This is a genomic window from Marinobacter caseinilyticus (assembly GCF_011074955.1).
Classification (GTDB): Bacteria; Pseudomonadota; Gammaproteobacteria; order Pseudomonadales; family Oleiphilaceae; genus Marinobacter; species Marinobacter caseinilyticus.
In genome coordinates this window covers 57,672-173,014 of record NZ_WUQJ01000037.1, presented here as the reverse complement: position 1 = coordinate 173,014, position 115,343 = coordinate 57,672, and the positions used below count along the sequence as shown (strand labels likewise).

Annotated in this window: 105 protein-coding genes and 1 tRNA gene (1 of these 106 only partly in view); 63 read left to right on the top strand and 43 right to left on the bottom strand. The window is 57.9% G+C overall.

The window, feature by feature from the left end:
• Window positions 1-340, bottom strand: partial view of a penicillin-binding protein 1B gene (gene mrcB, locus GRX64_RS19355; RefSeq protein WP_166269790.1) — the 5' end (the start) only. 1,988 nt of this gene lie to the left of the window's left edge; 340 of the gene's 2,328 nt are visible here — the first part of the coding sequence; it begins with the start codon at window positions 338-340; its stop codon lies beyond the left edge, outside the window.
• A 141-nt stretch (window positions 341-481) separates the two neighbouring features.
• On the opposite strand from mrcB, the gene GRX64_RS19350 reads away from it, so the two are divergent.
• The 3 genes from GRX64_RS19350 (at window position 482) to GRX64_RS19340 (ending at window position 2,847) form a co-directional block, all read left to right on the top strand.
• The gene (locus GRX64_RS19350; protein WP_166269788.1) at window positions 482-2,059 is read left to right on the top strand and encodes a bifunctional aminoglycoside phosphotransferase/ATP-binding protein; all 1,578 of its coding nucleotides are present in this window, start codon (window positions 482-484) and stop codon (window positions 2,057-2,059) included.
• A 75-nt stretch (window positions 2,060-2,134) separates the two neighbouring features.
• Window positions 2,135-2,485, top strand: a complete 351-nt coding sequence (locus GRX64_RS19345) for a pentapeptide repeat-containing protein (protein WP_166269786.1) — start codon at window positions 2,135-2,137, stop codon at window positions 2,483-2,485.
• The gene (locus GRX64_RS19340) at window positions 2,482-2,847 is read left to right on the top strand and encodes a Rieske (2Fe-2S) protein (protein WP_166269784.1); all 366 of its coding nucleotides are present in this window, start codon (window positions 2,482-2,484) and stop codon (window positions 2,845-2,847) included. Before GRX64_RS19345 ends, GRX64_RS19340 begins: the two co-directional genes overlap by 4 nt.
• Here the strand turns inward: GRX64_RS19340 and sfsA are convergent.
• On the bottom strand, window positions 2,834-3,559 hold the full coding sequence (sfsA, locus tag GRX64_RS19335) for a DNA/RNA nuclease SfsA (RefSeq protein ID WP_166269782.1): 726 nt from the start codon (window positions 3,557-3,559) through the stop codon (window positions 2,834-2,836). The two genes, GRX64_RS19340 and sfsA, sit on opposite strands and share 14 nt — an antisense overlap.
• Window positions 3,560-3,882: 323 nt before the next feature.
• Here sfsA and dksA point away from each other — a divergent pair, with 323 nt between their 5' ends.
• From dksA to pgi, 10 genes are all read left to right on the top strand, one after another.
• The gene (gene dksA, locus GRX64_RS19330; RefSeq protein ID WP_166269780.1) at window positions 3,883-4,323 is read left to right on the top strand and encodes an RNA polymerase-binding protein DksA; all 441 of its coding nucleotides are present in this window, start codon (window positions 3,883-3,885) and stop codon (window positions 4,321-4,323) included.
• A 61-nt stretch (window positions 4,324-4,384) separates the two neighbouring features.
• Entirely contained in the window at window positions 4,385-5,326 is a 942-nt protein-coding gene (gluQRS, locus tag GRX64_RS19325; RefSeq protein WP_166269778.1) for a tRNA glutamyl-Q(34) synthetase GluQRS, read from the top strand.
• A 36-nt stretch (window positions 5,327-5,362) separates the two neighbouring features.
• Complete coding sequence (locus GRX64_RS19320; protein WP_166269776.1) at window positions 5,363-5,539, top strand: hypothetical protein; 177 nt, start codon at window positions 5,363-5,365, stop codon at window positions 5,537-5,539.
• Window positions 5,529-8,477 (top strand): ATP-binding protein, encoded by a 2,949-nt coding sequence (locus tag GRX64_RS19315; RefSeq protein WP_166269774.1) that lies wholly within the window; start codon window positions 5,529-5,531, stop codon window positions 8,475-8,477. The genes GRX64_RS19320 and GRX64_RS19315 overlap by 11 nt, the downstream gene beginning before the upstream one ends.
• Before the next feature lie 16 nt (window positions 8,478-8,493).
• The gene (locus tag GRX64_RS19310) at window positions 8,494-9,894 is read left to right on the top strand and encodes a sigma-54-dependent transcriptional regulator (RefSeq protein WP_166269772.1); all 1,401 of its coding nucleotides are present in this window, start codon (window positions 8,494-8,496) and stop codon (window positions 9,892-9,894) included.
• A gap of 754 nt (window positions 9,895-10,648) precedes the next feature.
• The gene (gene pcnB, locus GRX64_RS19305; RefSeq protein ID WP_235937759.1) at window positions 10,649-11,968 is read left to right on the top strand and encodes a polynucleotide adenylyltransferase PcnB; all 1,320 of its coding nucleotides are present in this window, start codon (window positions 10,649-10,651) and stop codon (window positions 11,966-11,968) included.
• Window positions 11,969-11,971: 3 nt separating this feature from the next.
• Window positions 11,972-12,478, top strand: a complete 507-nt coding sequence (folK, locus tag GRX64_RS19300; RefSeq protein ID WP_166269768.1) for a 2-amino-4-hydroxy-6-hydroxymethyldihydropteridine diphosphokinase — start codon at window positions 11,972-11,974, stop codon at window positions 12,476-12,478.
• Window positions 12,479-12,594: 116 nt separating this feature from the next.
• On the top strand, window positions 12,595-13,389 hold the full coding sequence (gene panB / locus GRX64_RS19295; RefSeq protein ID WP_166269766.1) for a 3-methyl-2-oxobutanoate hydroxymethyltransferase: 795 nt from the start codon (window positions 12,595-12,597) through the stop codon (window positions 13,387-13,389).
• Entirely contained in the window at window positions 13,386-14,234 is an 849-nt protein-coding gene (panC, locus tag GRX64_RS19290) for a pantoate--beta-alanine ligase (RefSeq protein WP_166269764.1), read from the top strand. Before panB ends, panC begins: the two co-directional genes overlap by 4 nt.
• Before the next feature lie 45 nt (window positions 14,235-14,279).
• The gene (gene pgi / locus GRX64_RS19285; protein ID WP_166269762.1) at window positions 14,280-15,947 is read left to right on the top strand and encodes a glucose-6-phosphate isomerase; all 1,668 of its coding nucleotides are present in this window, start codon (window positions 14,280-14,282) and stop codon (window positions 15,945-15,947) included.
• A gap of 32 nt (window positions 15,948-15,979) precedes the next feature.
• On the opposite strand, the gene folK (GRX64_RS19280) is transcribed toward pgi, so the two are convergent.
• The gene (gene folK, locus GRX64_RS19280; RefSeq protein ID WP_235937758.1) at window positions 15,980-16,495 is read right to left on the bottom strand and encodes a 2-amino-4-hydroxy-6-hydroxymethyldihydropteridine diphosphokinase; all 516 of its coding nucleotides are present in this window, start codon (window positions 16,493-16,495) and stop codon (window positions 15,980-15,982) included.
• Between the two features lie 8 nt (window positions 16,496-16,503).
• A complete protein-coding gene (gene folB / locus GRX64_RS19275; RefSeq protein WP_166269758.1) occupies window positions 16,504-16,893 on the bottom strand; it encodes a dihydroneopterin aldolase in 390 nt (129 codons plus the stop codon).
• 126 nt (window positions 16,894-17,019) lie between these two features.
• On the opposite strand from folB, the gene plsY reads away from it, so the two are divergent.
• The gene (plsY, locus tag GRX64_RS19270) at window positions 17,020-17,601 is read left to right on the top strand and encodes a glycerol-3-phosphate 1-O-acyltransferase PlsY (RefSeq protein WP_166269756.1); all 582 of its coding nucleotides are present in this window, start codon (window positions 17,020-17,022) and stop codon (window positions 17,599-17,601) included.
• A gap of 42 nt (window positions 17,602-17,643) precedes the next feature.
• Here plsY and tsaD read toward each other — a convergent pair whose 3' ends face one another.
• Window positions 17,644-18,699 (bottom strand): tRNA (adenosine(37)-N6)-threonylcarbamoyltransferase complex transferase subunit TsaD, encoded by a 1,056-nt coding sequence (gene tsaD / locus GRX64_RS19265; RefSeq protein ID WP_166269754.1) that lies wholly within the window; start codon window positions 18,697-18,699, stop codon window positions 17,644-17,646.
• Between the two features lie 295 nt (window positions 18,700-18,994).
• On the opposite strand from tsaD, the gene rpsU reads away from it, so the two are divergent.
• The 6 genes from rpsU (at window position 18,995) to GRX64_RS19235 (ending at window position 26,677) form a co-directional block, all read left to right on the top strand.
• Window positions 18,995-19,210, top strand: coding sequence for a 30S ribosomal protein S21 (gene rpsU, locus GRX64_RS19260; RefSeq protein ID WP_007153483.1), 216 nt, complete (start codon window positions 18,995-18,997; stop codon window positions 19,208-19,210).
• Between the two features lie 169 nt (window positions 19,211-19,379).
• Window positions 19,380-21,125, top strand: a complete 1,746-nt coding sequence (gene dnaG / locus GRX64_RS19255) for a DNA primase (protein WP_166269752.1) — start codon at window positions 19,380-19,382, stop codon at window positions 21,123-21,125.
• Between the two features lie 175 nt (window positions 21,126-21,300).
• Window positions 21,301-23,145, top strand: coding sequence for an RNA polymerase sigma factor RpoD (gene rpoD, locus GRX64_RS19250; protein ID WP_166269751.1), 1,845 nt, complete (start codon window positions 21,301-21,303; stop codon window positions 23,143-23,145).
• 68 nt (window positions 23,146-23,213) lie between these two features.
• Window positions 23,214-23,290, top strand: a tRNA-Ile gene (locus GRX64_RS19245).
• 445 nt (window positions 23,291-23,735) lie between these two features.
• Entirely contained in the window at window positions 23,736-26,030 is a 2,295-nt protein-coding gene (locus GRX64_RS19240) for a molybdopterin-dependent oxidoreductase (RefSeq protein ID WP_166269749.1), read from the top strand.
• Between the two features lie 191 nt (window positions 26,031-26,221).
• Window positions 26,222-26,677: a DUF2489 domain-containing protein gene (locus GRX64_RS19235; RefSeq protein ID WP_166269747.1), complete on the top strand. Its 456-nt coding sequence runs from the start codon at window positions 26,222-26,224 to the stop codon at window positions 26,675-26,677.
• Between the two features lie 428 nt (window positions 26,678-27,105).
• On the opposite strand, the gene GRX64_RS19230 is transcribed toward GRX64_RS19235, so the two are convergent.
• From GRX64_RS19230 to GRX64_RS19220, 3 genes are all read right to left on the bottom strand, one after another.
• Window positions 27,106-28,470, bottom strand: coding sequence for an aminoacyl-tRNA deacylase and HDOD domain-containing protein (locus tag GRX64_RS19230; RefSeq protein WP_166269745.1), 1,365 nt, complete (start codon window positions 28,468-28,470; stop codon window positions 27,106-27,108).
• A 137-nt stretch (window positions 28,471-28,607) separates the two neighbouring features.
• Window positions 28,608-30,683 (bottom strand): ATP-dependent DNA helicase RecG, encoded by a 2,076-nt coding sequence (gene recG, locus GRX64_RS19225; RefSeq protein WP_166269743.1) that lies wholly within the window; start codon window positions 30,681-30,683, stop codon window positions 28,608-28,610.
• Window positions 30,684-30,690: 7 nt separating this feature from the next.
• The gene (locus GRX64_RS19220; RefSeq protein ID WP_166269741.1) at window positions 30,691-31,653 is read right to left on the bottom strand and encodes a hydrogen peroxide-inducible genes activator; all 963 of its coding nucleotides are present in this window, start codon (window positions 31,651-31,653) and stop codon (window positions 30,691-30,693) included.
• 58 nt (window positions 31,654-31,711) lie between these two features.
• Between GRX64_RS19220 and GRX64_RS19215 the strand changes: the two genes are divergently transcribed.
• Window positions 31,712-32,593, top strand: a complete 882-nt coding sequence (locus tag GRX64_RS19215; protein ID WP_166269739.1) for an NAD-dependent epimerase/dehydratase family protein — start codon at window positions 31,712-31,714, stop codon at window positions 32,591-32,593.
• Between the two features lie 91 nt (window positions 32,594-32,684).
• On the opposite strand, the gene GRX64_RS19210 is transcribed toward GRX64_RS19215, so the two are convergent.
• The 5 genes from GRX64_RS19210 to GRX64_RS19190 form a co-directional block, all read right to left on the bottom strand.
• Window positions 32,685-33,071: a RidA family protein gene (locus tag GRX64_RS19210; protein ID WP_166269737.1), complete on the bottom strand. Its 387-nt coding sequence runs from the start codon at window positions 33,069-33,071 to the stop codon at window positions 32,685-32,687.
• An 87-nt stretch (window positions 33,072-33,158) separates the two neighbouring features.
• On the bottom strand, window positions 33,159-35,309 hold the full coding sequence (locus tag GRX64_RS19205) for a RelA/SpoT family protein (RefSeq protein ID WP_166269735.1): 2,151 nt from the start codon (window positions 35,307-35,309) through the stop codon (window positions 33,159-33,161).
• A gap of 170 nt (window positions 35,310-35,479) precedes the next feature.
• On the bottom strand, window positions 35,480-35,692 hold the full coding sequence (rpoZ, locus tag GRX64_RS19200; RefSeq protein WP_166269733.1) for a DNA-directed RNA polymerase subunit omega: 213 nt from the start codon (window positions 35,690-35,692) through the stop codon (window positions 35,480-35,482).
• A 123-nt stretch (window positions 35,693-35,815) separates the two neighbouring features.
• A complete protein-coding gene (gene gmk, locus GRX64_RS19195; RefSeq protein ID WP_166269731.1) occupies window positions 35,816-36,448 on the bottom strand; it encodes a guanylate kinase in 633 nt (210 codons plus the stop codon).
• A gap of 34 nt (window positions 36,449-36,482) precedes the next feature.
• Window positions 36,483-37,349 carry a YicC/YloC family endoribonuclease gene (locus GRX64_RS19190; RefSeq protein ID WP_166269729.1) on the bottom strand — a complete coding sequence of 289 codons (867 nt, stop codon included), beginning with the start codon at window positions 37,347-37,349 and terminating at the stop codon, window positions 36,483-36,485.
• Between the two features lie 194 nt (window positions 37,350-37,543).
• Here GRX64_RS19190 and rph point away from each other — a divergent pair, with 194 nt between their 5' ends.
• The gene (gene rph / locus GRX64_RS19185; RefSeq protein ID WP_166269727.1) at window positions 37,544-38,263 is read left to right on the top strand and encodes a ribonuclease PH; all 720 of its coding nucleotides are present in this window, start codon (window positions 37,544-37,546) and stop codon (window positions 38,261-38,263) included.
• 96 nt (window positions 38,264-38,359) lie between these two features.
• Here the strand turns inward: rph and GRX64_RS19180 are convergent, their stop codons facing one another.
• A complete protein-coding gene (locus GRX64_RS19180) occupies window positions 38,360-39,166 on the bottom strand; it encodes an exodeoxyribonuclease III (RefSeq protein WP_166269725.1) in 807 nt (268 codons plus the stop codon).
• 82 nt (window positions 39,167-39,248) lie between these two features.
• On the opposite strand from GRX64_RS19180, the gene pyrE reads away from it, so the two are divergent.
• On the top strand, window positions 39,249-39,887 hold the full coding sequence (gene pyrE / locus GRX64_RS19175; RefSeq protein ID WP_166269723.1) for an orotate phosphoribosyltransferase: 639 nt from the start codon (window positions 39,249-39,251) through the stop codon (window positions 39,885-39,887).
• 103 nt (window positions 39,888-39,990) lie between these two features.
• Window positions 39,991-40,647, top strand: a complete 657-nt coding sequence (locus GRX64_RS19170) for a DUF4124 domain-containing protein (protein ID WP_166269722.1) — start codon at window positions 39,991-39,993, stop codon at window positions 40,645-40,647.
• Window positions 40,648-40,845: 198 nt separating this feature from the next.
• On the opposite strand, the gene GRX64_RS19165 is transcribed toward GRX64_RS19170, so the two are convergent.
• Both GRX64_RS19165 and GRX64_RS19160 read right to left on the bottom strand, forming a co-directional pair.
• Window positions 40,846-41,244, bottom strand: coding sequence for a hypothetical protein (locus GRX64_RS19165; protein ID WP_166269720.1), 399 nt, complete (start codon window positions 41,242-41,244; stop codon window positions 40,846-40,848).
• Window positions 41,245-41,947: 703 nt separating this feature from the next.
• Complete coding sequence (locus GRX64_RS19160) at window positions 41,948-42,283, bottom strand: DUF2782 domain-containing protein (RefSeq protein WP_427901679.1); 336 nt, start codon at window positions 42,281-42,283, stop codon at window positions 41,948-41,950.
• 77 nt (window positions 42,284-42,360) lie between these two features.
• Here GRX64_RS19160 and polA point away from each other — a divergent pair, with 77 nt between their 5' ends.
• Together polA and GRX64_RS19150 are read left to right on the top strand one after the other, a co-directional pair.
• Window positions 42,361-45,090, top strand: coding sequence for a DNA polymerase I (gene polA, locus GRX64_RS19155; RefSeq protein ID WP_166269716.1), 2,730 nt, complete (start codon window positions 42,361-42,363; stop codon window positions 45,088-45,090).
• Between the two features lie 292 nt (window positions 45,091-45,382).
• Complete coding sequence (locus GRX64_RS19150) at window positions 45,383-45,754, top strand: hypothetical protein (RefSeq protein WP_166269714.1); 372 nt, start codon at window positions 45,383-45,385, stop codon at window positions 45,752-45,754.
• Window positions 45,755-46,066: 312 nt separating this feature from the next.
• Here the strand turns inward: GRX64_RS19150 and GRX64_RS19145 are convergent, their stop codons facing one another.
• Together GRX64_RS19145 and GRX64_RS19140 are read right to left on the bottom strand one after the other, a co-directional pair.
• Window positions 46,067-47,188 (bottom strand): PilT/PilU family type 4a pilus ATPase, encoded by a 1,122-nt coding sequence (locus tag GRX64_RS19145; RefSeq protein ID WP_166269712.1) that lies wholly within the window; start codon window positions 47,186-47,188, stop codon window positions 46,067-46,069.
• A gap of 31 nt (window positions 47,189-47,219) precedes the next feature.
• On the bottom strand, window positions 47,220-48,254 hold the full coding sequence (locus GRX64_RS19140; RefSeq protein WP_166269710.1) for a type IV pilus twitching motility protein PilT: 1,035 nt from the start codon (window positions 48,252-48,254) through the stop codon (window positions 47,220-47,222).
• A gap of 208 nt (window positions 48,255-48,462) precedes the next feature.
• On the opposite strand from GRX64_RS19140, the gene GRX64_RS19135 reads away from it, so the two are divergent.
• The 10 genes from GRX64_RS19135 (at window position 48,463) to GRX64_RS19090 (ending at window position 57,604) form a co-directional block, all read left to right on the top strand.
• Window positions 48,463-49,167 carry a YggS family pyridoxal phosphate-dependent enzyme gene (locus GRX64_RS19135; protein WP_166269708.1) on the top strand — a complete coding sequence of 235 codons (705 nt, stop codon included), beginning with the start codon at window positions 48,463-48,465 and terminating at the stop codon, window positions 49,165-49,167.
• A 60-nt stretch (window positions 49,168-49,227) separates the two neighbouring features.
• The gene (gene proC, locus GRX64_RS19130) at window positions 49,228-50,067 is read left to right on the top strand and encodes a pyrroline-5-carboxylate reductase (protein WP_166269706.1); all 840 of its coding nucleotides are present in this window, start codon (window positions 49,228-49,230) and stop codon (window positions 50,065-50,067) included.
• Window positions 50,068-50,148: 81 nt separating this feature from the next.
• Entirely contained in the window at window positions 50,149-50,733 is a 585-nt protein-coding gene (locus GRX64_RS19125; protein WP_166269705.1) for a YggT family protein, read from the top strand.
• A gap of 219 nt (window positions 50,734-50,952) precedes the next feature.
• The gene (locus GRX64_RS19120; protein WP_166269703.1) at window positions 50,953-52,917 is read left to right on the top strand and encodes a dynamin family protein; all 1,965 of its coding nucleotides are present in this window, start codon (window positions 50,953-50,955) and stop codon (window positions 52,915-52,917) included.
• Window positions 52,918-53,106: 189 nt separating this feature from the next.
• Window positions 53,107-54,255: a homoserine O-succinyltransferase MetX gene (metX, locus tag GRX64_RS19115; protein WP_166269701.1), complete on the top strand. Its 1,149-nt coding sequence runs from the start codon at window positions 53,107-53,109 to the stop codon at window positions 54,253-54,255.
• A complete protein-coding gene (gene metW, locus GRX64_RS19110) occupies window positions 54,252-54,860 on the top strand; it encodes a methionine biosynthesis protein MetW (protein ID WP_166269699.1) in 609 nt (202 codons plus the stop codon). Before metX ends, metW begins: the two co-directional genes overlap by 4 nt.
• Window positions 54,857-55,309 (top strand): DUF4426 domain-containing protein, encoded by a 453-nt coding sequence (locus GRX64_RS19105; protein ID WP_166269697.1) that lies wholly within the window; start codon window positions 54,857-54,859, stop codon window positions 55,307-55,309. Before metW ends, GRX64_RS19105 begins: the two co-directional genes overlap by 4 nt.
• Before the next feature lie 2 nt (window positions 55,310-55,311).
• Window positions 55,312-55,926: an RdgB/HAM1 family non-canonical purine NTP pyrophosphatase gene (rdgB, locus tag GRX64_RS19100; protein WP_166269850.1), complete on the top strand. Its 615-nt coding sequence runs from the start codon at window positions 55,312-55,314 to the stop codon at window positions 55,924-55,926.
• A 2-nt stretch (window positions 55,927-55,928) separates the two neighbouring features.
• Window positions 55,929-57,077 (top strand): radical SAM family heme chaperone HemW, encoded by a 1,149-nt coding sequence (gene hemW / locus GRX64_RS19095; protein WP_166269848.1) that lies wholly within the window; start codon window positions 55,929-55,931, stop codon window positions 57,075-57,077.
• Entirely contained in the window at window positions 57,077-57,604 is a 528-nt protein-coding gene (locus GRX64_RS19090) for a hypothetical protein (RefSeq protein WP_166269695.1), read from the top strand. The genes hemW and GRX64_RS19090 overlap by 1 nt, the downstream gene beginning before the upstream one ends.
• A gap of 70 nt (window positions 57,605-57,674) precedes the next feature.
• Here GRX64_RS19090 and trmB read toward each other — a convergent pair whose 3' ends face one another.
• The 3 genes from trmB to GRX64_RS19075 form a co-directional block, all read right to left on the bottom strand.
• Window positions 57,675-58,400: a tRNA (guanosine(46)-N7)-methyltransferase TrmB gene (trmB, locus tag GRX64_RS19085; protein ID WP_166269693.1), complete on the bottom strand. Its 726-nt coding sequence runs from the start codon at window positions 58,398-58,400 to the stop codon at window positions 57,675-57,677.
• Between the two features lie 122 nt (window positions 58,401-58,522).
• Window positions 58,523-60,031: a YifB family Mg chelatase-like AAA ATPase gene (locus GRX64_RS19080; RefSeq protein WP_166269691.1), complete on the bottom strand. Its 1,509-nt coding sequence runs from the start codon at window positions 60,029-60,031 to the stop codon at window positions 58,523-58,525.
• A 98-nt stretch (window positions 60,032-60,129) separates the two neighbouring features.
• On the bottom strand, window positions 60,130-60,378 hold the full coding sequence (locus GRX64_RS19075) for an accessory factor UbiK family protein (protein ID WP_166269689.1): 249 nt from the start codon (window positions 60,376-60,378) through the stop codon (window positions 60,130-60,132).
• Between the two features lie 440 nt (window positions 60,379-60,818).
• Here GRX64_RS19075 and glnK point away from each other — a divergent pair, with 440 nt between their 5' ends.
• Together glnK and GRX64_RS19065 are read left to right on the top strand one after the other, a co-directional pair.
• Window positions 60,819-61,157 (top strand): P-II family nitrogen regulator, encoded by a 339-nt coding sequence (glnK, locus tag GRX64_RS19070; RefSeq protein WP_166269687.1) that lies wholly within the window; start codon window positions 60,819-60,821, stop codon window positions 61,155-61,157.
• A 75-nt stretch (window positions 61,158-61,232) separates the two neighbouring features.
• Window positions 61,233-62,501, top strand: a complete 1,269-nt coding sequence (locus GRX64_RS19065) for an ammonium transporter (RefSeq protein WP_166269685.1) — start codon at window positions 61,233-61,235, stop codon at window positions 62,499-62,501.
• Between the two features lie 58 nt (window positions 62,502-62,559).
• Here GRX64_RS19065 and GRX64_RS19060 read toward each other — a convergent pair whose 3' ends face one another.
• Window positions 62,560-62,745: a DUF6316 family protein gene (locus GRX64_RS19060; RefSeq protein WP_166269683.1), complete on the bottom strand. Its 186-nt coding sequence runs from the start codon at window positions 62,743-62,745 to the stop codon at window positions 62,560-62,562.
• Window positions 62,746-62,851: 106 nt separating this feature from the next.
• Window positions 62,852-63,712 carry a polyamine aminopropyltransferase gene (gene speE, locus GRX64_RS19055; protein ID WP_166269681.1) on the bottom strand — a complete coding sequence of 287 codons (861 nt, stop codon included), beginning with the start codon at window positions 63,710-63,712 and terminating at the stop codon, window positions 62,852-62,854.
• A gap of 216 nt (window positions 63,713-63,928) precedes the next feature.
• On the opposite strand from speE, the gene speA reads away from it, so the two are divergent.
• The 3 genes from speA to GRX64_RS19040 all read left to right on the top strand — a co-directional run bounded on the left by speA (window position 63,929) and on the right by GRX64_RS19040 (window position 67,302).
• Window positions 63,929-65,836 carry a biosynthetic arginine decarboxylase gene (gene speA, locus GRX64_RS19050; protein ID WP_166269679.1) on the top strand — a complete coding sequence of 636 codons (1,908 nt, stop codon included), beginning with the start codon at window positions 63,929-63,931 and terminating at the stop codon, window positions 65,834-65,836.
• 231 nt (window positions 65,837-66,067) lie between these two features.
• Window positions 66,068-66,667 (top strand): sigma-70 family RNA polymerase sigma factor, encoded by a 600-nt coding sequence (locus GRX64_RS19045; RefSeq protein ID WP_166269677.1) that lies wholly within the window; start codon window positions 66,068-66,070, stop codon window positions 66,665-66,667.
• Window positions 66,664-67,302: a ChrR family anti-sigma-E factor gene (locus tag GRX64_RS19040; protein ID WP_166269675.1), complete on the top strand. Its 639-nt coding sequence runs from the start codon at window positions 66,664-66,666 to the stop codon at window positions 67,300-67,302. Before GRX64_RS19045 ends, GRX64_RS19040 begins: the two co-directional genes overlap by 4 nt.
• A gap of 95 nt (window positions 67,303-67,397) precedes the next feature.
• On the opposite strand, the gene GRX64_RS19035 is transcribed toward GRX64_RS19040, so the two are convergent.
• The gene (locus GRX64_RS19035; protein ID WP_166269673.1) at window positions 67,398-68,132 is read right to left on the bottom strand and encodes an SDR family NAD(P)-dependent oxidoreductase; all 735 of its coding nucleotides are present in this window, start codon (window positions 68,130-68,132) and stop codon (window positions 67,398-67,400) included.
• Between the two features lie 219 nt (window positions 68,133-68,351).
• On the opposite strand from GRX64_RS19035, the gene GRX64_RS19030 reads away from it, so the two are divergent.
• From GRX64_RS19030 to GRX64_RS19020, 3 genes are all read left to right on the top strand, one after another.
• A complete protein-coding gene (locus GRX64_RS19030; protein WP_166269671.1) occupies window positions 68,352-70,127 on the top strand; it encodes an acyl-CoA dehydrogenase C-terminal domain-containing protein in 1,776 nt (591 codons plus the stop codon).
• 286 nt (window positions 70,128-70,413) lie between these two features.
• Window positions 70,414-71,223: a tRNA cyclic N6-threonylcarbamoyladenosine(37) synthase TcdA gene (tcdA, locus tag GRX64_RS19025; RefSeq protein ID WP_427901676.1), complete on the top strand. Its 810-nt coding sequence runs from the start codon at window positions 70,414-70,416 to the stop codon at window positions 71,221-71,223.
• A gap of 110 nt (window positions 71,224-71,333) precedes the next feature.
• Complete coding sequence (locus GRX64_RS19020) at window positions 71,334-73,187, top strand: cation:proton antiporter (RefSeq protein WP_166269669.1); 1,854 nt, start codon at window positions 71,334-71,336, stop codon at window positions 73,185-73,187.
• A 61-nt stretch (window positions 73,188-73,248) separates the two neighbouring features.
• Here the strand turns inward: GRX64_RS19020 and GRX64_RS19015 are convergent, their stop codons facing one another.
• From GRX64_RS19015 to GRX64_RS19005, 3 genes are all read right to left on the bottom strand, one after another.
• Window positions 73,249-74,205: an NADP-dependent oxidoreductase gene (locus GRX64_RS19015; RefSeq protein WP_166269844.1), complete on the bottom strand. Its 957-nt coding sequence runs from the start codon at window positions 74,203-74,205 to the stop codon at window positions 73,249-73,251.
• A 105-nt stretch (window positions 74,206-74,310) separates the two neighbouring features.
• Complete coding sequence (locus GRX64_RS19010) at window positions 74,311-74,784, bottom strand: acyl-CoA thioesterase (RefSeq protein ID WP_235937756.1); 474 nt, start codon at window positions 74,782-74,784, stop codon at window positions 74,311-74,313.
• Window positions 74,784-75,869, bottom strand: a complete 1,086-nt coding sequence (locus GRX64_RS19005) for an SMP-30/gluconolactonase/LRE family protein (RefSeq protein ID WP_166269667.1) — start codon at window positions 75,867-75,869, stop codon at window positions 74,784-74,786. The genes GRX64_RS19010 and GRX64_RS19005 overlap by 1 nt, the downstream gene beginning before the upstream one ends.
• A gap of 131 nt (window positions 75,870-76,000) precedes the next feature.
• On the opposite strand from GRX64_RS19005, the gene GRX64_RS19000 reads away from it, so the two are divergent.
• Window positions 76,001-76,168, top strand: coding sequence for a hypothetical protein (locus GRX64_RS19000; protein WP_166269665.1), 168 nt, complete (start codon window positions 76,001-76,003; stop codon window positions 76,166-76,168).
• Window positions 76,169-76,172: 4 nt separating this feature from the next.
• On the opposite strand, the gene GRX64_RS18995 is transcribed toward GRX64_RS19000, so the two are convergent.
• Both GRX64_RS18995 and GRX64_RS18990 read right to left on the bottom strand, forming a co-directional pair.
• Window positions 76,173-76,979, bottom strand: a complete 807-nt coding sequence (locus GRX64_RS18995; protein ID WP_166269663.1) for an alpha/beta fold hydrolase — start codon at window positions 76,977-76,979, stop codon at window positions 76,173-76,175.
• Between the two features lie 10 nt (window positions 76,980-76,989).
• On the bottom strand, window positions 76,990-77,688 hold the full coding sequence (locus GRX64_RS18990) for a DUF1722 domain-containing protein (protein ID WP_166269661.1): 699 nt from the start codon (window positions 77,686-77,688) through the stop codon (window positions 76,990-76,992).
• Between the two features lie 170 nt (window positions 77,689-77,858).
• Between GRX64_RS18990 and GRX64_RS18985 the strand changes: the two genes are divergently transcribed.
• The 5 genes from GRX64_RS18985 to GRX64_RS18965 all read left to right on the top strand — a co-directional run bounded on the left by GRX64_RS18985 (window position 77,859) and on the right by GRX64_RS18965 (window position 82,258).
• Complete coding sequence (locus GRX64_RS18985) at window positions 77,859-78,311, top strand: PilZ domain-containing protein (protein ID WP_166269659.1); 453 nt, start codon at window positions 77,859-77,861, stop codon at window positions 78,309-78,311.
• A gap of 338 nt (window positions 78,312-78,649) precedes the next feature.
• Window positions 78,650-79,696, top strand: a complete 1,047-nt coding sequence (locus GRX64_RS18980; RefSeq protein WP_166269657.1) for an AraC family transcriptional regulator — start codon at window positions 78,650-78,652, stop codon at window positions 79,694-79,696.
• Between the two features lie 2 nt (window positions 79,697-79,698).
• Window positions 79,699-81,129, top strand: a complete 1,431-nt coding sequence (gene cls / locus GRX64_RS18975) for a cardiolipin synthase (protein ID WP_166269840.1) — start codon at window positions 79,699-79,701, stop codon at window positions 81,127-81,129.
• 66 nt (window positions 81,130-81,195) lie between these two features.
• On the top strand, window positions 81,196-81,879 hold the full coding sequence (locus GRX64_RS18970; RefSeq protein ID WP_166269655.1) for a GntR family transcriptional regulator: 684 nt from the start codon (window positions 81,196-81,198) through the stop codon (window positions 81,877-81,879).
• The gene (locus GRX64_RS18965) at window positions 81,866-82,258 is read left to right on the top strand and encodes a hypothetical protein (RefSeq protein ID WP_166269653.1); all 393 of its coding nucleotides are present in this window, start codon (window positions 81,866-81,868) and stop codon (window positions 82,256-82,258) included. Before GRX64_RS18970 ends, GRX64_RS18965 begins: the two co-directional genes overlap by 14 nt.
• A 31-nt stretch (window positions 82,259-82,289) precedes the next feature.
• On the opposite strand, the gene GRX64_RS18960 is transcribed toward GRX64_RS18965, so the two are convergent.
• Entirely contained in the window at window positions 82,290-84,518 is a 2,229-nt protein-coding gene (locus tag GRX64_RS18960; RefSeq protein ID WP_235937755.1) for a patatin-like phospholipase family protein, read from the bottom strand.
• A gap of 72 nt (window positions 84,519-84,590) precedes the next feature.
• Window positions 84,591-85,220, bottom strand: a complete 630-nt coding sequence (locus GRX64_RS18955) for a hypothetical protein (protein ID WP_166269651.1) — start codon at window positions 85,218-85,220, stop codon at window positions 84,591-84,593.
• A gap of 269 nt (window positions 85,221-85,489) precedes the next feature.
• On the opposite strand from GRX64_RS18955, the gene GRX64_RS18950 reads away from it, so the two are divergent.
• Window positions 85,490-85,858: a hypothetical protein gene (locus GRX64_RS18950; protein ID WP_235937754.1), complete on the top strand. Its 369-nt coding sequence runs from the start codon at window positions 85,490-85,492 to the stop codon at window positions 85,856-85,858.
• Window positions 85,859-85,911: 53 nt separating this feature from the next.
• On the opposite strand, the gene GRX64_RS18945 is transcribed toward GRX64_RS18950, so the two are convergent.
• Complete coding sequence (locus GRX64_RS18945; RefSeq protein ID WP_166269649.1) at window positions 85,912-88,716, bottom strand: transporter substrate-binding domain-containing protein; 2,805 nt, start codon at window positions 88,714-88,716, stop codon at window positions 85,912-85,914.
• A gap of 106 nt (window positions 88,717-88,822) precedes the next feature.
• Here GRX64_RS18945 and GRX64_RS18940 point away from each other — a divergent pair, with 106 nt between their 5' ends.
• Window positions 88,823-89,056 (top strand): DUF2789 domain-containing protein, encoded by a 234-nt coding sequence (locus tag GRX64_RS18940; protein WP_166269647.1) that lies wholly within the window; start codon window positions 88,823-88,825, stop codon window positions 89,054-89,056.
• Here the strand turns inward: GRX64_RS18940 and GRX64_RS18935 are convergent.
• The 7 genes from GRX64_RS18935 to GRX64_RS18905 form a co-directional block, all read right to left on the bottom strand.
• Window positions 89,050-90,750 (bottom strand): diguanylate cyclase, encoded by a 1,701-nt coding sequence (locus GRX64_RS18935; protein ID WP_345790100.1) that lies wholly within the window; start codon window positions 90,748-90,750, stop codon window positions 89,050-89,052. The genes GRX64_RS18940 and GRX64_RS18935 overlap by 7 nt on opposite strands.
• An 86-nt stretch (window positions 90,751-90,836) precedes the next feature.
• Complete coding sequence (gene xerC / locus GRX64_RS18930) at window positions 90,837-91,811, bottom strand: tyrosine recombinase XerC (RefSeq protein WP_207308840.1); 975 nt, start codon at window positions 91,809-91,811, stop codon at window positions 90,837-90,839.
• A gap of 2 nt (window positions 91,812-91,813) precedes the next feature.
• Window positions 91,814-92,560, bottom strand: coding sequence for a DUF484 family protein (locus GRX64_RS18925; RefSeq protein WP_166269644.1), 747 nt, complete (start codon window positions 92,558-92,560; stop codon window positions 91,814-91,816).
• Window positions 92,561-92,620: 60 nt separating this feature from the next.
• The gene (gene dapF, locus GRX64_RS18920; RefSeq protein ID WP_427901675.1) at window positions 92,621-93,553 is read right to left on the bottom strand and encodes a diaminopimelate epimerase; all 933 of its coding nucleotides are present in this window, start codon (window positions 93,551-93,553) and stop codon (window positions 92,621-92,623) included.
• The gene (gene lysA, locus GRX64_RS18915) at window positions 93,550-94,800 is read right to left on the bottom strand and encodes a diaminopimelate decarboxylase (protein ID WP_166269642.1); all 1,251 of its coding nucleotides are present in this window, start codon (window positions 94,798-94,800) and stop codon (window positions 93,550-93,552) included. The genes dapF and lysA overlap by 4 nt, the downstream gene beginning before the upstream one ends.
• A gap of 94 nt (window positions 94,801-94,894) precedes the next feature.
• Entirely contained in the window at window positions 94,895-95,089 is a 195-nt protein-coding gene (gene lptM / locus GRX64_RS18910; protein ID WP_166269640.1) for an LPS translocon maturation chaperone LptM, read from the bottom strand.
• Window positions 95,090-95,152: 63 nt separating this feature from the next.
• A complete protein-coding gene (locus tag GRX64_RS18905; RefSeq protein WP_235937753.1) occupies window positions 95,153-98,029 on the bottom strand; it encodes a class I adenylate cyclase in 2,877 nt (958 codons plus the stop codon).
• Between the two features lie 88 nt (window positions 98,030-98,117).
• On the opposite strand from GRX64_RS18905, the gene GRX64_RS18900 reads away from it, so the two are divergent.
• Complete coding sequence (locus GRX64_RS18900) at window positions 98,118-100,616, top strand: EAL domain-containing protein (protein WP_166269636.1); 2,499 nt, start codon at window positions 98,118-98,120, stop codon at window positions 100,614-100,616.
• Here GRX64_RS18900 and argH read toward each other — a convergent pair.
• Entirely contained in the window at window positions 100,579-101,970 is a 1,392-nt protein-coding gene (argH, locus tag GRX64_RS18895) for an argininosuccinate lyase (RefSeq protein WP_166269634.1), read from the bottom strand. The two genes, GRX64_RS18900 and argH, sit on opposite strands and share 38 nt — an antisense overlap.
• Before the next feature lie 139 nt (window positions 101,971-102,109).
• Here argH and GRX64_RS18890 point away from each other — a divergent pair, with 139 nt between their 5' ends.
• From GRX64_RS18890 to GRX64_RS18865, 6 genes are all read left to right on the top strand, one after another.
• Complete coding sequence (locus GRX64_RS18890) at window positions 102,110-103,207, top strand: sensor histidine kinase (RefSeq protein ID WP_166269632.1); 1,098 nt, start codon at window positions 102,110-102,112, stop codon at window positions 103,205-103,207.
• Window positions 103,204-103,959, top strand: a complete 756-nt coding sequence (locus GRX64_RS18885) for a LytR/AlgR family response regulator transcription factor (RefSeq protein WP_166269630.1) — start codon at window positions 103,204-103,206, stop codon at window positions 103,957-103,959. Before GRX64_RS18890 ends, GRX64_RS18885 begins: the two co-directional genes overlap by 4 nt.
• A gap of 259 nt (window positions 103,960-104,218) precedes the next feature.
• A complete protein-coding gene (gene hemC, locus GRX64_RS18880; protein WP_166269628.1) occupies window positions 104,219-105,160 on the top strand; it encodes a hydroxymethylbilane synthase in 942 nt (313 codons plus the stop codon).
• A complete protein-coding gene (locus GRX64_RS18875) occupies window positions 105,141-105,959 on the top strand; it encodes a uroporphyrinogen-III synthase (protein WP_166269626.1) in 819 nt (272 codons plus the stop codon). Before hemC ends, GRX64_RS18875 begins: the two co-directional genes overlap by 20 nt.
• 8 nt (window positions 105,960-105,967) lie before the next feature.
• Complete coding sequence (locus tag GRX64_RS18870; RefSeq protein WP_235937752.1) at window positions 105,968-107,071, top strand: uroporphyrinogen-III C-methyltransferase; 1,104 nt, start codon at window positions 105,968-105,970, stop codon at window positions 107,069-107,071.
• Window positions 107,068-108,306, top strand: coding sequence for a heme biosynthesis HemY N-terminal domain-containing protein (locus GRX64_RS18865; RefSeq protein WP_166269624.1), 1,239 nt, complete (start codon window positions 107,068-107,070; stop codon window positions 108,304-108,306). Before GRX64_RS18870 ends, GRX64_RS18865 begins: the two co-directional genes overlap by 4 nt.
• A gap of 34 nt (window positions 108,307-108,340) precedes the next feature.
• Here GRX64_RS18865 and GRX64_RS18860 read toward each other — a convergent pair whose 3' ends face one another.
• The 3 genes from GRX64_RS18860 to rho all read right to left on the bottom strand — a co-directional run bounded on the left by GRX64_RS18860 (window position 108,341) and on the right by rho (window position 112,243).
• On the bottom strand, window positions 108,341-109,378 hold the full coding sequence (locus GRX64_RS18860) for a 2Fe-2S iron-sulfur cluster-binding protein (protein ID WP_207308839.1): 1,038 nt from the start codon (window positions 109,376-109,378) through the stop codon (window positions 108,341-108,343).
• A 1-nt stretch (window position 109,379) separates the two neighbouring features.
• Window positions 109,380-110,867 (bottom strand): 4-hydroxy-3-polyprenylbenzoate decarboxylase, encoded by a 1,488-nt coding sequence (gene ubiD / locus GRX64_RS18855; RefSeq protein WP_166269622.1) that lies wholly within the window; start codon window positions 110,865-110,867, stop codon window positions 109,380-109,382.
• Window positions 110,868-110,980: 113 nt separating this feature from the next.
• Window positions 110,981-112,243 (bottom strand): transcription termination factor Rho, encoded by a 1,263-nt coding sequence (gene rho, locus GRX64_RS18850; RefSeq protein WP_166269620.1) that lies wholly within the window; start codon window positions 112,241-112,243, stop codon window positions 110,981-110,983.
• 475 nt (window positions 112,244-112,718) lie between these two features.
• Between rho and moaB the strand changes: the two genes are divergently transcribed.
• From moaB to GRX64_RS18830, 4 genes are read left to right on the top strand one after another with little or no spacing between them, the layout of a single operon-like run.
• On the top strand, window positions 112,719-113,285 hold the full coding sequence (gene moaB, locus GRX64_RS18845; protein ID WP_166269618.1) for a molybdenum cofactor biosynthesis protein B: 567 nt from the start codon (window positions 112,719-112,721) through the stop codon (window positions 113,283-113,285).
• Window positions 113,285-114,496 carry a molybdopterin molybdotransferase MoeA gene (locus GRX64_RS18840; protein ID WP_166269616.1) on the top strand — a complete coding sequence of 404 codons (1,212 nt, stop codon included), beginning with the start codon at window positions 113,285-113,287 and terminating at the stop codon, window positions 114,494-114,496. The genes moaB and GRX64_RS18840 overlap by 1 nt, the downstream gene beginning before the upstream one ends.
• Window positions 114,497-114,503: 7 nt before the next feature.
• Complete coding sequence (moaD, locus tag GRX64_RS18835; protein WP_166269614.1) at window positions 114,504-114,770, top strand: molybdopterin converting factor subunit 1; 267 nt, start codon at window positions 114,504-114,506, stop codon at window positions 114,768-114,770.
• A 1-nt stretch (window position 114,771) separates the two neighbouring features.
• A complete protein-coding gene (locus GRX64_RS18830) occupies window positions 114,772-115,233 on the top strand; it encodes a molybdenum cofactor biosynthesis protein MoaE (protein WP_166269612.1) in 462 nt (153 codons plus the stop codon).
• The last annotated feature ends 110 nt before the right edge of the window (window positions 115,234-115,343 follow it).

The following is a 115,343-nucleotide window of genomic DNA, read 5'->3' as shown; positions in this document are numbered from 1 at the left end:
TGACGAACCGGTTGCCGGACTGACTGTAGGTGCCGCGCCGGGAGCCGTCACCAAGACGATAACCGGATAATTCCAGCTCCCGTTTGAGCGCACTGATGCTGACACTGGCTCCCTCATACAGCTCGAGCGGGCGGGCATAGACCCTCGACGGCACTTCAAACCGTCGCCCTTCAAACCGGGAAGTGACCACGGCATCCAGATAAACCACCCAGCCGGTCAGAATGACCAAGCCAACCAGGATGACACGACCCGCCACGCGCCAGAACCGTCTTTTTCGATCGGTGGCGAAGTTGCGAGAGCGCTTACTTGAACGTTTTTTGGGAGCAGACGACTTTTTCATGGCCGGGATTATAACGAAACAGCACCGGCAACGCGCTGATGATCTCTGTGTTATTTATGTAATGTCACCGTTATGATGGGACGCCAATAATCATCAATTTGCCATACGCACAAACGAAAGCACGCATTCAAGGAGAGGCTTGTGAGTGACGAGACAACAGGTGGCCTGATTCAGGCATTGCAGAATCCGGCCCTTTACGACCACCCAGTGACCGATTTTCAGGTGCATGAGACGCATATTTCCTGGGTTATTCTCACCGGTCCTTATGCTTATAAGATCAAGAAACCCATGGATTTTGGCTTTCTCGACTTTTCCACCCTGACCCGACGCAAACATTTCTGTGAGGAAGAGCTGCGGCTTAACAGCCGGCTGGCGGACAAACTGTACCTTGATGTCGTGCCAATTACCGGGACCCCGGATGCGCCTCAACTGAATGGCGGCGGCGAACCGTTCGAATACGCCATTCGGATGCGTCAGTTTGATCAATCGGACTTGTTGGATCGCCGGCAAGAGGAAGGCCGGCTGACACCAGAGTTGCTGACCAGCCTGGCCAGGCAAGCAGCTGAATTCCACAGCAAGTTGCCTTCAGTCGCCGACGACAAGCCGCTCGGCACGCCACAAGCGGTCTACGCAGCGATGCAGGAGAATTTCGACCAGATTCGGCCCCTGCTGGACGAAACAGCCCTGCTGGCTCAGGTTGATCGCCTGGAAGACTGGACCCGCTGCACGTTCGACCGTTTGAACGACCTGATCAATCACCGGCGCAAGAATGGCTATGTCCGCGAGTGCCATGGTGACCTGCATCTGGCAAACATCACCGTTTATGAGGGTGAGGTTACCGTCTTCGACTGCATTGAATTCAACGAACCGTTTCGCTGGATTGACGTCATCAACGACTTCGCGTTTTTGTTGATGGACCTGGAGTCACGGCGCGAGCATGCCTTGGCGAGCCGGGCGCTGAATACTTACCTGGAATTCAGCGGCGATTTTGCCGGGGTGCCTTTACTACCGCTCTACAAGGCCTATCGCGCCATGGTCAGGGCCAAGATTTCACTGTTCATGCTGGGCAATCCGTCGTTGAGCGACGCCGAGAAAGCCGGTCTTAAGCAACGCTATCAGGACTATGCCAACCTGGCCGAAAGCTACGGCAACATCCCCAATCACTTCCTACTGGCAACCACTGGATTATCCGGCAGTGGTAAGACGGTGGTCAGCAGCGCCCTGTCCTACCAGCTCGGGTTGGTGCGCCTTCGCTCGGACGTGGAACGCAAACGCCTGTTTGGTCTTGCCCCGCTGGACAGCAGTAAGTCCGGCCTGAATGACAACATTTACACCGATGAGGCCACCCGTAAAACCTACGCGCATTTGGCCCAGCGTTCAGCGGAGCTTCTGATGGCGGGCGTACCGGTGATCGTTGATGCCGCCAACCTGAAACACGATGAACGCGACTTGCTTGAACAGGTCGCGGAGAGTCAGGGCGTGCCGTTTGCACTCGTCGATTGCGAAGCCCCGGAAGCACTACGCCGCAAATGGGTGTCGGCGCGCACCGCCGATGCCTCGGAAGCGGACGTCACCCTGCTAGATCAGCAAAAAGGTTGGCTGGAGCCTCTGACGGACCGAGAGAAAACCCATACCATCCACGTTCATACCGAACAGGACCATGTCGCCGAGGCATTGGCTGACCGAATCCGTCAACATTTTGGCCTAATGCCGATCTGACCGGGCTAATCGGACCCCGGCATCCCGGGGTCCGATTAGCACCGTCTCTGACCGAACCCTGAAGGGAGCCGTTTAATGGAAGATATTCGCCACATTGATTCCCCGCTGTATCTGGCGCTCAGAAATGAAAACGTCGACGCCTTCAACGCTGCCAAGGATAAGCTGGAGTCCTACCCCAGCTTTACCCATGGTGATTTCCGGGGCCTCGACCTTCGGGGTATGAATACGGACGGTCTGGATCTCAGCCACGGTTATTTCCGGGGTGCCGACATTCGCGGTATCGATTTCAGCCAGGCAAACCTCGAGGGGGCCAGCATTGCGGGCGCCAAAATATCAGGGTGCCTGTTTCCGATCGCCCTTCATGCCGATGAAATTGTAATGTCCCTGAACCATGGAACCCGCATGCGTTATAACGTGGGCAAATGAACACTGGCATTGGCGGCACTCCGGCAACTGGCGAATGGCAGATCGCCTGCCGGGTTGAAGATCTGGCTGACGGCGCCTGCGCCCAGTTTTCGCTGTCGGATACGCCCGGATTTGTGTTGCTGCACGGCGATCTAGCCTGCGCTTACATCAACCGATGCCCGCACCTGGGCATTGAGCTGAACTGGATGCCCAACCGCTTCAAAGAGGCCGACGGGCACTTTATCCAATGCGCCACCCATGGCGCCCTGTTCACCCCCGACCGGGGCGACTGCATCGCCGGCCCTTGCCAGGGCGACGCCCTGACGGCACTTGAGACTCGTCAGCAAGACGGCTATATTTGGGTTCGCTTTACTCCAGATTGACCGGCACGCTCCTGACCAGAGCCAGCGATCCGCTGGGTTCACCGCCCACCATTAAATCCGCCTGCCACGCCAGTATTTCCACTCCAGCATCCGCCGCCTCCCGCAGCAAACGGCCGTAAGTTGGATCGATATGGTCCGCCGGGCGCACGCGTTGAATTCCGGTATGATTAACACAGAACAACAGCACCGCACGCTCACCCGCAGCCGCCTGACCCATTAACTCCCGCAGGTGTTTTTGCCCCCGGGTGGTCACTGCATCGGGGAAATACCCGGTGCCACCTTCGCACAGGGTCACGTTTTTGACTTCTACCCAGGCGTCTGCCCACTCGTCGTGACCCGAGAGATGCAGATCAATCCGGCTTTTTTCCTGACCGTAACGAACCTCTGGCCGGCAGAGACGGTAGCCGCTCAGGCCGGCAATCCGCCCCTGCTCAATGGCGGATCGAGCCTGATGGTTTGGCCGCGCTGTATTGATGCACGCCAACATCCCCGGCTGTGCCTCCACCAATTCCCAGGTGTAACGAAGCTTGCGTTTGGGGTCATCGTTAGCGGTCAGCCATACCCGCCCTTGCTCAGGTTTGCAGCCCGACATGGACCCGGTATTCGGACAGTGCGCGGTGACAATAGCCCCGTCGGGCAGACAGACATCGGCAAGAAAACGTTTGTAGCGCTTTATCAGGCGTCCCTCGATCAATTGGGAAGTGAACGTCATGGCGGGCTCCGTGAGTCTTTGGCGGTCAGGCAGGCCATCATACGCAAGAGCAAACCGGCACCAAAGCAAAACCCTGCATCACAAGGCTGGCGCGACCCCGGGATATCTGCTATTTTCCGCAAATTCTGGAACCTTGTGCATGCCCTATTGAGTCTCACGCATGGCACAGCCAAACCTGCTAAGCTGCAAGGAAGGCGCCCCAACAAGGTCAAATGACTATACGAAGCCGGTTGTGGCAACCACGTACCGGCTCCTGTTTCGGACGAATGTCGCCTACTTTGGCGCAACTGTTCAGTTGAAGTACAAGAAAGAGGCCGGGTTCAATGGCAAAGACAGAAGACAAACCACGCGAGCGCTTCACCAATTTCACCCCTTATGAAATGAAAAAGGGTGAAGAATACATGAGTGGGGATATGCTTGAGCACTTCCGCAACCTGCTGCTGAATTGGAAGCAGGAGTTGATGGAAGAGGTTGACCGCACCATGCATCACATGCAGGAAGATGCCGCCAACTATGCTGACCCTAGCGATCGCGCGACTCAGGAAGAGGAATTCAGTCTTGAGCTCCGCACCCGTGATCGCGAGCGCAAACTGATCAAGAAGATTGATCAGACCATCGACCGTATCGACAAAGACGACTACGGTTTTTGCGATCAGTGCGGTGTTGAAATTGGTACCCGCCGTCTGGAAGCACGCCCAACGGCAACCCTGTGCATCGACTGCAAAACTTTGGCCGAGATCCGCGAGCGCCAGACCGGCATCTAAGCCGCGGCTTGCGACTCCCGAACGCCGGTGGTTCAAGCAAACCACCGGCGCAGGCTGACTCATGACTGCACAGACCTATTGCGGGCGCTTTGCCCCCTCCCCGACGGGTCCCCTGCACCTTGGTTCTCTTGTGACCGCCCTGGCCAGTTATCTGGAAGCCCGCACCCATCAGGGTTCCTGGTTGATCCGGATTGAAGACCTCGATCCGTTACGCGAATCCAGCGAAGCTGTGGACCTTATCCTCCACAGCCTTCATGCCCATGGCCTGGAAGCTGACCAACCGGTGAGGTTTCAGTCACAACGCCACGGCGCCTACGCCGAAGCCGTTCAGTCGCTTTTCGCCCATCACCGCGCCTACCGCTGCGGGTGCTCCCGCACTTACCTTAAAGCCAACGATGGCCGCCACTCGGAAGCGTGCCGGACGCGCTCTGCAAATCTGGAAGACCGCCCCCACGCAATACGCTTTGCATTGTCAGACGAACTGAGCCAATGGCGAGACAACCTGCTGGGACCGCAGTCTCAAACCGTCTGGTCGGAATTGGACGACCCGGTCCTGGTGCGCAAAGAGGGCTTCTACGCCTACCAGCTGGCCGTCGTTGTTGACGACATTGATCAAGGTATTACCCATGTCGTCCGCGGCTCGGACCTGCTGGAGATGACGGCGCAACAACAGCAGATCTATCAGGCACTGGAGGCCGAACCGCCCGCTTGGCTGCACATTCCGGTGATCCTCAACTCAGACGGTCAAAAACTCAGCAAACAGAATCACGCCCCGGCGTTAGACGACGCTGAGGCGGGCAAAAACCTGACGACAGCATTAACCGCTCTTGGCCAGGCACCCCCCAAGGGTCTGGCCAGACGTTCCCCAGCGGATATAATGACGTGGGCTGTCTCTCACTGGCGGCGGGATCGCATTCCACGCGAACCTCAGTCAGTCCAGGGTCTGCGTGAGCGTGAGCCTGATCAGTCTCAAACTGACAGGCCGGGGACGGACGTGTTATAAACGCAGCACACAAACACAGCGCGGGTGCGACATCCGATGTATATCTACCGCCTTGTCTTCCTGCTGGTTCTGGCCATCTATATATTTTCGCCCAACATCCTGGATTGGTGGATTTCGCCTGGCTACGCCTGGTATAGCCCCTATCTGATCTGGGCCGGCCTGATCGCGATGGGATTCTGGCTGGAATGGCGACGGGACCCCAATGAGTTTTAGCCTACCGATTCTGTTGCTGGTCAGTTTTTTATACCTGAGCCTGCTGTTTGGCCTTGCCCACATCACTGAGCGTGGCGTGCTGCCACTGCGCTGGGTGCGGCACCCAGTCGTCTATGTCCTCAGCCTCGGCGTTTACGCTGGCATCTGGGCCGTCTATGGCGCACTCGGCATGGCCGCAGAATCCGGTTTCGGGTTCCTTGCCTATTACCTGGGCATCAGTGGCGCCTTCCTACTGGCGCCGGTGCTGCTGAACCCCATCATGCGCATCAGCCGGGCCTACCAACTTACCTCGCTTGCCGACCTGTTTGCCTTCCGCTATCGCAGCCAGTGGGCCGGCACCCTGGTCACCCTGTGTTCCGGCGCTGCTATCCTGTCGCTGCTCAGCATGCAGATCAAAGCGGTTTCAACGTCTGTCAGCCTGTTGTCCCCCGACGCGTCGCAACCGATGATCAGCGTCCTGTTCAGTTTGATTGTGGTGCTGTTCGCCATGCTGTTTGGCGCGCGCCGGGACCAGGGCTCGGAAAGCCACCAGGGCCTGGTCGTTGCGATTGCCTTTGACTCGGTGATCAAGCTGATTGCGATGCTGACCCTGGGCGGCGTCATCCTGTTCTCCGTATTTGGCGGTCTGGGTGGCCTGGATACCTGGCTGGCAACCCAAACCAGTCAGGTCAGCGCCATGGCGCAGGGCATCAACGATGGCAGCTGGCGCGCCCTGATGTTGATGTCGTTTGCGGCGGCCCTGGTGCTGCCCCACATGTACCATATGACGTTCAGCGAGAACCCCAGCCCGAAAGCCCTGGCTCAGGCCAGTTGGGGTTTGCCGTTGTACCTGTTGCTGCTGGCGCTGCCGGTCCCGGTGATTTTATGGGGTGGCATTGAGCTGGCCGCCGACACCCCTCCGAGCTTTTACGTCATCGGCACCGCCATCGCCCTGGACCGTCCCCTGCTGACCCTGCTGATGTACATTGCCGGCATGTCGGCGGCCAGCGGATTAATGATCGTCAGCACGCTGGCGCTGGCGGGCATGGTGCTCAACCACATGGTGTTGCCATTACGCACCCCGCGTGATCAGGGTGATATCTACCGGTGGCTGCGCTGGGTCAAACGCATTCTGGTGGCCCTCATCATCCTGGCGGCTCTGCTATTCCACGAAACGGTTGGCAAACAAATTGACCTGTCGATCCTGGGGGCGCTGTCGCTGGCAGGGGTGTTGCAGTTGCTGCCCGGCGCATTGGGCGTCATTTATTGGCCGGAGGGCAACCGCAAGGGGTTGATTTGCGGCCTTCTCGCCGGCACCCTGGTGTGGATTACGACGTTGGTATTGCCGCTCTCACAGACCGCCAACGTGCTTACCCAGCTTAATCTGCCGCTCTCGCCCGACACCGACAACTGGTATATTTTCACTTTTGCCAGCCTGGCGCTCAATGTGTTTGTGTTTGCGTTGGTATCGGTGCTGAGCGCCACCAACCATGATGAAAACAGTGCCGCCCAAGCATGCTCCATGGGAGCCTTGTCACGGCCCAAACGCCGGGAACTGCTGGCAGCCTCTTCCGAAGATTTTGTCCAGCAACTGGCCGCCCCGCTGGGCGTGACTGTTGCCGACCGCGAGGTGGAGCGGGCCCTGGCGCAACTGAATTTGCCGGTGGTCGAGTACCGGCCCTATCAGTTACGCCGCCTGCGGGACCAGATTGAAGTCAACCTGTCCGGCTTGCTGGGCCCCTCGGTCGCCCGTGACATGGTCCAGCGCAGCCTCGGCTTCAAACCCATGGCAGGTAGCACGACCGCACAAGACATTCATTACGTTGAACGCGCTCTGGGCGACTACCAAAGCCAACTGACCGGCCTGGCCGGAGAGCTGGACAACCTCCGGCGCCATTACCGGCAAACGCTTCAGAACCTGCCTATTCCGGCCTGCTCGGTCGGCGATGATGGCGAGATTCTGATGTGGAATCACGCCATGGAGCAACTCACCGAAATCGCCGCCGACGACGTGGTGGGTGCCCGTTTACTGGCATTACCGGAACACTGGCACTTGCTGCTGGATGACTTCGTACAGGGCAATGAGCTACACCGGTACAAGCACCGCCTGTACCTGAAAGGGCGACCTCACTGGCTCAACTTGCACAAATCCAACCTCAGCGGACCGGACCATTCTGACGGTGGCAGCATCATTATGGTGGAAGACCAGACCGAGACCCGGTTGCTTGAGGATGAATTGATGCACAGCGAACGGCTGGCCTCGGTCGGCCGGCTCGCTGCCGGCGTCGCCCATGAGGTCGGCAACCCGGTCACCGGCATATCGTCACTGGCACAGAACCTCAAACTTGAGACCGACGATGAAGACATTCTGTCAACCGCGGATCAGATTCAACAGCAAACCCGCCGCATCTCCACCATTTTGCAATCGTTGATGAATTTTGCCCGCTCCGGCAATCATGCCCAGGCCAACCGGTACGAGCCGGCCTTACTCCATCGCTGCGTCGACGAATCCATCAACCTGTTATCGCTGAGCGATCAGGGCCGGGGCATTCGCTATCAGAACGATTGTCCGCAGGATCTGATGATTCTGGGTGACGAACAGCGACTGGTTCAGGTCTTCGTCAATTTGTTGGCCAATGCCCGCGATGCATCGCCAGAGGGTGGCCGCATCCACATCAGTGGAAACCGCGAGGGATACTCCGCTATTATCGAGGTCGTCGATGAAGGCTCAGGCATTCCTGCGGACCAGCTCGATCACATCTTCGAGCCGTTTTACACCACCAAGGGACCCAACCAGGGTACTGGGCTTGGGCTGTCCCTGGTGTACAGTATCGTGGAAGAACATTACGGCAACATCCAGGTAGAAAGCCCGGCCAGTCCCGATGCAACACAAGGCACCTGTGTCCGATTGAGACTTCCTGCATACGAGCCCGAAACGGCCATTGCCGATCCGAAATAAAGGTCATGACACCACCATGCGTCGCATACTGATTGTAGAAGACGAAGACATCATCCGTTCGGCCCTCCGGAAACTTCTGGAACATACCGGGTATGAGGTATCCGATGCCGGTTCGGTGGACGAAGCCGAACGGGCATTCGACTTGCAACAGTTTGATCTGATTATTTCGGACTTGCGTTTGCCCGGCGCGCCCGGCACCGAACTCATTACCCGCGCACCCAACTCCCCGGTGCTCATCATGACCAGTTACGCCAGCCTCCGCTCGGCGGTCGACTCCATGAAAATGGGGGCCGTGGAATACATTGCCAAACCGTTTGATCACGATGAAATGTTAGCAGCGGTGGAGTCCATCCTGAGCCGGAAATCCGCCCCCGTGGATCTGGCTACGCCGGAAGTGGCTGCCGATGGCACCGCGGCAGGGGATCCTGCCCGGCATATGTTTGGTGACTGCGATGCCATGCAGCAAGTGTTCACATTGATCCGCAAGGTCGCGCCCACTGAAACGACGGTGCTGGTTCAGGGTGAATCCGGTACCGGTAAAGAACTCGCGGCCCAGGCCTTGCATCAACTCAGCCCTCGCGCCGCACGCCCGCTGATTTCGGTCAACTGCGCCGCCATTCCGGAAAGCCTGATTGAGTCCGAGCTTTTCGGGCATGAAAAGGGCGCATTTACCGGGGCCGTGTCGGCCCGCACCGGATTGATTGAAGCCGCCGATGGCGGCAGCCTGTTTCTGGATGAAATTGGCGAGTTGCCGGCGGAAGCCCAGGCTCGCCTGTTACGGGTACTGCAAGAGGGCGAAATTCGCAAAGTTGGCTCCACCCAAAGCCGCAAAGTCAGCGTCCGAATGATTGCCGCCACCCATCGGAACCTGAAAGCCATGACCCGCACCGGCGAATTTCGCGAAGACCTGTATTACCGATTGAACGTGATGCAAATCCGAATCCCCCCACTACGGGAACGCCAGAGCGACATTCTAGGCCTGGCACGCCGGTTTTTGGAGCGCCAGGGTAAACGCATGAACAAGCAGGGCTTAAACCTCAGCCCAGATGCCATGCAGGTGCTCGAGAGACACCGCTGGCCTGGCAACGTACGTGAACTGGAAAACGCCATTGAGCGGGCCACCATTCTGTGTGACACCGACTTGATTACCCCGTCCTTGCTCGACCTGGATTCCGACGGCGGTGATTTTGCCATCCCTCAAAGCCTGGTCGAAGGCGACCACGCGCCCACCACGACCCGGGAACCAGACACCGCCAACGACCTGTCCCTAGAAGACTATTTCCAGCATTTTGTTCTTGAAAATCAGGACCGTATGAGCGAGACCGAATTGGCCCAAAAACTCGGCATCAGTCGCAAATCGCTGTGGGAGCGGCGCCAAAGGCTTGGCATACCCCGCAAGAAAACGCCGAGTAACTGAGCGGCCGCTCACCAGAAAAGACTGAACGCACTTTCAACTGTTACCCGGTGTTACCTCAAGGAACACGCTTCGCATAAAAAGTGAGACCTGAGTAACACTTCGGTCTAAAGAGACAGACCCCCACATTATTGATTAAAGTTAACACACTGTTAACAAAGGTTTTTATAAACATGGCACACGTTCTGCAGTCTATAGGGGGCACAACAATAAAAACAATGTGACAAAGCAGCGCTTCAACAAAAACAAAAAGCTGCAGTAAAGCGTTCAGTAACAAAAACAAAAATAGAGCGAAAGCGAACTGAGTGTTTTGGGTGCTGAGCTTTTTAGTGGTGCCTTGGCTAGTGTGAGTTGTAGATGTAGAGAAGAATCGTCTTTCAGACGGCGCTGCATCCGCTAAGATCTCGCACATGGTCACTACCGCTCTCTGTGGTCAAAGCTTTCCGCTTGCATGATTTGCCTCGGATAGAGGCGCCTTGGGCCCTAGGCCCTCGCATCAACAAAAACAATGCAGATCGTCTACTCTTCCAAGGCGGGTTCGTGAAAACGTTCCCGCCTTTTGATTATTGGTCACGGGTTTTTACGCCGTTATACACATCCAATTTGCCGCATCCCAACGTCCCCATTCGCCGCTCCAGATTACGAGCCATGGGCAAACGGCCTTCAAACCGTTAAACTCTCGGTTTTGCTCACTGCAGATACTTCTTAAATGCTTATAAAGATCCGATTATTCCTAGGAAACCTCTTGGCACTCATCATGGGTAACCAAAAGAACCGTCCCCTCACCTATACTCGGCAGGTGATCCCAAGGGACCAGCACACCGTATCTCGCTCAATTCTTAGCGAGCCTTCCAAAAAGGTGCTGAACCGGCTCAATAATGCCGGCTTTGAAGCGTACCTTGTGGGCGGCGGCGTTCGGGACATCATGCTGGGCGAACGGCCCAAAGATTTTGACATTGCAACCAATGCCACCCCGGAAGAAGTACACGACCTGTTCCGCAACTCGCGCCTGATCGGACGCCGCTTTCGCATTGTGCACGTACTGTTCGGCCGCGAAGTGATTGAAGTGACTACCTTTCGCGGTAACGCGGCTGACGCCGACGACGACACCGATGCCGATGATCGCAAAACCAGCGAGCACGGCCAGCTACTTCGAGATAATGTCTACGGCAACCTGGAGGACGACGCTATCCGGCGCGACTTCACCATCAACGCGCTGTACTACTGCATTAAAGATTTTTCGGTGGTGGATTTCGCCAACGGCATCAAAGACCTTGAAAATCGCCAACTGCGGCTGATCGGCGATCCCGAAACCCGATATCGCGAAGACCCCGTACGGATGTTGCGTGCCGTTCGTTTCGCCGCCAAACTCGATTTCGACATAGAGCCCAAAACCGAAGCCCCCATCGCCGAACAGGCGCACCTGTTGACGCATATCCCTTCTGCCAGGTTATTTGAGGAAGTGCTCAAGCTGTTCTCGGCGGGTTACGGTGAGGCCTCCTACAACCGACTCAGGGAATACGGCTTGCTCGCTTACCTGTTCCCGGAAACGGCCCGAGCACTGGACGCAGGAGAACCCGACGCGCTGATTGTGCAGGCCCTACAAAATACCGACCGCAGGCTGCAGCAGGGCAAGTCCGTAACACCCTACTTTCTCTATGCCGCCATGCTGTGGCCGGCCCTGCAAGTTGAATGGCGCAAACGCCAGGACGACGGCGAGCCAGTTCAGCCGGCACTGCACCAATCAATTGCCAAAGTGATTGGACGCCAAGTACAGGCGACTGCCATTCCCAAGCGTTTCTCCGGGCCCATGAAAGAAATCTGGGAGATGCAAATGCGCCTCCCCCGTCGCCAGGGCAAGCGTGCCTACGTCACCCTGGAGCATCCCCGCTTCCGGGCCGCTTACGATTTTCTGCTGGTGCGGGAAGCCGCCGGTGAAATCGAACCCGGTCTGGGCCAATGGTGGACCGACTTCCAGGAAGCCGATGACCGTGCAAAAGAAAAGATGCTCACGGAACTTACCAGTGATGGCCCTCGCAAACGTAAGCGCCGCCGCAAGCCCGAGAGCCGGGCCTGACCGGTGTCGGTCACCGCGTATATTGGGCTGGGCAGCAATCTCGCCGCCCCCCTAAACCAGTTGGCCGGCGCGATTGCCGCCTTGGCCGCATTGCCGCAAACCACCCTGATGGCGCAGTCACCCTTTTATCGCAGCCGTCCGGTTGGCCCCCAGGATCAGCCCGACTTCGTCAATGGCGCAGCCATGCTGACAACGGACCTTTCGCCCCTGGCCCTGCTGGACCACCTGCAACGCATTGAACGGGCCCACGGCCGCCAACGCACCGAGCATTGGGGTCCACGCACCCTGGACCTGGACCTGCTGCTCTACGGCCAGCAAGTGGTCCAGAACGACCGGTTGACCGTACCCCATGCCGAATTACCGCAACGTGATTTTGTGCTCCAACCCCTCCTCGATCTGACGCCGGAGCTGCAGCTCCCCGATGGCCGCACAGTGGCTTCGCTGCGCAGTCGGTGCCCGGACAATGGCCTGCAGCGGCTTAAACCCGTGGCCAAAGACCCGCCGCTGTAACAGATTCACACACTTAGCCGGCTTGCCTCTCAGCCTAAGCGGCATTAACCTTAAGCCCTACCCTGTCGGATACCCCGACGCAGTCTTGGCCCATCCACCCAAAAGGCAAGGATTCTATGGCTGTTACGATAAATACCCTGCGCGAATACAAGCGCAATGGTGAGACGTTTTCGGTGCTTACCGCCTACGATGCGGCTTTTGCTCAAGTGGTCAGCGAGGCCGGCATCGACGTCATCCTCATCGGTGACTCCCTGGGCATGGTACTGCAAGGTCATGACAGCACACTGCCTGTGACCATGGAGCATATGTGTTATCACGTCCGCTCCGTGGCCAAGGGCAATCGAGGCGCCCTGGTGATGGCAGATATGCCGTTCATGAGCTACGGCACCACGACGGCGGCACTGGACAATGCCGCGGAACTGATGCGAGCCGGCGCCCACATGGTGAAGCTGGAAGGCACCGACTGGATGACCGATACCATTGCCGCACTCAGCGAGCGAGGCATTCCTGTCTGCGCCCACCTCGGCCTGACGCCTCAGTTCGTCAACAAACTCGGCGGCTATAAAGTTCAGGGCCGAGACGAAAAGCAGGCCGAAATGATGATCGAACATGCCTGCCAACTGGAAGCGGCGGGCGCCGACGTGATCCTGCTGGAATGCGTGCCCGCCGTCCTGGCCGCTCGCATCACCCAGGCGGTTAAAGCGCCGGTCATTGGCATTGGCGCGGGCGCCGACACTGACGGCCAGGTGTTGGTGCTTCATGACATGCTGGGCGTCACACCCGGAAGACGACCTAAATTTGTGAAAAACTTCATGACCGAGACCGGAAGCGTTCAAGGTGCCATTGAGGCCTACCACGAGGCCGTCAAAGATCGCACCTTCCCCAGCGAGGAGCACACGTTCAAAGCATGAGAACCATTCATACGCTGAAAGAATTACGCGCCGTGCTCAACGGCTACCGCCAACAAGGCAAGCGTATCGGCCTGGTGCCGACCATGGGCAACCTGCACGAAGGCCATATATCCCTGGTGGAGCAGGCACGTCGCGCGGCCGACATTGTGGTGACCAGCATTTTCATTAACCCGATGCAGTTCGGTGCCAATGAAGATCTGGACAGCTACCCGAGAACCCTGCGCGATGACCAGGAACGGCTCCAGGCGGCAGGCAACAGTCTGATCTTTGCGCCCTCCGTGGAGGAGCTTTACCCCGAAGGTCTGGCCCGCCACACTCAGGTGACGGTACCCGAGGTCAGCGACGGCTACTGCGGTGCCAGTCGGCCAGGCCATTTTGCCGGTGTCGCCACTGTGGTCACCATGCTGTTCAATATGGTCCAGCCCGATGTTGCCGTGTTTGGGGAGAAAGATTTTCAGCAACTGGCGGTCATTCGCAAACTCACCCGAGACTTGTTCATTCCTGTCGAGGTGATCGGCGCCCCCACCGTCCGCGATGCCGATGGCGTTGCGAAAAGCTCGCGCAACGGCTATCTGTCCGCCGACGAGCGAGCCCGCGCGCCCGCCATCTTCGCGGCCATGGAACACATGGCCGCCCGACTCGCGCAGGGCGAGACCGAATACACTCAATTGGAGCAAGACGCTTACAACCAGCTCTTGGCCGCAGGCTTTCACCCCGATTACATTGCCATCGTCAACAGTCGCACGCTCAAACCGGCGCAGCCGGCAGACCCGCAACTGACCATTCTGATGGCCGCCTTTCTCGGCACTACACGATTAATCGACAACCTGTCAGTCACACGCTGATGCGGACTCGCCGCCAAAACGATTATTAACTGGAAGGATTCTGCCATGCCACAGGCCCCCCAAACCCTGACAAGCCGTCCGGAATGGCAGGCGCTGATCGATCATCAGGCCGACATCAAGTACCTCCACATGCGCGATCTGTTCAACCGGGACCCCAAGCGGTTTGAACGTTACTTTTTGGAAGCCGCAGGTCTGGCACTGGACTACTCCAAAAACCTGGTGACCGAGGAAACCCTCCAGCATCTGTTCACCCTGGCCAGGAGCTGCCAACTGCCTGCACGAATAGAGGCCATGTTCCGGGGCGATCGTGTCAATGTCACCGAGAATCGGCCAGCCCTGCATGTGGCATTGCGCAACTTGTCGGATGAGCCGGTTAAGGTCGATGGCACCGACATCATGCCGGAGATACGTGACACCCTGGCACGCATGGAAGAATTCGTCTGGCGAGTCAACAGCACCCAGTGGCGAGGTTTCACCAACAAGCCCTTCACCGACGTGGTCAGCATTGGCATCGGCGGCTCGTTCCTCGGCCCGAAGCTGGTCTCGGCATCATTGAAGCCATATTGGCATGGGCGTCTGAACTGTCATTACGTGGCCAATATTGACGGCAGCCATATCACCGAAGTATTGCGACACATCAATCCGGAAACCACGCTGTTCCTGATCCAGTCGAAATCGTTCCGCACCCAGGAAACCCTTGAAAACACCCGGGTAGCGCGGGAATGGTTTCTGCACAATGGCGGCTCGGAAGAACGCATCAGCAAACATTTTGTGGCGGTCACCGCCAATGCCAAAGAAGCGGTCAAATTCGGCATCGCCGAAGAGAACATTTTTCCGATGTGGGACTGGGTTGGCGGCCGCTATTCGCTCTGGTCGGCCATTGGCCTGCCCACCGCACTGACCATTGGCATGGACAACTTCCGCGGCCTGCTGGCCGGTGCCAATGCCATGGACCAACATTTCCGGACCGCACCATTGGAAGAAAACCTACCGGTTATTCTGGCGCTGCTGGGTATCTGGTACGGTAATTTCTGGGGTGCCGATGCGCACGCGATTCTGCCCTACGATCATTATCTGCGAGGGCTGCCCGCCCACCTTCAGCAGTTGGACATGGAAAGCAACGGCAAATGTGTCACCCAGGCCGGCGAGCCGGTGAATTATCAGACCGGCCCCATTATTTGGGGCGGCGCCGGCGCCAATGGCCAACACGCCTACCATCAGCTCCTGCACCAAGGCACCAAGTTGTCACCGGCGGATTTCATCATCCCACTGCACACCCACAACCCCGTAGGCAATCACCATGCCATCCTCTTTGCCAACTGCCTGAGCCAAACCCAGGCACTGATGCAAGGCAAGACCGAAGACGAGGCCCGGGCAGAGCTTGCGGCTCAGGGGCTGGATGAGAACGCCATCAACCGGCTGGCCCGTCACAAGGTCATTCCCGGCAATAAGCCCAGCAATACGCTGCTGTTTGAACGCGCCACGCCACGCACGGTGGGTGCCCTGATCGCTCTGTATGAGCATAAGACTTACACTCAGGGCGTGATCTGGGATGTGGATTCATTCGACCAGTGGGGCGTGGAGCTGGGCAAGCAGCTCGGTGAGGGCATTCTTGACCGCCTGCTTCAGTCTGGTGGAGACCAAGGTGCCACCGACAGCTCAACCGATGGTTTGATTCGGCTTTTTCGTAACCGGCACAAGAATGGCTTTTAAGGTCCAGCCAATCATGACACGTCCGTCAGGCGCTAGTCGGAAGAACGTGGGGAGATAGGCCGGTTGCGCCAGGTAAAGACAACCGGCCATAGCTTTTGCGGCCGATCATAGTCTTGCCAGAGCTGGTAGTAGGTTTTCATGGTGAGCGGGTGTATCGCCGCCGGTGCGATTTCCGCCAGTGGCCGCAGTACAAACGCATTCTTCAGAATCTCACCCCGGGGCAATTCGACCCCGTCAACAATGCCGGTGCGATCGCCGTACGTCAGGATATCCAGATCCATTGTCCGGGCACTGAATTTGGCAACATCGCGGCGGCGGCCATGATCGGCCTCAAGGGCCTTAAACACCTTGGACAGAGCCGCAACGGAGAGCGCGGTCTGTACCCCTACCACCAGATTCAGAAAATGCGCGCCGTCAAAGCCAATCGCCTCACTCTCATAGACGGAGGAAATCTCGAGCTCGCCAAAACGCGCAGCCAAGGCGTCCAGGGCCACCGTAACATGATGCTCACGCTCGATATTGCTGCCAATGCTGATGTAGACAGTCACCGGTTCCGTCACCCTAACTGCCCCCGCTCAATGCTGACGCCGACCGAATAGGCCTCGGCGACCGCGCCCGGTTTGCGAATCGTCAAACGCAATCCGACCACACCAAATTCCGATTGTATATTCTGCGCCAACAACTCTGCGGCGGCTTCCAACAACTGAGGCTGATGTGTCTGAAAATGCTCCATAACATAATGACTGACGGCAGCGTAATCCAACGCATCGGCGACCTGATCCGACGCACCCGGCACCCGGTTGTCCCAGACCAGCTCCAGATCAATCAGCAGCCGCTGACAGACCTCACGCTCCCAGTCATAGACGCCAATAACCGCCTCCACCGCCAGGCCTTCGATCAGTACTTTATCCGTCACCCAGTGATTACCCCAGAGCCGCTGCACCATTCACATCGGATAACCGACTGATGGCTGATTGATTGCCACACGCCAACCCGATACCTTAGGTCAGGTGCACACGTGCCAGTTGCGCGGGGCGATTTTCGCATAAACCACCACTGCAAGTCTTTGCCTATGGAACCTCTGTTTCTCGTTCTGCTCTGCGTCTTGGCCTATCTCGCCGGCTCGGTGCTGTTTGCCATCCCCGTTTGCCGTGGTTTTCACTTGCCCGACCCACGCGCCCAAGGCTCCAGCAATCCGGGCGCCACCAATGTGTACCGTGTTGGGGGCTGGTTGCCGGCCGTAATAACGCTGGCACTGGACGCCGCCAAAGGGTGGCTGCCGGTGTGGCTGGCCATACAGTTCGACCTGTCAGTGGTTACCCAGGCAGTGGTGGCCTTGTGCGCGGTGACCGGGCACATGGTACCGGTCTTCTACCGTTTTCAGGGCGGCAAAGGCGTCGCCACCGCGCTGGGTGCCGGACTGGCCCTGGCACCCGCGACCACGCTGGTATTGGCTGCCATTTGGGCCCTGGCCATGTGGCGGTGGCACTTGTCATCACTGGCGTCGGTGCTGGCGGCCGTCACTGGCCCCGTGGTCAGTGCCATCATCGAGCCGTCCACCTTGCCGTTATTTGGTTTGCTCGCCATCCTGATCGTGGTGCGTCACCGCAACAACCTGATCCGTCTGGCCCAGCACCGGGAAACCAAGCTTTAGACGCCGGCACACAGCCCTGACGTCCGTCGTTCACCAGGCCGCTTATTCCACCAATCCATTGCTGCACGGCTCGGTGATCGGTGGCAGCGTATCCATTGGCCAGCGCGGCACCGAGACAATTCGGTCGCCGTCCTGCTGGCCCGCCATCAAACGCTGGCAGCCTGCATAGGCGATCATCGCGCCGTTGTCGGTGCAGAACTCGTGACGGGCGTAAAAAACCCCGGCTTGGAGTTTACGGGTCATGGTTTCCAGAGCACCCCGCAAGCGTTTGTTGGCACTGACCCCGCCGGCGATAACCAGGCGTTTGCAGCCGGTCTGCTCCAGCGCCCGCCGGCACTTGATGGTCAGGGTGTCCACCACCGCCGACTCGAACGCCAGCGCGATATCGGCTCGGGTCTGGTCATCGAGACCGCCTTCCTGTTCTGCGGCAGTCACCGTATTGAGCGTATAGGTTTTCAACCCGCTGAAGCTGAACGCCAGCCCCGGACGGTCGGTCATTGGACGCGGGAATCGGTAACGGCCAGCCGTGCCCAATTCAGCCAAGGCTGCTACCCGAGGGCCGCCCGGATAATCCAGCCCCAGCATCTTGGCAGCTTTATCAAAAGCTTCACCGGCGGCGTCATCCACCGACTCGCCCAGCAACTGATACTGGCCGATGCCATCCACTTCCACCAACTGGGTGTGACCGCCCGAGACCAGCAGGGCTATAAAGGGAAACGCCGGCGGATTTGGCTCCAGCATGGGTGCCAACAAGTGGCCTTCCATATGGTGCACGCCGAGCACCGGTACGCCAAGTGCAAAGCCCAGGGCATGCGCAACCGCGCCCCCGACCATCAGCGCCCCGATCAGGCCCGGCCCGGCGGTGTAGGCGATGCCGTTGATGTCAGCACGCACCACACCGGCCTCCGTCATAATCTGATCGCATAACGGCAGCAACTTACGAACGTGGTCCCGGGAGGCCAGCTCCGGCACCACACCGCCATAGTCGGCATGCAGGTCGACCTGACTGAACAATGCATGGGCAAGCAACCCCTGCTCGCTGTGGTACAACGCTACTCCCGTCTCGTCGCAGGAGGTTTCAATTCCAAGAATCAGCATAAAGTCCGCTTTGTTTGAGTGCCGTTTTTGACTGTGCCGCTATTTTACCAGAAAGCCCGCCTTTCTCTCCGGATTAATAATCCAAGGCGTTGACCTTGACCAACCTGAAGCGCTATCATTGCCGCCCTTAATTATGCACTGGTCTATTTTTGTTCAATGAGGCCAGGCAAAAGTCGAAGAGAGGCAGCACAAGGCTGGCGGACACTGAGTCGCCATGTGCCGCATCAGGCATGGGTAGACCTGTCCTGCACTCTTCCAACCTTGAAACCGATTCTATCAGGTAGGTGATTTTCGAATGCCAGCTGTTAAAGTGAAAGAGAATGAGCCATTTGACGTAGCCCTGCGTCGCTTCAAGCGTTCCTGCGAAAAAGCAGGCGTCCTGTCGGAAGTACGTCGTCGTGAACATTACGAGAAGCCGACAGCGGTTCGTAAGCGCAAGGCAGCGGCTGCGGTCAAGCGTCATCTCAAGAAGCTTCAGCGTGAACAGCGTAAGTTTGAGCGCCTGTACTAAGTTTTAAGTACCTGATCGCTTTCTACTGTACGCCAAGACCGATTGCTCAGTTTCCCGAGTGGCAGCTGAAGTAAACCCAAAATGCCGCCGGGGCCTGGCTTCGGCGGCATTTTTGGCTATGGTGGTTTGACCGGACTGACGCCGGCGTATTCTCTGTTAGCGGGGCAGCATGAGCGGATTGATCCCTCAACGGTTTGTAGAAGACCTGTTGGACAGAGTGGATCTGGCCGAACTGGTTGGGTCTCGCATTACGCTCAAGAAAGCCGGTGGTAGCTACAAGGCCCGCTGCCCTTTCCATGATGAAAAAACGCCGTCCTTCAACGTTCGACCCGACAAAGGGTTTTACCACTGTTTTGGCTGTGGCGCCCATGGCGATGCGATCAGTTTTGTTCGCGAATTTGACGGCCTCGGGTTCACCGACGCCGTTGAAGAACTCGCCCGGCGAACCGGGCTCGAAGTGCCCTACGACCAAAGCGTTCGGCAAGAAATGCAGCAAGCCCGAACGCTTACGGATGCGCTCGATTTCGCCAGTCGCTTCTACGCTTCGGCCCTGCAGGGCGGCGATGCCGCCTTTGCTCGGGATTACCTGGCCCAGCGGGGCCTGAACCAAAGCGTCATTGAGCGCTACCAGATTGGCTATGCCCCGGGTGCCGGCACGGCCCTGATTGATGCAGCCAATAAAGACCTGCACGCTCCGCTGATTGAAACCGGCACGGTGTCTGATCGTTATGGCCGGCCCCGGGACCTGTTCCGTAACCGGATCATGTTCCCGATCCGCAACACGCGGGGCAAGACCATAGCCTTTGGTGGCCGGACACTGGGCGACGACAAAGCGAAATACATCAACTCCCCCGAGTCCGATGTATTCCACAAGAGCCGGGAGATTTACGGTCTGTACGAGGCCAAGCAGGCGATCCGACAACTGGATCAATTGCTGGTGGTCGAAGGCTATATGGACGTTGTTGCCCTGGCTCAGCACGGTATTGATTACGCCGTTGCTACGCTGGGCACCGCCACTAATCAGGACAGCCTGAGCGCATTGTTGCGCCAGGTCAGACACCTGGTGTTCTGTTTTGATGGCGACGCAGCCGGCTATAAGGCGGCTGATCGCGCGATGGATAACGCGCTTGAATTGATGGCCGACGGCCTGCATCTGCAGTTTCTAATGCTGCCGGATGGCGAAGACCCAGACACACTGGTGCGACAGGAAGGCTCCGACGCGTTTCAGCAACGCATTGACGGCGCCACACCACTGTCGCGTTACCTGTTTAACCGGCAAAGCGAAGGCTTAGACCTGACGCTCCCGGAACATCGCGGAGAACTCCGCGCCCGAGTTGAGCCTTTGCTCAACAAAATGCCCCGTAGCACACTGCGGGATGCCATGTGGCATGAGATGCTTCGCCTGTGTGGCGGCCGCCGGGATTGGCAGAATAATGGCCAGAGTGGCGACCGAAAAGGCTATGTCTATCGTAATGGCGAGCGCCAGACACGCATCCAGGAAGCGCGCGTCGATGTAAAGCTCAGCCGCGACACCATGGTGTGCCAGGCATTACTGGAGGCGCCGGAAATGGCCTCGGAATTCCGTGACCTGTGTCGTGAGGACCGCCAGCTACACCAGGCGCTTGGCTTTGCCGAATGGATACTCCGGCAGGAGATCCGGGACAAAAAAAGGTTGATGAAAGCGCTGGCAACCGATTCAGCCTCTCGCACCCGGTTCTACAAACTGTTTGATGGCATTGAGCACCTCCCTTCCCGGGAAAACGCCTTGGCAGGCGCGCGCGACATGCTGACACCGAACAAAGAAGCCGCTTATAAACAACGGTTGGCGAGGCTGCTGACAAAGAAAAGCAGCATCAGCGACCTGACCGAGGAAGAGCGGCAAGAATTACGGCAGCAACACCGCCAAAAAGATTAATAGGGATATGCGGGGCCAACACCCCTGGCGAAAGGGATTGCCAGCAGGCTAATAATACAGCCACTTGAAACTTAGTAGGTTGATCACCATCTAACCATCTGGTGGCAGACCTACAGAGCGACAGCTATAATGGCTGTTTAACTTTTTTCTTCTTTAGCGATTTCACAGGGTGTCTATGTCAGGCAATTCGCAAAAATCACGTTTGAAAGACCTCATTGCCCGAGGCAAAGAACAAGGTTACCTGACTTACGCCGAGGTTAACGATCACCTCCCGGAAGACATAGCCGACCCAGACCAGGTTGAAGACATCATCCGGATGATCAACGACATGGGCATTCAGGTATCCGAGGTCGCCCCAGACGCCGATACGCTGCTGATGACCGATGGCGACTCCACGGCCGACGAAGCAGCGGCTGCAGAAGCCGCTGCGGCGCTGGCAGCAGTGGAATCGGACGCAGGCCGCACCACAGATCCGGTGCGCATGTACATGCGTGAGATGGGCACTGTGGAGCTGTTGACGCGGGAAGGCGAGATTGTCATCGCCAAACGCATCGAAGAAGGCATCCGAGATGTGATGGCGGCCGTCGCACACTTCCCCGGCACCACCGGTACCGTCATTCAGGCGTACGAACGAATTATTGAAAACGAAGGTCGCATCAGCGACATCGTGACCGGCTTCCTCGACCCCGACGACGCCGAACCGTTTATGCCCGAGGAAACCCCGGCGGAAACCAGCAACGACTCCGATTCCAGCGACAACGACAGCGACGATGACGAAGAGGAAGAAACCGAAAGCGGGCCAGATCCCGAAGAGACTCGCCTGCGGTTCGAACTGCTGAACGAGAAGCTCGCGGTTGCCAACAAAGCACTTGAGAAACATGGCCGTGGTCACAAAGCCACCCAGGAAGCCCTGAACGAACTCGGCAAGGTCTTTGCGCCCTTCAAGCTGGGCAACAAAGCGTTTGATGAACTGGTTAACGTGATTCGCTCCACCAACGAACTGGTCCGCGAAAACGAACGCACCATCATGCGCATCTGCGTGCGTGAGTGCAAAATGCCGCGGAAGGACTTCATCAAGTCGTTCCCAGGCAACGAAACCAACATCGATTGGGCGCCCAAGATCAGCAAGAGCAAGAAAAACTATGCTGCGCCCATGAGCGAGCGCCTGGATGAAATCATCCGGATGCAGAAGCGGATCGCCAACATTCAGAACGAAGTCGATCTGGACATACCCGACATCAAGGAAATCAACCGTCGAGTGTCCATTGGTGAAGCCAAGGCCCGGCGTGCCAAGAAGGAAATGGTGGAAGCCAACCTGCGTCTGGTTATCTCGATTGCCAAAAAGTACACCAACCGTGGCTTGCAGTTCCTTGACCTGATCCAGGAAGGCAACATTGGCCTGATGAAAGCGGTCGACAAGTTCGAATACCGCCGTGGCTACAAGTTCTCCACCTATGCAACCTGGTGGATTCGTCAGGCCATCACCCGCTCAATTGCGGACCAGGCCCGTACGATCCGTATTCCGGTCCACATGATCGAGACCATCAACAAACTGAACCGTATCTCCCGTCAGATGCTTCAGGAGATGGGCCGTGAGCCGACGCCGGAAGAACTCGGCGAGCGCATGGAAATGCCGGAAGACAAGATCCGCAAGGTACTGAAGATTGCCAAAGAGCCGATCTCCATGGAGACGCCGATTGGCGACGACGAAGACAGCCACCTGGGCGACTTCATCGAAGACATCCAGGCACTCTCACCGGTCGATTCCGCCACCGCAGAAGGTCTGCGCGAAGCAACTCGCTCGGTACTGGCCGGCCTGACCGCACGGGAGTCCAAGGTACTGCGCATGCGCTTTGGTATTGAAATGAATACCGATCACACCCTGGAAGAAGTCGGCAAGCAGTTCGATGTCACCCGGGAGCGTATCCGTCAAATCGAAGCCAAGGCCCTGCGCAAACTGCGCCACCCTTCCCGCTCCGATCACCTGCGCGGCTTCATTGACGACCAGGGCAACTCGTAAGTCCATCACAACAGTAGCGGGCGCCAACCCTCATGGGTATAATGGCGCCCGCTTCCTTACCGGTTTCCGGGCCTATAGCTCAGTTGGTTAGAGCAGGGGACTCATAATCCCTTGGTCGCAAGTTCGAGTCTTGCTGGGCCCACCATTTTGACATTGCGATTAACTCGAAATACCCTGCTGTGTTCCCGCATTACCATGACCTCAGCATGAACTCGTGCATCTGTTCACCTCAGTCCCCTCGGTTATTTTGGTTTCCTATTCTCCACTGCACGTCTATTCAACAACCAACCGCTTTCATTTGAAAAGGCGCGATAAACCTTGGAAGCCGGCTTTGTTCTGGCCCTTGTGCGACTGATGCTCCGGTACCTGCTCAGGCTGTTTGAGTTTTTGAACAGCATTGAGAAACAGACTGACGAGGATTCCGGTGTACCATCATCCTTGGGCCGGAGCAGCCCTACACCAATTATCCCGGGACTTTTCCCATCCCCCCTGATTCCTGCTAATCTGGTTGCCTAACAAAACCGATCTGGCGGTTCCGGTGATTGGGCCGACTGAAAAACTTAAAATAAAGAGGACGGGAGAGGCAATTCATGGAGAACGGTACTCATTTACGGACCTGCCACTTGTGCGAAGCCATGTGTGGCGTCGCCATCGAAGTCAAGGACGGCCATATTGAGTCCATTAAGGGCGACCGCGATGACCCGTTGAGTCACGGTCATATCTGTCCCAAAGCCATTGCCTTGCAAGACCTCCATGAAGACCCGGATCGCCTCAAGACACCACTGAAGCGCACCGCTGACGGCTGGCAGGACATCGGCTGGGACGAAGCCTTCAACCTGGTGGCCGACCGCCTGCATCAGATCCGCGAAGAGCACGGTAAAAATGCCATCGGCGTCTATCAAGGCAACCCCAATGTCCACAATCACGGTGCCATGATCGCGGGTTTACCCTTCCTGCGCGCGGTGGGCACCCAGAACCGGTTTTCCGCCACTTCAAATGATCAGCTTCCTCACATGCTGGCCAGCCTGGAGATGTTCGGTCATCAGGTGCTGTTTCCGATTCCTGATATCGATCGCACCGACCTGTTTATCTGCATTGGCGCCAATCCCATGGCGTCCAACGGTAGCCTGATGACCGTGCCGGATATTCGAGGGCGGCTTAAAGCGCTGAAAGGCCGCGGCGGCAAGTTCATCGTGATCGACCCCCGCCGCACAGAGACTGGCAAACTGGCCGATGAGTTTCATTTCATCCGCCCCGGCAGTGACGCCCTGTTGTTGATGGCGATGGTGAACACCCTGTTTGTGGAAGGTCTGGTCGATCTCGGCCACGCCGACGCCTGGACCAAGGATGTCGACCTGGTGCGGCTGGCGGCGCTTCCGTTCAGTCCCGAGGCGGTGAGCGCCCATACCGGGTTGTCACCGGACGCGATCCGGGCCATCGCCCGGCAGTTAGCCACAACCCCGAAAGCAGCCTTGTATGGTCGCATCGGAACCAGTACCCAGGCCCACGGCGGCGTAGCCACCTGGCTGATCTATGTATTGAATATTTTAACCGGCAAGCTCGATAGCACCGGCGGCATGATGTTCACCCAGCCCGCTATCGATATGGTAGCCCTGGGCGCGATGTCGGGTCAGAAAGGCCACTTTGCCCGACGCATGAGCCGTGTCAAAGGCTTGCCTGAGTTTGGTGGCGAGTACCCCGCCAGCACCATGGCGGATGAAATCCTCACCGCCGGTGACGGCCAGATTCGGGCGTTTGTTACGATTGCCGGCAACCCACTGTTGTCGAGCCCCAATGGAGGCCGGCTGGAAGAGGCATTCGGGCAGTTGGAGTTCATGGTTTCGGTCGACTATTACCTAAACGAAACCACGCGCCATGCCGACATCATCCTGCCGCCGACGGCGGCCCTGGAGCGCAGCCACTACGATCTGATTTTCAGCATGTTTGCGGTCCACAACGTCGCCAAGTTCAGCGAGGCGCTGTTTAAACCCGGGCCGGACGCTCGCCATGACTGGCAAATACTGCTGGAGTTGGCCCACCGGCTGGAGCAACGGCGCAAGGGTGGGCGGTTACCGTTGCGGGCCGAACTGGGCTGGCGCGCCTTCAAACAACTGGGCCCGGACCCATTACTCGATTTGATGTTGCGAAGCGGTCCCTACGGCACCGACGTCGGAGCCGCCAGAACCCTGGTACAGCCCGCCCTCGATTTGCTGGTGGATATTCTGCCTCGTCAACACCCGCTGCGCAGCCTCGCCCGCCTCAGCCCGCTGGACCGGCGTTGGCGTGACCTGCCCAAAGGGTTGTCGCTGTCGGCGCTGAGGGATCAACCCAGCGGCGTGGACCTGGGGCCACTGCGCCCCTGCCTGCCGGACCGACTCTATACCCGTGACGGCAAAATCAACCTCGCCCCAAGACGTTACCTCAACGACCTCGACCGACTGCACGAGCGACTCACGACGCCGGTGGCCGATGAACTCCAGCTAATTGGTCGGCGTCACGTGCGCAGCAACAATTCCTGGATGCACAACAGCCAGCGACTGGTCAAAGGCAAGGATCGGTGCACCCTGATGATTCATCCGAAAGACGCTTCCCGCTGCGGGCTCAGTGAGGGCGACGCCGCAGAAGTCTCCAGCGAGGCGGGCCGGATTGTGGTGCCAATCGAGATTACCGAGGATTTGATGCCCGGCGTCGTGTCCATCCCCCACGGCTGGGGACATACACGCCAAGGCACCCAGCAGGCGATAGCGGAAGCCCACGCTGGTGCCAGCATCAACGACATCATTTGCGATGACCAGATTGATCCACTCAGTGGCACATCCGTACTTAATGGCCAGACGGTCACTGTCAAAGTCTGGAAAGCCGAACGCTCGCGAAAACGGGCGTAGAAAACGGCAGTTGTGAGTCTGGCGCGGCATAACGGAGCGGGCGCAGGAGCCGATGCCCACCATGGGTCTGCAGGCGTATCTTTGATAAACTTGAAAACAGCGAGCGCGGACGCCTCAGTACGGCCGGTGCATCTGACCGGCACACGGCTGCGGGCGACCGGCCTTCCACCAACTCACGATAAGGGAATTTTATGCCGACGTGGCTGCAGTGGACAATGATAATAATGGGGGTGGGAGCCATTGCGTTTCTAGGGGTCTTTATCACCCGCCAACTCCGCACCATTCGCCGTGACCAATCGGCGGCGGCCAAGAGCAAAGCCTTCCAGGATCAGCGCCGGGACGGCATGGTTGAAAGCATTCAGGTTCTGGCAATGGCGGTCGAGCAGGACCAGATCGAGTATTCCGAAGCGTGCCTGAGAATCAAAGGCTTACTTGAGCACGTCGCACCGGATTTACTGAGCCAGGCGCCCTACCGCATCTTTCAGGAAATGCACGAGCAAATGCAGCACATGCCGACCCATCAGGCCCGGCAGGACACTGACTCAAAATTTGTCCAGAAAATGGATAAAGAGCGGTTTGCACTCGAGCAGAAACACGCCGATACCATTCGCCGGGCGGCCACCGCCATTCGCCATCACCGGTTCTGACGGTTGTCATTTCCCTTTCAAACAGGCCGTTGCGGCACGGCCTTTATGTAATTTTTTGTAACCAAAACCCGCTTCATCAAATTGTAATAGCGTTGTAAAATCAACTCTTTTGGAAGCTAACTAAAAGCTGACGCGCCTGTCAGCGACTGAACAGCCTTTACCCCCGCTTTTAATTCTGCGCACTTTGTCTAACTTTAAATGAGAGACGTTCAACGCCTTGGGAGACAAGCCCGGCGTTGAAGTCTGTTGTCTTGGCGGAGCGATTCAATCTCCACCCCGCCAGTCTGCATTGTGCGTATGGGTTGTTATAAGCGGGTGAGCTTGCCGGCCTTCGGGCCGGCTTTTTTATCTCTGTAATTTTGTACCTGCTATCCTTGCGCTGCCTGGCCACCCATCACGAGCACCGCGCAAGAGACACCCGACTACCTTTAGGGCTGCATCATGCCCGCCATCGCCATGATGCTATCCTTGCTCTCAACCAACTCGTCAAACTGGGCCTCAACCTGAACACGGTCAAGCCCCAGCGTATCAAAGAGCGCATCCGGAATGGTTTCCGATACCCCCAGCGGAATGCCCCGGGCGGTCAACAGTTGACGGCCAAGCCACAATAATTTGGCGTAGACCTCAAACTCACCGTCATAGCCCGGGTTTTTTTGATGACGCAGGGCGACGTTGATCTCCTCAGGCATGCCCCAATTACTCATCAGTTGGGCGCCAATCTGCTCCCGAGTGATACCCAGCAGAAACTGCTCCACCATCGCAGTGTCTTCGTGGGCATTGACCTCCCACGAGCGGCATGCAAGCTGGAAATGGGGTGGAAATACCTGCGCCAGCACCAGATAACCGAAGTTGTGGAGCAGTCCCGCCAGGTAGGCCAAGCCGAAGGCCGGCCGCTTGCCCCTAGGCATCATACTGGCCAGAATACCCCCCGACTGGGCCTGCCAGATCGCTTGTTGCCAGTAGCCCACGAACCCTTCCGGCTGATCCTCCGGCTGTTTTAAGGTTCGCCCCAACGCCAACCCCATCGCCAGGTTCATCACCAGATCGAAGCCCAGCACCCGGGAAACCGCATCGTGCACCGAGCGCACCTGACCGGCGGCCGCATAAAAAGAGGACGAGGCCCAACTCACCACCTGCGCGGCCAAACTGGGGTCGCTCTCAACAATGTCGACCAGGTCCCCCATCACCGCATTTGGGTTCACTCGAAGATGGATGATCCGTTGCGCAGTCTCCGGCAGTGGCGGTAACTCCAGGGTGTCATTCAGGCGTTGTTGAATTCGCAGGCCTGTGAAGCGTTTTAGCGCAGAATTGAGTTGGTAAAGATCTTTTTCCGGCTGGTTTATGTTAACGGCAATGTCGGCACAAGGGACACAGAACGAGCGACGCTGAGCATCGTCGGTCAGAGCGCGAAAATCAGCACCATTCAGCGTCAGGCCGGTGGCCTGACCGTCCAGGTGCAACGACACGGTCTCAAGCTGATCGACGGCGCTGTCCACGAAGGTCGGCCATCCGGTGAGCGCAGGCAAGGCAGGCAGCACCGGCAGCCCGAGACGCTCACGGAGCTGCGCCTGTTGCTTGAGTGGCAGCAACCGCAAGTCACGACCCAGTTGCTTGTTCAGCGCCGCAATGTCCAACAAGTCCAGGTGCCGGCATATTGCCTGCACTTGGCCTTGATCATCGCTCAGAAGCACCATACGTACTGCGTCATTGGCGCCACTCACCGCGGCATCCCCCAGCGCCATTCCGGGCGACATGGTGTCCAGCGCCTGCTGGATAGCAACAGGTAATTCCATGGGTAGCTCCCTCTCTTTAAGTCACCCAAAGCGCATGTGCCACGCGCTTGTTCAATAGTTTACGCCAACCAACCACAGTCTAGCCGTTGACCGCTGATAAGGCTCCGAACACCTAGCCGGGGTGGCCCTGAAACGGTTTAAACATCACCATAGCGGATACGTTCTCCCAACCAGCGACGGATCAAGGCGTCTACGCGCCGGGTATCATTCATCAAATTGGGCGCCAAGGTGCGCACAGTCTCTATCCAGCCCTTGTCGCGTTCAAAATCTGCCAGTCGGAACTGCATCATCCCGGTTTGCCGGGTACCCAGCACTTCACCCGGGCCACGGATTTCAAGATCTTTTTCGGCAATCACAAAGCCATCCTGGCTTTCCCGCAGGGCCTGCAAACGGGCCTTGCCGTTCAGGGACAGAGGCGGCTGGTACATCAACACGCAGTAACTGGCCTCCTCGCCCCGACCCACACGCCCGCGTAACTGGTGAAGTTGCGCCAGCCCCAGGCGCTCGGGGTTTTCAATAATGATCAGCGAGGCGTTGGGCACATCAACGCCCACCTCAATCACCGTGGTCGCCACCAACAGGTCCAGCTCGCCATCTTTAAAGCGCGCCATCACAGCGGCTTTCTCCGCAGCTTTCAAGCGACCGTGTACCAGCCCCACCTGCAATTCGGGCAAGCGTTCCGACAACGACTCGGCGGTCACTTCGGCGGCCTGACATTCGAGCGCTTCAGATTCTTCAATCAGGGTACAGACCCAATACGCCTGTCGACCCGCCCGGCAGGCGTCCCGGACCCGCTCAATGATGTCGTCGCGTCGGCTGTCCGGAATAGCAATGGTGTCGATTGGCTTGCGCCCCGGAGGCAATTCGTCGATGACAGAGGTATCCAGGTCGGCGTAGGCGCTCATGGCCAAGGTGCGCGGAATGGGGGTAGCGGTCATGATGAGCTGGTGAGGGGCCAGCCGGCCCTCGGCGCCTTTTTCTTTCAGTGCCAGGCGCTGATGCACGCCAAAACGATGCTGCTCGTCAATAATCACCAGCGCCAGACGATCAAACACCACGTCGTCCTGAAACAGCGCGTGGGTGCCAATGGCCATGGGCGCCCGCCCGCTGACCACTTGTTCCAGCACTGCGGCCCGGGCCTTGCCCTTGATTTTGCCTGACAGCCAGGCCAGCTCGATGCCCAATGGCTCAAGCCATTGCCGGAAGTTATTGTAATGCTGTTCGGCTAAAATTTCGGTCGGAGCCATCAAGGCGACCTGAGTCCCGGCCGATATCGCCTGAAGGGCCGCCAGGGCCGCCACCACGGTTTTGCCGGAACCGACGTCACCCTGCACCAGACGCAACATCGGCAGCGGCTGGGTCAAGTCCTGGCGAATTTCACTACTCACCTGTTGCTGAGCGCCGGTCAGCCGAAACGGCAACGCCTCCAGAAACCGTTCCGCGAGATCACCAGAGGGCAGCAGTGGCAAGGCTTCCCGGGCCTGAATCTGCTCCCGGACGCGAAGCAGGCTCAGTTGGTGGGCAAGCAACTCCTCCATCACCAACCGTTGCTGGGCCGGATGGCGTCCCTCCAACAGCAAACGAACGTTCGCGTGCGCGGGTGGTGCATGAACTAATTCAACCGCCTCGGAAATCCCTGGCAACTGATAGTCTGTCAGCAGAGCGTCCGGCAACCAGTCGTGGATCGGGTAACGCTGAAGGTACGTCAGGGCTTGCTGACACAAGCTGCGCACTCTGGGCTGCTGGATACCCTCGGTCAGCGGGTACACCGGCGTCAGTGTCGCCTGCCCCTCCGCCGCCATTGGCGGTGGGTTTACTTGATACTCGGGGTGATAGAATTCATAGCCGGCCCGGCCCGGCCGTACTTCGCCGTAACACCGGACGACCTGTCCTTCGGTCAACTGGTTTTTTTGTGCCGCGTTGAAGTGAAAGAATCGCATGACAAGAAAACCGGAACGATCCTTCAGCGTCACCTGCAAACTGCGGCGACGCCCCATCACCAGATCGGCCTTCATCACCTCGCCTTCCACCACCCCGACATCACCGACCCGAAGGCTACCCATGGGGATAATGCGAGTACGGTCTTCATAACGATGCGGCAGGTGAAACAACAGGTCCTGCAGCGAATAAATGCCCAATTTGGCCAACGTCGCGGCCAACGCCGCACCGACGCCTTTGAGCACCGTAACCTGGATGTCGTCCAGTGACGTCATGGCGGGCTCAGGCGCTGACCGCGATGGCCGGCGTGTCCTTGCTCGCCTTTTCGATCACGCGGCACTGGCTGGCGGCCAACGACAGTACATCAATGGCCTTAGGCCGCGGAAAGGTCACCCGCCACGCCAATGCCACCGTGCGAGAAGGCACGGGCGTCTCAAAGGGCCGAACCGCCAGAATATCCTCGTTGTATTGCATCGCAGTGGCGGCGGAGAGCGGCAGTACGGTGATGCCAAGGCCCGAGGCCACCATATGGCGAATGGTTTCAAGCGAGCTGCCCTCAGTGACCAGGGCCGGGCTCGGTTTCGTGGCCGACCGTGATGTCATGGCCTCAACCAACGGCGGGCAGGACTCCAGCACCTGATCCCGGAAACAATGACCCGGGCCGAGCAGTAACAACTGTTCTTGCGCCAACTCCTCGGCAGTCAGGGTTTTCTTTTTGGCCAGGGGATGATTGCCGGGCAACAGCACCACGAAGGGCTCATCGTAGAGCGGCAGCGTCACCACCTCAGGCTCCTCAAACGGCAAGGCAATTATGATGGCATCGAGTTCAGAATGGCGCAGTTTCTGACGCAGGTTGGCGGTATAGTTCTCTTCGATGAACAGTGGCATATCCGGTGCGCCCCGCCGCAATTCCGGCAATAAATGCGGGAACAGATAGGGGCCGATGGTGTAAATCGCACCAACCTTCAGTGGTGAGTTAAGCTGATTTTTACCATCTTGCGCCATGTCCTTGATGACACCGACCTGGTCCAGCACGCGCTGGGACTGCTCGATGATACGCTGGCCGGTCTCCGTTACCCGTATGCTGCTCTTGCTGCGCTCGAACAGAGGAATCCCCAGTTCGTCTTCCAGTTTTTTCACCGCAACGCTCAGCGTGGGCTGGCTGACGTGACAACGCTCGGCGGCGCGTCCAAAATGCTTCTCTCGGGCCAGGGTAACAATGTAGCGCAACTCGGTCAGGGTCATCGGCAGCTCCGGTCAGTGTCCGAACTTATGGCATACAGAATAAGGATTGAAATTGACTATGGCAATCTCTGAACAAAGAAACCCACCCCGGATACTGGTGGCAGGTTGTGGCGCTTTGGGCGGCATGATCGCCAAGGCCCTGTGTGAGGATAGTGACGTGTTTGGCTTACGACGCACTGCCAGTGCGGTTCCGTCGCCGGTGACACCGGTCCAGGCTGACCTCCTGGATCGCCAGACCCTGGCGACCGCCGTGCCCAAGCGTTTAGACGCCATCGTTTACTGCCTGACGCCCTCCAGCTACGACGATGCCGGTTACAATGATGCCTACGTTACAGCATTGACGAACCTGCTGGCCGTGGTGGACCGCAGCACCGTTTCCCGACTCATTTTTATCAGCAGTACCAGCGTGTTTCACCAGGATGACGACAGCTGGGTGAACGAGGACAGCCCCACACAGCCGGTCAAGCACAGCGGCCTGCGTATTCTCGAAGGGGAGCAACTGGCCCGGTACAGTGGCATCCCAGCGACGGTGGTCCGGTTCAGTGGCATCTACGGCCCTTCCCGTCCGCGTTTTTTGACGGCGGTCAGGCAGGGCCAGATGACCCCCTCACAGCCCGCGCCCTTCACCAATCGCATCCACGAAACAGACGCCTGTGCCGCCGTCGTGCATTTATTACGACGCTCCTTGCAGGGTCAACCGGTGGCCGGGTTGTACCTTGCCAGTGACAGCGAGCCCGTGCGCCTGGACGAAGTGGTCAATTGGGTGCGCCAGCAGACACCGTGTGCCGAGCCGGCGCTCACCGCCCGTACCGGGGGGCGTGCAGGCAGCAAGCGGTGCCGCAATCAGCGGTTGCTGGATACCGGCTTTGAGTTCCGTTATCCCGATTTTCGACGCGGCTACCTTGAGATGATCAATGCCCGCAAGAGCGAGCCTGACTGACGAAGGGAATGGCAGGAGTACAACAACGTTAGCGGGGCATCTGCAAGCCCGGGTGCTGCCGCAGCGACATTCCCCGGGCTCTGAATTCGGTTTAGCTCAACACCATGACGGCGTCCATTTCAACCGGCACGCCTTTTGGCAATGAGGCAACGCCAATGGCAGCCCTTGCCGGATAGGGTTCCTGCAAGTAGATGGCCATGATTTCATTGACGGTGGCAAAGTTGCTGAGATCGGTCATGTAGATGTTCAGTTTCACGATGTCCTGCAAGCGCCCACCGGCCGCCTCGCAAACCGCTTTCAGGTTCTCAAACACCTGACGGGTATTGGCTGCAAAGTCGCCGACCACCACTTCCATGGTCTCCGGTACCAACGGAATCTGGCCAGAAATGTAAACGGTATCCCCGGCTTTCACCGCCTGGGAATAGGTGCCGATGGCCTGCGGCGCGTTTTCTGTCTGTATCACCGATTTGTTCGTCATGACCTCTGGGTCCTTATTCAAGCTATCAGAATGGAAAAAAGGAAAGCCGCAATCCTGGCCCTTGCCCGGCCAGACTGTCAACTCTCATTAATGCCGTACCCGGCTGATATGCGTCACAGCCCTGATGTTTCGCACACGGCGCATTACGCGAGCCAGATGCCGTCGGCCATTCACATGGATCACCAGGCTGACGATGCTCAGCCGGGCGTTTTGCTCCTCCACGTTGATCCGCTCGATATTACCATCGGCTACCGCGACCGCACTTGCGACCTCCGCAATCACACCTCGCTGCCGCTCCAACTCCACTCGCAACTCCACCGAAAACTCATCGGTAATGTCCTTCGCCCATTTCAGATGGGTGAGGCGGTCACGGGAGCCATCGCCCTCGGGTATTCTGATGCAGGTGTCGCTGTGAATCACCATGCCGTTGCCGGAATCCATAACCCCGACCACCGGGTCCCCGGGAATGGGCTTGCAACAACTGGCGAAGCGCACCAACAAGCCCTCCGTGCCACGAATCGTTACCGGGCTGCGCCCGTGCTTGTCAGCGGTCTGGCTCAGACCCGCTTCAGACACTTTGTCGCCGCCTGGGTCGCCGTTTACCAATTGCCGGGCAATCAAGTAGGCCATTCTGTTACCCAGGCCGATCTCACTCAGCAAGTCTTCGAAACTGCTGACCTGGTTGTGGCGCACGACTCCGTCAATCTGTTCCTTAGTGATGTCCGCCAGCTTTTTGTCAAAACCATTCAGCGATTTTTTCAACAGGGTCTTACCAAGATCCAGAGATTCGGCTTTTTTCTGGAATTTCAGTACGTGGCGAATGCTGCTGCTGGCCTTGCCGGTCACCACAAAGCCCAGCCAAGCCGGATTAGGCCGAGCCCCCGGCGCCGTAATGATTTCCACTGTCTGACCACTTTGCAGCGGCTGGCTCAAGGACCCCAGGTTGCGATTGATCCGGCAGGCAACGCAGGCATTGCCGATATCAGTGTGGATGGCATAGGCGAAATCGACCGGAGTCGCGCCGCCAGGCAACTCAAGAATTTTGCCTTTGGGGGTGAACACGTAGATTTCATCGGGGAAGAGATCAACCTTCACATGCTCAATGAAGTCGAGCGAATCATCGGTTCGCTCGCGCATCTCCATCAGGCCTTTGACCCAACGGTCGACCCGCTTCTGGTTTACCACCGAAACTTCCGACTGATCGTTCTTGTACATCCAGTGAGCGGCAATACCGTTGTTGGCAATCTGCTCCATTTCCTCCGTACGGATTTGGATTTCGATATTGACGTGCATGCCAAACAGGGTGGTATGGATGGACTGATAGCCATTGGCCTTAGGCATGGCAATGTAGTCTTTGAAACGCCCGGGCAAGGGTTTGTAGAGGCTGTGGACGGCGCCAAGTATGCGGTAACAGTCATCTTCGGTATCGGTGACGATGCGAAACGCGTATACGTCCATGATTTCGTGAAAGGATTTTTGCTTGAACTTCATCTTGTTGTAGATGCTGTTCAGGTGTTTCTCACGACCCAGTATCCGGCCCGGCAACCCCCGCTCAGAGAGTTTCTCCTCCAGCCGGCCGCGAATTTCTTCAATGATTTCCTGGTGACTGCCACGGAGTTTGCTGACCGCTTTCGAAATGTATTTCGATCGCATGGGGTACAGAGAGGCAAAACCAAGATCTTCCAGTTCGGTGCACACACTGTGCATGCCCAGGCGATTGGCAATGGGAGCGTAGATATCCAGGGTTTCGGTGGCAATACGCTGGCGTTTTTCATAGGGCAATGGGCCCAGCGTGCGCATGTTGTGAAGGCGATCCGCCAGCTTCACCAGAATGACGCGGATATCCCGCGCCATCGCCAGCGTCATTTTCTGGAAATTTTCAGCCTGGGCCTCGGCACGGGTTCGAAATTCAATCTGGGTGAGCTTGCTGACGCCATCAACCAGTTCTGCCACCGGCTCACCAAACTGATCGGACAGGGCGTCCTTGGGAATACCGGTGTCCTCAATGACATCGTGCAACATGGCGGCCATCAGGCTCTGATGATCCAGCCGAAGTTCCGCCAGAATGTGGGCGACTGCGAGCGGGTGCGTAATATAGGGTTCCCCACTGCGGCGCTGCTGGCCTTCGTGGGCTTGTTCGGCGTAATAGTAGGCCCTGCGCACCTGATTGATGCGATCAGCGTCCAGATAATGACTAAGCTGACTTGCCAGCCCTTCGACCGTAGCCTCCGCTGACACAACGCCTCCACAGACAAATGAGTATGACACCGACAAAAAAACCCGAATGCGCGCATTCGGGTCCTTCCGTTGCCCCTGGGGAGCAGGCGTTTAAAACCTTCTCCTCCAATACACTATAAAACCGTAGGGGCAGAATTCAATGCTACCAGAGGCACATTGATAAAATATTTTTATTCGTCGTCGTCAACCTTGAGCAAATCGCGGCTGACTTTGCCCGCTGCGATCTCACGCAAAGCAATGACGGTCGGCTTATCATTTTCTTCCGGAACCATCGGCTCAAAGCCTTTGGTGGCGATCTGACGGGCACGTTTGGTGGCTAACATTACCAACTGAAAGCGGTTATCAACATGTTCCAGACAATCTTCAACGGTTACTCGTGCCATAGTCTTCCCCGACTCTGTATTCGTGTTTGGTCATCTGCGCCCAGGCGCAGCTAAAAGCAGACCGCGCAGTGTAATCCCAAACACTCAATTTGTATACTTCCAATGCGCCGGCATGCAATGCGATTACACACCGGACACCAACCGTGCCAGTAACCCCGCGTGCCGGACTTCCTGGGCTTCAATCCGAAGGCGCTGAGCACTCATAATGCACAGCAACTCGCCCAGCGCAGTATCGAAATCATCATTCACTACCAGGTAGTCAAACTCGAACACATGACTGCACTCCTCGCCCGCTTCCCGCAGGCGACGCTCGACCACCTCGGCCGAATCCGTCCCCCGGCCGGTCAAACGGGCACGCAGCACTTCCGGTGATGGCGGCACGATAAACACGCTGACGCACTCGGGCATCAGACGCCGCACCTGCGCCGCGCCCTGCCAGTCAATCTCCAGGATGACATCGCGACCGGTGGCGAGGGTTTGCGATACCCACACCTGGGACGTACCGTAATAATTACCGAAGACGTCCGCCTGCTCCAAAAACTCGCCGCGCTGGATCATGGCCTCAAAATCGGGCCGACTGACGAAATGATAATTCACCCCATTGTGCTCGCCGGGGCGCATTGCCCGGGTGGTGTGGGACACCGACACTGCAAGACGCGCGTCCGCCTCCAGCATCGAAGCGACCAGGCTGGTCTTACCGGCGCCCGAGGGCGCAGAAACTACATACAGCGTGCCTTTTTCTACCGCCTGACTCATGCCTTGTCGTACTCCACAGACTGACGTTGACTGGTTATTCCAGGTTTTGAACTTGTTCCCGCATTTGCTCTATCAGTACTTTCAGATCCACCGCCACTCGGGTGACCCGTGCGTCGATGGACTTACTGCTGAGGGTGTTCGCCTCGCGATTCAGTTCCTGCATCAGAAAATCCAACCGCCGACCAATCGCATCGTCCCGCGTCAGCGTCGCGCTCACTTCACTGACGTGGGCATCGAGCCGGTCGAGTTCTTCGGCAACATCCGCCTTTTGAGCAACCATGACCATTTCCTGAGACAGCCGGTCGACATCCAGCTCGACCCTGGCGGCCTCGAATCGCTCCCTCAGTTGATCCTCCTGCCGCTTCAACAACTCCGGCATCCATTCACGCACCATAGACACGTGGTGCGTCATGGCGGTCAATCGATCATCAAACAATGGCCGCAGGCGCTCGCCTTCACGCTCACGCACGATCACCAGTTCACGCACGGTGCGCTCGAACAGCTCGGCGGCAACCGCTTTGACCGGCTCCAGATCGCGCTCTTTGGATTCCAGCACGCCGGGCCAACGCAGAATGTCCAAGGCATTGATATGGGCAGGGTTGTCGAGGATACGGTTAACTTGATTGGCCGCGTTATTCAAGGCCTCGGCCAGCTCTTCGTTGACCAGCAGACTTTGGGCAGAGGTCTCGAAAAGTTGCAACCGCATGCCGATGTCCACCTTGCCCCGGCCCAGTTGCTTGCGGAGCTGATCCCGAAAGCTGTTCTCAAGCTCACGGAGAACGTCAGGCAGCCTGAATGAAGGCTCCAGATAACGGTGATTCACTGTCCGGATCTCACAGGTCAGAGTGCCCCATTCGCCCTGCGTATCCTGGCGTGCAAAGGCTGTCATGCTTCTGATCATAGTGACTCCGTATTGGCTGTAACCATTGAGTGCAATCATTAGATGATACAAGTGAGCTTTGAGTTTAGCAGGCCAGCGCAACCGGAGGCGACCTTCACCGCACGGGTGTTGCGATCATGTTATGCTAGTGAGTCCCCAAAAAGGGCGCCGTTTATTTCACGCCCGATCATTCATGAATTACATCAGGAACCACTATGCGACCTAGCGGAAGAGCGCCGAACCAAGCCAGAGACATCCGTATTACTCGTCACTATACCCGACACGCCGAGGGATCGGTTCTGGTTGAGTTTGGCGACACCAAGGTAATCTGCACAGCCTCCGTCGAAAACAAAGTTCCTCCGTTCCTGCGTGGAGAAGGAAAAGGCTGGATTACCGCCGAGTACGGCATGCTGCCTCGCTCCACCGGCAGCCGCATGGGCCGGGAAGCTGCGCGGGGCAAACAAGGCGGGCGTACCGTGGAGATTCAGCGCCTGATTGGCCGCTCTCTGCGAGCAGCCGTTGATCTGACCAAACTGGGCGAACACTCTATCACCATCGACTGCGACGTCATTCAAGCTGACGGCGGCACCCGAACCGCAGCAATCACCGGCGGCTGTGTCGCCCTGGTGGACGCCTTGAACACGCTGGTCGCCAACGGCCGCATCAAACAGTCTCCATTGATCCAGATGGTGGCGGCGGTATCGGTTGGTGTTTTCAAAGGCACCCCGGTCATCGACCTGGACTACCCGGAAGACTCGGAGGCGGAAACGGACATGAACGTCATCATGACCGATAGAGGCGGCTTCATTGAGATTCAGGGCACCGCTGAGGGCGCGCCTTTTGTTCAGGAGGAACTGGACAGCATGCTTGGTTTGGCGAAACAGGGCATTGACCAGTTGTTCGATGTTCAAAAAACCGCGCTGGCGGCCGATTAAGATCGGCTGCTCTGCCTGCATGGCTCGGAGTGAGCCTGTAGGCAGCGTGTCACCGGCCGGTTGGCAGCGGGACCGGTACCAGGGCAAAACTTTTATTTAATGACCGATCTCGATGTCGTAATCCATGATGATCGGCGCGTGATCTGAAAATCGGGTGCTGTCATCGATCCAGCCATCGGTAACGGTCTTGCGAATGCCCGGTGTGACTAACTGATAGTCGGTGCGAATACCGGCATGGCGGCGCCAGCCCTCTGCCCATTCAGGCCACCAGGTATATTGATTGCTCTGCTTGTTGATCTCACGGAACGCATCCACACACCCCATTTCATCAAACAGGCGATCCAGCCAGGCACGCTCATGGGGCAGAAAACCGGACACGTCAAGCTTGTGGTAACGCGAACTCGCATCCGTCACATGATGGGCTGACTGCAGGTTGGCGGCGACTATGAACTGACGCCGCTTGCGCAGGGTCTTCTGCATATGAGCGCCGAACGCTTCCATAAAATCGTCTTTGTGGTCCAGCGCGGTTTGGTCATTCTCGCCAATCACCTCGTCTTCCACACCAAGCGCTGATGGCGCCAACACACAGGCAACGCTCACCTTATCGAAATCCGCCTGAATGAAGCGACCTTCGCGATCCGCCTGTTCATTGGCAAAACCGTACATGATGGCCTTCGGGAAGTGGCGAGTGTATATACCCACACCACCATCCTCGTTGTTCTCGCCATCGATGAAATAGCCCTCGTAGCCTTCCGGGGTCAGGCCGAAATCTTCAATCTCATAGGCCCGCATGCGGTGATCCTGAACGCAGACCACGTCTGCATCCTGGCGCGCCAGCCAGTCGAAAAACCCCTTGTCGACGGCCTGACCCAGGCCATTGACGCTGATCGAAACTACCCGCATACGTGTTCCCTGATTCGCTTTGTGTGTATGATACCGTTTTTACACATTAATAAAAGAACCATACCCCGCCAGAAGCACCGCCATGTACGACTATCAACATGATTTTATAGAATTTGCCATTTCACGTGACGTCCTTCGTTTCGGGGAATTCACGTTAAAGTCCGGTAGAACCAGCCCTTACTTTTTTAATGCCGGCCTTTTCAATACGGGCGACGACCTGCTCAAGCTCAGTCGCGCCTATGCCGAAGCCCTGCAACGCAGCGGTTTAGATTATGACATTATATTTGGCCCTGCCTATAAGGGCATACCGTTGGCCACCGCCACCGCCATGGCGCTTGCGGCAAACGGCGACAGTCGCCCGTATGCCTTCAACCGCAAAGAGAAAAAGGACCACGGCGAGGGTGGCCAGCTTGTCGGCGCAGCCCTGACCGGCAAAGTACTGGTGGTTGACGATGTAATCACCGCCGGCACCGCCATTCGTGAATCCATAGACCTGATTCGCAACGCCGGCGCCGAGCCTGCCGGGGTTCTCATCGCCCTCGACCGCCAGGAGCGAGGTAACGGTGCGTTGTCTGCCATCCAGGAAGTGGAAGCCGAGTTCCACATTCCGGTTGTCAGCATCATCCGGCTGGAACAGATTTTGACCTACCTGAGCACGAAGCCTGGCTTCGAGCACCACGCCAAGCAAGTTGCAGCGTACCGAGCAACCTATGGCGTATGAGGCGTTTACCAACCGTTAACAATATATTCTGGTGCGGGGCGACAGGTTTGGTATGCTCTAACAGCCAATCTCCCATAACTGTCGGAGCCGTTCAGCCATTATCATGAACCGTTCACTCGTTATCAGCCTCTTTGTCGCTACTGTGGCAATCCATAGCACCAGCGCGCACGCGGCGCGTATGTACCGTTACAACGATGCCAACGGCCAGATGGTGATTAGCAACACCGTACCTCAGGACGCCTCCACCCGCGGTTATGACATCCTGAACGACAGTGGCCGGGTAATTGAAACCGTCCCTCCCGCACCCACTGCAGAAGAACTTGCCGAGCGTGCCGCGGCCGAACAGCGACAACGCGAAGCCGAACGGCAACGCGAAGCCGACCAAAAACTGCTGCGGCGGTTCAGCCATCCCGATGATGCCGTCCGGGCCATGCACCGCAAACTGCAGCAGTTGCGGGGCCTGAGCCAGCTGAAGCGCGGCAACATTTCGTCCATTGTCAGCCAACTGGACGACGAGCAGGCCAAGGCCGCCAACATGGAGCGCTCCGGCCAGGAAGTACCGGCCGCTGTCCTGAAAAAAATTGATCGACTGCAAAGTCAGATACGCGACATCGAGCAGGAGATCACCGTGCAAAATGCCGAAACCATGGCCGTGCGCAAGCAATTTGAGCAGGATATCCAGCGTCTTGAGCAAGTCACCGACAAAGAACGCACACTGCCACTGACGCCGCCAGAGACGGCGCAAGACGGCAACGGCTAATAGCGAGCGTCCCTGTTGCGCTGCCTTATTGCTGACTGCGCGGGTTCAAGCAAAAAGTACTGCGCGGCGACCATCGCCAGCAATGCCTCAAACAACAAAAAGGCCGCCCGAGGGCGGCCCTTTTTTACTTATCGCATTACTGGCGACACTTCTTTTAGCCGTACTTCTTAAAGCGCTACTTGCAGTGCCGCGCTGCGATTACGCAGAAGCCGTTGGCGATTTAGCCGTGGCCTTCTTGGCTGCGGGCTTCTTCGCTGCCGGCTTTTTTGCCGACTGCGTCGCGCTCGCCACGTCGTCTGCTGCGTCTGATACGGAGTTGGCGCCTTCAGCAACTTCTTTCTCAAGCTTGGCGACCAGATCTGCCGCAAAGCTGCCCAGACGAATGTTCAGGCTGCGAAGCTGTTCAAACAGGGTGTCACTGTATCCATTGTAACGCTCACGCAGGGCCTTTACGCTGTATTCACGCGCTTCTGACTCAAGCTTCTCGGCGTATTCAAAAGGCATAGAAGCAATTTTCTTTTGCTGCTCTTCTGCGGCGTTAATGCCCTTTTCCACGATTTCCTGAAGCTGTTCCTGATATGTTTTGAGCTTACCCATTGTGTTTCTCCTAATCTTTCGTGATCGCCTGATCGGCATGACCATTCGTGATTCACAGTGTGAATTGACTGACAGCCATCCGTCAGTCATCGAATTCATGATCGAGACTACGGCGAAAAATTAGAGTGTTCATACTAGACCGCAACAAAATTTTCCGATATCGGAGCCAGCCCGCAACTGCCGATTCTACTCATTTGTATTAAATGGTTTTTTCCGAAAATCTTGTCGCCATACAAATTGCCTAGTTGCGGGAGCCGTCAAGTTTTCCACGACCAGAAGCGATTAAAGTTGGCACCGGCCCGGCTCCTCGCAGTATTCAGGCCCACTTGATCGCTTGCGGTGCCCGCCAGGCCGTCGATTCACCAGCACTGGGCACTGACGACCAGCACGCTTTCACCCACAGGACCAAGCACGAAGAAACCCCAGCCAACTGGCCTGCAGTTCAGCGGTTCAAGCTACGCCGGACGGCAGCCGGCAGGAGGGCTCTCGACTTTACTTGGGGACATTCAGGCGCGCAACGGTGCAGGGCATCGGGCTACTCACGACCTGCTGGATACCCTTTCACCGGACAGTCAGGCGTCTGCAGTCACCACGGTCGGTGGGCAGGGTTAAAAGCGGAAATCAACCCCGGTCTCCGTCGACACAATCTAGCCTGGTGCACACCGCTGGACTGACCCGAAACTCTGGCGGGCGATTCCGGGCTTCACCAGCGAAAGATGACCCAACTGGGCACCAGAACCCGCGTCTCATTCTCACGAATCCAGCCGCCGCCCTCCGCTGGCACCAGGTAATATTCCGGCCCTATCGACGGCACCACTTTGATTTCAACCAGTTCGCCATTGACCCGGTACTCGTAGAACGTGGCATCCTCACCCGATCGGATAACAATCTGCGGCTCCAGCGGATCAGGCTGGTAGTCCGATACCACAACCGGCTCCTCGGGCAGTTCAATTTTTTCGTCAGCCGTGGCAGCCGTGGCAGACACGGCAGACAGGCAGAGCAATCCAAGCAATCCGGCGACAATTTTCATTTTCGTGATAACCTTGCAAACCGTGTATGTGTTTAAGATTGCACAAGGTTCTCCACTCTTCAATCAGAATTCGGGCCCCAGTCGATATGAGTCAGCAACAGACCCCGCCGGTCGTTCTTGTGGACGGTTCTTCTTACTTATTCCGCGCGTTTCACGCCTTGCCTCCCCTGACCACCAGCAAGCACCACCCAACCGGTGCGATCAAGGGCGTCATCAGCATGATTCGCCGTCTGAAACAGGATTACCTGGGCTCTAAAATCGTTGTCATTTTTGACGCCAAAGGGAAAACGTTCCGCAACGACCTTTACGCCGAATATAAGGCCCATAGACCGCCCATGCCGGAGGACCTGGCCTGCCAGATAGCCCCCATTCACGACATCATCCGGGCCATGGGACTCCCGCTGCTGATCATTCAGGGCGTGGAAGCTGACGACGTCATTGGCACCCTGGCTCACGAGGCAACCGCCAAGGGTGTGGACGTGGTGGTATCGACCGGCGACAAGGACATGGCTCAGTTGGTGAGCGACCACGTCACCCTGATCAACACCATGACCGAAACCCGCATGGATCGCGACGGCGTCATTGAAAAGTTTGGCATCACCCCCGAGCAGATGGTGGATTACCTGGCCTTGGTTGGCGACACCGTCGACAATATTCCCGGCGTCAATAAATGCGGCCCCAAAACCGCTGTAAAATGGCTTCAAAGCTACAACAACCTCGACAACCTGATGACACACGCCGATGAAATCAAAGGCAAGATTGGTGAAAATCTCCGAGAGGCGCTGGACCGATTGCCCTTGAGCCGGGAGCTGGCCACCATAAAAACCGATGTCGAGCTGGAGTTTGGTATCCGGGAACTGGCACCCAAGCCTCAGGACGACACACGACTGCTGACACTCTTCAAAGAGTATGAATTCAAAAGCTGGGTGGCAGAGCTCAGCCCGGGCAACGGCAACTCGAACCCAGTCAGTGACGACGCGTCTGACGGACACCCGGCCTCTCCGGAAAAAAATTATCAGGTCATCACCGACCAGCCGACGCTCGTCGCCTGGCTGAAACGCCTGGAAGCGGCGCCGCTGTTCGCGTTCGACACTGAAACCACCAGCCTGAGCTATATGAAGGCGGAAATTGTCGGGGTGTCGTTTGCAATCGTTCCGGGTGAAGCCGCCTATGTGCCGCTGGGACACGACTACATGGGCGCACCGGATCAGCTTGATCGCGATACCGTTCTGTCCCAACTCAAACCGTTACTGGAAGACCCCGACCAACACAAACTTGGCCAAAACCTGAAGTACGATAAAAATGTTCTGGCCAACCATGACATCACGCTTAACGGTATAGCCGAGGACACCATGCTTCAGTCCTATGTCCTGAACTCCGTGGGCTCCCGTCATGATATGGACAGCCTCGCGCTGCAATACCTCGGCGAGCAAACCATTACCTTTGAGTCCATTGCCGGCAAAGGCGCCAAGCAACTGACCTTTAACCAGATCGATCTGGCGCAGGCAGGGCCTTACGCTGCAGAAGATGCTGACATCACTCTGCGACTGCACCAGGTACTGCACCCCAAACTGGCCGCAACCGGACGACTGCTGTCAGTTTACGAGGACATCGATCTGCCGCTGGTGCCGGTGCTGTCTCGTATTGAACAGCGCGGTGCGCTGATCAATGCCGGCACCTTGAAGCGCCACAGTCAGGAACTGGCAGAACGCATGGCCGAACTGGAAACGCAAGCCTACGATCTGGCCGGAGAGACCTTCAATCTGGGCTCGCCAAAACAATTGCAGGTGATTTTCTACGACAAGCTGGGGTTGCCGGTTATCAAGAAGACCCCCAAGGGTGCGCCGTCAACCGCTGAGCCTGTGCTGCAGGAATTGGCTCACGATTACCCACTGCCCCGGGTGATTCTGGAGCATCGCAGTCTGAGCAAGCTCAAGTCCACCTACACCGATCGACTGCCTGAAATGATCAATCACCGCACCGGGCGGGTCCACACGTCCTACCATCAAGCAGTGACTGCCACCGGACGCCTGTCTTCGTCAGAACCGAATCTGCAGAACATCCCCATCCGCAGTGAGCAGGGACGACGTATTCGCCAGGCCTTCGTGGCCCCGGACGGGTTCAAACTGGTGGCCGCGGATTACTCCCAAATTGAGCTGCGCATCATGGCACACCTGTCCGGCGACAAAGGCTTACTGGACGCCTTTGAGAAGGGTGAGGACATCCACCGGGCGACGGCGGCCGAAGTCTTCGGCACGACACCAGAGGCCGTGACGGGCGATCAGCGCCGGAGCGCCAAAGCCATCAATTTTGGCCTGATCTACGGCATGTCGGCCTATGGTCTGGCGCGCCAGTTGGGCGTGGAGCGAGGCCAGGCCCAGGAATACATCGATCGTTATTTTGAACGTTACCCTGGCGTGCTGCGCTATATGGATAACATCCGCAAACAGGCCCACGATGACGGTTTTGTGGAAACGCATTTTGGCCGACGCCTCTACCTGCCCGAAATCAACGCCAAGAACAAACAGATGCAGCAGGCCGCCGAACGCACCGCCATCAACGCCCCAATGCAGGGGACGGCCGCCGACATCATCAAGCGAGCCATGCTGACGGTAGAGGAATGGCTACTCCGTGATCACCCGGAAGACGCCCGCATGATCATGCAGGTACACGATGAGCTGATACTTGAAGTTCGTGAGTCCCACCTCGACACCGTCCGTGACGGACTGATCAAGCGTATGTCGGCTGCGGCTGACCTGGACGTGCCCCTGCTGGTTGAGGCCGGCAGCGGCGATAACTGGGACGAAGCCCACTGACGTCCCCCAACACCGCACCAGGCCCGCACACAGGAGCGGCGGTCCATTTTGGTGCACACGAACAGGCTGTGAAGTATTTTGACTCACCCATACTGGGTGCTTCCTGTAACAGGCCGAGCCGTGCCCAGCCTCAAAGGCCTCTGGCCTGCGGCAGTGCCCCTAGGCCTATCGCGCCGGGGCTTTTGGGCATGATTTTCGCATACTGATTAAGATGTCGGTTGTTGGTTTGCTGACATTCCAGTGGCACCCATCAGCAACCTCGCTGTGACATTTCTTCTTTGAGGCGGTAATCATGACCACTAAGGCACCCGAACGCAGCTGGCTGCTGGACCCGAACCTGCTCAAGCTTGTGCACCAATGCCGACGCCTGATCCGTTCCGAATTTGGCGTCAAACTGCATCTGACAGAAGACGACCTCGCAGCTAGACTGGCAACTTACGCCGAACAATCCCGTTCGCCACACCTCGCGAATACCTGGCAAGCGCTCAAGGACAAAGTACCGAGTCTGGCTGCGCTGGAGGATTCTGCAAAGCGGAACTACCGAGGACAGGTAATTGCCGACCCCGAACCCCCTCAGCAAGGAGAGCATGCCGAGGCGGCCGACGGCGACGCGACCAAGGGTCGGAAAAAGGTCATCTACCGTGGTCAGGTCATCTACCAGTAAAACGGTTGGGCAGCGTTGATCAGTGACCACCAGGTGGGAACCGGGTCCGATAGAGTCCGACTCCCACCCGGGTTATGATTTTCTCAAAATACTTTACTGACCTGCGCCGCGACACCCTACACATCAAACCCGTAAGTGCCCGACAAACGGAATCGCCTTCCGGCAGGCTCACCCTCAACGGCGCATTCAATATTGCGGAACGCCACGTCGACGTTCAGGAGAACGCCCACCGCGGCAGTCTGAATGCCAACGTATCGATAAACTGACTACAGAGAGACTGGCCGGCGAACCGGCAGCTCAAAACCAGCAACCCTAATCGCCCTGCATAGACAGCTTATCGACACTGGACGACAACTTATCGGCGCCGTGAGCATTGGCGCCCAGCTTGATCATCAGGCGCAGATCGTTGGCGGAATCAGCGTGCGCCAAGGCATCCTCGTAGGTGATCGAACCTTCTGCATAGAGCTTGTAGAGCGCCTGATCAAAGGTCTGCATGCCAGCCTCTGTCGACTTAGACATCAGCTCTTTAAGCTTGTGCACTTCGCCTTTACGGATGAAGTCGGCCACCAGGGGGGTGTTGACCAAGACCTCAATGACCGCGCGGCGGCTTTTACCGTCCGGGCTCGGCACCAGTTGCTGGGCCACAATAGCCCGCAAGTTAAGCGACAGGTCCATCCAGATCTGGTTGTGCTGATCAGGGTTGAAAAACTGAATGATCCGGTCCAGGGCCTGGTTGGCGTTGTTCGCGTGTAGCGTTGCCAGACAGAGGTGGCCAGTCTCGGCGAACTGGACCGAATACTCCATGGTCTGTTTGGTGCGGACCTCACCGATCAGAATGACATCAGGCGCCTGACGCAGGGTGTTTTTCAGTGCCACGTCAAAGCTTTCAGTGTCGATCCCGACTTCACGCTGCGTCACGATGCACCCGTGATGCTGATGCACAAACTCGATCGGGTCTTCAATGGAGATAATGTGGCCCCGGCTATTGCGATTGCGGTGACCAATCATCGCCGCCAACGACGTGGACTTACCGGTACCGGTCGCCCCGACAAACAGGATCAGACCACGCTTGGTCATGGCTAGGTCCTTGATGATTTCCGGCAACGACAATTCATCAAGCTGTGGAATTTTTACTTCAATGCGACGCAATACCATGCCGCACAGATTGCGTTGAAAGAAGGCACTGGCGCGGAATCGACCGATACCGCGGGCACTGATGGCGAAGTTGCATTCGTGAGTTTCATCAAACTCCAACTGCTGCTTCTCATTCATGGCACCGTACACGAAGTCCCGGGTCTGCTCTGGCGTCAACGCGTTCTTCGTGACCGGTAGTACCTTGCCATTCACTTTCATGCTGGGCGGAACACCGGCGGTAATAAAGAGATCTGAGCCTCCTTTTTCCACCATCAGACGAAGCAGTTTATCAAAATCCATGTACACACCTGTTCCTGGACGTTATCCAGCCTTAAAAGTTGTCCGGCATTTTTGCTTTCATGCGTGCTTGTTCACGGGAGATCAAACCCTTTTGCAGAAGTTTCTGCAGTGTCTGGTCCAGCGTGGACATACCCAACTGGCCGCCTGTTTGAATCGCCGAGTACATCTGGGCGACCTTGTCCTCACGGATCAGGTTACGGATCGCCGCGGTACCGATCATGATCTCGTGGGCCGCAATCCGGCCACCGCCCATTTTCTTCATCAGCGTTTGTGAAACCACCGCCTGGAGGGATTCTGACAGCATGGAGCGCACCATGGATTTCTCTTCTGCCGGGAACACGTCGACAATCCGGTCGATGGTCTTAGCTGCCGAGGTGGTGTGCAAGGTACCAAAAACCAGGTGACCGGTTTCGGCGGCGGTCAGGGCCAGCCGGATGGTCTCAAGGTCCCGCAGCTCACCGACGAGAATAATGTCCGGATCTTCCCGCAAGGCCGAACGCAAGGCTTCGTTAAACCCCAGGGTGTCACGATGCACTTCACGCTGGTTGATCAGACACTTCTTGGACTCGTGCACAAACTCAATAGGGTCCTCAATCGTCAGGACGTGCTCGTACCGGGAGTCGTTGATGTAATCCAGCATCGCCGCCAGCGTAGTGGACTTGCCAGAACCGGTCGGACCGGTTACCAGCACCAGCCCCCGCGGCACCGAGGAAACATCTTTAAAGACCTGCCCCATACCCAGATCTTCCATCGTTAACACCTTCGATGGAATGGTCCGGAACACGGCGCCAGAGCCGCGATTCTGATTGAACGCATTGACCCGGAAGCGAGCCACGCCGGGCACTTCAAACGAGAAGTCGGTTTCCAGAAACTCCTCATAATCCTTACGCTGCTTGTCGTTCATGATGTCATAAATCAGCCCGTGGACTTCTTTATGCTCCATCGGCGGCAAGTTGATTCGACGAACATCACCGTCAACACGGATCATGGGGGGAAGGCCAGCGGACAGGTGCAAGTCAGAGGCACCCTGCTTTGCAGAGAAGGCCAGCAGTTCAGTAATATCCATAGATGTCCTCGGAAGGCGTTTCTTTTAATTCTGGAATAATCCGGTTTGTGCGTTGTGCGCGTATTCCGGCGCGAACAACGCTGAGCGTATTCACCGCTTCAGACCTCCGACCCTTGTGCGATGCTGACTTCACAAGTATTGGCATTTCAGAGGCCTACGGGTAACGTATCAACGTATTACAGGACGCATTGGTCGCCGGAATCACACCATGAACAGCATAGCAGACAACATCGGGAGCGTAACCCGACGCATACAAAAAGCAACATTGGCGGCCGGGCGCGAGCCAGGCTGCGTGCGACTGCTGGCGGTTACCAAGACGCGTCATCCAGACGAACTGCGTACCGCAGCTGAGGCCGGCCAAACCGCGTTTGGTGAAAATTATGTGCAAGAGGCCATCGACAAAATGGATGCCTTGCGGGATGTGCCGGGCCTGGAATGGCATTTCATCGGGCCGATTCAGTCCAATAAAACCCGCATCATCGCCGAGCGATTCGACTGGGTTCACAGTGTTGACCGGCTTAAAATCGCAAAGCGCCTGAGCGAGCAACGCCCGGCCTCATCCCCACCTCTCAACCTGTGCATCCAGGTCAACATTGACGATGAGGACAGCAAGTCCGGCTGCTCGCTGGCAGACCTGCCGGCGTTGGCGCGGTCGATCAGCAGTCTGCCCGGCGTGACGTTACGCGGACTCATGGCCATCCCGGATCCCGGGCAGCCGGAGCGCCAGCTCAGACAGAGCTTCCGTCAGTTGGCGGATGCGCTCAAGCGACTGCGCGACTCCGATGACCTTCCAGGCACCCCGGATACATTATCCATGGGCATGTCCGGCGATCTGGACATCGCCATCGCTGAAGGCGCGACCTGTGTTCGGGTCGGTACTGCGCTGTTCGGGGCGCGACCGCCCAAGAGCTGAATCCGTCATATCCTGTTATCATCAAACTCATACAGACAATTGTCATAACGGAGTTTTATTGTGAGCACCTCCCCAACCATTTCTTTTATCGGCGCAGGCAACATGGCCAGCGCCATCATCGGTGGCATGCTGGAAAGCGGCTTCGATGCCGCCAAGGTGTGGGTAAGTGCGCCAGATGACAAGCATCTGCAGTCCATCCGGCAACGTTTTGGCGTCAGCGTTACAACCGACAACCGCCATTGCGCCCAACAAGCGGATATCGTCGTCCTGGCCGTCAAACCGCAAGTGATGCGTGATGCGTGTGAAAACATTGCGCCGGTGGTCCAGAACACGCGCCCGCTGGTCGTGTCCATCGCCGCAGGCCTGGAGGCGCCCACACTGGATGCGTGGCTCGGTGGCGGCTTGCCGCTGGTGCGCGTAATGCCCAACACCCCATCTCTGGTCGGCAAAGGCGCAGCGGGGCTGTATGCCAATGAGGAAGTCAGTGGCGAACAGCGCAAGAATGTTGAAGACGTTTTCAGCAGTATCGGCTCCGCCCTGTGGGTTGACGATGAGCAGCTGTTACACGCAGTCACGGCATTGTCTGGCAGCGGCCCGGCGTATTTCTTCCTGATGCTCGAAGCACTGGAGGAAGCCGCCACCGAAGCTGGCCTAGCGGCTGACACCGCCCGCCAACTGGCTATCCAGACCATGGCCGGTGCCGCTGAGATGGCCGGACGCAGCGAGCATGACCCAGGGCAACTCAAGCGCAATGTCATGTCCCCGGGCGGTACCACCGAACAAGCCATCAATGCGTTTGAAAAGGGCGGGCTGAGAGACTTGGTGAAACAAGCCTATTCAGCCGCGTTCAACCGCTCAGGAGAGATGGCCAAAGAGCTGTCGGCGCCGAAGGCCAACTGATAGGTTGCAGGCGTGGGGTGGAAATTCAATACGACCACCCCACATACACAAGATGACGGTTCACAACGGAGTAATGGCTTCATGCTGGCGCAGATTCTGATCACCACGCTGCAAATTGTCTCGACGTTCTATCTCACCATCGTTCTACTGCGTTTTCTTCTTCAATTGGCCCGGGCGGATTTCTATAACCCGATCTGCCAGTTTGTGGTCAAGGCCACCAACCCGCCCTTACGCCCACTCAGAAAAGTCATTCCAGGCTGGGGCGGGCTTGACGGGGCCTCACTGGTACTCGCCATACTGGTTCAGATGCTCGCTTTTGTGCTCATTCTGATGACGCTCAATACCGGCATTCCGGCCATCAATCCCGTTACCCTGCTGGCTTGGTCCGTCATCACGGTACTGGGCCTGATCGTGAAAATTTACTTCTGGTCCGTAATTGCCGTGGTTGTGGTCAGCTGGATCGCCCCTGGCAGTCACCACCCCGCCATCCAACTGGTTGCCCAGATCACCGAACCGGTGATGCGTCCGGTCCGCAACGTCATGCCCTCAATGGGCGGGCTCGATTTGTCGCCCATCGTGGTGTTCCTGATTCTCAACGTCGTTTCAGTCGTGATCAACCACATGGCGATGGCCGCCGGTCTTGGAAGCATTGGCGTGGCACTGTGAACCACACCTCATAGGTACCGTTGGTTACAAATCAAAACAGTTCGAAATAAAACACACTACATCTGCAGGCCCTTGATTAAAAAAGTCTTTTTGACCACACCCCAGCATTCTGCCATATTGGTATGTCCTGACTGTCGACAGGTTCACGGATCGACAGTCGGGAATCACCTACCCTGTTAGACTACTCGTACTGTAAGTCTGCTGAATAAGGTCGGCATCATGAATGCAACAGGAAGTTTGTCTCAACAAGTCGAGGCATACCACACGTGGAAGAAGGAACTGATTCGCCAAATTAGTCGTTACCGGCTTTGGCTTCAGGATAACGACCTGTATTCCGAAGACGTCAGCAGCCGCATACGACGCGGCCTTGAGCTGCTGGTCGAAGACGAACTCACCATAGCGTTTGTCGGCGAATACTCCCGGGGCAAAACCGAACTGATCAATGCCTTGTTCTTTGCCGATTACGGTCAGCGCATGCTGCCATCTCAGGCCGGCCGCACGACCATGTGCCCGACCGAACTGTTTTTCGATCGCGTCGAAAATCGCAACTACCTGCTGCTGCTGCCCATCGAGACCCGCACCAGTGACAGCTCACTTCAACAGCTTCGCAAAGACCCGCGCCGCTGGACCCGTTTTGAGCTGGACGACAGCAACCCAGATATTATGCGGGAAGTATTGGCCGAGGTGGCGCAGGTCAAAAGCGTGCGCCCGGAAGAAGCACGGGCACTCGGCTTTCAGGAAAACATGTTGGAACATGATCGCGCCAACCCTGGCTACGTCCTGATTCCGGCCTGGCGAAACGCTCAGATCAGCATCCGCCATCCCTTATTTGAACGCGGGCTACGCATTCTCGACACCCCCGGCCTGAACGCTCTGGGTTCGGAGCCTGAACTGACCATCAGTATGCTGCCGGCCGCGCACGCCATCATTTTCCTGCTCAGTGCCGACACCGGCGTCACCTCCAGTGACATGACGATCTGGAAGGATTACATCGCCACCGACAACGCCGATCACCGCGCTGGACGATTTGCCGTACTGAACAAAATCGACGTGCTTTGGGACGACTTGCAAGGCGAAAGCCACACCGAGGACTCCATTGCCCGCGTCCGGGAATACACCGCCGACCATCTTGGCATTCGCCCGGCCGACGTGCTGCCGGTCTCCGCCAAACAGGGCCTGCTGGCCCGGGTAAGAAAAGACAACGCGTTGTTCAATCGAAGCCAACTGCCTGATCTGGAACGCTTGATCATTGACCGCATCCTGATGCACAAAGAGCAATTGATCACACAAAGCCTGATCAACGACTTACTGGGCATGCTCCAAAACAGTCAAGCGGCCATGCATTCCCGACTCGAAGCATTGCAGGAAGAGCGGTCGGCGTGTTCGGAAACGCACATGGACCGGGATGCACTCCGCCGATTGGCCGATCGCGCACAGAAGGACTACGACTTTTACTATAAGAAACTGATCACATTGCGGTCCAGCCGTCGCCTCATGCAGTCCCAGGGCGACATGCTCAAAGAGCTGGTCGGCGAAGAGCGCTTTGAGGGTCATGTCGACAAGGTTCGCACCCTGCTCACGAAAAGCTGGACGACTCCCGGTATGAGCCGTGCCATGAACCACTTCTTTGAGCTGCTGGAAGACGACCTCAGCAACCTTTTGGCGGAGGGCCAACTGGCTGAAAAAATGGTCGGTGCCATCTACCGGCGCTACAACGAGGACACCCGGGCCCGTCATCTGGAACCGATACCTCTGCGTGCTGGCCGACACGTGATCGCGGTTCGGGAGTTGCGCAAAAAGGCCAACCGGTTCCGGCGCAACCCCAAAAATATGTTAACCGAGCAAACCCTGCTGATCCGCCGCTTCTTCAACGTCATCGTCGAGGAGGCCCGCACGCTGCACCAGCGAGTCGGCAAAGACGTCGAGCGCTGGCCGGAAGAAGCCCTGCTGCCGATCATGCAGTATTCGATGGAGCAGAAGCGCCTGTTGGAGCACCAAATTCGCCGGATTCGCGATATGGTTCGCAACGACAAGGGGGCCAAAGAAGAGCGTCAGCGACTGAACGACAGCATTAGTGACCTGCGCCGTCAGCTGGAACTGGCGGATAACATGCACCGTCAGATCCGTAAGCCGGCGCCCACCCTTATCCAGCAAAAAGTGGTTAATATTTCCAGCATCGCCTGACCGGCTACCGTCCCCTGTTGACCGGACACACCAGGACGAATGCGAGTGTCCGGTTGCAGCGCATCAATCCCACCATTAAACTGCAAGGCTGGCGTGATTGTGGGCTCCAAACCCTGCGCCATGCCGATAACCATTAGCACCAAACTGTATCCGACCCACTGTTGATCAATTCAGGAAGCCGTTGCGTCAATGCCCGATTCCCATGCGAAGGATTCTGTTGGAGTTGTCACCCCAAAGACGCTGCATTTTGACGAGCCGATCACCCTCGCCTGCGGTCAACGGCTCAACGCCTATGACCTGGTGGTTGAAACCTACGGCGAGTTGAACACCGATGCCAGTAACGCCATTCTGATTTGTCATGCCCTCAGTGGTCACCACCATGCCGCCGGCTATCACAGCGAAGAAGACCGCAAACCCGGCTGGTGGGACAGCTGCATTGGGCCTGGCAAACCCATCGATACCAACCGTTTTTTTGTGGTCAGCCTCAACAACCTCGGAGGTTGTAATGGCAGCACCGGACCCAGCAGCATCAACCCGGAAACCGAACGTCCCTACGGTCCTGATTTTCCAGTGGTTACGGTGAAAGACTGGGTCTTAAGCCAGGCCAAGCTGGCCGACCGACTTGGCATTCAGTGCTGGGCGGCGGTAGTGGGCGGGTCACTCGGCGGCATGCAGGCGCTGCAATGGGGTCTCTCCTACCCGGACCGTATCCGCCATGCCGTGATCATTGCCTCAACGCCGCGATTAAGCGCTCAAAACATCGCGTTTAATGAAGTGGCTCGCAAGGCCATTACCTCCGATCCGGATTTTCACGGTGGCCGGTATTACGACTTTAATACAATCCCCCGACAAGGCCTCATGCTGGCCCGCATGGTGGGCCACATCACCTACCTGTCCGACGCGTCAATGGGCGAGAAATTTGGCCGCGAACTGCGGGATCAGGCCTACAACTTTGGCTACGACGCCGAATTTCAGGTTGAGAGTTACCTGCGCTACCAGGGCGAGCGATTTTCTGAAACGTTCGACGCCAATACGTATCTGTTGATGACGAAGGCACTGGATTACTTTGACCCCGCCTACGAATTTGACAACGATCTGGCCAAGGCACTGAAGCAGGCAACCTGTGAATTTCTGGTGCTGTCGTTCAGCACCGACTGGCGCTTCACCCCGGCCCGATCGGAAGAACTGGTGAATGCCATGATTACAGCCCGCCGCAAAGTCAGTTATGCAGAAATTGACGCACCCTGGGGGCACGATGCCTTCCTGATTCCAACACCCAGGTACACCGATATTTTTACCGCCTACCTGGATCGGATTGCACGGGAGGTCGGCGCATGAGAGCAGATCTGAGCATTATCGAACAATGGATCAATCCGGGCAGCCATGTACTTGATCTGGGGTGTGGCGACGGCGTCCTGTTGGATTACCTGCAGCGTGAAAAACAAGCCACCGGATTCGGCCTCGAGATAAACCCGGAGCACATTACCACCTGCATGGGGCGAGGCGTTTCGGTCATCGAACAAAACCTGGACACCCAGGGTCTGGCCAATTTTGAAGACCAGAGCTTTGACGTCGTGCTGATGACCCAGGCCCTTCAAGCCGTCCGCCGCCCCGATGTGGTGCTTGATGAAATGCTCCGGCTCGGGCGCGAAGGCATCGTGACCTTTCCCAACTTCGCCTACTGGCGTTTACGCTGGTATCTGATGCGCCGCGGACGTATGCCCGAATCCGAAACGCTACCGTATAAGTGGTATAACACGCCCAACATTCACTTGTGCACCTTCAAGGATTTTGAGGCGCTGTGTTACCGGAAAAACTTTCGGATCAAAAACCGAACCGTGGTGGATGGCGAACATCAGGACCGCTGGCTCAGCCGTCTCTGGCCCAACATGCTGGGCCAGATCGCCATCTACCGCATATCCCGGCAGGAGGATGAGCTATGAGCAAACAGATTCGCCACGGGCTTGCCATCCTGATGGCACTGACGCTGGCCTGGATGCCGTTGGCCGCCGTCGCAGAGTTGGTCGATTTCGGGCAGTACCAGGTCCACTACAGTATTTTTGCCAGCACCTTTCTCGACCCCGACGTGGCCGCTCAAAATGGCTTGAAGCGCAGTAAGTCCATCGGCGTTATCAACGTGGCCATCATGGAGAAAACCGAAAATGGCGGACTTAAAACCATCGGCGGGCAAGTCGAAGGCAAGGTGCTGAACGATATCCGACAGCACCGTTTTTTGGGTTTTCGCCGCATCAGTGAGGGAGATTCGGTCTACTTTATCGCTGAATTCCAGTACGGCAATGCCGAACTGCTGACCTTTGAGGTGACGGCCAGACCCCTGGGCGGCGGCACCCAATTGCCGATCCGTACCGCACACACACTGTTCAATGACTGATGATGAATCCTGACAGCAAACTTGTAATCGCCAGCAACAACCCCGGCAAACTGGCGGAGTTGACCGATTTACTCGCGCCTCTCGGTCTGCAGCCTGTGGCCCAGAAAACACTGGGCGTCAGTGAAGCAGAAGAACCGGCAGTGACCTTTGTTGAAAATGCGCTTATCAAGGCCCGACACGCGGCGCGCGCTACTGGCTTGCCGGCATTGGCGGACGATTCCGGATTGGCCGTGGACGCCCTGGGGGGTGAGCCGGGGGTCCGATCAGCTCGCTATGCCGGCCCCCGCGCCTCGGACCGAGACAACATTGAGGCCTTGTTGGCGGCGCTGGCCAATGTGCCGGAGGCCGAACGAACGGCGCAGTTTCATTGTGTTGTGGTGTATCTGCGCCATGCTGACGATCCAACGCCGGTCATTGCCCATGGCCGATGGCCCGGACGGATCCTGACAGCGCCGACAGGCGAAGGCGGCTTCGGTTATGATCCGGTGTTCTGGGTGCCCGAGCGCCAGTGTGCGGCCGCCGAGCTCAGCAAATCCGACAAGAGCCGTCTTAGCCATCGCGGCCAGGCCCTGCGTGCCCTGCTGCAGCAGCTGTCCAGCGCACCCGTAACGACGTGAGCCTGCAAGCCGCCCACGGAGTGACAACGCCCCCTCCGTTAAGCCTCTACCTTCACGTACCCTGGTGCGTGAAGAAATGCCCTTACTGTGACTTCAATTCCCATGCTTTTACCGGAGCGCTGCCGGAGCGCGCCTACCTGGACGCACTGACCGAAGACCTCAAGCACGACCTCGAGCGCATTCAGGGCCGCACCATTCAGACCATGTTCATTGGCGGTGGCACGCCCTCGCTGATGTCCGCTGACTTTTACCACACGCTGTTTGAACGCCTTCACCACTACCTGCGGTTCGAGCCCGACGCCGAAATCACCCTGGAAGCCAACCCCGGCACTCTGGAGGAAGGCCGCTTTGAAGGTTTTCGGGCCGCGGGCATCAACCGCCTCTCGCTTGGCATCCAAAGCTTTGACCCTGACAATCTGAAGGCTCTGGGCCGCATTCACGATGACCGGGCCGCGCACCGGGCCATTGAAGCCGCCCTCAACGCCGGGTTCGATAATTTCAACCTTGACCTCATGCACGGCCTGCCTGGCCAGACGCCCGAAGCGGCCGTCGCAGATTTGAAAACGGCGATGGCCTGGCAGCCGCCGCATTTGTCCTGGTACCAACTGACACTGGAGCCGAACACCGAATTTTACAGCCGCCCGCCGGCCCTGCCGGACGATGATCGGCTATGGGCGATCTACGAGGCCGGTGCAGACACACTGCAAGATCATGGTTTGGCTGCCTACGAGGTGTCTGCCTGGAGTCGCCCTGGACGAGCGTCGCGGCACAACCTCAATTACTGGACCTTTGGCGATTACCTTGCGCTCGGCGCCGGTGCCCACGGCAAACTTACCCTCGCCTCCGGGCAAGTCGAGCGGTACTGGAAAACCCGACAGCCGGATGCCTACCTCAACCGGATCGGCAGCCGGACGGCCGGGACCCAGGAGATTGAAACCGACGACATGGCACTGGAATTCATGATGAACGCCCTGAGGCTCAATGAGGGTGTGCCTGAACATTTATTTACCGACCGTACCGGTTTACCTCTGCACCAGGTTGCTGCAGTATTGAAGGGACTAAGGAACGATCAGTTACTGCATCCGGATCGGTTACAGACAACCGATCTGGGGCAGCGGTACCTGAATAGCCTGCTGGAGCGATTCCTCTGATGAGCCATCCCAAACTGCCGACAGTGTCACACCCATTGAAGTGGTCCCTGCTGCTGTCATTGGCCTTGCTCCTGATGCTAACGGCGATCAATCAACTGTTGATCACTTTGCACGCGCCACAAGGCATCATCAGTTTCCAGCTCGCAGCGTCGGTCAAGCAGAGCCTGTTGATTCTGGACAGCTGGGGGGACACTGGCATCCGTTGGGCAATGATCGCCCTGTGGCTTGATTTTGTTTTCATCGCGGTCTATCTGGCGGCTTTGCTACTGCTGACCGACCACTTACTGTCCAACCGCCGAGGCGTTCGCGAACAAAAGGTGGGTCGCGCCGTCAAGGCACTGTTTTTGGCCGCGGGCGTAAGCGATGCCGGTGAAAACATCCTGCTGCTGAGCAACCTGTCGGCCCCCACCGAAGGTGTCAGCATTGCCGCCACTACCTGCGCCATGCTGAAATTCACCGGGTTGATCATCGGCACTGCGGGGCTCATTGTCATACACTCGACCCGGAGACGGCCACGCCAGCATTGAGCCGGCCAACGCTTCAGTGCATGGACCGTCGCCTGTTGTCATCGCTCGCATTTGCCGGGGGAAATCCCGGTCAGTTGGTACGACGAAACAGCAGATCCCAAACCCCGTGCCCCAGCTTCTCACCGCGTTTTTCAAACTTGGTGACGGGCCGATAATCCGGTCGCGGCGCAAAGTGCCCTGCCCCTTGGACGTTGGCAAAACCTTCTGAGTCGCTTAACACTGCCATCATGTGCTCGGCGTAGTTTTCCCAATCGGTGGCCAGGTGAAAGATGCCCCCAACCCGAAGTTTGTGGCGAATACGCTGAACAAACTCCGGTTGCACCAACCGCCGCTTGTGGTGACGTTTTTTATGCCAGGGATCCGGAAAAAACAACAGGACCCGATCCAGGCTGGCGTCCGGTAAACACAGGTCAATCACGTCGTTGGCATCAATGGCGTAGACCCGGACATTTTCCAGACCGCGGTCTTCCACCTCTTTTAACAGAGCGCCGACGCCGGCCAGATGCACTTCCACCCCAATAAAATCCTGCTCTGGCGCGGCTTCCGCCATATCCGCCAGCGACTTCCCCATACCAAATCCGATTTCCAGATTCAGCCACGCCTCACGGCCAAACACCTCTCGGGGGTCAATCATGCCGTGCTCACGGGTCAGGCCGTATTTCGGCCAGCAACGCTCATAGGCGTTTTTCTGACCCACGGTCATACGGCCCTGACGCAGCACAAAGCTGCGAATGCCTCTGCGGGTGGTGACTGCGGACGGCTCTTGCTGGGCGGATGGCTCTTGCTGGTCTGTCATTACACTCCCTCACGGCACGCCCGTCCTGACGACAAGGTGGCCACATTGGCTGGGGTTAAAGTAGTTTGCGCTTCTGCCGCACAGTCTAACAAAGACTTGTGGCTGTGCGGAGTATTCGAGACTCACGTTCGCGCTTGCCGGCGGTCCAGCTTGCGGTAGCCCAGCGCTTCGATCAGGTGATGGCGGCTGATACTGTGCTCGCCTGCCAAATCTGCCAGGGTGCGGGCTACCCTCAGGATACGGTGCAACGCTCGCGCGGACAGCCCCAGTTTCTCCATCGCTTTTGACAAGACCGCCTCGCCGTCCTGGCAGGGCTGACAGTATTGGTGCATGGCCTCGCCCGAAAGTTGTGCGTTGATGCAGCCGCGGGCCATTTGTATCGACCGGGCGACTTCAACCCGTGCACGAATAGCGGTGCTGGTGATCGCTTCCGGTTGCCGCTTCAATAACACTTCACCCGACTGCACGGGCACCTCGACGTGCAGATCGAAGCGATCCAATAACGGACCAGACAGCTTGGCCTGATAACGCACCACCTGCTGTGGCGTGCACTGACAATCGATGCTGGGATGCCCACGATAGCCACAGGGACATGGGTTCATGGCAGCAATGACCTGAAATCGCGCCGGGTACGCCACCTGACACGCAGCCCGTGATATAACAATTTCTCCCGACTCCATAGGTTCCCGCAAGACTTCCAACACCTTACGGTCAAATTCTGGCAACTCGTCGAGAAACAACACACCTTGGTGGGCAAGAGAAATTTCACCGGGGCGGGGGCTGCTGCCACCACCAACCAAAGCCACGGCCGAGGCGGTATGGTGCGGCGAGCGATAGGGCGGCTGACGCCAATGGCTGCGCCGGACCGACAGGCCGGCAACCGAATGCACACTGGCCACCTCCAGGGCGGCCTCATTGGTCAGTGCCGGTAGAATGCCCGGTAGCCTACTCGCAAGCATGCTTTTTCCGGTGCCGGGCGGACCGAACAACAATAGGTTATGGCCGCCGGCCGCGGCGATTTCGAGCGCTCGTTTCGGCACATGCTGGCCCCGCACATCCGCCAGATCCGGACCCGTTGCTTCGGACCCGCCATCGGCCATCGGCGGCAATGGTGGTAGCCGCGTGGTACCCGTGAGGTGCTCGCAAACCGCCAACAGGTGGCCCGCAGCAAAGACATCGTCACCACCGGCCAACGAAGCCTCGTCGCTGTTGGTAGCTGGGATGAGCAGCTGACGGCCATCGGCTCTGGCGGCCATCACAGCGGGCAGCACACCCCGAACCGGGCGCAAGGCGCCGTCCAGCGACAACTCACCGAGACACTCGACGGTTGACAACTGGTCGGCCGGCAGCTGACCAGATGCGACCAGAATGCCCAGCGCAATTGGCAAGTCAAAACGCCCACCCTCTTTGGGCAGATCCGCCGGTGCCAGATTAATAGTGATGCGTTTGGCGGGGAATTCGAACCCGACGTTCAGCAATGCACTGCGGACCCGATCCTTGCTTTCCTTAACCGCCGTCTCCGGCAAGCCGACAATCGACAGCGCAGGCAGGCCGTTTGACAGATGAATTTCAACCGTGACGGGGGGAGCGGACACGCCTAGACGGGCGCGGGTATGAATAATAGCGAGCATAGCAACCTTCCATGGTTAGTCATTGGGTCAGTGCTCCGAATCAGTGGAGCCACAACGCGCCGCCGGCATCCTGAGGCAACGCTGGGAGCGGTAAACGGCTAGCGGGTGGACTGCTCCATCTCGGCGACCTTTTTCTCCAGCGCCTCCACTTTTTCACGGGTCCGCATCAGAACCGCCTGCTGGGCATCAAACTCTTCACGGGTGACCAGGTCAAGCTTGGCCAGCACTGCCATCACGGTCGCTTTCGCGTGGTTTTCGAAGTCATCTTTTGCGGCTTTCGCCATGTCGGGGACAAACTGGCCAAACTGCCCTTGTAGCTGGGAAAAAAAATCCTGGGGTCCTTTCACTCAACACCTCTCGAATCATAGTAGGTCGTCGCTGGCGGGGCGGTCACAATGAACAGGCATGCACTCCCAACACCACTGGATATAATAAGCCAGAAGTGTATCACACCACCGCTCCTGCCATACTGGGCGGGGCGTGTCTTTCATTTGGGCTGGTGTCGTTATACCAATGTCGTAGGTAGCAACCCGACGCCCAACCGGATTGCACCATACTGGTTCAACCATCATCCCAATGCGCTATAATGGCGCGCCTGAAGGTTCCATTTTGGAACATTAAGCAATTAACTTTATGATTTTAAAGTTATTTTTTGCGTTGGCACACCCGATGCTTATAGTCTCGCATGCAATCCGCACAATTGGTGTGCGAGGTGGCAAGCATCCCGAACTCGATACCAGCATCTTAGGATCAGAAGTGTCGAGGCGGCTTTACCAAGGAGAAACCAATGAAACTTGTGACAGCGATCATCAAGCCTTTCAAGCTGGATGATGTCCGTGAGGCTCTATCCGAGATTGGCGTTCAAGGCGTTACCGTCACTGAAGTGAAAGGCTTCGGACGGCAAAAGGGGCATACCGAATTGTATCGGGGTGCTGAGTACGTAGTGGACTTCCTGCCGAAGGTTAAAGTAGAAGTCGCCATTGGCGACAACCTGCTGGACCAAGTCATCGAAGCCATTACCAAAGCAGCAAACACCGGCAAAATCGGTGATGGCAAAATCTTTGTGACTGAGCTCGAACAGGCGATCCGAATCAGAACCGGTGAAACCGGCGAAGAAGCGGTTTGATCTGACGATCTGACCTAGAAAAAAAAGCCAGCGCAAAAACTTTAACCCAGAAAAGCCTCGTGCGGAGGGCTTCATATGGAAAGCAATATTTTTCACCTGCAATATGCAATAGATACCTTTTATTTTCTGATTTGTGGTGCATTAGTTATGTGGATGGCGGCAGGCTTTGCCATGCTCGAATCCGGTCTGGTGCGCGCAAAAAATACCACTGAAATCCTGACCAAGAACGTAGCACTGTACGCGGTCTCCTCTATCATGTATCTGGTGTGCGGTTACGCCATCATGTACGGCGGTAACATTTTCCTTGCCGGAATGGGCGAAGTTGACGCCGCTGCCGTGCTGGGTGATTTTGCCGGTCGTGAAGACGGTTTTGAAGGCGGCTCCATCTACTCCGGTGCCTCCGACTTCTTCTTCCAGGTTGTCTTTGTCGCTACCGCCATGTCGATTGTGTCCGGTGCGGTCGCCGAGCGCATGAAACTGTGGGCGTTTCTGGCCTTTGCGGTTGTCATGACCGGTTTCATCTACCCAATGGAAGGTGCCTGGACTTGGGGCGGTGCGTCCGTCTTCGGCATGTACACCCTGGGTGACCTTGGCTTCAGTGACTTCGCCGGTTCAGGCATTGTTCACATGGCCGGTGCTGCTGCCGCACTTGCGGGCGTTATCCTGCTGGGTGCCCGTAAAGGCAAGTATGGCCCGAACGGCGAAATCCGTGCCTTCCCCGGCGCCAACCTGCCTCTGGCCACTCTGGGTACCTTCATCCTGTGGATGGGCTGGTTCGGCTTCAACGGCGGCTCGGTCCTCAAGCTCGGCGATATCAGCAGTGCACACTCGGTTGCCATGGTGTTCCTGAACACCAACGCAGCTGCGGCTGGTGGTGGTATTGCGGCCCTGATCGTTGCACGTCTGATGTTCGGCAAGGCCGACCTGACCATGCTGCTGAACGGTGCTCTGGCCGGGCTGGTAACCATTACCGCTGAGCCTTCCACACCCACAGCCCTGACCGCGACACTGTTTGGCGCCCTGGGCGGCGTGCTGGTTGTCTTCAGCATCGTGACTCTGGACAAGATGCGTATCGATGATCCCGTCGGCGCGATCTCGGTCCACGGTGTGTGTGGTGTTCTGGGCCTGCTGCTGGTGCCCTTCACCAACGACGGCTCAAGCTTCAGCGGCCAGATCATCGGCGCCCTGACCATCTTCATCTGGGTATTCGTAGCCAGCCTGATTGTCTGGGGTATCCTGAAAGCAGTGGTCGGTATCCGGGTCACTGAAGAAGAAGAGTACGAAGGTGTGGATCTGTCCGAATGTGGGATGGAAGCCTACCCTGAGTTTGTCAGCAGCAAGTAAATCGCGACTGACCAGACTTACCAAATGAAAAAGGGCGCCTTTCGAGGCGCCCTTTTTTCTAGTGCTTTGATTGACCGAATTCGGCACGCCGAAGGTACAGCATCAGATCCAGCTCCGCCTCGATGTCGTTTTCGAAGGGACCTTCAAACTTGCCTTCCCGGGTCTGAAAAAACAGCTGCCCGTTAATAACGGTGAACCGGTTACTTCTGAACCAATTTTTTTGCTCCTCGCCCTGGCGTACCATGCCGTGGCCCTCCCTGAATGGACCTGACGTTGTTCTTACTGCCCGACTTGATCACTATTTGATCAGACCTCAAGGTTAACGCCACCGGCATTAAAAAGCGAGGCGATTACGGCTCCAGACAGTCCCGCATGAACTGGGGCATTGCCAGCGCCGCACGGTGGATATCGTCGTTATAGTAGCGCGTGACAAACGGACGTTCCGCCGCATCCTCTTCGCGGAAATACTTCAGTGGTTTTTCTTTTCCACCCAACGTACAGCTCCACCAGCCTGTGGGGTAAACAGGCTGGGGAAAGGGTAAGGTCTGGACATGATCGAAGCCGGCCTTTTTCATGTCCCCATGAATGGTTTTAATGATGGTGTCGGTGTGCAGCAACGGGGACTCGCTTTGCTGCACCACAATGCCACCATCCCTCAGCGCCAGCATGCAATCGCGATAGAAGTCCACCGCAAATAATCCCTCCGCCGGTCCCACCGGATCCGTGCTGTCGACGATGATGATGTCCACGCTGTTGGGCTCAATATCGCGCATCCACTGGATACCATCACCGAAAAAGAAGTTCGCCCGCGGGTCCTCGTTGGATTCACACAGCTCGGGGAAATACTTCTCTGACAGGCGAGTCACCCGCTCATCAATTTCGACTTGCCATGCTTCCTGCACCGCCGGATGTTTCAACACCTCTTTGAGCGTACCGCAGTCACCGCCGCCAACAATAACCACCTTTTTCGGTGCCTTGTGAGTAAACAGTGCGGGATGGGTCATCATCTCGTGGTACAGAAAGTTGTCACGACCCGTCAACATGACGCAGCCATCGAGCACCATGAGATTGCCGAAGGTCTCAGTCTCATAAATTTCGAGCTTTTGAAACTGGCTTTGCTCTTCATGAAGCTTGGCTTTCACTTTCAGTGAAAAAGCCGTGCCTTCGTCCTGGAATACCTCGGTAAACCAGCCCTCATTCAATGTCGTCATACGTTTTACTCCCCGTTCTTGAAATGACCAATGCCATCCGGCACGACTCTATGGCGGGTATTGTAGGTGGCTCATGCGCAGAGCTAAAGCGCCATGACCGGCGATTTATCCAGCTGTTTCAGTAAACCATACTTTTAGCGGGCCGACGGAACTCATACAATGGCCCATTGTTTGTTGGCCAAAGGCCAGCCCCGGCTTATTGACAGGACCAGAACCATGATCGAACTTCCCGGCGCCAACGCCCAGAAGGTTTACAACATCCCGCACTGGAGCGACGGCTATATCGATGTCTCGAGCCAGGGCGATGTTCTGATCCGACCGGACCGGGGCCGCACCGGCGCCGACATAAACCTGCCAGAACTGGCAAAGTCACTGGTCGAGCGCGGCTTGCAACTGCCGGTATTGGTGCGCTTTACCGACATCCTGCATGACCGGGTCAACAAGTTATGCGGCGCGTTCAACAAAGTCGCCGCCGAGCAAGACTACCAGGGCAGCTATACCGCCGTTTACCCGATCAAGGTGAATCAGCAGCGCCGGGTGGTGGAAGAGCTTCTGCAGGCCGAACCCGCCGCCAGCCAGCAGCAAATTGGTCTGGAAGCCGGTAGCAAGCCGGAACTGATGGCGGTGCTGGCGCTGTGCACCAGTGGCTCGGTGATCGTCTGCAACGGGTATAAAGATCGCGAGTACGTGCGCCTTGCCCTGATCGGCCAGAAACTGGGTCACAACGTCTTCATTGTGGTCGAGAAACAATCGGAACTGCCACTGATCCTGGAGGAAGCCCGTAAACTGGAGGTCAAGCCGCTGATCGGCGTTCGCGCGCGGCTGGCGAGCATCGGTAAAGGCAACTGGCAGAACACCGGCGGTGAAAAGTCCAAATTCGGGCTGTCTGCCAACCAGATTCTGGCGGTGGTCCGCCATCTGGAACGAGCTCAGGCGCTCGATTCCCTGCAACTACTGCACTTCCACCTGGGCTCCCAGATCGCCAACATCCGGGATATCCAGACAGGTTTACGGGAATGCGCGCGCTTTTACAGCGAGTTGCGCGCCATGGGCGCACCGGTCACCACAGTCGACATTGGTGGCGGCCTGGGCGTTGATTATGAGGGTACCCGTTCCCGCAGCAGTTGCTCGATGAACTACAGCGTCTTTGAGTACGCCTACAACGTTATCCATACCTTGCAGATTGAGTGTGACCGAGCGGGCATTCCCCACCCCAACCTGATCAGTGAATCCGGCCGTGCCCTGACCGCGCACCACGCCGTGCTGGTAACCAATGTGATTGACCGGGAAACGCCCGAAAACAGCACCCCGGTTGCCCCGGCCCCGGATGCCCCGGAACCCTTGCAGGATCTTTGGCGCGACTTCACCAGTTTGCAGGACGACGCCACACCGCGGTCCCAGATCGAAATTTATCACGACGTCCTTCACGCCATGAGCGATGTGCACGCTCAATTTGCCCACGGCCTGCTGTCGCTGCGTTACCGGGCCGATGCAGAATGTCTCTACATGGCATGCTGCCGGCTACTCAGAGGCCAGCTCAACACTGCCCACCGGGCCCATCGCGAAGTGATCGATGAACTCAATGAAAAATTGGCGGAAAAGCTGTTTGTTAATTTTTCCCTGTTCCAGTCCCTGCCCGACGTCTGGGGCATCGATCAGATTTTTCCGGTGTTGCCGCTGTCCGGCCTCAATCGGCCACTGACTCGCCGGGCGGTGATCCAGGACATCACCTGTGATTCTGACGGTCGTATCGACCGCTATGTAGACGGCCAGGGCATCGAAACCACTCTGCCGCTGCCGGAGGATGACCCTGACACCCCCCTGCTGGTGGGCTTTTTTATGACCGGCGCCTATCAGGAAATCCTCGGCGATATGCACAACCTGTTTGGGGACACTCACTCGGTGGATGTTCGTCGGGACGAGCACGGCGGTTATGAAATCGGCGACCCGATTTACGGCGATACCGTGGCCAAGATCCTTCGCTACGTTAACTTTGAGCCTCAAGACCTGACCAGTGCTTACCGGCGCAAATTTGAGCACAGCGCGTTGTCGACGGCCACGCAGGCCGAACTGCTGGAAGAACTTGTGGGCGGGCTGAACGGATACACTTACCTGGAAGAGTAAGGGCTCACCAACGCGAGTGCCTATACCACCAACATTACCCGGATGGCACTGTACTCCCGGCTCACCCAACATAATGTTACTGAACGAGACAAATTGCACCGTCAGACACTCATCCAATGTTCGGATCGTGGCGTAAATAAGTCACTGACAAACCCGTGACGAGTGCCTAAGATGATCACACAAAAGAATCAAACGCACACCGCTATACGTAGCGCCATCAAGGAGCGTCCGGTGAGCACACTGGATCAGAAGCCAGCTCGGGCCGAGGGTCGCAAAGATCCGTGGAGTCAACTGCTGGAAAAAGTGGGTAAAAATCAGGACCGCGAAGCGTATCATTCGCTGTTCCAGCATTTTGGCCCCCAGATCAAGTACTATGCGATGGCGAACGGGCTGGCCAGTCACGCGGAAGAATTGGTTCAGGAAGTCTTCGTCTCCATCTGGCGCAAATCCAGTCTCTACGACTGGCGCAAAGCGGCGGCGTCAACCTGGATTTTCACCATCGCCCGGAATCAGCGCATCGACATGCTGCGCAAAATGAAGCGCACCAGCGCCGAAATGACGATTGAGACCGAGGATCTGTGGCAAATACCCGGCGACAACGAGAATGAACCCGTAACCTCACTTCATCGGCTGATGTCGGAGCGTCGTATCCGGGAGTCGCTCAGCCATTTGCCGGAAGAGCAGACCACGGTGATCGCAAAGGTCTACATGGAGAACAAGTCCCATCAGATGGTGGCCAACGAACTCAATATCCCGCTCGGCACGGTCAAAAGCCGGGTACGGCTTGCGCTCAATAAGTTGAAAGTGATTTTGCAGGACCAGAACGTATGAATCAGCATCACCCAGACAGCCTGACGCTGATGGAGTTCAGTGCCGGCAACATGACAGAGCCGCATGCCCTTTGCATCCGTCTCCACCTGGATCAGTGCTCCCAGTGCCGCAGCCGGGTCGATATGCTCGACAGCCTCGGTGCCGTGATGATGGAGCAACAGCCTCAAGTCAGCGTCTCCGGGTCAATGTTTGGTACCATTCTGGACCGCATTGACAACGACCCGGTGGAGCCGGAACCGCTTCAGCACGGGCGCCCCCTCAATCCGCTGCAAAAACTGCTGGGCGAAGATCTGACCAAGTTACCGTGGAAACGGCAGTTGTGCGATGCCAGTGTGCTGGACATCAGCGACCACTTTCCCGACCAGACAGAGCAGGTGGTGCTCCAGAAACTGACCGCCGGTGGCCGTGCGCCAGCACATACGCATCGGGGCCAAGAGACAACGATTGTGTTGCAGGGAGCGTTTTCGGACAACAAAGGCGTGTTCAAGCAATGGGACTTTGTGGTGCTTGACGAGCAGGATGTTCACAAGCCAGTGGCACTGCAGGGCGATGACTGCATAACCCTGTCGATCCTGAGTGCACCGGTGAAACTGACCGGAATGTTTACACGGCTGTTGAATCCCTTTATTCGTTAGCCGCCCGCTGATTGCAGGCTTGAGCCATCCAGTCGAAACCAAAGGCCCCGATCATCCGATGATCGGGGCCTTTTTTTGCCACCAGCCGATTCGCCCTACCAAGGCAAACGTGAGCCATCCCAACTGAAGAACCGACCGTTGTCCTCTGGCCGCAGACCTTCAAAAATCGCCACCATATTGGCGGCCGTATCCTGGGCGGCGTGGACCTGAAGCTGAGCAAGCGACTGCTCAAATGGCGCACTTAACTGGGTTTTTGTGGTGCCGGGGTGGACCGCCACACAACAGACCGGTTTCATACGGCGGGGCAGCTCAATCGACAAATTTCGCACCAACATGTTGAGGGCGGCCTTGGAGGTTCGGTAGGCATACCACCCGCCCATCTGATTGTCTTCAATGGAGCCGACCTTGGCAGAAATGGCCATGAAACGTTTGTACTCTTTGTGACGCAACCACGGTAGCAATGCCTGCAGCAGCAGCGGAAACGCGCCCGCGTTCACCATGAAAGCATGAGACAAGGCGCCCGCGGTGAGCTCTTCCAGGCGTTTCTCCGGCTTCAGGCCCTCACCGTGCAGCAAGCCCACTGCATATATCACGCCGTCAATCTGTACGTCGGCAGCAAGCGCCTGTTCCAGCCCGACGCCGGAGCCAGCCGGATCGGTGGCGTCCCACGGAATCAATGTCAATCGCCCTTCGGCCTGCTCCACCCAGGTGTGTTCGGCTTCCGGGGTCCGGCACAGGCCGATAATGCGGGTGTCGCTGGAGCGCAATAATCGCTCCGCAATGGCTCGCCCAATGCCCCCGGTCACACCCGCTACCACAATCGTCGCCATACTCCTCTGCCCTCCACCGTCATCGTTAAAAAAACCAAAAAACTCATTCATAGGCTTGGATACGCAACACCTTAAAAAACAGACGTTAAACGGTGAACCAGCACATTCAAACGCACGTATGAATCTTTAGCTGACACAGATCAGATGGTCATTTTTACCTTTCCGGCGCGATTCGCCCCTCAGTGAAACCCTTCATTTTTTGATATACGAGAGACCGACATGCAATATCAGGCACCTTTGAATGATATCCGTTTTCTACTGAACGATGTTCTCGATGTGGGCAAACTGCACGAACTGGAGACGTATGCCGACGCAACCCCTGACCTGATCGACGCGGTGATTGAGGAAGCGGCAAAACTGGCGGCGGAAGTCATTCAGCCCACCAACAAAGTCGGTGACCAGCAAGGCTGTCAATTCGACCCGAGAACCAAGGAAGTGACAACGCCCGATGGCTTCAAGGCAGCCTACCAGCGTTTCGTCGAAGGCGGCTGGACGGCGCTGGACGCTCCGATTGAATTCGGCGGCCAGGGCCTGCCTCACACGCTGAAGTTCATTGTTGATGAGATGGTGTGCTCCACCAATCTGTCACTTGGCATGTACCCCGGCCTGACCCACGGCGCCATCAGTGCCATCCACGCCCACGGTTCGGACGAACTTAAGCGGACCTACCTGGAAAAACTGATTAGCGGCGAGTGGACCGGCACCATGTGTCTGACCGAGCCCCAGTGCGGCACCGACCTGGGACTGATCCGTACCAAAGCGACCCCGAACGACGACGGTTCCTACGCCATTGAAGGCACCAAAATCTGGATCACCGGCGGTGAACACGATCTGGTCGACAACATCGTTCACCTGGTACTGGCAAAACTTCCGGGCGCGCCCAACACCACCAAGGGTATCTCACTGTTTGCGGTGCCCAAGATCCTGCCTGGTGATGGTGACCGTAACCTGGCGTTCTGTGGTGGCCTGGAACACAAAATGGGCATCAAAGGCTCTGCCACCTGCGTGATGAACTTTGAGGGGGCCACCGGCTGGCTGGTCGGCGAGCCGAATGATGGTATGCGAGCGATGTTCACCATGATGAACGAAGCTCGCCTGATGGTCGGCATGCAGGGCCTTGGGCTGGCGGAGATGGCTTATCAGGAGAGCCTTGGGTTTGCCCGGGAACGCCTGCAAAGCCGTTCCCTCAGCGGCGCGAAAAACCCGGATGGGCCAGCCGACCCCATCATTGTCCACCCCGATGTCCGCCGTATGCTGATGCGCCAGAAGGTGCTCAACGAAGGCATGCGGGCACTGGCCCTGTTTACCGGCCAGCAACTCGACCTCTCTGTGGCTCACACTGACGCGTCGGTTCGTGAGAACGCCGACGATCTGGTGCAATTACTGACTCCCGTGGTCAAGTCCTTCCTGACCGACGAAGGCTCCAATAACAGCAACATCGGCCTGCAGGTCTTGGGCGGCTCCGGCTTCACCACCGACTGGCCACTGGAGCAACTGGTGCGCGATGGCCGTATTGCCCGCATTTATGAGGGCACCAATGGCATCCAGGCGATGGACCTGGTGGGCCGTAAGCTCAGCCTCAAAGGCGGCCAGTTGGTTCGAGCCTTGTTCGGCGAGTTCAGTGGCTTTCTCAAGGATGCACCGGCGGCACCCTATCGGGACGAGCTCACAGCCGCCATCAAGCGGCTGGAGCAGGCAACCGTATGGCTGGCCACCAACGCCCCGAACGACCCCGAGCAAGCCGGCGCCGCTGCCACGCCCTACCTGCGGCTGATGGCGCTCACCACCATCGGCTACCTGTGGTCCAAGATGGCGCACGTAGCCCAAGCCCAGCTGGATGCGGGCAACGGCAACACGGCTTTGCTGGAAGGCAAGCGGGTGTCGGCACGCTTCTATTTTGAAAAGTTGCTGCCGGAAACAGAGTGGTTGCTGGCCGATATCACCAGCGGCAAGGCGGCCATTATGGACCTCAACGACGAGCATTGGGCGGTCTGATGACGCGTTCCTCTCTGTTGATCGGGTCGGAAATGATCGATTGTGGTCGGCTTTTGACCTTCCGCTATTCGGTCAGGGCCGGATAATCGTCGGTGGTACCCGGACTCTGGATGAGTCTGGTTTGACGCCCCCGGGTTTAACCCCGCGCTTGTCTGCCACGCCCTGGGGCGTGGCATTTTAATGCCTGTGTGTTGGTCAGCAGGGCGGTTCATTTAAGCCGACACGCTGCGAGTATGCGGGATCTCGGGTACAATCTGCGCTTTATTCCTACGGCACTGGTTGAGGCATGGCTATGACAGCGGATGATTACGCCCTCCGTTTTGGCGGCATTGAGCGCCTGTACGGCCGTCGCGCCCTGAACGCCTTCCGCGACGCCCACATCGCCATTGCCGGACTTGGCGGTGTCGGGTCCTGGGCCGCCGAAGCGTTGGCCCGAAGTGGCATTGGCACATTGACCCTGATCGATATGGACGACATATGCGTGTCCAACACCAACCGGCAGTCCCACGCCTTGGCGGGCCAATACGGTCGCACCAAAACCGATGCCGTTGCCGACCGGCTGAGCGCCATCAACCCTCAGGCCAACATTCAGATTCATTTTGGTTTTGTAACCCCTAAAAACGTCGGCGAGCTGATCACCTCGGAGCTGGACGGCGCCGTGGATGCCATTGACAGCGTCAAGTCGAAAGCCGCCTTGATCGCTCACTGCCAGCGCAATAAAATTCCCCTGATTTGCGCCGGTGGCGCGGGCGGGCAGATGGACCCGACGCAGATCCAGGTGGGCGACCTGAGCCGAACCACCCAGGATCCGTTGTTGGCGAAGGTCCGTAATATGCTGCGCCGGGAGTACGGCTTCTCCCGCAACCCCAAGCGCCGGTTTGGCATTGAGGCCGTATACTCGCTGGAACAGCTCACGTATCCTGCAGGCGATGGCGAAGTGTGCCTGCAGAAGCCCTCTGGCAACGGCTCAGTGCGGCTTGATTGTGCCTCCGGTTTTGGCGCGGCCAGTCCGGTGACGGCGAGCTTTGGATTTATCGCCGCGTCCCGGCTACTTAATCGCATCGCACGCAAGGCTCAGGAACCGAGCCTGTCGTAGTTACGTCTTCGTTGCGTCGTAGCTGGGTCACAGTTACGCCGTAATCGAGCCGAAGCGGACTTCGGACTCATTCAACGTCCTCCACCCCTGTCAACGGACCCAATCGCCCTATGCCAGTGAGCACCGTTCTTCTTCTCGCCAGCATTGGCGTGCTTTCATTATTCTGTCAGTGGCTGGCTTGGCGTTTACGGGTGCCCGCCATTCTGTTCTTGCTGGCAGGTGGCATTGCCGCCGGCCCGTTATTTAACTGGCTAAACCCCCAGCAGGTGTTCGGCGACTTGTTGTTCCCGGTGATTTCCCTGGCCGTCGCCATCATTCTGTTCGAGGGCAGCCTGACCCTGCGTTACGCCGAGATCCGGGGCCACGGCAAGATGGTTCGCAACCTGATCCCGGTCGGCTCAGTCGTCACCGCCACCATCGGTACGCTGGCGGCACATTGGGCGCTGGATATTTCCTGGGAGGTTGCCTTGCTGTTTGGTGCCATATCGATCGTGACCGGTCCCACCGTCATCGCCCCCTTACTTCGCTCTGTTAAGCCGGCCGCCAAACTGGCCAACATCCTGCGCTGGGAAGGCATCATTATCGACCCCATCGGTGCTCTGCTTGCGGTCCTGGTTTTTGAGGGCATTGTGTCCTGGGGGCAAGGCAACGTTTTTGGTCATTCGATGTTCATTTTTGGTAAAACCCTGCTGATTGGTTTCCTGATGGGTGCCGCCGCAGGCTGGCTTAACGGCTTAGCGTTGCGCAAGCATCTGGTGCCGCAGTATTTGCACAACGCCGGCACCCTGACCTTCATGCTCGGCGCTTACGCATTGTCCAATGAAATGGCCCACGAATCAGGCCTGCTGACGGTCACCATCATGGGCATCTGGATGGCCAACATGAAGCAGGTTCCGATCGAGAGCATTCTGGAGTTCAAGGAATCCCTGAGTGTGCTGCTGATTTCGGCCCTGTTCATCATCCTGGCCGCCCGGGTGGAGTTTAATGCCATTGCCGAACTCGGCTGGGGTCTGGTCACAGTGTTGATGGTGCTGATTCTGGTGGCGCGCCCGCTCAGCATCTTTCTGGCCGCCATCGGCACCACCCTGAACTGGCGCGACAAATTGTTTTTAAGCTGGGTCGCACCCCGCGGGATTGTCGCGGCGGCGGTTTCCGCCCTGTTTGCCTTCCAGCTGCAGAAGCTGGGCTATGAGAGTGCGGGCGTGCTGGTGCCGCTGGTGTTCATGGTCATCATCGCCACCGTGACGCTGCAGAGCCTGACCGCCCGCCCCATCGCGCGGCTGTTAAAGGTGGCGGAGCCGGCGGATTATGGCTTCCTGATTTTGGGCGCCAATCTGGTCGCCCGCCAGATCGGACTTGCACTGAAAAAACAGCAAGTGCCGGTCATACTCACGGATACCAACTGGGAGAACGTCAGGTTGGCCCGCATGGACAACCTGCAGGTGTATTTTGGTAATCCGGTCTCCGAACACGCCTCAACCCACCTGGATCTGACGGGCATCGGTAACTTGCTGGTGATCTCGCCGTACAAGCAGATGAACTCACTGGCCACCTACCACTTCCTGGACTGGTTTGGTGGCGGCAGCGTTTACAGCCTATCGGAGGGCGACCATGACCAGAAATCACGGCACCAGACCGCCGAAAAAATACAGCAGACCCGGGGCCTGTTCGGAGATATCAGCTACGCCAAGCTCGCCAGCATGGCCAGCAAAGGCTACAAGCTAAAAACCACCCAGCTCAGCGAGGCGTTTACCTTCCAGGATTTTCAGCAACAGTATGACCAGCAGGCGTTGCTGCTGTTCACTATTGACCCCCGTCACCGGGTGCTGGCCGTAACCGATGATTTCACCGCGAAACCCGACAAGGGCTGGGTGTTGCTCAGCCTGGTACCACCGCAACCACCCAAGGAGAGAAAAGAAAAGGAACCCGCTCCGATGTTGTCACCGGAAGACCTGCCGGGATAACAAGGCGCCTTTCACACAGGACAAACCTTTCCTGCCGCCCTGGAATGCCCGGGCCACGCACCTAAGAGGAATGACGGCAGTCCAACACCAGCTTGCCGCGCACATGGCCGCCTTCCAGCAGCCGATGCGCATCGGCCGCTTGTGCCAGCGGAAACGCCTGTTCGATGTGCACGCGCACATCACCGTCTTCAATCAGCTCGGCAATCTCTTCCAAGTGGAATACATCGGGCCGCACGGTCATGCCGTGGGCCTTCAGACCGAGGCCTTCCGCGGCGGTAATGATGTCGTCCGCCGTGACTGTCGGGATGGTGACCAGTACACCGTGCTCGCTCAGGGTGTGCAGTGAACGCTTGCCCGTTTCACCACCAATCAGATCCAGCACCACATCCAGGCCATAACACTCATCAACGATGTCGGCGGCATGGTAGTCAATGACTTCGTGCACCCCCAGTTCCGCCAGAAAATCCTTGTTACCCGTTGACGCCGTCGCGATGACATGCGCGCCACACACCCGGGCAAACTGAACGGCAAAATGCCCCACACCGCCCGCACCGGCGTGAATCAGGATTTTCTGACCCGCCGACAACTCCGCCACCTCGAACAGTGCCTGCCAGGCGGTCAACGCGGCCAGCGGTAAACCGGCGGCCGTCACCAGCTCCAGTTCCTCAGGTACGATGGTCAGCTCATCCGCCCGCGCCAGTGTGTAGTCGGCGTAGCAGCCGCCCCGGCCGGGGAACCCCACCATGCCCATGACCCGGTCGCCCGCTGCCAGCGTAGTGACGTCCTCCCCCACGGCCACCACCTCGCCGGCAACATCGTAACCCGGTGTCCAGGGTAAACGGTCTTCGATTTGCCTGGCCGCAAACCCCAACCCTTTTCGGGTCTTCCAGTCGATGGGGTTCAAGCCTGCACCCGCCACCCGGATACAGACTTCATGAGACTCGGGCTCCGGCCGTTCCACCGACTCAAGCCGAAGCACACTGGCGTCACCAAAGTGGTCATACACAACTCGTCGCATGGTGGTTTCCACGGCCGTCTCCCCTTTTACTGTTGCAGAAGTAGTCTTGGAGCAGAGTATTCAGATTAGCAGATATTGCGCCAGGCGGATCCGGTGAATCCCGGTTCAGGACTGGACTTTACCGTCGACTATCACCGCACCGCCCAGAATTTCACTGTATTCTTTTGGCACCCGTGTGGGCCGCTGGGTTTTGAGGTCGACACAGGCGTGGTGGGAAATCGCCCGGGCCAGCACTTTACGGTCGCTTGGTCGCACCAGTTGGAACTGACGGGACGAGCGAAAGCGGCCGTCAAAGCCGGTCAGCCAGGTTGCCATCAGTAAGCGGTCACCGGCATTAGCGGACGCAAGATAATCAATTTCAGTGCGGGTAATCGCCATCGCCTTGCCCGTTGCCTGGTGACGTTCCCACGTCATGCCCAGGTCTTCGATGTGCGCCCAACTGATGTCTTCCAGCCAACGGACATAGACCACATTGTTGGCGTGCCCCAACCGGTCGGTGTCGGTCGGCTGCACGTCAATGGTCAATAGAAAGGGCTCCGGCAGGTCCCAGGTTATGTCACTCATCGCCTCGTCGGTCATTACTCTCGGTCTCCAAGCCCCGGAATGGCTCTCAACGGTAGACGACCAATGCGGTCGTTGTGTAGTGAACCAAAGTATAGGTAGCCACCGTGGGGGTTTACCGAGGTGATTTCCTCCAGGTGAGTGCCGCTGCGATCGTGCAGACTGGTAATCACCCGACCTTCTTGATCGTAGGCGACCACCAAGCCATAGCGTCGGGGCTTGGGCTTGAGGAAATCGGGTAATTTGGCCACCAGATCTTTCAGCCAGGGCTGCTTGTGCAACGTATCAACCTGACTGTCACGCAGGGAAGGAAACGCAACCCAATAGCGGCCTTTGTCATCAACCGCCAGGTTATCGGGAAATCCCGGCAGGTTTTCCGCGAATACTTCGGCCTGGCCGGCTTTGCGACCGCTCAACCAGTATTTCAAGATCCTGTATTTCCAGGTCTCGTTGACCAGCACGAAGTCCCCCGCCGGCGATACCGCGACGCCGTTGGCAAAATGCAGGTTGGCCAGCAGTACTTCGGACTTCCCGATTTGCGGGTCGTAGCGCAACAATCTCCCATGGGGTCGCATTTCCAGCAGGTCGAGGCGGAAATTTTCAATGTCGAACTGAGAACTGGCGTCGGTAAAGTAAATTCGACCGTCCGGGGCAATGGCAACGTCATCGGCGAACCTGAAGGGCAGGCCCTCGGCTTCGCGCGACAATAGCTCGATGTTGCCATCCGGATCGATCGACAGCAGCCCTGTGCCGGCATCCGCCACAATCAGGTTACCCTGCTTATCGAACATCATCCCCAGTGGCCGCCCACCGGTATTGACCCAGGATTCGACCCGACCAGTGGGCCAAATCCGCACGATATCGCCGCCCCAGGTGCCGGTGTAGACACGGCCATCAGCATCGACGGCAGTATCTTCAGGGCCGAAGACCTGCCCCCTGGCCAGCAGGTCAGACAATCGCAAGCGCTGGTTGGGCGCGAGGGCACCGCGCATGGCAGGGGGCGCAGGCGCATCCCAGGCCTTGCTGTCGACCGGTGACGGCGACAGCAGAAACCCACCCAGCAGTACAAACAGAACCAGCGCTGAACCCAGCAGCCATTTCATAGCAGCATCCTTTTGTTGCCATTCATTCGGTCACTCGCGTGCCTTGTGCCTTTTTGGTGCCTCCGGTATTATCCGCCGCTCATTTTTTGGCCGATCCTGCATCGCAAAGCCACTTTTCCGGGAGCAGCCCTTTGCTGTACGAACTTGCCTCGCCGCTGTACACCATTGTCTCACTGATGGTTCTGGGCGGTCTGGTGTATACCGCCAAAACCTTTGTTGATCACAAACTGGCTCAACTCCACCTCCGTCAGGACAACATCGTCAACAACGGCAATGACCTGAAACAGGTCAACACCTGACCGGCTACTCGTCTGCAGGGGCTTCCAGAAACCGCCGGCACAGGGTGGCGAAAGTGTCCGCTTTTTCGGCGTGCAGCCAGTGACCAGTGCCCTGGATAACGCGCAACTCTGCGCTCGGGAACAGGTGTGTCACTGCTTCCCGGTGTTTGTCCTGAATGTAGGCCGAGTCGGCACCCTTAATAAACAGAGTCGGCCCCTCAAACGGACCCGCAGCCGATGGCGCTGCCGTCAAGTTTGAATAAGACGCTTCAATCACCGGCAAGTTCAGCCGCCATCGGAAGGCCGTCTGGCCATATTGGTGACGCTCCTCATCGGATACTTTGACCAGGTTTTTGAGCAAAAATTGCCGGACACCCAGCGCCTCCACCTTATCACTCAGTTTACGGTCGGCGTCGGTTCGGCTCTGCACCTGAGTCAGATCCAACTGAGTCATGCCTTCCAAAATGGCGTCGTGCCGCGGTTTGTATGCCACCGGCGCTATATCAGCCACAATCAAGTGATCCACGCGTCCGGGGTTCGCCAGGGCCACTTCCATCGCTGTCTTGCCGCCCATGGAATGGCCCAGAATCGCCGCCCGATCAAGGCCCTGACGGTCCATGTAGGCGATCACATCGTCAGCCATGGCGGTGTAATCCATGGTGTCCGTGTGCGGTGACCGGCCATGGTTGCGCAGATCCAGGGCATGGATTTGCCATTGGTCCTGCAGCCGCTGAGCCACGCCTCCCAGATTCTCCAGAGAACCAAACAGGCCATGCAATAGAATCAGGGGCGGACCTTCACCCATCACCCGGGAATTAAGTTCTACGCTCATCAATGACACCTCATGCCTTGGGTTTCAACCAGCTCCGGAGTTCACCCAGCGCGGTGGAGTTCAGAAGATACGAGACTTGATGGTTCGCCGCCAGCGCCTGTAGCTCTTTCGCCAGCCCGGCCAAGTCTTCGGTTTGGGGGTTCAGGGTCGATTGAGACGACACGTAGCCCCACATATGTTGTAACGCATTCTGAATTCCACCCCGCGAGGGTGCAACACGACTTGCGTTTACCATGCTGAGCCACAGCTGCTCAATGGGCACGGATCGAACGGCCACCCTCTGCCCAAACGTCTGATAGGACTGGCTGTTTCTGGCCAGAATACTGTATTTATAGCTCGCCCACAGCTCGTGATCGTTGCGAGGCAAACGGATACGACCGCGCTTGTTATCCGCCGCCCGGGCACTTACGCAGGCCAGCTGTGCCTGTAACGCGCCGGCATCCAGCGATGGCCACAGCATCGCCTCACTCGTCAGCGGCACACTGCCCGGATTGGCGTGACCGCGCAGGCGCATTTCTTCGATCACATGATTGAGCCTCATCGCCAGGGCATCTTCGTGACCCTGCCAGTGGATGGGCACGCGGCTGTCGGCGTTATTGGCGCGAGATCGAGCATTCACCAACCCGGCCAGCAGCCGCATTTGCTCTGCCAGCAATTCGTCGTCCAGAAACCCGGCATCGATATCAAAAACCGTATTGTTGGGAAACACGTCAAAATTCCTTTGATTAACAGCACAGTTTGACGGCTAAGCCGTGTAAGTAAATAGCCTGGCGGGTTACATTACCACCCCAGCAACCCCACTACCTGTCTGTTCGTTAACTGCGTGGCGCAAGTCACACAGAAGGGCGACCAGGCCCTTGCACGCAGGAAAGACTATCTATGTCGGAACAGGATCCACGGGAGCGCCGCAAACTACGTCGGTTGCCTGCCGCCGAACTCAAACTGGAATGGCGCCCTCGCAAAGGCCTCTTCACTCGTTTTCAAGCCGCCGATGGCCGGGATTTCACCCGCCATGGGGTATCTATGACGATCAATCAAGAAGACTCCCTTCAGACCGGCGACCGGGTCGAAGTCAATGTTCAGTTGCTGATGGAAGCGGGGGCGCTCGGTCTCGACAAATTGGTGGCCACGGTCCGAAACGTACGTGAAGATGAGAATAATCGGCCACTGTATGGCCTGGAATTCGAATTGCAGGCTAACCGGGCGATGAAATCGGATCAGACCAAAGCGCAGCTTGGCCGTATTGAAGGCATTCTTGAGCGCAGCGAAAAGTTAAAGTTACGCATCCAACCGATCGAGGACATTCGATCGTTCAATCGCTCCACGGATTAAGCTGTGAATGATGGCGCCCGGGACAGCTGCCGCCTGGACACAAAAAAGTCGGGCATTGCCCGACTTTTCTGAAAACCCATCCCGTTGGATCAGCAGTAGTAGATGCTCTCCAGATACTCTTTCAGAGCTTCGCAGTTTTTCTTTTCGTATTCATTGTGCGGGACAAAGATTGCGCTTTCCATAAAATGGACTCCCAGCTGTCAACGCCAAAGTGCGTTTTTTTCCAATGCGTATATTTTACCGCTATTCTGATGACAGCTCTTTGACAGGCCGTTCCACCCGCTTGACATTTTGTAACAACATCGCGGACGGCCAATGCAACCTTGGAACACGCCACGATGACCAACATTCAGGCACGTGACATCGTCGAGAATCCGCAAGTTGCAGCGTCCAGCACGCTTGCACTGGTCTACTACCTCGAGAACCTGGGTTGCCTGGACGCCGCGCGGGTGGAGGCTATTCTCGGCGGCGCGCTTGATCACCTGCAGACGCCAGACCAGACCATTGAGGCCAACAGCCACTATCAGCTCTGGGCCTATGCGGAAGAGGCCTCCGGAGATCCGGCCATCGGCTTGCATGCCGGTCAGGTCATTGACCCTGAACGCATGGGCCTGGTCGGTCATGTATTTTTTAATTGCGATACCCTCGGCGAGGCTGTCATTCAGTACGTTCGCCTGCACCGCCTGATCAATGAGTCCGTGGAGCTTACCTTCGAGCAGACCGGGGACCAGGCCCTGCTCACCTGGCAGGCCGATACGTCAGGACACTATTGCCGGCAGGATATGGACCGTACGCTGGCCGCCGCCCTGTGTCGTACCCGGCACTTCATACATCCGGACTTCGCGGTCGACTGGGTCGAATTGGCGCACCCCCGGCCCAGCTATGCCGGAGAATACCAGCGGGTGATGGGTTGCCCGGCCTCGTTTGACGCACCGGTTACCCGAGTCGCGTTCAGCAGCCAGTATCTGAGCCACCCCATACCGCGCCGCAACCCCTACGTCTTTTCGGCAGTGCTCAAACAGGTGAACAGCGTCCTGGCCCGGATGCAAACTCGCCGGGCCTTCAGTCGCAAGGTCCGACGCCTGATCTCCAGACAGATGGCTACCGAACGCATTGACGCCGACTCACTGGCAAAGCAGTGCCATATGAGCCGTCAGACACTGTATCGCCGGCTGAAGAAAGAGGGCTTGAGTTTCCACGACCTGGTGGAACAAGTGCGCAAGGACAAAGCCATGCGCTATGTTGCTGCGGATCGATACGCGTTAGGCGAAATCGCGTTCCTGCTGGGGTTCTCCGAGCTCAGCGCGTTCAGTCGTGCGTTCAAGCGCTGGACCGGCATCGCACCGGCCCAGTTCCGCGCCCAACATTTGGAAAGGGCGCCATGACCATGCCCGACCTGTCATTCATCGCGCTGGCACTGATTGCCCTGTATGGCACGGCAATTTTTTGCATTTACCGGATTCTGCTCAGCTATCGGACGGCCCAGGGCGCCATTGCCTGGATCGTCGGCTTGCTGGGATTCCCTTATCTGACCGTGCCTCTGTTTGTGCTCTTTGGCCGCAACCGTTTCTCCGGTTATGTCCGCGCCCGGCGCCTCGGCGACCAGGCGCTTGATCATCTGCTCAGTGAGTTTGAAAACCAGACCACCACCGTGCCCCACCCCGGCCATGAACACTTCAGCGACGAGTTGCAGGTGCTGTCCAACCTGGCAAAACAACCGTTCACTTCCGGTAATCGCTGCACTTTGCTAAAGGATGGCGTGGCCACCTTCGAAGCGCTGTTCGATGCCATGGAAGATGCCCGGGAATACATTCTGATGGAATTCTACATCATCCGCTCGGGCCGGGTGGGGGAACGTATTGAGGCCATTTTGAAACGGAAGCTGGCCCAAGGTGTCCGGGTCTACTTCCTGTACGACGATATTGGCAGCGCGTGGCTGCCCAAGGGCTACCTCAAAAAGCTCAGCAAGGCCGGCGCTCACGTCGCCTCCTTTGGTGATGGGGATATCCGCCGGCGTCGACTCCAGATCAATTTCCGCAATCATCGGAAAATCTTGGTGTGCGATGGCGTGGTCGGATTTGTCGGCGGCATCAACCTCAGCGATGAGTATCTGGGCACCGCCAGGGACCAGGGGCCCTGGCGCGACACTCACTGCCGCATCGTCGGGCCTGCCGCCATTGGCTTGCAGCTCGCCTGGCTGGAAGACTGGCACTGGGCGAACAACGAAACCCCGCCCCTGAACTGGGCGCCGGAACCGGCGCCGAGCGGCGATCAGGAGGTAGTCATACTGCCCACCGGTCCGGCCGATACCTACGAATCCTGCACCCTGTTTTTTCTCAATTGCATCAACAATGCCCGTCAGCGCATCTGGATTGCCTCACCGTATTTCGTCCCGGATATCCAGATCATCAACGCCTTGCAATTGGCCGCCCTGCGGGGTGTGGATGTGCGGATCCTGATCCCCGAGAAATCCGATCATGCGTTGATCCGGCTGGCGGCCTATTCCTATCTGGTCCAGGCCAGCCGGGCCGGAATCAACATCTATCAATACCAGCCGGGCTTCATGCACCAAAAAGTGGTGTTGGTTGACGACCGCTACGCGGCCATCAGTACCGCCAATCTGGACAACCGGTCGATGCGACTGAATTTTGAAATTACCGCCTTGGTGACCGCCCAGGCGTTCGTACAAGACGTTGCCAGCATGCTGGAAGACGACATCCGGGCTTGCCGTTTGATCACCGAGCGCGACTATCGCAATCGCCCGTTGTGGTTCCGATTGAGCTGCCGGGCTGTCCGGCTTGCAGCCCCTCTGCTCTGACCATTTTCCGACCGCGGATAATATGAGACGATTGCGCCCTACCAAGCCGTCGCACCCGGAACCTCCATGACATCGTTTAAGCCCCGAGAAACCCTGACCGAGCAAGTGGCTCGTCATATTGAAAACTTGATTGCGTTTGAGCAACTGGCCTCCGGTGAACGGATTTATGAAGGCGCCATGGCGAAGCAACTGGATGTCAGCCATGGTTCGATAAGGGAAGCTTTGCTGCTCCTGGAAAAGCGCCATCTGGTCAGAAACCTCCCGCGTCGCGGCACCTTTGTCACCGAGCTGGACGGTTTTTTCGTGAAGAGCCTGTATGAGGTTCTGGAGCTGTACCTGTGCCACACCGGCCGAAAACTGGCGCAGCAATGGCAAACCGCGGACATGGACCAACTGGAATCGCTTTACCAGCAAATGCAGGCCTGCTATCAGAAAAGTGACCTGCTGGCGTTTCTTGAACTGGGCATTGAGTACACCCAGGCCTCGCTGGCCTATGCCGACAACTACTTTATCGTGTCAGCGATTGAAGATTTGTGGCCGTCCGCCAAACGCTGTGCCTTTGTTGCCTTCAAACATGCCAGCCATCAGGTACTGGAAAACAACCTGTCGCACATGCGCGACTCTATCGAGGCCATCAGAGCCCGCGATGAAGACCGTCTGGTGCTGATCCTGAAGGGCTACGCCCAACAACAATGCCAGCAGGTTCTGGCGTCTCTGGACAGGTCTGCTTCAAGCCATGCCCCACGTTAAGTACCTTGACCGTACCGCCATAATCGGTCTGACGTTTCTGGTCAGCGCCTGTGCCGGACCTGGCATGGTCGGGCAGGATGCGGTGACCGGATCAGTCCGGCCATCGGAAGTCCGCCCCAATGCAGCGAAGCCCCCTCCCGAGCCCCAACCGGAAGCGCTCTGCGCCTGGAGCCAGATTCGCGGCATCGCCACGTTGCTGGCCATGGACCCGACCCGGCAGCCACCACAGGGAACCTGGCAGTTCTTCCCGGGTGACGATGTCGTGTTTGTGCCCGTGCCCGACCAGGCCCAGCCAGGTGACGAGTACAAGGCATTGCTTCGGCGTCCCCTGAGCGGCGGCTGTCAGACGCCGGTGTTGATTTTGGTGGCGCCGGTATGACCGAAGAAGCGGTGCCCGGTGGCGCTCGCAGTCAGTCAAACAACCGCTCAAGTGAAAACCCGATGTTCAGGTAGGTGGTCCAGCGGTTGTCGCTGTTGTAGGCGGTCGCTAACTGAATAGGCCCGAGAAAGGTATCGATACCCGCAAACAGGCTGTAAGACCGCAATAATTCAGACCAGCGTGCGTCCCGGATGTTTGACCAGGCATTGCCGGTTTCGAAGCCTGCCCCGGCAAAAAACGGCACGAAGGGTCCACCAAATTTTTGATAACCAAACACCGACACCAACGCCGCATCCGCGCCGGTCACTTCGCCCCGGCCATAGGCCGACAACCGTCGAAAACCGCCCAGCGTGACAAAGTTATCAATACCGGCGCGGCCCTTGGTCACCACGTCGGCATAGGCTTGTCCCATGATGACAAAATCATGCCACTGGCCAACGCCAACCGCCATCATGGTGGCGCGATCAAAATCGCTGTCTGACCCCATGCCGGGACGTTCGAACCGGCCTTTCAGGCCAAAAAATGAGCCATCGTCCGGCAGAAAGGGGTCGTTCAGCGAATCGTGCACCAAGCGCAGGTTCCAGCCCCCCAGGTTGAGCCGGTCCTCCTGAATGTTGGCGGTGCCCAGTTGCTCATCAACGGTGGCGTAGCCCCGCTGCACTCCGGCTCGCAGCTCGCCATCGGCCCCCAGCTCAATGCCCAGTGAGAGGTCCAGCAACCGCTCGGTCACGTCCACCTCGGCCACTCGCTCGCCCTGGTTATCAAACACACTGAACGTTTCCCGCTCATACTCAGCACCGGCCAGCATAAAGCGGCGGTAGCCAAAATCCAGGGGCTGAAACCACTGCGAGCGAATGCGCGGCTGGGTGCCCAGTTGCATCCCGGTGGTCCACTCGGCGCCCAACGCGTTGAGTTCGGTCATCTGCAACGCCGCCGCCACGTTGAATCGGGTGTCATTCCTGAAGTTATCGGCGTACCCCAGGCCAAAACTGAGGTAGTTGGGGCCCCAGCTTTTCTGCTTCACCCGTATATCCAGAATCGTCCCGGTATCGGACGGCGTCAGACTGTAAGTTACGGTCTCATAATAGCCGAGGCCGTATATACGTTTCAGGTCATCCTCCAACTGCTCCACATTCAACGGCTGGCCCACTTGCTGCCGAATTCGCGGCTTTAGAAATTCAGCGGACAGCTGGGATTCCATGTTGATTCGGATGTCGACAATATCGCCGGCACTGTGACGACGCTGTTGGCGCTGATTCAGGTAGTCGGCCCACGGCCCGTCTTCCACCCGCAGGGAGTATAGTTGGCCGGCTTTGTTGCGGGCAGCGGTGGCACCAATTTCAATGATCAGCGGGGCTTGGTTAAAATCCGCAGACGACAATTCACCCATCTCCGGATGAATCAAAATGTCCTGTTTCTCCAGCAGGGCCAGTTGTTTTTCAACATTGGCACGGGTGACCAGGGTGGTGAGCTGACCCACCACGTTGAAGGCTTCCGTCAAACTCTTACCGGCACTCAGGGAGTCACTGATATCCACCGCGATGATGATATCCGCGCCCATTTTCTTGGCAACGCTGATGGGAATGTTGTTCGCCACACCGCCATCAACCAACAACTGGCCATTGCGTTCCACGGGGGCGTAAACACCGGGAATACTCATGCTGGCGCGGATCGCTTCCGACAGACTGCCGTCACCAATGACAACTTCTTTGCCGGTTTCCAGGTCGGTAGCCACGGCCCGAAATCGGACCGGCAATTGGTCAAAATCCCTGACCAGAGCCGCCTCCCGTGTGAGCTCGTTGAGCACGAACCCCAGATTCTGGCCACTGATGAGACCGCGGCCCACGTGAATACCGTCCAGTCGCACACCCAGGCCCGGATTGATCGGGTAGCGCCAGTCTTCGTCTTTCCGCCGTACCGGTTTGGCAGCCCGCCCCGGGCTGTCACGAAAACTCTCAAGCCAGTCCATTTCAACCAACCGACTTTCGATCTCATCCACTGGCATGCCCAGCGCAAACATGGCCGCTACCGCCGCACCGGCGCTGGTACCGACCACTACGTCCACCGGCACCTGAATTTCTTCCAGCACCCGCAACACGCCAACGTGAGCAATACCTTTGGCGCCACCGCCACTGAGCACCAGACCCACAACCGGACGCTCAGTAGAGGGCTCGGCGCCGGTCTGGGCCAAGGCGACGCCGGCAAAGCCACCGAGCGTTACCAGCAGCAGCGAAATAACGAGACGAACCGGCTGCGACACCTCTGTGACCTCCGTGATTTAGCTGGCAATGAGTCCGGCAAACCAGAAAGGTCCGCCGGGTATCTGGCGAGGTTATTCGGTGGTTTTGCGTTCGTCGTCCACCAGCGACAGGTGTGAAACGTCCGGCACAATCGGCGGCGGCGCCTCACGTTTGGCCGTGAGTTCGCTACCGGCCGGCGCCAGTGTCCAGGCATCCAGATGCTGGAACATCGGCGGTTCCACCTCCTGATGGGGCATCAAGGTGACACCGACCGGGTCAAGGGACAGACCGGAACCTGACAAAATGGTATCCACTTGGTCACCGGCAACATCGAGCCGGTCACCGGGTTCCCGGGCAGGTACGTCTGTTGAAGATTTGGCCGCGCCCTCCTGGGGCGCGCGTTGTGACGCGCTGATTTGCGGTTCTCTGGCGGGCGGTGCCGGGATGCTGGACGCCTCGGCTGGCGATGGTGGCATTGGTTTTGGGGCCGGTTCTGCCCCCGGCATCCGCTCAACGTAAGACACCAGCCCATGTTTGTGCAGCACGGCCCGGTACTTTGCCGCCTGGGCTTCGTCCAGTTTGTTTCGGATCACCACCGACTGGCCACTGAACATCCGGTCAATTTGGTCTAGCGAAGCCTTGAACAACGAACGTGCATTGTCCCGGGCTTGATCGAGTTCTGTTCCGGGTGTGCATTCACCCTTGAACACCAGTTGAAACATGGCGTTGGTCCTCCGCGTCTGTCTTACCAACCATCATAGTTGATCTGCCGTCCTACCGAAAACATTCCGCACGGCAGCGCCCATCCAACACCCCAATTGCAAACAATTGCAAAATAGCGGTGATAATTCGAGCGAGCGCCGTCAGGTTCTGCAATAATTCTTTGTAACGTAGACTTACGTAAAGTTACATTGTCATTATTGGAAGCCTGCTGTTGCAATTGCTGGTCGACAACCCAGATATTGGACACCCTGTTATCGGACGACCCACTATGCCAATGCGATCGCTGCTCTCTCCCACAACGTTACTGATCACTGCTTGCCTGGCCGGTACAGCCGCCAAGGCCGAGAACCTCGATGTACTGATGTCCGACCTGTTTCCACAACGCCAGCCGGCTTACATTGGCTACGACAGTGTTGAGCGCACAATCATCCCTAAAAGTTCCACCGCTGACCGAAAGTACCTGATTGTGGACTTTCGCTTTGACGACGCCCCGGAATCAACCCGCCTCCAGGCCAGTGTTCATACCATCTGCATGACCCTGCTGAGAGACCGGGAACTGATTCAGTCGCTGTCGGACAGCGGCTATGACATGGTATCGGTGGCCTTTGATCGTCAATCCCAATATGACTGCCTCTAGGACGTTCTGCTGAACATCCGCACGGACACGCCAGGGACCCGGGTGACCGCACACTAGTCCCCTGCCTGGTTAATTTCCTGCTCCGGCGACTCCCCCAGCAAATGCGGAAAACGTTCCAACGCGCGATTGACGGCGTCCAGGTTAAAGTCGCTCACATCCGCCAACAGACTATTGCCAAACTGAGTGACCACCCGCGAACGATAGTGGTCACCCCACTGAATCAGCCGGTTGGCAAAATCACGCATCTGCTCCGGATCACCACTTTCCCGTATCGTTTTCCACTCCTCACCAAAATCTCGCGACAGCCGATCACGCAACCAACCCCGTTCCTGCATGTTCAGTGTTTCTATCAGCGGTCGCTCGCCCGCCTCAGCGCGGTCCTCCGATGAGGACACCGGCTCGGTCGTCTCGACCCCGGGTAGCCGAAACGTAAATGTCGAACCGACACCGAGCTTACTTTCAACGGTGAGTTCGCCACCCATCATGCGTGCCAGCTTGCGGCTGATTGCCAGCCCGAGGCCTGTGCCGCCATACTTGCGGCTACTTTGGCCCTCCTGCTGCTCAAACGCGTCGAATATACGATCCTGCTGATCAGCGGCGATGCCAATGCCTGTGTCCGACACCGTAATGATCAATTCGCAGCACGGCGGCGAACCGCTGCTGTGGTGTTCCGGCTGTGCCCGGGCATGGACTTCGACCCGGCCCTTGTGGGTAAATTTGATGGCGTTGCCCACCAGATTGAACATCACCTGTCGCAGCCGGGTTTCATCCAGCATCATCGCCGCCGGCATATCCGGTGCCACGCTAACCTGCAATTCAATGCCCTGCTCCCGGGCCCGCAGATCAAAAATGTGCCGAACATCGTCCAGCAATCGTTGAACCGCCAACGGGCCGAACTCCAGCCGCATCTTACCGGCCTCAATCCGGGAAAGGTCGAGAATGTCGTTGATCAGCATCAGCAAACTGCGGCTACCCGCGCGTATCGCATCCAGATAGTGCCGGTGTCTCGCCTCGGTCACGGTATTGCTGAGCAAATCACTGTAACCAATAACCGCATTCATTGGAGTACGGATCTCGTGAGACATATTGGCCAGAAACTCACTCTTGGCCCGGTTGGCACTTTCCGCCGCGCGCGCCAACCGTTCCGCCTCCAGTTTTGCCGCACGCAAGTTGTCTTCGCTGCGGCGCAGGGCATTTTCAGAGCGGATACGCTCATCCACCTCACGGGACAGCTTACGGTTCCAGTAGAGGAAGATCATCACCACCACCAGCGCAATCAGGACCACCCGTCTGACCACTGTATAGTCCGTTTCCTGTTCAACATCGAGGTTGATCCAGCGGTTGTAGATAGCATCGGTTTCGCTGGCTGACAGGCTACCCAACGCCTTGTTGATGATGCGCATCAGCTCAGGCTCACCCTGGCGCACCGCCAGCCGCAATTCATATTGGTATGGGGTAATACTGGTGATTCGCAGGTTTGAGAGACCCAGCCGGGCCACGGTGTAGCTGACCCCGGGAATGTGCGTCACCATGACGTCAAGATCGCCGTTCGACAGCGCCAGCAAGCCTTCTTCTATGGAATTAACCGGGTACAGGTTTAGCTCGGGATGATTGATCAGCAGGAACTCATGGCCGGCGAGCTGCTGAACCGCACCGACCCGTTCGCCCCGCAGTTCTCGCAGGTCGCCAATAAACCGACCGTCGTCCCGGATCACCACCGCGATCGGCAGACTGAGATAGCTGCGGCTGAACAGGAACTCGCCTTCTCTTCGCGGCGTCTGCGGCAGGGCGGGCAGGATGTCGATGGCGCCATTCCGCAGGGCCGATTCCGCTTTGGTCCAGTCACCGATGACTTGTTTGTTAAACACGGTACCTAGCTGGGTTTCAATACGCGCCACCAGATCTGGTACCAGGCCGCGAACATCGCCATTCTGGCGAAACTCGAATGGCGGCCAGTCTGGTCGAAAGGCGACTTTCAGGTTTGGATGACGTTTGAGCCAATCCTGCTCCGCCCCGGTCAACTGGACATTCAATTCCGATCCGGCTTCCGGCATGGTGAACGGTGCCCACGACTGACGAATGGTCCGATGCTCGATATGGCTCACGGACTTTACCGCCTGATCCAACACCCGAAGCCACTGGGGTTCGTTTGCCGGCACCGCCAGCACCACCTCCACGGCCTCGCCACTGAGCAGGGCAGCAACGCCCACCCCATTGATCAACGCCGCCTGAAGGTAATCCGAGACCACCGGAACCGGGCCAAGAAATGCATCCGCACGTCCGGATAAGACCATGCTCACGGCGTCACTGACATTATCCACCGGCACCGGTGTAAACGACTCCACCGGGTCCAACAAGCGGAACTGGTGGCTGTCGTCGCCGATCAGCGCTACCCGCCGTCCCTCAAGATCCGCCAGGGTGCGAATACTGGCATCGCCGGCATCAACAAACAGCCCATACGTCAATGTCATCAATGGGGCAGTGGCCGCCAGGCCTTCCGCCAAAGGCTGCCCCGGCGCCCGGGTGGTCAGGGTAGCACTGAGTTCGCCGCGAACCAGCTGGGACTGCAACGCCTGATCGTTACCTGCCACCAGGTCAATGGGCTTGCCAAGCTTGGCACTGAGAGTCTTGAGATAATCCACGTAGGTGCCGGCCAGTGCGCCGTCAGCGGTTTGGAATGCGAGTGGCACCTGACTCGGTCGCACTCCGATGGTAAACCGGTCCTGGTCCGCCAACCATTCCAGATCCGTGACACCCAGCACTGGAAGTGGCGATGGGAGTTGCGGGTCTGCACGTAAAGACGACACCAGCAGCAACATAGTCCCCAGCACAAGAACGGCGCGCCGACAGCCGATCATTGGAGATCCTGAATCATTTGGCTACAGTAATAAGGGTAATGCATCAGTTTGTCACTCAGCGCTATTATGGATAGGCTTGGCAGTGTCACCACTCAGGAGTTTTGCAATGGACACCAGCAACCACACTTTGACAACGTTGTTTGAGCAGCTCGGCCTGCCAGCCGGTGACGACGACATCCGCCAGTTCATCACCGCACACTCGCCGCTGGAACCTTACGTCAAGTTGATCGATGCCCCGTTCTGGAGCGAGTCGCAATCGCGTTTCTTGCGCGAGGGCATTGCCGACGATTCCGATTGGGCCGAAATTATTGACGAGCTGGATGCACAGTTGCGTCATTGATCCGGCGCGTCGTCACGCGCCAGTACCCACTGGTTTCGGCCTGCGGCTTTCGCGCGATACAGCGCCTTATCCGCTTGATCGAAGATGATAGTGGCGTCCGGACCGGGCGTAAACGCCGACAAGCCAGCCGAAAAGGTCACCTGCACCGGTTCGCCCTGAAAATGAAAGGGCAGCTCTGATACATACAGACGCAGGCCTTCAATCACCTGACAGGCAACGTCGGGCTCGGTTTCCGGCAGCAGTACCACAAATTCCTCGCCCCCGTACCGGGCGGCAAAATCGGTGTTGCGCAGTCGCTCTTGCAGTGTTTTTGCCACCCACTGAATCACCCGATCCCCCGCCTTGTGGCCGAACGCATCGTTGACGCGTTTAAAGTGATCAATGTCCAACACACACAGGGTAGTCGGATGACCGTAACGCTGCCATCGGGTGTATTCGAACTCAAGCCGCTCACCCCAGGCTTCGCGGTTGGGCAGTTGGGTTAAAACATCCGTCAACGCACGTTTACGCTCTTCACGAAGTTTTTGCTGCATGTGTTCGGATTGGGCTTCCGCGGCCGCCAGTTTTGCTTTAATCGCTTCCAGCTGGAGCCTCAACTGGACTTCCCGATCGGCATCCGAGTCACGGTACTGGGCCAGTGAACTGGAGATGGAGTCGATGTGGCGACCAACCGACTGTTTCAGGTGCTCCACGTCGGTGGACCCACGAACGTCATCGCCCAGGGCGCGCAAGTCGTCCGATAATTTCCGCTCAAGCAGATCCGATGCAGTGCGGCGATTCGCGCTGACGTCCGCCTGCGCGGAAAAGTGTGAGTGTAAGGCCGCCAGGCGCTCATCCAAACGGGTCAGAAACGACTCGAACTCCTGCTGACCATAACTGACTGCGGCAACCATCAGGTCTGCAAGCTCGGACATGGAATACCTGAGTTCATCCCAGTTGCCACTCTGCGCCAACCGTCGGCGTATCTCTTCCGCCCTGGCCTGGGCCGCCGGAGCCAGCTTCACCCGTTGCAGAAATTGCTCCAACAACTCTGCAACCCGGCCAGCAAACCGCAGGCTGTGGTCGGTCTCCTCTGCCGCCACTGCCGGCTCCGGCGCTAACGCCAGTGGCGGTGCAGTCATGGCCTTCGGTTCGGCGCCCTCGTGTGCGCCAGTGGCAACCAGCGCGGACGCCTCCGGTTTGCGGCCAAACAATCGTTCCCGCAGGCCCGTCGACGGCCTCTGATCCGTCGCACCGGACAAGACCCGCGTTTCCAATGCGGTAATTTCGGCCAACCAGCCAAGCAAATTTTCACGAAGGGTTTCAGGACGTTTCAGTGCCTGACCCAGCTGTTTTAGCGCCTTGGTTTCGGCCGCAAACAGGGTGTGGCTTCTGAGCGCAGCAACCAGCTCACCCAACGTCGCCCCCAACTGCCGGTTCGTGGTGATTTTACGATCATCCAGGGCGATCAACTGCCGGTCTATTGCGTCCTGTATTTGTCGCAACGGATTCAGGTCGGCGTTGTCTTTGCGGAGTTGATCCCGAAGCTGCGCCAGGGTCCGATCAAGTTCAGGTTCCTGACCTTCCGCCGCCAGACTGGTTCGCACGACCAGGCGTTCAAGCACATGAGTTTGCGTTTCCCTGTCGCGCTCGCGAACTTCCGCAGACTCACGTTCCTTCACGTATTTTTGTTTCCAATGTTCATCGGTCGCCACGCGTGTCCCTCAATAATTCGTCAGTCGCATTCAACCACCGACGCCGTGAAAATGATCGAACCGTCGCACGCACCCCTGGCTCTGCATCAAGCGTCGCTTTCCGGCTTGAAGCCTTTGCCACGACGGGCCCGGGGATGGCTCTGGTCATAAACCTTGGCCAGATGCTGGAAATCCAGATGGGTATAAATCTGTGTGGTGGCAATGTCGGCATGGCCCAGTAACTCCTGAACCGCCCTCAGGTCACCACTGGACTCGAGCACATGGCTGGCAAATGAGTGCCGCAGTAAATGTGGGTGCAGGCGCTGGTCTGCACCTTTCGCCACCCCCCAGCGTTGCAAACGAAGCTGCACCGACCGCGGGCTGATGCGGCCACCGCGCTGACTGACGAATAACGCCGGCTCGCCATCAGGGGCGTAGTTTGGACGGACGTTGAGCCAGTCCTGTATTGCCATCAGTGCTTTTTTTCCAACTGGCAGCACCCGCTCTTTACTGCCTTTACCCAGCACTCGAACCTCGCCTGACCGCATGTCCAGCGCCGCCGTATTCAAGCCGATCAACTCCGACAACCGTAATCCGGACGAATACAGTAACTCGAACATGGCGTGGTCCCGAATTTCAAGCGGGTCATCGGGCTCGACATCCAACAGGTGCTTAAGTTGATCCACATCGGCCACCCCAGGCAATCGGCGCGAAGATTTGGGCGCCCGCACATCAAGCGCGGGATTGTCACGCACGCTTTTTTCACGCAGCAGGAAGTCGTAAAAGCGGCGGATAGACGACAGGTGCCGCGCAACACTGCGCCCGCCCAGGCCGGATCGGCTGAGAACAGCCACATAACGGCGCAGGTCGGCCATGGTCAGATCGGACCATTGCGGCATCCCAAGCTGAACCAGATGTTCCGCTAAGCGGTGAATATCACTGTGGTAATTACGGCAGGTTTGAGCAGCGTGCCGTCGCTCCGACGCCAGATGTTCAACAAATTGCTGCAGGGGCAAGCTCAGCGATTCCGGCACGCTGACCGCCGGCGGGCCCGCGCGATGATCAGCGGCAGGCCGGGCCATTCTTAGCGGTTCTCGGCGGCGACGTCCGCCAGCGGCGTGGCGGCCGTATAGCGCTGGAGCATCGGCGGCAGCAGGCGACTGAGCGTATCGCTGATATAGGTCAGGAACAGCGACCCCATGCTCTCGTCGAAATAACCGGACTCCAGGCTACCAACTGCGAACACCCCCATCAGTTCATCGCCACGCAAGGGGACCAGCGCCACGGAGGCAATGGGCTCATCCCGCCCAGGAAACAGAAACGCCCGCTCGCTGTCCCGAAACTGCCCACACACGGCCCTCTGGCCGTCCAACAGGTCGCCCAACCGGGCTTTGGCAACCCCGGTTGGCACCACATGCAACGCGCCTTCCGGAGCGGATGGCAGACCGCTGTCGGTAAACAGAATGACGGAGGCGGCGTCCAAGCCGAAATCACCTCGGATACTGTCATCGATGGCGGCGGCCATGTCGTTCAGCGAACGCGCTTCAATGACCTGCATCAGCAGGCGTTTGCTTTTCTCAAACAGTCGGTCGTTGTGCCGGGCGATCGACACCAGTTCAACCAGTTCGTGGCGCAGGGTGTCACGTTGTTCTCGAAACAGGTGAACCTGACGTTCCACCAGCGAAATTGCCCGACCACTGTCATGCGGTAACGTCAGACTCCGAAGCAGCTCGTCTTGCTCGACAAAAAATTCCGGATTCGCCCGCAAGTACTCCGCTACCTGTTCATGGGTCAGGGCCTCGGCCTTCTGATGGGCCGTTTGGTCTTTCATGGTGTTCTCCTTCCATCACCGTCCACAAGGACCGGCTGCACAGGCACAATCGCCTGTTGTTTATCGGGAGGTCTGGCCGGACCGATTCGTCCGCCGTCCCCGCCGCGCAGGGGGTTCGCCCGGAAGCCGGAGTTGGCCGTCAAACACGCGCGCCGTCGGGCCTTCCATCATAACAGGGGCACCTTCACCCTGCCATTCAATCACCAGCGAGCCGCCCAGCAATGCCACCTCCACACGGCTGTCCAGCAAGCCCCGAAGCTGACCCGCTACCACTGCGGCACACGCACCACTGCCACACGCCATGGTCTCGCCTGCACCACGCTCAAACACCCGCAAGCAGGCATGGGTGCGATCGACAATCTGTAGAAACCCGATGTTTGCTCGAGCGGGAAACCGGGCGTGCTTCTCCAGCGCCGGACCCAGGGTCGCGACCGGTGCAGTTTCCACATCATCTACCACAAGCACGCCGTGAGGGTTACCCATGGAAACCGCGCTCATGTCATAGCAAACACCTTCCACTTCAATGGGGTACGACACCTGACGGCCATCGGCGGCGAATGGAATGGCCGGTGGATTGAGTTCAGGAACCCCCATATTGACCGTCACCCAACCGTCTTTCCCGGTTCGTAATTCCAGTACACCACCGGCGGTTTGTACCCGAATCACTTTCTTGTTGGTCAGGCGCTGATCGCGCACAAAGCGGGCGAAGCACCGGGCGCCGTTGCCACACTGTTCGACTTCCGAGCCATCGGAATTAAAAATACGGTAGCGAAAATCCACATCCGGCAACCCCGGAGGTTCCACCACCAGCAACTGGTCAAACCCGACGCCAAAGTGGCGGTCTGCCAGCGTCCGAATCATCTCCGGACGTAACCGAAACGGCTGACTGATGGCGTCGACCACCAGAAAATCGTTCCCAAGCCCATGCATTTTAGTAAAGCTAAGCATTGGCCCTGTACCGCGCTGGGCATCACTCATCGCATTATCACTCATGCCGGCACGCAGGCTTCGAGGCGCAATTGGTCATCCAGCGTTTCCCGCTGTCGCACCACGTGCACCTCGTTGCCGTCCACCATCAATTCCGGCGGCCGGTTTCGGCTGTTGTAATTGGAACTCATCACAAAACCGTAGGCACCCGCCGAGCGCACGGCCAGCAAATCGCCCGGCGCCAGCCGGAGGGGCCGGTCTTTGCCCAGGAAATCGCCGGTTTCGCAGACGGGCCCCACCAGATCCCAGGTTTTTTCTTCAACATCGTCACGCTGTCGAGCCGGCACAATTGCCTGCCAGGCGCTATAGAGCGCGGGCCGTATCAGGTCATTCATGGCCGCATCAATAATTGCAAAATTGCGATGCTCGGTGCACTTGAGAAATTCCACCCGCGTCAACAGGATGCCCGCGTTGGCCGCAATTGAGCGGCCCGGTTCCAACACCAGTTCCAGTGGCCGGTCGCCCAGCCGCTCGTTCAGCCGCGTAACATAGTCTGACGGCAGCGGGGGTTGCTCCTGATCGTACGTCACCCCAAGGCCGCCGCCCATGTCCAAGTGGCGGATCTGAATCCCGCTCTCCGCCAGGCGATCAATCAACGCCAACACCCGGTCTAGGGCATCGAGAAACGGCGTCACGGTCGTCAGCTGCGATCCGATGTGGCAGTCCACCCCGATAATGTTCAGGTTGGGCAGCGTGGCCGCCCGGGCATACACCGCCGGTGCTTCAATGATGTCGATACCGAACTTGTTCTCTTTCAAGCCTGTAGAAATATAGGGATGGGTGCCGGCGTCGACGTCCGGATTCACCCGCAATGACACCGGCGCTTTGACGCCCAACTCACCGGCGATGAGGTTCAGCCGGTCGAGCTCTGTGTCCGATTCCACATTGAAACACCGGACCCCCACTTCCAGCGCCCGGCGCATTTCCCAGGGTTGCTTGCCAACCCCGGAGAACACCACCCGCGAGGGGTCACCTCCGGCGCGCAAGACCCGCTCAAGTTCGCCTGCAGAAACGATATCAAAGCCCGCGCCGAGCCGGGCCAGTACATTCAACACCGCCAGGTTGCTGTTGGCTTTGACCGCGTAACAAACCAGGTGGGGACGATCCGCCAGCGCCTCGTCGTAAGCCCGATAATGACGCTCGAGCGTGGCGCGTGAATAGACATAAGCAGGCGTACCGTAACGCGCAGCAATGTCCTCAACCGCCACGTCTTCGGCAAAAAGCTGGCCATTACGGTAATTAAAATGATCCATCCGGTATCCTGTCACTGTTGTTGGTGGGGCGGCTCAGGCGCATAAAAAGCAATCAAAGGCACGCGACAATGCTCGACACTGACGCTTTGCAAGGTTACTCCTGCTTGCTGGTGCCGGTTACAGCCGTCTCTCTGTCAGTTTCGGTTTCAACGCTGGCCTTAACTTCAGTCTCAAACTCGGCCGGTGCCAGCCTGAGCGGGGCATCGCGATAGAGCGGGCCTTTTTGCCCGCACCCGGTTACCAGGCTGGTTGCCAGAAACGCCATCGCGAGCGTAATTCGAGCCTGCATGGACCTCGTCCCTTTCATTAATTAGGGTGCAAGTATACCCGAGTCGCCGTCTATGACGCGAGGTCATCGACCACCGGTGACCTCCTGATTTAACGACTGCTCAAGCTCTCGTCGATAGTACAGGTACTGGGTAGTTTGCAGGTCCTGCTGATACCCCTGAGGGTCCAGATCGTGGGGCAAATGGATGTCGGTCAGATAAATCGGATAGGGTTCGTCCGAGCGCCGCAGGGACCGGACATAATGGGCAACCGCCGGAATCAACTGGTCGCCATACTCCTGCACGGTGAATTCCTGATCACCACAGAACATGTCAAACCTCAACACGCTGTCGCCTTCCTGAACACCGACCGCCTGCACTTCCAGCCCAACCAGGGGCACTTCGTCAATCGCCACCGATCTGCGTTCGGCCTGCCACAGGCTGTCCTTTCGCACCAATTCATAACAGTCACAGTCTGCAACATTGCCCGCGAGGCCGGTCGAATTGCGCAACTGCCGGCGCTCAATGACGTTGTCGAAAAACCGCAGCAATGGCGCCAGCATGTGTCGGCGGCTCGTATAAGGCTGCTGCCAGACCGATACAGAACCACGTTCATCGACAACCCACAGCTTCGCCCGACGGCCAGTAATTTGGTAAAACACTTGTACATTGTCGGACTGACTGGCGTGGCACACCGCCCGCAAGGCCGGATCCTCCAGCATCGCATAGCGATCAAACAATACCGGCGCATAATGTTGCTGCGGTTTTTGCAAAAACTCGATCAACGCCGAGCGGCTATCCAAACCTATAAACCCCGGCTGGTTATCCAAAAACTGCAACACAAAAAAGCGGCGGTCCATTTCGATGACGTATCGCAGCGGGTGCGGCCCCTCCCCCCCGGCAAAAAACGTTGCCTGCACATCCGCAAACAGTTCCTGCACCCGGCGTGCGATGGTGCCGCCATGACCGATGTTATTGCAGTGCACCGACAACCGGGGCAACGCGGCCGGTGCCTCGACGACGGTCGCCAGGTAGTTTTTAAGGCACTGAATCAGGGTATCGCCTGCGGCGTAATGATGCAGACTGACTTCATGCCAACTGTTCAGCGTGATCTGGTCAATACCGTGCACCAGGTTTTCACGGCCTCCACTGAACCCGAGGGAATCGTGGCGGGAGCTGAGTTTGTGCAACCCTCGTTCGGTCAGGTGCGACTGGGGGTCGGTGCCAACATTGACAAACAGCAGCGTGCGCAATGGCCGGGCCCCGGATTGCAGGTCCTCGCGACCTGCCGGTTCAATCGGTACCGGGAGATTGACGGCCAGCGACTCAATCAGCTCTCGCAATTCGCCCACGTTCAACGTGCTGGTCCCGGCCCGGACATTGAGTCGGGTGGCCCGGGTCAACAGCCCGTTGCAATGACACCAGACCAGTAGCTCGGTCAGGTTGCTGGCCCGCCGGATAACCGGCTGCCAAAAGGCATCGGAGGGATTTTCCAGGTCCCGGTAGAGCAACCAGCCATTGCCGGACGCATCACCGGTCTGCTCCGATTGATGATAAAACGCGAGATTTTCTTCCGCCAGCGACGGTGCCAGGTTCGGATTAATCAGCTCCACCTTGCCGGCCTTGCGTTGAAATGCGGCATACAGCTTACGACCCAGCAAACTCATGTCAGCCGGGCTGATGGCCGCTTTGACCGCATGGGTGCGAGCCATTCGTGACAACAGACGGTAGCTGTGGGTCAGTTCGTTCACAATGGCCCGGCGTATGGCTTGCACGTCTCCGGCACGCCATTGCTGGCGATTATCCAGTGATCTGATGGTGGCCAGTGACCATCCCCAATCGGCCACCAGATCATTAAGCAAGGTGCCGCGCCAACCATCGGCGGTGGTTTCGGCCCGACTGAGGGGCAAACCGGCCTTGAAATACAGGCTTCGTCGCACCAACTCCAGCCGGTCCGGGGCGTCCATAGCCAGCAACCAGCGCTCGAGGCGCTGGTACAGCAACACGTAGGGATCAAGACGGTCGGGGTCGGTTTCGCCCCGGTAGATTGCGTCCTTGAAGGCCAGCGACAACAAACCGTGGTCGCGGTCACGGGCGTAACACTCAATCAGCAACAGTTTCAGCAGGGATTTCCAGGGCGCATCAATGCCCTTGTACAGTTGCCAGACACCCGCCCCGAGAAATTCCTCCTCCGGCACGTCGGGAACCGGGCCGAAATCGATGTAATCACCGCCCCGGATAAAGCGACAGTCGATCAACTGTCTCGCCCTCGACTCGTAGCACTCTTCATCGGCTACTGGAATTAACCACCACAGCGGGTAACACCCACCCAGATGAATGCTGGTCCGGTAGAATTCATCCAGCAATAGATAACGTTGGGCACTGCCGCAATTTTCGCCGTTCACTTCCGCGCGCTGACGACCCTCGCGCCAATCCGACGCTGAAAACACAAAGACGTGAAGCTCCAGACCCAGCGAAGCTGACCACTGGGATATTTTCGCCGCCTTACGTTCCAGTTGCTGAATGCCGATTTCAGACACATCCTGGCGATGGCACAACCAGACATCCAGGTCACTCGCCACGGAGTGCCCGAGCGTGCCCGGGCTGCCCATCAGAAACAGTGCGTCAATATCCGGTTTGCGTTTGCCACCGTCCCGCCAGGCGAATGACCGGGCCAGTCGCTGGGCGGCACCAAGAACCTCGAGGCCCGGCGTGTAGTTCGCCAGACCGTAGGGACAGTCGCTGTCCAGATAGCCCGGCAGGGCCGGGTGATTAAGGTGAAACATCAGCGGTAACAGATCCAACACGGCCTGCTGACGATACGCCAGCGTCGACCGGGCCCGCTGCCAGCGCGCCTGATTGACCTGGCGAAACCGGTCACACAGGCGGCGGAGAGTTTTGCGATCAATGCCCTCGTCAAAGTCGAGAGAAATCGGTGCAGCCTTGGCAGCCTTAACAGTCACGATGGCTCCGCAAAAGGGGTGGTTTCGAGTATGATGATCGCATACTTGCAAAACACGCAGAAAAATAAAAGCAGGCGCTGACCCAAACGTGAAAGAATTCTTCATTCACCGCTATCGCTCCGAAACAGGCCAACCCGACAATCGCCGGACTCTCGTCCGGGTTGATGACGGTGGACTGATCACTTATGTGGACACCCAAGCCAGAACCATTCTCGGTTTTGACACCCATGATCTGGTGGGGCAGCCGCTGACCCACCTTGCGGCCGCAGGCCAGGATGACCCGTTCAGTCCCCGACACAGGCATCGCTTCGAGACCGGGCAGGCAGTGTTGCTGACCCTGAGACATAAGGAGGGCTTTTTCTTTACGGCCCAAGTGACGCTGCGATTTGATGCCCGGGACTCAGACCAGGCCGCCAGTGCCTTCATCAGTCTGCGGGACAACAGACCACTGGATCCCCGGCTGCTTCAGCTCGCAGAAAAGTCCGGGCAGATTGGTATTTGGGAACTGGACATCACAGACAACCAGATGAGCTGGACCGAAGGCCTCTACCGGCTGCTGGAACTCAAGCCCGGCGCCGAGATCACGCCGGAGCAAGCGCTGTTTTATTGCCAGAACGCCCAGGCACGCCTCCGGGCGCTATTTCGTCGCTGCGCCCACACCGGCCAGGCCTTCAGCATCGATCTCGATTTGTTGACGGCACGCCAGCATCAACGACGCGTCCGACTCTACGGCCGCGCGCTGAAACATAACGAGCAGGTGACCCGGCTCGGCGGTACGCTGATGGATCGGACCGAAATGCAGCAGCAGGCCACGGACCGTGACAATGTCCGACAGATGCTCCGGGCAGTGATGGCAGCCACTGACGATATGGTGGTTGCGGTGGACCTGGATTTAAACCTGATCTGTTTCAACCAGGCTTTCACCCAGCAAATGGAACAGACCTTCAGTGCGACCCCGATTGAAGGCGATAGCCTGAGTGATGCGCTGGAAGACTACCCCAATGAACGTCGATTGATACAACGCCTGTGGGCTCGCGCCTTTGAACGCGACAGCTTCATTGTCGAAATGCCTCTGGCCCAGCAAAACCGGGAATTGCCGGTTTACGAAATCCAATTCCGGAGGCTGCTGGATCACAAAGGCGAGGTAGTGGGCGCAGTTCAGGTGGCACGGGACATCAGCCACCGGATCCGAGCCGATGGCCAGCGCAATTACCTGAATCGACACGACCCTGTCACCGGGCTGCTCAATCGACGGGAATTTTCCCGCCAGCTGGCGCGACTGCTCAACAATCGACGCAGCGCCAAAAACTGCCACGGCCTGCTTTACCTCGATCTGGACTATTTTGCCCGGTTCAATGAACAGGCCGGCAGCAGCGCCTGCGACCGATATCTGCGGGAGCTGGCAGGTGCGCTCGGAATGAAGGTCCGACAGCGGGACGCTCTGGCTCGCCTGTCGGGCGACACGTTCGCGTTGCTGATCGAGAATTGCAACGAACACGAGGCGCGAAAAGTCGCGCAAACCCTGCTCGACCAAATCGCCACATTTGCCTTTGACTGGCAGTCCCATAGCCTGCAAACCACCGCCAGCGCCGGTTTGCTGCTGCTCGGCGACCAGATACCCGACAACCCGGATGTCTTACTGAGCCAGGCGGCGGACGTCTGCCACACAGCGAAAAGCGCTGGCCGCAGCCGCTTACACACGGCTAACGCCCAATCCGACAGCCTGCAGGAAAGTGAGACCAGGGACCGGCTGGTTCAACTGCAACACGCACTCGACAATGACGGCTTGATCCTGGAATACCAGTCGCTGCGACCGGTGACCAGCGTGACTTGGGGCGACCATATCGAAATTCTGGCGCGCCTGCGCGGCGATAACCAGAAGCTGCCGCTGCTGCTACCGGATGAGTTCCTGCCCGTGGCCGAACGCTTTGACCTGGCTAAGGACATTGACCGCACCGTCATTCGCAAGACACTGGCTTGGCTGGCACAGCACAGCCTGCTGGAGCCGCGTCTGAAATACTGCGGCTTCAATCTGTCACTCGCCAGCGTGCTGGACGACACCTTTACCGATTTTATGCAGACAGCGCTTAAGGACTCGCCGTTTGCGCCTGACTGTTTTTGTCTGGAGATCCGGGAATCGGACGCCACCCAATACCCGGATGAAGTGGCGGTATTGTGTGACGCCCTGCACCAGATAGGCTGCCGGGTTGCCCTGGACGGCGCCGGGGCGTCAGTCCAGAGCTACACTCTGGCAGCTCGCCTGCCCGTCGACATCATCAAACTGGACCAGAGCCTGATGACTCACCTTCACGATGATCCGGTCCAGCAAGTGATGGTGGAGGCATTGCACAAGATTGCGGAGGCCGCGGGCAAGACAACCGTGGCCACGTTTATCGAAAACGACGATGCCTTACGCAAAGTCCGGAGCCTGGGCCTCCACTACGGCCAAGGCTTCCGGCTGTCACGGCCGAAGCCACTGGCCGATCTGACACCGGCAGCCGTTGAACTGCGCACTGGCCGCATAGGTGGCGAGTACGCGGCGCCACCTGTCAGGCGAACTGACGGGCACGGGCCACGGCGGCCCTGACTTGCTCGGGTGCGGTACCGCCGAGATGATTACGGGCCTGCACGGAACCTTCCAGGGTCAGCACGTCGAACACGTCCTCACCAATCACATCGGAGAATCCCGCCAGCTCGGCCAACGTCATATCCGACAAGTCGCGGGATTCGGCCACACCAAAAGCCACCGCCTTGCCAACAATTTCATGGGCGTCGCGGAAGGCCACCCCTTTTTTAACCAGGTAATCGGCCAGATCCGTTGCGGTGGAGAAACCCCGCTTGGCCGCCACTCTCATGTTGTCGGCTTTGGCATGAATGGCCGGCACCATATCCGCATAGGCTTTCAGACAACCCTTCACGGTATCGACGGTGTCGAACAGCGGCTCTTTGTCCTCCTGATTATCCTTGTTATACGCCAGTGGCTGACCCTTCATCAGCGTCAGCAGGCTGATCAGATGGCCATTCACTCGGCCGGTCTTGCCACGCACCAGCTCTGGCACATCCGGATTTTTCTTCTGCGGCATGATGGACGACCCGGTGCAGAACCGGTCCGGCAAATCGATAAAATCAAACTGGGCCGAAGCCCACAACACCAGTTCTTCGCTGAAGCGGGACAGATGCGTCATCAACAGGGCCGCGAAGCTGCAAAATTCAATGGCGAAATCCCGATCGCTGACCGAATCCAGCGAGTTTTCAGAGGCCCGATCGAAGCCCAGCAAACGGGCCGTCATGGCACGGTCAATTGGATATGTGGTGCCCGCCAGGGCGGCCGCACCCAGCGGCATGACATTGACCCGCTTACGGCAGTCCTGCAACCGTTCGCCATCCCGCACCAACATCTCATACCAGGCCAGCAAGTGGTGGCCAAAGGTCACTGGCTGGGCGGTTTGCAAATGTGTAAAGCCCGGCATGATGGTATCGGCCTCGCGCTCGGCCAGATCCAGCAGCCCGGATTGCAGTCGCGCCAACTCGTCGGCAATGACGTCAATTTCGTCCCGCAGGTAGAGACGGATATCGGTGGCCACCTGGTCATTGCGGCTGCGACCGGTGTGAAGCTTTTTACCGGTAATTCCGATCCGGTCGGTCAACCGGGCCTCAATATTCATGTGCACATCTTCAAGACTGACCGACCACTCGAACGACCCCGCTTCAATATCGGCCTTGACGGCCGCAAGACCTTCCAGAATCTGATCCTTCTCCGACTCTGTCAGCACACCCACCTCCGCCAGCATGGTGGCGTGCGCAATAGAACCGATGATGTCGTGGTGGTAAAGGCGCTGATCAAACCCGACCGACGCTGTGAACCGTTCCACAAATGCATCCGTCGGTTCGCTGAACCGACCGCCCCAGGGCTTTTCGGAGGTCTTGTTCTGATCAGTCATGGTCTATCTTTCCTGCTGACAGCCCGGCATTATCTGGCGGGCCTGAATGAAATGGGACGGGGATTATAACACTGTCTGAGAGACTCTCACCCCCACCCCCTGAGTCTTTACATGCCGTTAACCGTAGGTGCACCGAAGCATGCCGATACGTAGTGTGAAAAAACGGTCCGTTAAGCCCGACCAAGCGGTATCGGAGGATTTTTTTGTACCCGACCTATGTCGGGTCCGGGCCGTGTTCATGCTGCTCATCATCAGCGAGCTGATGGTGCTGTTGCTATCGGTGATTCACGCTGAACGACAGTGGATCGACTGGAACTATTTTGGCTTGCTGTCATTGTTTGTGCAGTGGACCGTCCTCACCAGTGCCGCCCTGATATGCCTGATCCGACGCTGGCTGCAACGGTTCAGCATCGGGGGCGTCACCGCCACCATCACGCTGCTGGTGGTACTGGACGTGCTGGTCTTCAGCCTGTTCGCGGACCAGGTCCTGCACCCGGGCTATTCCCCCAACGGCTGGCAAGCCGTTGGTAAGAACTTGCTGTTGGCGATGATCATCACTTTAATGGTGTTGCGTTATTTTTACCTTCAACACCAATGGCAACAACAACGCCAAGCGGAGATGCAGGCCCGCCTGACGGCACTGCAGGCGCGCATTCACCCACATTTTCTATTCAACAGCATGAACACCATCGCCAGCCTCATTGTGACTCGACCTGAGCAGGCGGAAGAAGCGGTGCTGGATTTATCGGAGCTGTTTCGAGCCAGCCTACGAACCCAGGACCGGCTGATTCCGCTGGGCGAAGAACTGGCGCTGTGTCGGCGCTACCTGATGATTGAGGGGCTGCGTCTGGGCGACCGGTTATCCGTTGAGTGGGCCATGGAAGGCAATCTGGATCTCCAGGCGATACCGCCCCTGACCATTCAACCCCTGGTTGAGAACGCCATCTATCACGGCATTCAACCACGGCCCGAGGGGGGCAAAATCCGCATTGAAGGTTATCGCAAAGGCGACTATGTCTATTTAATGGTGCAAAACCCGAGGCCGGCGACCGGCCAACACAACCACGTGGGCAACCGAATGGCACTGGACAATATCCAGGCCCGATTGCGAGCATTGTTTGGCGAACCTGCCGTGCTCAAACACAGCCAACAGGATGACACCTATACCGTGACTCTGAGACTGCCCTGGCAGAACGTGGGCCACGCCCAACCGACCCCCCCGGAACCGATCCCATGATTGAGCCCACACACCAGACCGTACTGATTGCCGACGACGAACCCCTGGCACGGGAGCGCATTCGTCGGCTGGTGGAAGCGCTGCCGAACTATCGGGTCTGCGGCGAGGCCGGAGACGGTGACAAGACTCTGAGCGCGATCGCCGAACACGAGCCCGATATCGTCTTGCTGGATATCCGCATGCCCGGCATGGACGGCCTCGAAGTCGCTGAGAAACTGAACACCCTGAGCAGTCCGCCGGCGATTATTTTTTGCACCGCCTACGATCATTACGCCATTACTGCCTTTGAAGTACAGGCCATCGCGTATCTGCTCAAACCGGTACGACGGGAAGCATTAGGCGAGGCGCTGGCTCGTGCCGGCCGGGTGAATCGAGTTCAATTGCGCGCCCTTGGCAGCCGCGCAAAAACCGGCAGTGACCAGTTGGCAGTTAAAACCCATCGCGGCACCGAGCTGATTGAGCTGAATAGCATTCACTACTGTGAAGCCGATCAAAAGTGCGTCACGCTTCACCATGCCGGTGGCGAGACCGTCACGGACTTCACCCTTAAGGAATTGGAAAGCCGCTACGCCCAGGACCTCCTCCGCATTCACCGGCACACCCTGGTCGGTGCCCGGTTTATCCAGTCCCTCGTGCGCTCAAGTGAAGGCCACTACCACATCGTACTTAAAAACGTCGCCCGCCAACTGGCTGTCAGCCGCCGCCACTCTGCCGCCGTCCGGCAATGGCTGAACGAGCATCAGCCGGGATAGGCGGGACATTTGCCCCGTCACAAGGTAGGCTTAGAGAACCTCTAAATAAGTCTGTTGGCAATTCTGGCTGTCAGGGACCGCCCCTTCGGGCAAGCCTTGCGGGCCTCCTGGCTCGGCATTGCGAAACTCGGCCAGGGCGTGGCGATTCCCGGCAGGTATGTGCCCTGCCAGTCAAGCCCTCAAGACCTGCAGAATCGTCCATAGACTTATTCAGAGGCTCCTTAGACATTCATTTTCAACCTTGGCCATGTTCACTACTATGTCTCAACGCACACTTCGTATCGCAACTCGGAACAGCGCCCTGGCCTTGTGGCAGGCGGAATTCATCAAGGCCGAGCTGGAACGCCTTCACAGCCACATCACGGTTGAGTTGATCGGTATCAAGACCCAGGGCGACAAGATTCTCGACGTGCCGCTGGCCAAAATTGGCGGTAAGGGTCTGTTCGTCAAGGAACTGGAAGAAGCCATGATGGACGGCCGCGCCGACCTCGCTGTGCACTCAATGAAAGATGTGCCCATGCACTTTCCCGAAGGCCTCGGCCTGGTTGCCATATGTAAACGCGAGGACCCGACGGACGCCTTTGTCAGCAACCAGTTCGACTCCGTCGACGCCCTGCCTCAGGGCGCGATCGTAGGCACCGCCAGCCTGCGCCGGGAGTCGCAATTGCGAGCTTACCGCCCGGACCTCGAGATCCGCACGCTGCGAGGCAACGTCAATACCCGGCTGGCCAAACTGGATGCCGGCGATTACGACGCCATTGTGCTGGCCAGCTCCGGCCTCAAACGCCTCGGTTTTGATGCGCGCATACGCTATTCCATGCCGGACACCATTTCACTGCCGGCGGTGGGTCAGGGTGCCCTGGGCATTGAATGCCGCCTGGATGATCAAGAGCTGATCGACCTGCTGGCGCCACTGGACCACACGGATTCGTCCGACCGGGTCAAGGCCGAGCGCGCCTTGAACCGTCGCCTCGAAGGCGGCTGCCAGGTACCCATCGCTGCTTACGCATTGCTCGAAGACAACGACACGATCTGGCTTCGCGGCCTGGTCGGCGCCGTCGACGGCACCGAAATTTTTCGGGTGGAGGGTCGCGCGCCGCGATCCGAGGGCGAACGCCTCGGTCGCGAGCTCGCGGAGGATCTACTGGCTTTGGGCGCCGACCGGGTACTGGCGGAAATTTATGGCCACACGCCCAAGTAAGTTACCGCTGCACAACCGGCGCATCCTGGTCTGCCGACCGCAGCCCGAAGCCAACAGACTGGCGGCCAGCCTTCGGCACGCCGGGGCCGTGGTTAAAACATTCCCCATGATTGAGCGGGCAATTACCGCTGAAACCCCAAGCCAGCGCACACTGGTACAACATCTGGACCTGTTCCAGCACATCATCGCAGTCAGCCCCTTTGCCGCTGAGCAGTTGCTGGCGCGGGCCGACACCTGGTGGCCACAACTGCCAATCCAGCTACACTGGTATGGGGTAGGCGCCGCCACTGCAGCGGTTTTTACCCACGCGGGCCTGAGCCCCCACCAACCCGACCAGGGTTTTACCAGCGAACAGTTGCTGGCGTTACCGACCCTGGCCACACCATCCGGAGACAAAGTATTGCTGGCCAAAGGGGAACAGGGGCGCGATTTAATCCGTACTACGCTGGAGCACCGGGGTGCCCAGGTCTCTGAATTGGCGCTGTACCAGCGGCGGCGACCAGACTATACCCAGACTGACATCGACGACGCGCTGGTGCGCTTCAACCCGGACGCCATCATCACCTTGTCCATGGAAACATTGAACAATCTCATCGCACTGAGTAAGAATACCAACCATAATCTGGAACAATGCCTGCTGGTGGTGCCAGCCGAGCGAGTCGCTGATCAGGCTCGACACGCTGGCTTCAACCGGGTGTGCCTGCCAGACAGCTTGCACGATGATGCGATTGTGACCTGTATTGCCGATCATCTGGCTTCGCCCAGCCATGACACTGCAGACTCAACAACAGCCCAGTAAGGACGCCTGTGACTGAATCAAATGTTCAACTGCCTGCCACTGTAAATAAACCAAAACCTGCCCGACCCCGTCTCTGGCCGCTTTGGCTGATGGCCTCCCTGGCGCTGGTTGCCACGGTGCTATTGGCGCTTTGGGGCTGGCAGCAATGGCAAGACCAAAAATCACTGGCGCAGGCAATCGGCTACGTTGAGAAGACCGCGGAGCGCCTTGAGGACACTTACAGCCAAACCGGTGGCCAGCAGGCACAGCGTATTCAGGCACTGGAAGCGATGCTTGCCGATCTGCGGGAGAAGCTGGCAACCCAGCAGCGTCAGATTGATCACACTGCGCGCGAACTGCTCGAAGCGGGTAACCGCACCCGTACCGACTGGCTGTTGGCCGAAGCCGAGTATCTGCTGCGCGTGGCGAATCAGCGCATGCTGATTGAAAAAGACTTCCGGGGCGCCCTGGCGGCCCTGAAATCCGCCGACCAGGTCCTCGCCGAAACGGATGACATCGGTGTCTACCCCGTGCGGGAACAAGTAGCAAAAGACATTCTGGCGCTCCGCGGGATTGCCGATGTTGATCGCACGGGCCTGTATTTACAGCTGGAAGCGGCCATCGGCAGTATTCACCAACTGACGGACAGCGCACTGATCGAAAAAGAGGCCCTGACGATCGCCGGCGCCAGTGACGACGCGGCATCTGACAGCACCGATAATGTTTTTCTGCGAGCGTGGCGCCAAACGAAAGAAACTCTCGGTCAGGTGGTGGTGGTTCGCCGCCTGGATACACCTGTGAAGGCACTGATGTCGCCGGAGCAAAGTGCCTATGCGCGGCTGAACATGCAACTTATGCTCGAAGAGGCTGAGTTGGCCGTACTGAGAGGTAATCAAACCCTGTATGACCGCGCACTGGCGAAAGCCACCAATGCACTGACAACCTGGTACGACACCAGCGATGAACGCATTCGGGCACTGCAGGCGTCACTGGACGAATTACAGGGCAAAAGCATTGATCCCGCATTACCCGATATCAGTCAGTCACTGGTGTTGCTAAAGGCGCGCATTGCCGGTCGCACCTCCAGACCAGACAGCGACACCCGCAAGGACAGCGGAGGCGACACGCTATGATTCGGCTGTTACTGATTCTGCTGATTGCCCTGCTGATTGGCGCCGGACTGAGCCTGGGTTTGCAATACGATCTGGGTTACATTCGCATCAGCCTGGGCCATTATCTGCTTGAAACAAACTTCTGGGTCGGGTTGTGCGCGCTGCTTCTACTGGTTGGCGGTTTGTTATTAACGGCCAACCTGATCCGGCGTTTCTCCCGCAGCGCCGGCATGATGACCGGCTGGCTTGCCCGCGGCAATGAGCGCCGTGCGAGACGCCGGACAACCCAGGGTCTACTGGCGTTGGCCGAGGGCAATTGGCCCCGAGCACGAAAACTGCTGGAGGCGTCCGCCAGTCACGCTGACACCCCCCTGATCAACTATCTGGCCGCGGCCCAGGCAGCCTTCGAATCCGGTGACCACGAGGCCGTGGACGAGCTGTTGCGGAAAGCCTTCGATAGTACACCGGGTTCGGATATGGCGGTGGGCATCACCCAGGCGCAACTACAGCTGGCAGGTAACCGGCTGGAGCAAGCGCTGGCAACCCTGATTCGCTTACGCAAGCGCACGCCGCACCATCCATTTGTGCTGAAACTGCTCAAGAATGCGTATTTTCGGTTGGAAGATTGGCGGGAACTGTCCCGGCTGCTGCCGGAACTGCGCAAACGCGACCTGATTGATAAAAATGAACTCGACCAGCTTGAGCGCACCACCTGGCTCAACCTGCTGCAGCGGGCCGCCGAGGACTGCCGGCGTCAATCGGCTTCGGGCAATGATTCGCTCGAACCGTTAACCAAACTGTGGGACGAGCTTCCCGGCGTAATGCGGCGCGATGAACACACCATTCGCGAATACGCGCGCCTGCTGGCCTCGCTGGGGGATGAAGCACAAGCTGAAACGCTGTTGCGTAAGGTATTGCGGAACCACTGGAGCGACGAGCTAATCAACTTGTACGGACGCCTGCAAGGCAGCAAACCGGATGAACAGCTCTTGACGGCCGAGCGCTGGCTACAAAACCGTCCCAATAACGCCGAACTGTTGCTGGCGCTGGGGCGTCTCAGCCTACGAAACGAGCTGTGGGGCAAGGCCCGGGAGTATTTCGACACCAGTCTGCGGTTACGCCGAAGCCGGGAAACCATGGCTGAGCTGAGCCGCCTGAACGCGCACATGGGCGAAGACGAAACCAGCATGAAGTTGTTGATGCAAGGACTCGTGAAGGACAGTGGACTGCCGGACCTGCCCATGCCGAAAGCCTGAGATCAGGCTTGTCATGGGCAGGGCTACGCCTGCGTCACCGTGGCGCGTATTCCAGCACGTCAGACAAGAACGCCCCGGCCGGCAAACCAGCTTCGACCAGGGCATCCATCAAGGTGTACACCATGGTGGGCGAACCACTCGCCATGACCTGAACGTCCGACCAGTCGCTGCGAGTGGCCAGCACGGACCCTACCAACTGGTCATGGTGACCGCTCCAGTCATTATCCTCGTCGTCGCCGACCACCGGAATGAAAGTAAACGGCGGCCAGGTCTCATGCCACTGTTGGGCCAGGGATCGCAAGTACATATCCTCAAGACGACGCACACCCCAGAACAGACTGACCGGCTGTTCGGAGTTCGTGGTGCGAAGGTAATCCACCATGCTTTTCATCTGAGCAAATCCGGTGCCGGCAGCGACCATCACCAACGGTTTTTCCGGCGCGGCGGCCAGGCAGGCGTGGCCATGCGGTAACTGCAGAGTAACGGCCTGACCCGATTTGAGGGCGTCCACTACCCGCTGTGCGGACACCCAGTCCGGTGACGCCTGGATGTGCAGTTCCAGGTGCTGATCCAGCGGGCTGCTGGCAATGGAAAAGTAACAGGGCTCGGCGTCAGGCAGAACAACCGACAGATATTGCCCGGCATGGAATTCCAGCTCGCGGCGACGCGGCAACTGCAGTTCAACCCGGTAAACATCGTGGCTGATAGAGTGCACCCCTACCACATTGGCCTGAAATTCACGGGGTGTCGTTTGTCCTGCTGCCATAACGGCCTCAATCTCCAGTTCGAGTGAGCTGCGCGCCTGTGTGCGGCAAAGCATCAGGCGCGTAGCGGGCGATAGTGTCTGTTGGTTTCGGGTATTCAGAGCGGTGCCGTCGATGAGCCTGGCTTCACACAACTCACAGACCCCGTTGCGGCAGGCAAAAGGCACCGCAATGCCGGCTTGGGTCGCCGCCGCTAGCAAATCGTCTGCCTCGGATGCCAGAAAGGACAGCTTTGAGGGCTGCAAGTAAACCCGGTGCAGCGCCCCGGCAGCCTTGCCTGGCTCGGGAACCGGATCGCGCTCGTTCATATCAGTCGGGGTGCGCGCCCTCCGAATCAATGCCCAGGCTATCCCACAGCTCGTCCACCCGCTGACGGACATCCGCCGTCATGGCAATGGGCGTGCCCCATTCGCGTTCGGTTTCGCCGGGCCATTTGTTGGTGGCATCAAGCCCCATTTTGGAACCCAGGCCCGCCACCGGCGACGCAAAGTCGAGATAATCAATCGGCGTGTTCTCCACCATCATGGTGTCCCGTATTGGATCCATACGCGTAGTCATGGCCCAAATAACGTCTTTCCAGTCCCGCGCATTCACGTCATCATCCGTCACGATGACAAATTTGGTGTACATGAATTGCCGTAAAAATGACCATACTCCCATCATGACGCGCTTGGCATGGCCAGGGTACTGCTTTTTCATGGTTACGATGGCCAGTCGATAAGAACACCCCTCCGGCGGCAGATAAAAATCGACAATCTCCGGAAACTGCTTCTGCAGTATTGGGATGAATACTTCGTTCAACGCCACACCGAGAATCGCAGGCTCATCCGGTGGACGACCGGTATAGGTGCTGTGATAAATCGGATCCCGGCGGTGAGTCATGCGCTCCACTGTAAACACCGGGAACTGCTCTACTTCGTTGTAATACCCGGTATGGTCGCCAAACGGGCCTTCCGGGGCAGTGTCCTCAGGGTAAATAAAGCCTTCCAACACAATTTCGGCGCTGGCCGGAACCTGCAACTCACTCAGCTGGGCCTTGACCAGTTCGGTGCGGGCTCCGCGCAGCAAGCCGGCAAACGCATACTCTGACAGCGAGTCTGGCACCGGCGTCACCGCTCCGAGAATGGTGGCCGGGTCGGCGCCCAACGCCACCGCGACCGGAAACGGTTCCCCCGGATGAGCCTGCTGCCATTCCTGAAAATCCAAGGCACCACCGCGATGGCTTAGCCACCGCATGATCAATCGGTTTTTTCCGATCAACTGCTGGCGATAGATGCCGAGGTTCTGACGTTCCTTGTGAGGCCCGCGGGTAATGACCAATGGCCAGGTCACGAGCGGTCCCGCATCACCCGGCCAGCAATGCTGGATCGGAATCTGATGAAGATCGACGGCGTCTTTCTCGACCACCACCTCCTGGCAGGGCGCCGAGCGTAACACTTTCGGACTCATTTTCATGACCTTCCGAAAGACCGGCAATTTTTCGAGCGCGTCTTTGAAACCCTTGGGCGGGTCAGGTTCCTTCAGGAAGGCCAGCAGTTTGCCAACATCCCGCAAGCTGGCAACATCGTCCTGCCCCATTCCCATGGCCACGCGCTTGGGCGTACCAAACAGGTTGGCCAGCACCGGCATGGAATGACCTTTCGGACGCTCAAACAACAGCGCCGGGCCGCCAGCACGCAGGGTCCGGTCACAGATCTCGGTCATTTCCAGATAGGGGTCGACTTCCACGGCAATACGCTTGAGCTCGCCCTGCTGTTCCAGCTGGTCGATAAAATCGCGAAGGTCATTGTATTTCATGGAGTGCCCCGTGGTGGCGTGTCAGGGAGACGTGTACGAGGATTAGCAAGAAATGGATGGCGGGGCCTGAATTTCAGGCCCCGCTCGAGAAGGTCATCCAGACGTCGCGTCGACTAGCGCCGCTTCATCGACAGGAAGAACTCGTCGTTAGTCTTGGTTTCACGCAGTTTATCCAGCAGAAACTCCAGCGCGGCAGTGTCGTCGTCCATGGAGTGCAAAAGCTTGCGCAGTATCCAGACCCGCTGAATATCGGCTTCCGCCATTAACAAGTCCTCGCGACGAGTGCCTGAGCGGCGAATATTGATCGCAGGATAGACTCGTTTCTCTGCAATACGGCGGTCCATATGAACCTCCATATTACCGGTACCCTTGAACTCTTCGTAGATCACTTCATCCATTTTGGACCCGGTGTCTACCAGCGCCGTCGCCAGGATGGTCAGACTGCCGCCCTCTTCCACGTTCCGGGCCGCACCAAAGAAACGCTTGGGCTTTTCCAGGGCGTGAGCGTCCACACCGCCAGTCAGCACTTTACCCGAAGACGGAATCACGGTGTTGTAAGCGCGGGCCAGGCGCGTGATGGAATCCAACAGGATCACCACGTCTTTCTTGTGCTCAACCAGTCGCTTGGCCTTCTCGATTACCATCTCGGCAACCTGGACGTGACGGGCCGGTGGCTCGTCAAATGTCGACGCAATCACTTCACCGCGCACCGTGCGCTGCATTTCGGTTACTTCTTCCGGCCGCTCATCAATCAGCAGCACCATCACGTGGCACTCAGGGTTGTTGCGCGTGATCGACTGGGCGATGGTTTGCATCAGTATCGTCTTACCCGCTTTCGGTGGCGATACGATCAAGCCGCGCTGACCTTTACCAATGGGCGCAACCAAATCCAGTACCCGGGATGACAGATCCTCGGTACTGCCGTTACCGGCTTCAAGCCCCAGGCGCTCATCCGGAAACAGCGGCGTCAGGTTTTCAAACAGAATTTTGTTGCGGGCATTGTCCGGCTTGTCAAAGTTGATTTCATTGACTTTTAACAGCGCAAAATACCGTTCACCGTCTTTCGGTGGGCGAATTTTACCCGCTACCGTATCGCCGGTGCGGAGGTTAAAACGCCGGATCTGGCTGGGGGACACATAAATATCGTCCGGACCGGCAAGATAGGAAGCGTCAGCTGAGCGCAGAAAGCCGAAGCCATCCTGCAGAATCTCCAGTACGCCATCACCGTAAATGTCTTCGCCGCCTTTGGCGTGTCTTTTCAATATTGAGAAGATCACGTCTTGTTTGCGCGAACGGGCCAGGTTATCGAGACCCATTTCCTGCGCAATTTCGAGCAGTTCGGGTACGGACTTCTGCTTCAGTTCAGTAAGGTTCATAAGTTATTAGATAATCAAGAATGGAAGTAAACAGGGTTTGAGTAGACAGGGACGTCCCTGGCCATGTTGTGTAAAGATGCTTAATTCAGTTTGGGACAGGATCTAGCCGACGGGCGCCGAATAGAACTCTATTTAATACTGTGGTTAACACTTCGTGTTGCTGGTGCTAAATCAGACTCGCTGAAACACGTTTGACTCATTCTACTTTGTTATTCAGATCACTGGCTGGACGATCACTCTGTGCCACAAGCTACGTCAATTTCGAAGACTGCAGCAAATAAAGTAAACTAAAGAAACGCCAGTTCGTCAAACGAACATCGATAGTTCTACAGGACACGTCAGATGTCAAGTGCTTGGACTACCCGATTGGCGATCATTATAACAACAAATCCACCCAATACCAGCCCTTCCAATCCCACACAGTGAACGGGATACTGGTAATCCTGAATCGCCACTAACGGAGCTAGCAACAGGTATGAGCATCAACACAGAGGCACGCCCCCTTAACCTTGCCCTCTTGACCGTGTCTGACAGCCGTGGGCCAGAAGCCGATACCTCAGGCCAATACCTTGAGGATCAGGTGTTGGCCGCCGGCCATACACTGCAGGCCAGACGACTTCTGCCCGATGACGTGTATCTGATACGAGCCCTGATCTCGCAATGGATCGCCGACCCGGCGGTTCACGGTGTTCTGATCACCGGCGGTACCGGGTTCCTGGAACGTGACAGCACCCCGGAAGCGCTTCGGCCATTGTTTGATAAGTCCATCGAGGGTTTTGGCGAAGAATTTCGGCGCCTGTCGGTGGCTAGCATTGGATCATCCACCGTTCAATCCCGAGCCTTTGCAGGACTGGCCAACCATACTGTTATATTTTGCCTGCCTGGCTCCACCGGCGCATGCCGCACTGGCTGGGAAGGCATTCTCAAGGAACAACTGGACAGCACACACACACCCTGCAATTTTTGTGGTCTGGTGTTGCGCAAACCGGAGCGCGCGATCCATCGCCTCAGTCAGCGAATTGGCAGCAAGGGGCGCGGCTGATGCCACAACCACTGTCATCACTTGAGGCCGCGCACGCCCATTTGTTGAGCCATGCCAGAGCTGTCGATGAAACCGAGACCGTATCACTCGATGCGGCTCTGGGGCGCATACTTGCGAGCGACCTGTATGTGACCGCCGATGTGCCGCCAGCGGACAACAGTTCCGTTGACGGGTATGCGCTGTGCAGTGACGATCTCAATGGCACCGGGGTGTTGGCCGTGTCAGCCCGTATCGCAGCGGGCTATGAAGGTGCCAGACTGATCAAAGGCACTGCCGCGCGAATATTCACTGGCGCTCCGGTGCCGTCCGGTGCCGACACCGTGATCATGCAAGAAGATACGGAACAGACGCCAGAAGGCATCAGGCTGACCGGCAGCCCCACGCCTGGACAGAACATTCGACGCCGGGGGCAAGATCTGAAAACCGGCGATCTGGCGCTGGCTCGCGGCACTCACATCCGGGCTCAGGAGATGGGACTCATCGCCTCACTTGGTCTGGCTGAGGCGCCGGTCATGCGAAAACTTCGGGTGTCAGTGCTGACCACCGGCGACGAGCTGGTGGCACCGGGTCAGCCGCTGCAACCGGGGCAAATATTCAACACCAACGGCTTCACACTTCGCGGCTTGTTACAACAACTCCACTGTGAGCTGGTGATGTGCGAAACCGTAAGGGACACCCAAGAAGCCACAGCCGGGGCGTTGGAGGCCGCGGCCCAGCACTCAGACCTCGTCATTACCAGTGGTGGCGTGTCCGTTGGTGAAGAAGATCACCTCCGGGCGATACTGGAACGGTCCGGTGGTTTATCGCTGTGGCGACTGGCTATTAAGCCTGGCAAACCGCTGGCTTTTGGCCGCATCCACAACACTCCGGTATTGGGTTTGCCAGGCAATCCGGCCGCGGTTCTGGTGGCGTTCCTGATTCTGGGTGCACCTTACATTCGCCGGTGCCAGGGCGACACCTCGTCAGCACCGCAGGGAGAAACGCTACCGGCGGCCTTTGCGGTTGATAAGCCCTCCATTCGCCGCGAATTCATGCGGGCCCGCAAAGAACGGATCGACGGTCAATGCCAGGTCTCGGTGTTTCCCAACCAAAGTTCCGGAATGCTCAGCTCCGCCTGCTGGGCCGAGGGTCTTGCGGTGGTACCCGAGCACACAACGGTCCAACCTGGCGACCTCATTACCTATTACACATTCACCGAACTGTTGGGATAATTGGTCTATGAACTCGAACACCATGACGGTTTCCGTACTCTTTTTTGCCCGGCTGCGAGAGTCTCTTGGTACCGGCGAGTTACAGCTAACGGTGCCAAGTGCCACCACGGTTGATGGCTTACTGACCATCCTGACTGAAAAGGGCGGACCTTGGTCACAGCTTAAAGGTGGCGCACCGGTCATGATTGCGGTGAACCAGACCATGACAACCACGTCGACCCTCTTGCAGGATCAAGATGAAGTGGCTCTGTTTCCACCGGTAACGGGAGGCTGAGATGGTCATCATTCAGACTGACGATTTTGATACCACACACGAGTATGCCCTGCTGCGCCAGACGGGCCCCGGCACCGGCGCCATCGTGACCTTCACCGGCCTGGTCCGCGATCGGGGCGATTGCAACGACGTGGAAGGCCTGTACCTGGAGCACTATCCGGGCATGACCGAACGGGTTATCCAAGGGCTGATCGACCAGGCCGCCCAGCGCTGGTCCATCCTCGACGCCCGAGTCATCCACCGGGTCGGCGCCCTGGCATTGAGCGACCAGATTGTTTACGTCGGCATTTGTAGCGCACATCGCAGCGACGGGTTTGCGGCGTGTCAGTTTATTATGGATGCACTCAAAACAACGGCGCCGTTCTGGAAGAAGGAAATCACCAGGGAAGGCGGCCATTGGGTCGAACAGAAAGCCTCAGACCAGCAGCGAACCGAGCATTGGCTCGATCAGGCCCCAGACTGATCAACCCCGGTCACATGCTACATTTGTGACTGCCAGCAACCCGGACACCGGCACCATGCACGCATGAGGCGGCAGGTCAGCACCTTCAGCACCCGCCTGGCGTGCGCCTC

Coding starts and splice junctions, on each gene's coding strand:
- GRX64_RS19345 (WP_166269786.1), top strand. CDS start 2,135: ATGGAAGATATTCGCCACATTGATTCCCCGCTGTATCTGGCGCTCAGA.
- GRX64_RS19340 (WP_166269784.1), top strand. CDS start 2,482: ATGAACACTGGCATTGGCGGCACTCCGGCAACTGGCGAATGGCAGATC.
- sfsA (WP_166269782.1), bottom strand. CDS start 3,559: ATGACGTTCACTTCCCAATTGATCGAGGGACGCCTGATAAAGCGCTAC.
- dksA (WP_166269780.1), top strand. CDS start 3,883: ATGGCAAAGACAGAAGACAAACCACGCGAGCGCTTCACCAATTTCACC.
- gluQRS (WP_166269778.1), top strand. CDS start 4,385: ATGACTGCACAGACCTATTGCGGGCGCTTTGCCCCCTCCCCGACGGGT.
- GRX64_RS19320 (WP_166269776.1), top strand. CDS start 5,363: ATGTATATCTACCGCCTTGTCTTCCTGCTGGTTCTGGCCATCTATATA.
- GRX64_RS19315 (WP_166269774.1), top strand. CDS start 5,529: ATGAGTTTTAGCCTACCGATTCTGTTGCTGGTCAGTTTTTTATACCTG.
- GRX64_RS19310 (WP_166269772.1), top strand. CDS start 8,494: ATGCGTCGCATACTGATTGTAGAAGACGAAGACATCATCCGTTCGGCC.
- pcnB (WP_235937759.1), top strand. CDS start 10,649: ATGGGTAACCAAAAGAACCGTCCCCTCACCTATACTCGGCAGGTGATC.
- panB (WP_166269766.1), top strand. CDS start 12,595: ATGGCTGTTACGATAAATACCCTGCGCGAATACAAGCGCAATGGTGAG.
- panC (WP_166269764.1), top strand. CDS start 13,386: ATGAGAACCATTCATACGCTGAAAGAATTACGCGCCGTGCTCAACGGC.
- pgi (WP_166269762.1), top strand. CDS start 14,280: ATGCCACAGGCCCCCCAAACCCTGACAAGCCGTCCGGAATGGCAGGCG.
- folB (WP_166269758.1), bottom strand. CDS start 16,893: ATGGTGCAGCGGCTCTGGGGTAATCACTGGGTGACGGATAAAGTACTG.
- plsY (WP_166269756.1), top strand. CDS start 17,020: ATGGAACCTCTGTTTCTCGTTCTGCTCTGCGTCTTGGCCTATCTCGCC.
- tsaD (WP_166269754.1), bottom strand. CDS start 18,699: ATGCTGATTCTTGGAATTGAAACCTCCTGCGACGAGACGGGAGTAGCG.
- rpsU (WP_007153483.1), top strand. CDS start 18,995: ATGCCAGCTGTTAAAGTGAAAGAGAATGAGCCATTTGACGTAGCCCTG.
- dnaG (WP_166269752.1), top strand. CDS start 19,380: ATGAGCGGATTGATCCCTCAACGGTTTGTAGAAGACCTGTTGGACAGA.
- rpoD (WP_166269751.1), top strand. CDS start 21,301: ATGTCAGGCAATTCGCAAAAATCACGTTTGAAAGACCTCATTGCCCGA.
- GRX64_RS19240 (WP_166269749.1), top strand. CDS start 23,736: ATGGAGAACGGTACTCATTTACGGACCTGCCACTTGTGCGAAGCCATG.
- GRX64_RS19235 (WP_166269747.1), top strand. CDS start 26,222: ATGCCGACGTGGCTGCAGTGGACAATGATAATAATGGGGGTGGGAGCC.
- GRX64_RS19230 (WP_166269745.1), bottom strand. CDS start 28,470: ATGGAATTACCTGTTGCTATCCAGCAGGCGCTGGACACCATGTCGCCC.
- recG (WP_166269743.1), bottom strand. CDS start 30,683: ATGACGTCACTGGACGACATCCAGGTTACGGTGCTCAAAGGCGTCGGT.
- GRX64_RS19220 (WP_166269741.1), bottom strand. CDS start 31,653: ATGACCCTGACCGAGTTGCGCTACATTGTTACCCTGGCCCGAGAGAAG.
- GRX64_RS19215 (WP_166269739.1), top strand. CDS start 31,712: ATGGCAATCTCTGAACAAAGAAACCCACCCCGGATACTGGTGGCAGGT.
- GRX64_RS19210 (WP_166269737.1), bottom strand. CDS start 33,071: ATGACGAACAAATCGGTGATACAGACAGAAAACGCGCCGCAGGCCATC.
- rpoZ (WP_166269733.1), bottom strand. CDS start 35,692: ATGGCACGAGTAACCGTTGAAGATTGTCTGGAACATGTTGATAACCGC.
- gmk (WP_166269731.1), bottom strand. CDS start 36,448: ATGAGTCAGGCGGTAGAAAAAGGCACGCTGTATGTAGTTTCTGCGCCC.
- GRX64_RS19190 (WP_166269729.1), bottom strand. CDS start 37,349: ATGATCAGAAGCATGACAGCCTTTGCACGCCAGGATACGCAGGGCGAA.
- rph (WP_166269727.1), top strand. CDS start 37,544: ATGCGACCTAGCGGAAGAGCGCCGAACCAAGCCAGAGACATCCGTATT.
- GRX64_RS19180 (WP_166269725.1), bottom strand. CDS start 39,166: ATGCGGGTAGTTTCGATCAGCGTCAATGGCCTGGGTCAGGCCGTCGAC.
- pyrE (WP_166269723.1), top strand. CDS start 39,249: ATGTACGACTATCAACATGATTTTATAGAATTTGCCATTTCACGTGAC.
- GRX64_RS19170 (WP_166269722.1), top strand. CDS start 39,991: ATGAACCGTTCACTCGTTATCAGCCTCTTTGTCGCTACTGTGGCAATC.
- GRX64_RS19165 (WP_166269720.1), bottom strand. CDS start 41,244: ATGGGTAAGCTCAAAACATATCAGGAACAGCTTCAGGAAATCGTGGAA.
- polA (WP_166269716.1), top strand. CDS start 42,361: ATGAGTCAGCAACAGACCCCGCCGGTCGTTCTTGTGGACGGTTCTTCT.
- GRX64_RS19150 (WP_166269714.1), top strand. CDS start 45,383: ATGACCACTAAGGCACCCGAACGCAGCTGGCTGCTGGACCCGAACCTG.
- GRX64_RS19145 (WP_166269712.1), bottom strand. CDS start 47,188: ATGGATTTTGATAAACTGCTTCGTCTGATGGTGGAAAAAGGAGGCTCA.
- GRX64_RS19140 (WP_166269710.1), bottom strand. CDS start 48,254: ATGGATATTACTGAACTGCTGGCCTTCTCTGCAAAGCAGGGTGCCTCT.
- GRX64_RS19135 (WP_166269708.1), top strand. CDS start 48,463: ATGAACAGCATAGCAGACAACATCGGGAGCGTAACCCGACGCATACAA.
- GRX64_RS19125 (WP_166269705.1), top strand. CDS start 50,149: ATGCTGGCGCAGATTCTGATCACCACGCTGCAAATTGTCTCGACGTTC.
- GRX64_RS19120 (WP_166269703.1), top strand. CDS start 50,953: ATGAATGCAACAGGAAGTTTGTCTCAACAAGTCGAGGCATACCACACG.
- metX (WP_166269701.1), top strand. CDS start 53,107: ATGCCCGATTCCCATGCGAAGGATTCTGTTGGAGTTGTCACCCCAAAG.
- metW (WP_166269699.1), top strand. CDS start 54,252: ATGAGAGCAGATCTGAGCATTATCGAACAATGGATCAATCCGGGCAGC.
- GRX64_RS19105 (WP_166269697.1), top strand. CDS start 54,857: ATGAGCAAACAGATTCGCCACGGGCTTGCCATCCTGATGGCACTGACG.
- rdgB (WP_166269850.1), top strand. CDS start 55,312: ATGAATCCTGACAGCAAACTTGTAATCGCCAGCAACAACCCCGGCAAA.
- GRX64_RS19090 (WP_166269695.1), top strand. CDS start 57,077: ATGAGCCATCCCAAACTGCCGACAGTGTCACACCCATTGAAGTGGTCC.
- trmB (WP_166269693.1), bottom strand. CDS start 58,400: ATGACAGACCAGCAAGAGCCATCCGCCCAGCAAGAGCCGTCCGCAGTC.
- GRX64_RS19080 (WP_166269691.1), bottom strand. CDS start 60,031: ATGCTCGCTATTATTCATACCCGCGCCCGTCTAGGCGTGTCCGCTCCC.
- glnK (WP_166269687.1), top strand. CDS start 60,819: ATGAAACTTGTGACAGCGATCATCAAGCCTTTCAAGCTGGATGATGTC.
- GRX64_RS19065 (WP_166269685.1), top strand. CDS start 61,233: ATGGAAAGCAATATTTTTCACCTGCAATATGCAATAGATACCTTTTAT.
- GRX64_RS19060 (WP_166269683.1), bottom strand. CDS start 62,745: ATGGTACGCCAGGGCGAGGAGCAAAAAAATTGGTTCAGAAGTAACCGG.
- speE (WP_166269681.1), bottom strand. CDS start 63,712: ATGACGACATTGAATGAGGGCTGGTTTACCGAGGTATTCCAGGACGAA.
- speA (WP_166269679.1), top strand. CDS start 63,929: ATGATCGAACTTCCCGGCGCCAACGCCCAGAAGGTTTACAACATCCCG.
- GRX64_RS19040 (WP_166269675.1), top strand. CDS start 66,664: ATGAATCAGCATCACCCAGACAGCCTGACGCTGATGGAGTTCAGTGCC.
- GRX64_RS19035 (WP_166269673.1), bottom strand. CDS start 68,132: ATGGCGACGATTGTGGTAGCGGGTGTGACCGGGGGCATTGGGCGAGCC.
- GRX64_RS19030 (WP_166269671.1), top strand. CDS start 68,352: ATGCAATATCAGGCACCTTTGAATGATATCCGTTTTCTACTGAACGAT.
- tcdA (WP_427901676.1), top strand. CDS start 70,414: ATGGCTATGACAGCGGATGATTACGCCCTCCGTTTTGGCGGCATTGAG.
- GRX64_RS19020 (WP_166269669.1), top strand. CDS start 71,334: ATGCCAGTGAGCACCGTTCTTCTTCTCGCCAGCATTGGCGTGCTTTCA.
- GRX64_RS19015 (WP_166269844.1), bottom strand. CDS start 74,205: ATGCGACGAGTTGTGTATGACCACTTTGGTGACGCCAGTGTGCTTCGG.
- GRX64_RS19010 (WP_235937756.1), bottom strand. CDS start 74,784: ATGACCGACGAGGCGATGAGTGACATAACCTGGGACCTGCCGGAGCCC.
- GRX64_RS19005 (WP_166269667.1), bottom strand. CDS start 75,869: ATGAAATGGCTGCTGGGTTCAGCGCTGGTTCTGTTTGTACTGCTGGGT.
- GRX64_RS18995 (WP_166269663.1), bottom strand. CDS start 76,979: ATGAGCGTAGAACTTAATTCCCGGGTGATGGGTGAAGGTCCGCCCCTG.
- GRX64_RS18985 (WP_166269659.1), top strand. CDS start 77,859: ATGTCGGAACAGGATCCACGGGAGCGCCGCAAACTACGTCGGTTGCCT.
- GRX64_RS18980 (WP_166269657.1), top strand. CDS start 78,650: ATGACCAACATTCAGGCACGTGACATCGTCGAGAATCCGCAAGTTGCA.
- cls (WP_166269840.1), top strand. CDS start 79,699: ATGCCCGACCTGTCATTCATCGCGCTGGCACTGATTGCCCTGTATGGC.
- GRX64_RS18970 (WP_166269655.1), top strand. CDS start 81,196: ATGACATCGTTTAAGCCCCGAGAAACCCTGACCGAGCAAGTGGCTCGT.
- GRX64_RS18965 (WP_166269653.1), top strand. CDS start 81,866: ATGCCCCACGTTAAGTACCTTGACCGTACCGCCATAATCGGTCTGACG.
- GRX64_RS18955 (WP_166269651.1), bottom strand. CDS start 85,220: ATGTTTCAACTGGTGTTCAAGGGTGAATGCACACCCGGAACAGAACTC.
- GRX64_RS18950 (WP_235937754.1), top strand. CDS start 85,490: ATGCCAATGCGATCGCTGCTCTCTCCCACAACGTTACTGATCACTGCT.
- GRX64_RS18945 (WP_166269649.1), bottom strand. CDS start 88,716: ATGATCGGCTGTCGGCGCGCCGTTCTTGTGCTGGGGACTATGTTGCTG.
- GRX64_RS18940 (WP_166269647.1), top strand. CDS start 88,823: ATGGACACCAGCAACCACACTTTGACAACGTTGTTTGAGCAGCTCGGC.
- xerC (WP_207308840.1), bottom strand. CDS start 91,811: ATGGCCCGGCCTGCCGCTGATCATCGCGCGGGCCCGCCGGCGGTCAGC.
- GRX64_RS18925 (WP_166269644.1), bottom strand. CDS start 92,560: ATGAAAGACCAAACGGCCCATCAGAAGGCCGAGGCCCTGACCCATGAA.
- dapF (WP_427901675.1), bottom strand. CDS start 93,553: ATGAGTGATAATGCGATGAGTGATGCCCAGCGCGGTACAGGGCCAATG.
- lysA (WP_166269642.1), bottom strand. CDS start 94,800: ATGGATCATTTTAATTACCGTAATGGCCAGCTTTTTGCCGAAGACGTG.
- lptM (WP_166269640.1), bottom strand. CDS start 95,089: ATGCAGGCTCGAATTACGCTCGCGATGGCGTTTCTGGCAACCAGCCTG.
- argH (WP_166269634.1), bottom strand. CDS start 101,970: ATGACTGATCAGAACAAGACCTCCGAAAAGCCCTGGGGCGGTCGGTTC.
- GRX64_RS18890 (WP_166269632.1), top strand. CDS start 102,110: ATGCCGATACGTAGTGTGAAAAAACGGTCCGTTAAGCCCGACCAAGCG.
- GRX64_RS18885 (WP_166269630.1), top strand. CDS start 103,204: ATGATTGAGCCCACACACCAGACCGTACTGATTGCCGACGACGAACCC.
- hemC (WP_166269628.1), top strand. CDS start 104,219: ATGTCTCAACGCACACTTCGTATCGCAACTCGGAACAGCGCCCTGGCC.
- GRX64_RS18875 (WP_166269626.1), top strand. CDS start 105,141: ATGGCCACACGCCCAAGTAAGTTACCGCTGCACAACCGGCGCATCCTG.
- GRX64_RS18865 (WP_166269624.1), top strand. CDS start 107,068: ATGATTCGGCTGTTACTGATTCTGCTGATTGCCCTGCTGATTGGCGCC.
- GRX64_RS18860 (WP_207308839.1), bottom strand. CDS start 109,378: ATGAACGAGCGCGATCCGGTTCCCGAGCCAGGCAAGGCTGCCGGGGCG.
- ubiD (WP_166269622.1), bottom strand. CDS start 110,867: ATGAAATACAATGACCTTCGCGATTTTATCGACCAGCTGGAACAGCAG.
- rho (WP_166269620.1), bottom strand. CDS start 112,243: ATGAACCTTACTGAACTGAAGCAGAAGTCCGTACCCGAACTGCTCGAA.
- moaB (WP_166269618.1), top strand. CDS start 112,719: ATGAGCATCAACACAGAGGCACGCCCCCTTAACCTTGCCCTCTTGACC.
- GRX64_RS18840 (WP_166269616.1), top strand. CDS start 113,285: ATGCCACAACCACTGTCATCACTTGAGGCCGCGCACGCCCATTTGTTG.
- moaD (WP_166269614.1), top strand. CDS start 114,504: ATGAACTCGAACACCATGACGGTTTCCGTACTCTTTTTTGCCCGGCTG.
- GRX64_RS18830 (WP_166269612.1), top strand. CDS start 114,772: ATGGTCATCATTCAGACTGACGATTTTGATACCACACACGAGTATGCC.